The organism is Glycomyces tritici (assembly GCF_030403505.1).
This window is the reverse complement of record NZ_JAUEMJ010000003.1, coordinates 341,277-455,399: the sequence shown is the minus strand read 5'-3', so window position 1 is coordinate 455,399 and position 114,123 is coordinate 341,277. Positions and strand designations below refer to the sequence as shown.

The 114,123-nt window shown below is 70.1% G+C and carries 101 protein-coding genes and 1 tRNA gene (2 of these 102 running past the window's edge); 46 read left to right on the top strand and 56 right to left on the bottom strand.

The window, feature by feature from the left end:
* Positions 1 to 581, top strand: the 3' portion of a protein-coding gene (locus QWI33_RS12520; protein ID WP_289957477.1) for a hypothetical protein. 85 nt of this gene lie to the left of the window's left edge; 581 of the gene's 666 nt are visible here — the last part of the coding sequence; its start codon lies beyond the left edge, outside the window; it ends in the stop codon at positions 579 to 581.
* 130 nt (positions 582 to 711) lie between these two features.
* On the opposite strand, the gene folE is transcribed toward QWI33_RS12520, so the two are convergent.
* Positions 712 to 1,350, bottom strand: a complete 639-nt coding sequence (gene folE / locus QWI33_RS12515) for a GTP cyclohydrolase I FolE (RefSeq protein ID WP_289957476.1) — start codon at positions 1,348 to 1,350, stop codon at positions 712 to 714.
* Between the two features lie 123 nt (positions 1,351 to 1,473).
* Positions 1,474 to 3,453, bottom strand: a complete 1,980-nt coding sequence (gene ftsH, locus QWI33_RS12510; RefSeq protein WP_289957475.1) for an ATP-dependent zinc metalloprotease FtsH — start codon at positions 3,451 to 3,453, stop codon at positions 1,474 to 1,476.
* A gap of 336 nt (positions 3,454 to 3,789) precedes the next feature.
* Between ftsH and hpt the strand changes: the two genes are divergently transcribed.
* Complete coding sequence (gene hpt, locus QWI33_RS12505; RefSeq protein ID WP_353895452.1) at positions 3,790 to 4,368, top strand: hypoxanthine phosphoribosyltransferase; 579 nt, start codon at positions 3,790 to 3,792, stop codon at positions 4,366 to 4,368.
* An 827-nt stretch (positions 4,369 to 5,195) separates the two neighbouring features.
* Here the strand turns inward: hpt and tilS are convergent.
* The gene (gene tilS, locus QWI33_RS12500) at positions 5,196 to 6,395 is read right to left on the bottom strand and encodes a tRNA lysidine(34) synthetase TilS (protein ID WP_289957474.1); all 1,200 of its coding nucleotides are present in this window, start codon (positions 6,393 to 6,395) and stop codon (positions 5,196 to 5,198) included.
* Positions 6,396 to 6,400: 5 nt separating this feature from the next.
* Positions 6,401 to 7,519 (bottom strand): zinc-dependent metalloprotease, encoded by a 1,119-nt coding sequence (locus QWI33_RS12495; protein ID WP_289957473.1) that lies wholly within the window; start codon positions 7,517 to 7,519, stop codon positions 6,401 to 6,403.
* A 304-nt stretch (positions 7,520 to 7,823) separates the two neighbouring features.
* On the opposite strand from QWI33_RS12495, the gene QWI33_RS12490 reads away from it, so the two are divergent.
* The gene (locus tag QWI33_RS12490) at positions 7,824 to 9,608 is read left to right on the top strand and encodes a carbohydrate-binding module family 20 domain-containing protein (RefSeq protein WP_289957472.1); all 1,785 of its coding nucleotides are present in this window, start codon (positions 7,824 to 7,826) and stop codon (positions 9,606 to 9,608) included.
* 289 nt (positions 9,609 to 9,897) lie between these two features.
* Here QWI33_RS12490 and dacB read toward each other — a convergent pair whose 3' ends face one another.
* Positions 9,898 to 11,331: a D-alanyl-D-alanine carboxypeptidase/D-alanyl-D-alanine endopeptidase gene (dacB, locus tag QWI33_RS12485; RefSeq protein ID WP_289957471.1), complete on the bottom strand. Its 1,434-nt coding sequence runs from the start codon at positions 11,329 to 11,331 to the stop codon at positions 9,898 to 9,900.
* Positions 11,332 to 11,386: 55 nt separating this feature from the next.
* Between dacB and QWI33_RS12480 the strand changes: the two genes are divergently transcribed.
* Positions 11,387 to 11,884, top strand: coding sequence for an inorganic diphosphatase (locus tag QWI33_RS12480; RefSeq protein WP_270117749.1), 498 nt, complete (start codon positions 11,387 to 11,389; stop codon positions 11,882 to 11,884).
* Between the two features lie 265 nt (positions 11,885 to 12,149).
* On the opposite strand, the gene QWI33_RS12475 is transcribed toward QWI33_RS12480, so the two are convergent.
* The gene (locus QWI33_RS12475; RefSeq protein ID WP_289957470.1) at positions 12,150 to 12,893 is read right to left on the bottom strand and encodes a YaaA family protein; all 744 of its coding nucleotides are present in this window, start codon (positions 12,891 to 12,893) and stop codon (positions 12,150 to 12,152) included.
* Between the two features lie 478 nt (positions 12,894 to 13,371).
* Here QWI33_RS12475 and QWI33_RS12470 point away from each other — a divergent pair.
* A tRNA-Lys gene (locus QWI33_RS12470) sits at positions 13,372 to 13,447 on the top strand.
* 78 nt (positions 13,448 to 13,525) lie between these two features.
* On the opposite strand, the gene QWI33_RS12465 is transcribed toward QWI33_RS12470, so the two are convergent.
* The 12 genes from QWI33_RS12465 to QWI33_RS12410 all read right to left on the bottom strand — a co-directional run bounded on the left by QWI33_RS12465 (position 13,526) and on the right by QWI33_RS12410 (position 21,123).
* Positions 13,526 to 14,749, bottom strand: coding sequence for a tyrosine-type recombinase/integrase (locus tag QWI33_RS12465; RefSeq protein WP_289957469.1), 1,224 nt, complete (start codon positions 14,747 to 14,749; stop codon positions 13,526 to 13,528).
* Positions 14,746 to 14,970, bottom strand: coding sequence for a helix-turn-helix domain-containing protein (locus QWI33_RS12460; protein ID WP_289957468.1), 225 nt, complete (start codon positions 14,968 to 14,970; stop codon positions 14,746 to 14,748). Before QWI33_RS12460 ends, QWI33_RS12465 begins: the two co-directional genes overlap by 4 nt.
* The gene (locus tag QWI33_RS12455) at positions 14,967 to 16,391 is read right to left on the bottom strand and encodes a replication initiator (RefSeq protein WP_289957467.1); all 1,425 of its coding nucleotides are present in this window, start codon (positions 16,389 to 16,391) and stop codon (positions 14,967 to 14,969) included. Before QWI33_RS12455 ends, QWI33_RS12460 begins: the two co-directional genes overlap by 4 nt.
* 91 nt (positions 16,392 to 16,482) lie before the next feature.
* Entirely contained in the window at positions 16,483 to 16,755 is a 273-nt protein-coding gene (locus tag QWI33_RS12450; RefSeq protein WP_289957466.1) for an ECF-type sigma factor, read from the bottom strand.
* Positions 16,756 to 16,760: 5 nt separating this feature from the next.
* On the bottom strand, positions 16,761 to 17,306 hold the full coding sequence (locus tag QWI33_RS12445; RefSeq protein WP_289957465.1) for a DUF2637 domain-containing protein: 546 nt from the start codon (positions 17,304 to 17,306) through the stop codon (positions 16,761 to 16,763).
* Positions 17,303 to 17,611: a hypothetical protein gene (locus QWI33_RS12440; RefSeq protein ID WP_289957464.1), complete on the bottom strand. Its 309-nt coding sequence runs from the start codon at positions 17,609 to 17,611 to the stop codon at positions 17,303 to 17,305. The genes QWI33_RS12445 and QWI33_RS12440 overlap by 4 nt, the downstream gene beginning before the upstream one ends.
* A gap of 2 nt (positions 17,612 to 17,613) precedes the next feature.
* Entirely contained in the window at positions 17,614 to 17,973 is a 360-nt protein-coding gene (locus QWI33_RS12435; RefSeq protein ID WP_289957463.1) for an RRQRL motif-containing zinc-binding protein, read from the bottom strand.
* 106 nt (positions 17,974 to 18,079) lie between these two features.
* Positions 18,080 to 18,295 (bottom strand): hypothetical protein, encoded by a 216-nt coding sequence (locus tag QWI33_RS12430; RefSeq protein WP_289957462.1) that lies wholly within the window; start codon positions 18,293 to 18,295, stop codon positions 18,080 to 18,082.
* 173 nt (positions 18,296 to 18,468) lie between these two features.
* Complete coding sequence (locus QWI33_RS12425; protein WP_289957461.1) at positions 18,469 to 19,239, bottom strand: FtsK/SpoIIIE domain-containing protein; 771 nt, start codon at positions 19,237 to 19,239, stop codon at positions 18,469 to 18,471.
* A 132-nt stretch (positions 19,240 to 19,371) separates the two neighbouring features.
* Positions 19,372 to 20,355 (bottom strand): hypothetical protein, encoded by a 984-nt coding sequence (locus tag QWI33_RS12420; protein ID WP_289957460.1) that lies wholly within the window; start codon positions 20,353 to 20,355, stop codon positions 19,372 to 19,374.
* A gap of 101 nt (positions 20,356 to 20,456) precedes the next feature.
* On the bottom strand, positions 20,457 to 20,756 hold the full coding sequence (locus tag QWI33_RS12415) for a hypothetical protein (RefSeq protein ID WP_289957459.1): 300 nt from the start codon (positions 20,754 to 20,756) through the stop codon (positions 20,457 to 20,459).
* Between the two features lie 52 nt (positions 20,757 to 20,808).
* A complete protein-coding gene (locus tag QWI33_RS12410; RefSeq protein WP_289957458.1) occupies positions 20,809 to 21,123 on the bottom strand; it encodes a hypothetical protein in 315 nt (104 codons plus the stop codon).
* Between the two features lie 190 nt (positions 21,124 to 21,313).
* Here QWI33_RS12410 and QWI33_RS12405 point away from each other — a divergent pair, with 190 nt between their 5' ends.
* Positions 21,314 to 21,919, top strand: a complete 606-nt coding sequence (locus tag QWI33_RS12405) for a helix-turn-helix transcriptional regulator (protein WP_289957763.1) — start codon at positions 21,314 to 21,316, stop codon at positions 21,917 to 21,919.
* A complete protein-coding gene (gene cutA / locus QWI33_RS12400; protein WP_289957457.1) occupies positions 21,912 to 22,235 on the top strand; it encodes a divalent-cation tolerance protein CutA in 324 nt (107 codons plus the stop codon). The genes QWI33_RS12405 and cutA overlap by 8 nt, the downstream gene beginning before the upstream one ends.
* A 281-nt stretch (positions 22,236 to 22,516) precedes the next feature.
* Here the strand turns inward: cutA and QWI33_RS12395 are convergent, their stop codons facing one another.
* Positions 22,517 to 23,050 carry a hypothetical protein gene (locus tag QWI33_RS12395; protein ID WP_289957456.1) on the bottom strand — a complete coding sequence of 178 codons (534 nt, stop codon included), beginning with the start codon at positions 23,048 to 23,050 and terminating at the stop codon, positions 22,517 to 22,519.
* A 481-nt stretch (positions 23,051 to 23,531) separates the two neighbouring features.
* Complete coding sequence (locus tag QWI33_RS12390; protein WP_289957455.1) at positions 23,532 to 23,897, bottom strand: nuclear transport factor 2 family protein; 366 nt, start codon at positions 23,895 to 23,897, stop codon at positions 23,532 to 23,534.
* 319 nt (positions 23,898 to 24,216) lie between these two features.
* Between QWI33_RS12390 and QWI33_RS12385 the strand changes: the two genes are divergently transcribed.
* Positions 24,217 to 24,744: a sigma factor gene (locus QWI33_RS12385; protein ID WP_289957454.1), complete on the top strand. Its 528-nt coding sequence runs from the start codon at positions 24,217 to 24,219 to the stop codon at positions 24,742 to 24,744.
* A gap of 83 nt (positions 24,745 to 24,827) precedes the next feature.
* Here QWI33_RS12385 and QWI33_RS12380 read toward each other — a convergent pair whose 3' ends face one another.
* A complete protein-coding gene (locus tag QWI33_RS12380; RefSeq protein WP_289957453.1) occupies positions 24,828 to 25,478 on the bottom strand; it encodes a YflT domain-containing protein in 651 nt (216 codons plus the stop codon).
* Positions 25,479 to 25,989: 511 nt separating this feature from the next.
* Here QWI33_RS12380 and QWI33_RS12375 point away from each other — a divergent pair.
* The 4 genes from QWI33_RS12375 to QWI33_RS12360 all read left to right on the top strand — a co-directional run bounded on the left by QWI33_RS12375 (position 25,990) and on the right by QWI33_RS12360 (position 30,426).
* Positions 25,990 to 27,204 (top strand): glutamate-cysteine ligase family protein, encoded by a 1,215-nt coding sequence (locus QWI33_RS12375; protein ID WP_289957452.1) that lies wholly within the window; start codon positions 25,990 to 25,992, stop codon positions 27,202 to 27,204.
* Between the two features lie 174 nt (positions 27,205 to 27,378).
* The gene (locus tag QWI33_RS12370; RefSeq protein WP_289957451.1) at positions 27,379 to 28,365 is read left to right on the top strand and encodes an ABC transporter substrate-binding protein; all 987 of its coding nucleotides are present in this window, start codon (positions 27,379 to 27,381) and stop codon (positions 28,363 to 28,365) included.
* A 29-nt stretch (positions 28,366 to 28,394) separates the two neighbouring features.
* A complete protein-coding gene (locus QWI33_RS12365) occupies positions 28,395 to 29,396 on the top strand; it encodes a FecCD family ABC transporter permease (protein ID WP_289957450.1) in 1,002 nt (333 codons plus the stop codon).
* A 1-nt stretch (position 29,397) separates the two neighbouring features.
* Positions 29,398 to 30,426, top strand: coding sequence for a FecCD family ABC transporter permease (locus QWI33_RS12360; protein WP_289957449.1), 1,029 nt, complete (start codon positions 29,398 to 29,400; stop codon positions 30,424 to 30,426).
* A gap of 152 nt (positions 30,427 to 30,578) precedes the next feature.
* On the opposite strand, the gene QWI33_RS12355 is transcribed toward QWI33_RS12360, so the two are convergent.
* Complete coding sequence (locus tag QWI33_RS12355; RefSeq protein WP_289957448.1) at positions 30,579 to 30,845, bottom strand: GlsB/YeaQ/YmgE family stress response membrane protein; 267 nt, start codon at positions 30,843 to 30,845, stop codon at positions 30,579 to 30,581.
* Positions 30,846 to 31,354: 509 nt separating this feature from the next.
* On the bottom strand, positions 31,355 to 31,585 hold the full coding sequence (locus QWI33_RS12350) for a hypothetical protein (RefSeq protein ID WP_289957447.1): 231 nt from the start codon (positions 31,583 to 31,585) through the stop codon (positions 31,355 to 31,357).
* A gap of 412 nt (positions 31,586 to 31,997) precedes the next feature.
* Between QWI33_RS12350 and QWI33_RS12345 the strand changes: the two genes are divergently transcribed.
* Positions 31,998 to 32,213 carry a hypothetical protein gene (locus QWI33_RS12345; RefSeq protein ID WP_289957446.1) on the top strand — a complete coding sequence of 72 codons (216 nt, stop codon included), beginning with the start codon at positions 31,998 to 32,000 and terminating at the stop codon, positions 32,211 to 32,213.
* Between the two features lie 377 nt (positions 32,214 to 32,590).
* On the opposite strand, the gene QWI33_RS12340 is transcribed toward QWI33_RS12345, so the two are convergent.
* From QWI33_RS12340 to acs, 3 genes are all read right to left on the bottom strand, one after another.
* Positions 32,591 to 33,730, bottom strand: a complete 1,140-nt coding sequence (locus QWI33_RS12340; protein WP_289957445.1) for an amidohydrolase — start codon at positions 33,728 to 33,730, stop codon at positions 32,591 to 32,593.
* Between the two features lie 547 nt (positions 33,731 to 34,277).
* Positions 34,278 to 35,198 carry an alpha/beta fold hydrolase gene (locus QWI33_RS12335; protein ID WP_289957444.1) on the bottom strand — a complete coding sequence of 307 codons (921 nt, stop codon included), beginning with the start codon at positions 35,196 to 35,198 and terminating at the stop codon, positions 34,278 to 34,280.
* Between the two features lie 453 nt (positions 35,199 to 35,651).
* Positions 35,652 to 37,610: an acetate--CoA ligase gene (acs, locus tag QWI33_RS12330; protein WP_289957443.1), complete on the bottom strand. Its 1,959-nt coding sequence runs from the start codon at positions 37,608 to 37,610 to the stop codon at positions 35,652 to 35,654.
* Between the two features lie 339 nt (positions 37,611 to 37,949).
* Here acs and QWI33_RS12325 point away from each other — a divergent pair, with 339 nt between their 5' ends.
* A complete protein-coding gene (locus tag QWI33_RS12325; RefSeq protein ID WP_289957442.1) occupies positions 37,950 to 38,705 on the top strand; it encodes an oxidoreductase in 756 nt (251 codons plus the stop codon).
* 52 nt (positions 38,706 to 38,757) lie between these two features.
* On the opposite strand, the gene QWI33_RS12320 is transcribed toward QWI33_RS12325, so the two are convergent.
* Genes QWI33_RS12320 through mqnE form a run of 3 tightly spaced genes read right to left on the bottom strand, consistent with a single transcriptional unit; the run spans position 38,758 to position 40,591 of the window.
* Complete coding sequence (locus QWI33_RS12320; protein ID WP_289957441.1) at positions 38,758 to 39,003, bottom strand: hypothetical protein; 246 nt, start codon at positions 39,001 to 39,003, stop codon at positions 38,758 to 38,760.
* A complete protein-coding gene (locus QWI33_RS12315; RefSeq protein WP_289957440.1) occupies positions 39,000 to 39,416 on the bottom strand; it encodes a hypothetical protein in 417 nt (138 codons plus the stop codon). The genes QWI33_RS12320 and QWI33_RS12315 overlap by 4 nt, the downstream gene beginning before the upstream one ends.
* Entirely contained in the window at positions 39,416 to 40,591 is a 1,176-nt protein-coding gene (gene mqnE / locus QWI33_RS12310) for an aminofutalosine synthase MqnE (RefSeq protein WP_289957439.1), read from the bottom strand. Before mqnE ends, QWI33_RS12315 begins: the two co-directional genes overlap by 1 nt.
* Positions 40,592 to 40,825: 234 nt before the next feature.
* Here mqnE and QWI33_RS12305 point away from each other — a divergent pair, with 234 nt between their 5' ends.
* The 6 genes from QWI33_RS12305 to mqnC all read left to right on the top strand — a co-directional run bounded on the left by QWI33_RS12305 (position 40,826) and on the right by mqnC (position 48,890).
* Positions 40,826 to 42,190: a C40 family peptidase gene (locus tag QWI33_RS12305; RefSeq protein WP_289957438.1), complete on the top strand. Its 1,365-nt coding sequence runs from the start codon at positions 40,826 to 40,828 to the stop codon at positions 42,188 to 42,190.
* A 102-nt stretch (positions 42,191 to 42,292) separates the two neighbouring features.
* The gene (locus tag QWI33_RS12300; RefSeq protein ID WP_289957437.1) at positions 42,293 to 45,169 is read left to right on the top strand and encodes a hypothetical protein; all 2,877 of its coding nucleotides are present in this window, start codon (positions 42,293 to 42,295) and stop codon (positions 45,167 to 45,169) included.
* Positions 45,170 to 45,515: 346 nt separating this feature from the next.
* Complete coding sequence (locus QWI33_RS12295; protein ID WP_289957436.1) at positions 45,516 to 45,806, top strand: HPr family phosphocarrier protein; 291 nt, start codon at positions 45,516 to 45,518, stop codon at positions 45,804 to 45,806.
* A 121-nt stretch (positions 45,807 to 45,927) separates the two neighbouring features.
* On the top strand, positions 45,928 to 46,827 hold the full coding sequence (locus QWI33_RS12290; RefSeq protein WP_289957435.1) for a menaquinone biosynthetic enzyme MqnA/MqnD family protein: 900 nt from the start codon (positions 45,928 to 45,930) through the stop codon (positions 46,825 to 46,827).
* Between the two features lie 62 nt (positions 46,828 to 46,889).
* Positions 46,890 to 47,663 (top strand): FAD-binding oxidoreductase, encoded by a 774-nt coding sequence (locus QWI33_RS12285; protein WP_289957434.1) that lies wholly within the window; start codon positions 46,890 to 46,892, stop codon positions 47,661 to 47,663.
* Positions 47,664 to 47,732: 69 nt separating this feature from the next.
* The gene (gene mqnC / locus QWI33_RS12280; RefSeq protein ID WP_289957433.1) at positions 47,733 to 48,890 is read left to right on the top strand and encodes a cyclic dehypoxanthinyl futalosine synthase; all 1,158 of its coding nucleotides are present in this window, start codon (positions 47,733 to 47,735) and stop codon (positions 48,888 to 48,890) included.
* A 129-nt stretch (positions 48,891 to 49,019) separates the two neighbouring features.
* On the opposite strand, the gene QWI33_RS12275 is transcribed toward mqnC, so the two are convergent.
* The 4 genes from QWI33_RS12275 to QWI33_RS12260 form a co-directional block, all read right to left on the bottom strand.
* Complete coding sequence (locus tag QWI33_RS12275) at positions 49,020 to 50,267, bottom strand: trypsin-like serine peptidase (protein ID WP_289957432.1); 1,248 nt, start codon at positions 50,265 to 50,267, stop codon at positions 49,020 to 49,022.
* A gap of 229 nt (positions 50,268 to 50,496) precedes the next feature.
* On the bottom strand, positions 50,497 to 52,266 hold the full coding sequence (locus tag QWI33_RS12270; protein WP_289957431.1) for a potassium channel family protein: 1,770 nt from the start codon (positions 52,264 to 52,266) through the stop codon (positions 50,497 to 50,499).
* Positions 52,267 to 52,323: 57 nt separating this feature from the next.
* Entirely contained in the window at positions 52,324 to 53,358 is a 1,035-nt protein-coding gene (locus QWI33_RS12265) for a GNAT family N-acetyltransferase (protein WP_289957430.1), read from the bottom strand.
* A 71-nt stretch (positions 53,359 to 53,429) separates the two neighbouring features.
* Positions 53,430 to 54,440: a lytic transglycosylase domain-containing protein gene (locus QWI33_RS12260; protein WP_289957429.1), complete on the bottom strand. Its 1,011-nt coding sequence runs from the start codon at positions 54,438 to 54,440 to the stop codon at positions 53,430 to 53,432.
* A 678-nt stretch (positions 54,441 to 55,118) separates the two neighbouring features.
* Between QWI33_RS12260 and QWI33_RS12255 the strand changes: the two genes are divergently transcribed.
* The 9 genes from QWI33_RS12255 to QWI33_RS12215 all read left to right on the top strand — a co-directional run bounded on the left by QWI33_RS12255 (position 55,119) and on the right by QWI33_RS12215 (position 63,678).
* The gene (locus tag QWI33_RS12255) at positions 55,119 to 56,741 is read left to right on the top strand and encodes an adenylate/guanylate cyclase domain-containing protein (RefSeq protein WP_289957428.1); all 1,623 of its coding nucleotides are present in this window, start codon (positions 55,119 to 55,121) and stop codon (positions 56,739 to 56,741) included.
* Positions 56,742 to 56,864: 123 nt separating this feature from the next.
* On the top strand, positions 56,865 to 58,172 hold the full coding sequence (hemL, locus tag QWI33_RS12250) for a glutamate-1-semialdehyde 2,1-aminomutase (protein ID WP_289957427.1): 1,308 nt from the start codon (positions 56,865 to 56,867) through the stop codon (positions 58,170 to 58,172).
* On the top strand, positions 58,169 to 58,822 hold the full coding sequence (locus QWI33_RS12245; protein ID WP_289957426.1) for a histidine phosphatase family protein: 654 nt from the start codon (positions 58,169 to 58,171) through the stop codon (positions 58,820 to 58,822). Before hemL ends, QWI33_RS12245 begins: the two co-directional genes overlap by 4 nt.
* Before the next feature lie 2 nt (positions 58,823 to 58,824).
* The gene (locus tag QWI33_RS12240) at positions 58,825 to 59,421 is read left to right on the top strand and encodes a TlpA family protein disulfide reductase (RefSeq protein WP_289957425.1); all 597 of its coding nucleotides are present in this window, start codon (positions 58,825 to 58,827) and stop codon (positions 59,419 to 59,421) included.
* Entirely contained in the window at positions 59,418 to 59,597 is a 180-nt protein-coding gene (locus tag QWI33_RS12235; protein ID WP_289957424.1) for a hypothetical protein, read from the top strand. The genes QWI33_RS12240 and QWI33_RS12235 overlap by 4 nt, the downstream gene beginning before the upstream one ends.
* Before the next feature lie 25 nt (positions 59,598 to 59,622).
* The gene (locus QWI33_RS12230) at positions 59,623 to 60,363 is read left to right on the top strand and encodes a cytochrome c biogenesis CcdA family protein (protein WP_289957423.1); all 741 of its coding nucleotides are present in this window, start codon (positions 59,623 to 59,625) and stop codon (positions 60,361 to 60,363) included.
* Positions 60,360 to 61,955: a cytochrome c biogenesis protein ResB gene (gene resB, locus QWI33_RS12225; RefSeq protein WP_289957422.1), complete on the top strand. Its 1,596-nt coding sequence runs from the start codon at positions 60,360 to 60,362 to the stop codon at positions 61,953 to 61,955. Before QWI33_RS12230 ends, resB begins: the two co-directional genes overlap by 4 nt.
* Positions 61,952 to 62,920 carry a c-type cytochrome biogenesis protein CcsB gene (ccsB, locus tag QWI33_RS12220; RefSeq protein ID WP_289957421.1) on the top strand — a complete coding sequence of 323 codons (969 nt, stop codon included), beginning with the start codon at positions 61,952 to 61,954 and terminating at the stop codon, positions 62,918 to 62,920. The genes resB and ccsB overlap by 4 nt, the downstream gene beginning before the upstream one ends.
* 224 nt (positions 62,921 to 63,144) lie before the next feature.
* Entirely contained in the window at positions 63,145 to 63,678 is a 534-nt protein-coding gene (locus QWI33_RS12215) for a hypothetical protein (protein ID WP_289957420.1), read from the top strand.
* Positions 63,679 to 64,097: 419 nt separating this feature from the next.
* Here the strand turns inward: QWI33_RS12215 and QWI33_RS12210 are convergent, their stop codons facing one another.
* Entirely contained in the window at positions 64,098 to 65,066 is a 969-nt protein-coding gene (locus tag QWI33_RS12210; protein ID WP_353895459.1) for a TIGR03885 family FMN-dependent LLM class oxidoreductase, read from the bottom strand.
* A gap of 23 nt (positions 65,067 to 65,089) precedes the next feature.
* Positions 65,090 to 66,721, bottom strand: coding sequence for an alpha-amylase family protein (locus QWI33_RS12205; protein ID WP_289957418.1), 1,632 nt, complete (start codon positions 66,719 to 66,721; stop codon positions 65,090 to 65,092).
* Positions 66,722 to 66,946: 225 nt separating this feature from the next.
* On the opposite strand from QWI33_RS12205, the gene QWI33_RS12200 reads away from it, so the two are divergent.
* Complete coding sequence (locus tag QWI33_RS12200; RefSeq protein WP_289957417.1) at positions 66,947 to 67,204, top strand: hypothetical protein; 258 nt, start codon at positions 66,947 to 66,949, stop codon at positions 67,202 to 67,204.
* Between the two features lie 152 nt (positions 67,205 to 67,356).
* On the opposite strand, the gene QWI33_RS12195 is transcribed toward QWI33_RS12200, so the two are convergent.
* Complete coding sequence (locus tag QWI33_RS12195) at positions 67,357 to 68,442, bottom strand: MHYT domain-containing protein (RefSeq protein ID WP_289957416.1); 1,086 nt, start codon at positions 68,440 to 68,442, stop codon at positions 67,357 to 67,359.
* 78 nt (positions 68,443 to 68,520) lie between these two features.
* The gene (locus tag QWI33_RS12190) at positions 68,521 to 69,357 is read right to left on the bottom strand and encodes an MHYT domain-containing protein (protein WP_289957415.1); all 837 of its coding nucleotides are present in this window, start codon (positions 69,355 to 69,357) and stop codon (positions 68,521 to 68,523) included.
* Positions 69,358 to 70,032: 675 nt separating this feature from the next.
* Here QWI33_RS12190 and QWI33_RS12185 point away from each other — a divergent pair.
* The 6 genes from QWI33_RS12185 (at position 70,033) to QWI33_RS12160 (ending at position 76,266) form a co-directional block, all read left to right on the top strand.
* Positions 70,033 to 73,194 (top strand): sensor histidine kinase, encoded by a 3,162-nt coding sequence (locus tag QWI33_RS12185; protein ID WP_289957414.1) that lies wholly within the window; start codon positions 70,033 to 70,035, stop codon positions 73,192 to 73,194.
* A gap of 45 nt (positions 73,195 to 73,239) precedes the next feature.
* Positions 73,240 to 73,638, top strand: a complete 399-nt coding sequence (locus tag QWI33_RS12180; protein WP_030161947.1) for a roadblock/LC7 domain-containing protein — start codon at positions 73,240 to 73,242, stop codon at positions 73,636 to 73,638.
* A gap of 253 nt (positions 73,639 to 73,891) precedes the next feature.
* Complete coding sequence (locus QWI33_RS12175) at positions 73,892 to 74,269, top strand: DUF742 domain-containing protein (RefSeq protein WP_091048505.1); 378 nt, start codon at positions 73,892 to 73,894, stop codon at positions 74,267 to 74,269.
* A gap of 6 nt (positions 74,270 to 74,275) precedes the next feature.
* A complete protein-coding gene (locus QWI33_RS12170) occupies positions 74,276 to 74,863 on the top strand; it encodes a GTP-binding protein (protein WP_270115379.1) in 588 nt (195 codons plus the stop codon).
* Between the two features lie 364 nt (positions 74,864 to 75,227).
* Positions 75,228 to 76,031, top strand: a complete 804-nt coding sequence (locus tag QWI33_RS12165) for a Scr1 family TA system antitoxin-like transcriptional regulator (RefSeq protein ID WP_289957413.1) — start codon at positions 75,228 to 75,230, stop codon at positions 76,029 to 76,031.
* Positions 76,015 to 76,266, top strand: coding sequence for a DUF397 domain-containing protein (locus tag QWI33_RS12160; protein WP_289957412.1), 252 nt, complete (start codon positions 76,015 to 76,017; stop codon positions 76,264 to 76,266). Before QWI33_RS12165 ends, QWI33_RS12160 begins: the two co-directional genes overlap by 17 nt.
* Positions 76,267 to 76,814: 548 nt before the next feature.
* On the opposite strand, the gene QWI33_RS12155 is transcribed toward QWI33_RS12160, so the two are convergent.
* From QWI33_RS12155 to deoC, 7 genes are all read right to left on the bottom strand, one after another.
* Positions 76,815 to 78,542, bottom strand: a complete 1,728-nt coding sequence (locus QWI33_RS12155; protein WP_289957411.1) for an HNH endonuclease signature motif containing protein — start codon at positions 78,540 to 78,542, stop codon at positions 76,815 to 76,817.
* A gap of 578 nt (positions 78,543 to 79,120) precedes the next feature.
* Positions 79,121 to 79,546, bottom strand: coding sequence for a roadblock/LC7 domain-containing protein (locus QWI33_RS12150; protein ID WP_228091671.1), 426 nt, complete (start codon positions 79,544 to 79,546; stop codon positions 79,121 to 79,123).
* Positions 79,543 to 81,132 (bottom strand): hypothetical protein, encoded by a 1,590-nt coding sequence (locus tag QWI33_RS12145; protein WP_289957410.1) that lies wholly within the window; start codon positions 81,130 to 81,132, stop codon positions 79,543 to 79,545. The genes QWI33_RS12150 and QWI33_RS12145 overlap by 4 nt, the downstream gene beginning before the upstream one ends.
* A gap of 323 nt (positions 81,133 to 81,455) precedes the next feature.
* Complete coding sequence (locus QWI33_RS12140) at positions 81,456 to 82,283, bottom strand: SatS C-terminal domain-containing protein (RefSeq protein ID WP_289957409.1); 828 nt, start codon at positions 82,281 to 82,283, stop codon at positions 81,456 to 81,458.
* A gap of 141 nt (positions 82,284 to 82,424) precedes the next feature.
* Positions 82,425 to 83,300 (bottom strand): aldehyde dehydrogenase family protein, encoded by an 876-nt coding sequence (locus tag QWI33_RS12135; RefSeq protein ID WP_289957408.1) that lies wholly within the window; start codon positions 83,298 to 83,300, stop codon positions 82,425 to 82,427.
* Positions 83,293 to 84,717, bottom strand: coding sequence for an aldehyde dehydrogenase family protein (locus QWI33_RS12130; protein WP_289957407.1), 1,425 nt, complete (start codon positions 84,715 to 84,717; stop codon positions 83,293 to 83,295). Before QWI33_RS12130 ends, QWI33_RS12135 begins: the two co-directional genes overlap by 8 nt.
* A gap of 3 nt (positions 84,718 to 84,720) precedes the next feature.
* Positions 84,721 to 85,635: a deoxyribose-phosphate aldolase gene (gene deoC, locus QWI33_RS12125; RefSeq protein ID WP_289957406.1), complete on the bottom strand. Its 915-nt coding sequence runs from the start codon at positions 85,633 to 85,635 to the stop codon at positions 84,721 to 84,723.
* Between the two features lie 94 nt (positions 85,636 to 85,729).
* Between deoC and upp the strand changes: the two genes are divergently transcribed.
* Complete coding sequence (gene upp, locus QWI33_RS12120; RefSeq protein WP_270115372.1) at positions 85,730 to 86,362, top strand: uracil phosphoribosyltransferase; 633 nt, start codon at positions 85,730 to 85,732, stop codon at positions 86,360 to 86,362.
* Positions 86,363 to 86,557: 195 nt separating this feature from the next.
* Here the strand turns inward: upp and QWI33_RS12115 are convergent, their stop codons facing one another.
* Together QWI33_RS12115 and QWI33_RS12110 are read right to left on the bottom strand one after the other, a co-directional pair.
* Positions 86,558 to 88,219 (bottom strand): phospho-sugar mutase, encoded by a 1,662-nt coding sequence (locus QWI33_RS12115; protein ID WP_289957405.1) that lies wholly within the window; start codon positions 88,217 to 88,219, stop codon positions 86,558 to 86,560.
* Between the two features lie 56 nt (positions 88,220 to 88,275).
* Positions 88,276 to 90,309 (bottom strand): serine/threonine-protein kinase, encoded by a 2,034-nt coding sequence (locus tag QWI33_RS12110; protein WP_289957404.1) that lies wholly within the window; start codon positions 90,307 to 90,309, stop codon positions 88,276 to 88,278.
* 249 nt (positions 90,310 to 90,558) lie between these two features.
* Here QWI33_RS12110 and QWI33_RS12105 point away from each other — a divergent pair, with 249 nt between their 5' ends.
* The gene (locus tag QWI33_RS12105; protein ID WP_289957403.1) at positions 90,559 to 92,145 is read left to right on the top strand and encodes an acyl-CoA mutase large subunit family protein; all 1,587 of its coding nucleotides are present in this window, start codon (positions 90,559 to 90,561) and stop codon (positions 92,143 to 92,145) included.
* Positions 92,146 to 92,536: 391 nt separating this feature from the next.
* Positions 92,537 to 93,850, top strand: coding sequence for an amidohydrolase (locus QWI33_RS12100; RefSeq protein WP_289957402.1), 1,314 nt, complete (start codon positions 92,537 to 92,539; stop codon positions 93,848 to 93,850).
* A gap of 326 nt (positions 93,851 to 94,176) precedes the next feature.
* On the opposite strand, the gene QWI33_RS12095 is transcribed toward QWI33_RS12100, so the two are convergent.
* The gene (locus QWI33_RS12095) at positions 94,177 to 94,620 is read right to left on the bottom strand and encodes a gamma-glutamylcyclotransferase family protein (RefSeq protein ID WP_289957401.1); all 444 of its coding nucleotides are present in this window, start codon (positions 94,618 to 94,620) and stop codon (positions 94,177 to 94,179) included.
* A gap of 61 nt (positions 94,621 to 94,681) precedes the next feature.
* On the opposite strand from QWI33_RS12095, the gene QWI33_RS12090 reads away from it, so the two are divergent.
* Complete coding sequence (locus QWI33_RS12090) at positions 94,682 to 96,067, top strand: NAD(P)H-quinone dehydrogenase (protein ID WP_289957400.1); 1,386 nt, start codon at positions 94,682 to 94,684, stop codon at positions 96,065 to 96,067.
* A gap of 65 nt (positions 96,068 to 96,132) precedes the next feature.
* On the opposite strand, the gene QWI33_RS12085 is transcribed toward QWI33_RS12090, so the two are convergent.
* The 3 genes from QWI33_RS12085 to QWI33_RS12075 all read right to left on the bottom strand — a co-directional run bounded on the left by QWI33_RS12085 (position 96,133) and on the right by QWI33_RS12075 (position 98,891).
* Complete coding sequence (locus tag QWI33_RS12085; protein WP_289957399.1) at positions 96,133 to 97,143, bottom strand: L-type lectin family protein; 1,011 nt, start codon at positions 97,141 to 97,143, stop codon at positions 96,133 to 96,135.
* Between the two features lie 237 nt (positions 97,144 to 97,380).
* On the bottom strand, positions 97,381 to 98,136 hold the full coding sequence (locus QWI33_RS12080; RefSeq protein WP_289957398.1) for a hypothetical protein: 756 nt from the start codon (positions 98,134 to 98,136) through the stop codon (positions 97,381 to 97,383).
* A complete protein-coding gene (locus tag QWI33_RS12075; RefSeq protein WP_289957397.1) occupies positions 98,133 to 98,891 on the bottom strand; it encodes an ABC transporter ATP-binding protein in 759 nt (252 codons plus the stop codon). Before QWI33_RS12075 ends, QWI33_RS12080 begins: the two co-directional genes overlap by 4 nt.
* 108 nt (positions 98,892 to 98,999) lie before the next feature.
* Between QWI33_RS12075 and QWI33_RS12070 the strand changes: the two genes are divergently transcribed.
* A complete protein-coding gene (locus QWI33_RS12070) occupies positions 99,000 to 99,869 on the top strand; it encodes a sensor histidine kinase (protein WP_289957396.1) in 870 nt (289 codons plus the stop codon).
* Positions 99,866 to 100,507 carry a response regulator gene (locus QWI33_RS12065; RefSeq protein ID WP_289957395.1) on the top strand — a complete coding sequence of 214 codons (642 nt, stop codon included), beginning with the start codon at positions 99,866 to 99,868 and terminating at the stop codon, positions 100,505 to 100,507. Before QWI33_RS12070 ends, QWI33_RS12065 begins: the two co-directional genes overlap by 4 nt.
* Before the next feature lie 485 nt (positions 100,508 to 100,992).
* Here QWI33_RS12065 and QWI33_RS12060 read toward each other — a convergent pair whose 3' ends face one another.
* From QWI33_RS12060 to QWI33_RS12050, 3 genes are all read right to left on the bottom strand, one after another.
* A complete protein-coding gene (locus QWI33_RS12060) occupies positions 100,993 to 102,429 on the bottom strand; it encodes a GuaB1 family IMP dehydrogenase-related protein (RefSeq protein ID WP_289957394.1) in 1,437 nt (478 codons plus the stop codon).
* A gap of 176 nt (positions 102,430 to 102,605) precedes the next feature.
* The gene (locus QWI33_RS12055) at positions 102,606 to 104,348 is read right to left on the bottom strand and encodes an acetyl/propionyl/methylcrotonyl-CoA carboxylase subunit alpha (RefSeq protein ID WP_289957393.1); all 1,743 of its coding nucleotides are present in this window, start codon (positions 104,346 to 104,348) and stop codon (positions 102,606 to 102,608) included.
* Positions 104,333 to 105,199 (bottom strand): PadR family transcriptional regulator, encoded by an 867-nt coding sequence (locus QWI33_RS12050; RefSeq protein WP_289957392.1) that lies wholly within the window; start codon positions 105,197 to 105,199, stop codon positions 104,333 to 104,335. Before QWI33_RS12050 ends, QWI33_RS12055 begins: the two co-directional genes overlap by 16 nt.
* A gap of 131 nt (positions 105,200 to 105,330) precedes the next feature.
* On the opposite strand from QWI33_RS12050, the gene QWI33_RS12045 reads away from it, so the two are divergent.
* Complete coding sequence (locus QWI33_RS12045) at positions 105,331 to 106,299, top strand: ATP-binding cassette domain-containing protein (RefSeq protein WP_289957391.1); 969 nt, start codon at positions 105,331 to 105,333, stop codon at positions 106,297 to 106,299.
* Between the two features lies 1 nt (position 106,300).
* The gene (locus QWI33_RS12040) at positions 106,301 to 107,062 is read left to right on the top strand and encodes an ABC transporter permease (protein WP_289957390.1); all 762 of its coding nucleotides are present in this window, start codon (positions 106,301 to 106,303) and stop codon (positions 107,060 to 107,062) included.
* A 181-nt stretch (positions 107,063 to 107,243) separates the two neighbouring features.
* Here the strand turns inward: QWI33_RS12040 and QWI33_RS12035 are convergent, their stop codons facing one another.
* A complete protein-coding gene (locus tag QWI33_RS12035; protein WP_289957389.1) occupies positions 107,244 to 108,518 on the bottom strand; it encodes a nucleotide sugar dehydrogenase in 1,275 nt (424 codons plus the stop codon).
* Between the two features lie 337 nt (positions 108,519 to 108,855).
* Here QWI33_RS12035 and QWI33_RS12030 point away from each other — a divergent pair, with 337 nt between their 5' ends.
* A complete protein-coding gene (locus QWI33_RS12030; protein WP_289957388.1) occupies positions 108,856 to 110,034 on the top strand; it encodes a glycosyltransferase family 2 protein in 1,179 nt (392 codons plus the stop codon).
* Here QWI33_RS12030 and QWI33_RS12025 read toward each other — a convergent pair.
* Positions 109,951 to 111,387, bottom strand: coding sequence for a glycosyltransferase family 2 protein (locus QWI33_RS12025; RefSeq protein WP_289957387.1), 1,437 nt, complete (start codon positions 111,385 to 111,387; stop codon positions 109,951 to 109,953). The genes QWI33_RS12030 and QWI33_RS12025 overlap by 84 nt on opposite strands.
* Before the next feature lie 5 nt (positions 111,388 to 111,392).
* Positions 111,393 to 112,892: a glycosyltransferase family 2 protein gene (locus tag QWI33_RS12020; RefSeq protein WP_289957386.1), complete on the bottom strand. Its 1,500-nt coding sequence runs from the start codon at positions 112,890 to 112,892 to the stop codon at positions 111,393 to 111,395.
* Positions 112,893 to 113,055: 163 nt separating this feature from the next.
* Between QWI33_RS12020 and QWI33_RS12015 the strand changes: the two genes are divergently transcribed.
* On the top strand, positions 113,056 to 114,123 hold the 5' portion of the coding sequence (locus QWI33_RS12015; RefSeq protein WP_289957385.1) for a glycosyltransferase. The gene runs 1,602 nt beyond the window's last position; 1,068 of the gene's 2,670 nt are visible here — the first part of the coding sequence; the start codon lies at positions 113,056 to 113,058; its stop codon lies off the right edge, out of view.

The following is a 114,123-nucleotide window of genomic DNA, read 5'->3' as shown; positions in this document are numbered from 1 at the left end:
CCACCACCGACTACACCGCCGAGGAAGACCTCTACGCCGAGGACGACACCTCCGTCTCCACGGTCACCGAGACCTTCGACGTCGACGGCGACGGCTACCAGGACGAGACCATCTCCAGCGATGGCGTGACCCTGATCGACTCCGACGGTGACGGCGACGCCGAGGCCATGGCCGTGGACTACGACGGCGACGGCATCTCCGACGAGCTGTCGGTGGACGCCGACGGCGACGGCATCATCGAGTCCTTCGCTTCGGACACCAACGACGACGGCATGCTCGACACCTACGAGTCGGACACCGACGGCGACGGCGTCACCGACCAGGTCTCGGTCGACTCCAACTCGGACGGCTACATCGACTCGGTCGCGACCGACTCGAACAACGACGGCTACGCCGACGTCGTGGCCACCGACTACAACGCCGACGGCCTCGTGGACGAGATCTCGGTCGACTCGGACGCGGACGGCATCGCCGACACCGTGCTCAGCGACACCAACGAGGACGGCTTCCTCGACACCACCTACACCGAGGCCGTGCCGGAGGGCGACTCCTTCCAGTCGCAGACCGGTCAGGTCATCTAACAACCGAGCGTTCCGATGCCTGGACACCCCTAGGCTCGCTCGCCCTCATAGCGAAGGCCGGATGCAGCGCATCCGGCCTCTTCGCATTTCCGGGTCCGGGCGCCCGCGCACGCAGGGGCGGCGCCTTCGGTCAGTGGGTGCCGCGCAGGAGCGACATCGCCTCGGCGCGGGTGCGCGCGTCGGACTGCATGAGGCCGCGCACCGCGGACGTGATGGTCGTGGAGCCCTGCTTCCTGATGCCGCGCATGGACATGCAGGTGTGCTCGCATTCGACGACGATGATGACGCCGCTCGCTTCGAGCGAGGAGTAGAGCTGGTCGGCGATCTGGCTGGTGAACCGCTCCTGCACCTGCGGGCGGCGGGCGTACACCTCGACGAGGCGGGCGAGCTTGGAGAGGCCGACGATCTTCCCGGCCGGGCCGGGGATGTAGCCGACGTGGGCGACGCCGGTGAACGGCAGCAGGTGGTGCTCGCAGAAGGACTGGACGTCGATGTCGCGCACGAGCACCAGTTCGTTGTGGTTCTCGTCGAAGGAGGTCTTGAGGACCTCGGCGGGGTCGACGCGCAGCCCGGCGAAGAGTTCGGCGTACGCGCGGGCGACGCGTCGGGGGGTCTCCTGGAGGCCGGGGCGGTCGGGGTCCTCGCCGATGGCCGTCAGGATCTCCCTGACGGCGGCTTCGATCCGGCCCAGGTCCACCGCGTCTTCGACGGGGCTGCCGTTGATGCGGCCGTCGATGAGTCGGGCGGCCAGGTTGTCGAGTTCAGCCATCGCACAAGCTTACGGGTTCCCCCCGACACGCCCAGTGTGCTTCACCACCAGGTGACCCCTTCCTCAGACGCGGAACGGGCCTTCCTACCAGGTAGGAAGGCCCGTGAAATGGTTCACTCCGCTTTACGGCTGCGGGGACTGCCCCTCGGTGGCGGGGCCGACCTCGATGCCCTCTTCGGGTCCCTCGGCGGGCTTGGAGCCGTTCGGGGTCGAGACGGGCGGTTCGCCGAGCTGGCGGGAGGCGGTGCCGTTGAACGGGGCCATCGGCGGGCGCTTGACCACGCGGGTCGCGATCCGGGCGAGGTCCTCCTGGTTCAGGGTCTCCTTCTCCAGCAGCTCGGTGACCATCTGGTCGAGCACGTCGCGGTACTCGGTGACGATCGCGTACGCCTCGTCGTGGGCGATCTCGATGAGCGCCCGGATCTCGGCGTCGACCAGCGCGGCGACCTCGTCGGAGTAGTCCTTCTGGTGGCCGTACTCGCGGCCGAGGAACGGCTCGGAGCCGCCGGAGCCGTACTTGATGGCGCCGAGCTTGGCGGACATGCCGTACTCGGTGACCATCGCGCGGGCGACCTTGGTGGCCTTCTCGATGTCGTTCGAGGCGCCGGTGGTCGGGTCGTGGTAGACCAGCTCCTCGGCGGCGCGGCCGCCGAGCGCGTACGCGAGCGTGTCGATCATCTCCGAGCGCGTCTGCGTGTACTTGTCCTCGGTGGGCAGCACGAGCGTGTGGCCGAGCGAGCGGCCGCGCGGGAGGATCGTGAGCTTGTGGACGGGCGCGGCGTGCGGCAGCGCGTGGGCGACGAGCGCGTGGCCGGCCTCGTGGTAGGCGGTCATCTTCTTCTCGGCGTCGCCCATGACGCGGCCCTTGCGCTCGGGTCCGGCGATGACGCGGTCGATGGCCTCTTCGAGGGCGTCGGCCGAGATCGCCTTCTCGTTGTGGCGGGCGGTCAGGAGCGCGGCCTCGTTGATGACGTTCTCGAGGTCGGCGCCGGAGAAGCCCGGGGTGCGGCGCGCGATGGTCTCGAACTCGACGTTCGGGACGAACGGCTTGCCCTTCGCGTGGACCGAGAGGATCGCCTGGCGCCCTTCCTTGTCGGGGGCGTCGACGGGGATCTGGCGGTCGAAGCGGCCGGGCCGCAGCAGGGCCGGGTCGAGGATGTCGGGGCGGTTCGTCGCGGCGATGAGGATGACGCCGCCGCGGGTGTCGAAGCCGTCCATCTCGACGAGCAGCTGGTTGAGGGTCTGCTCGCGCTCGTCGTGGCCGCCGCCCATGCCGGCGCCGCGGTGGCGGCCGACGGCGTCGATCTCGTCGACGAACACGATGGCGGGGGCGTTCTCCTTGGCCTGGGTGAACAGGTCGCGGACGCGGCTGGCGCCGACGCCGACGAACATCTCCACGAAGTCCGAGCCGGAGATCGAGTAGAACGGGACCCCGGCCTCGCCGGCGACGGCGCGCGCGAGGAGGGTCTTGCCGGTGCCGGGGGGGCCGAACAGGAGGACGCCCTTGGGGATCTTCGCGCCCAGCTCCTGGTACTTCTTCGGGTCCTCGAGGAAGTCCTTGATCTCGCGGAGCTCCTCGACGGCCTCGTCCGCGCCGGCCACGTCGTCGAACGTGGTCTTCGGGGTGTCCTTGGACACCATCTTGGCCTTGGACTTGCCGAAGTTGAGGACGCGCGAGCCGCCGCCCTGCATCTGCGACATGAAGAACAGCAGCAGGAGGACGATGAGCACGATCGGGAGCAGGCTCAGCAGGAACGAGACGAACACGGAGGTCTCGTTGACCTCGGTGTCGAACTCGACGCCGGCGGTCTCGAGCTCGGTCGCGAGCGGCTCCATCATCCCGGTCGGGACGTAGGCCTGGACCTGCTCGCCGCCCTTCTTGGTGATCTGGACCTGCTGCTCCTTGTCGAGCAGGATCGCCGATTCGACGTTGCCGTCGTTGATGTCCTTGAGGACTTCGGAGGTCTTCGCGTCCTCGTAGTCGGAGCCGCCGGACCAGAAGCTGCCGATCAGGACCGCAATGAGGGCGATGAGCACGATCCAGACGAGCGGCCTGCGGAAGAACCGCTTCCGCTCAGGTGTGGGTCTCCCGGCGTCGACCACTCGTTTCCTCCTGCGTAATTCGCGTTTCGAGAGCGATGCTGTCCTTGTCGCGGCGGTGTATCCACCGCGGCCCCACAGGGTTTCCTTGGCTGCAGGGCGAAGACAACTCGAACGTACACGGTGCGGAGGTTCGACGATCCGCAGCGTCAGCACCCCTGGCCCTACGCGACGGATACCGCCCTTACCCCGCCCGCTGATAGACCGTAATTAGTACCACGGGCGGGTTGAGTTCGCCCACCCAAGCCAGCGCCGCGGGCGATCGGGTGGCACCCTTGTTACATGACGTCGGAGCTAGCCAGCCCACCTTCCGTCCCGTCCGCTGCAGCGCGGGACGCGGTGTTCGATCCTGATTCGTGGTACGCCGAGGAGATCGAGCGCACCATCATCACCGAAGACGAGATCCGAGCGAAGGTCGCCGAGCTCGGCGCGCGCGTCTCGGCCGACTACGCCGACGGTGTGCTCGAGAACGGCGACGAGCTGCTGCTCGTGGGCGTGTTCAAGGGGGCGGTCATGTTCATGGCCGACTTCGCGAGGGCGCTGAGCGTGCCGGTGAAGATGGAGTTCATGGCGCTGTCCTCGTACGGGAGCTCCACGACCTCCTCGGGGACCGTGCGCATCCTCAAGGACATCGACTCCGATGTCGCCGGGAAGCACATCCTGGTGGTGGAGGACATCATCGACTCCGGTCTCACCCTGGACTGGCTGCTGAAGTACCTGGAGGGCCTCCACCCGGCCTCGGTCGCGGTGGTCTCGATGCTCCGCAAGCCGGGCGTGCAGCGGGTGGACATCCCCGTGAACTACCTGGGCTTCGACATCCCGAACGAGTTCGTGGTCGGCTACGGCCTCGACTATGCCGAGCGCTACCGGGAGCTGCCGTTCATCGGCGTGCTCAACCCGGCCGTCTACCAGAAGTAACGTCAGGGGCACCCTCGCCCCGACCCTCCGTCCCCGACGGCCCGCGCGATCGCGCGGGCCGTCCTTGCTTGTCCGACCCGCCTTGTTCCGGGCCGCTCCGGCGGGGCGCACCAGTTGCAGCGCACCAGCCGCGGCGCACCCTGCCCGGGCCCCGTTTCCCGGCAAGGTGCGCCTAGTCGCAGGCCAAGTTTTCCGACGCAACGCACCTCGTCCAAGCCCGTTTCCCGTGCACGAGGCGCCTGGCCGAAGGCCGTGTTCTGCGACGCAGCGCTCCTGGCTCAAGCCTCGCTCCTCGGCACAGTGCGCCTAGTCGCAGGCCGTGTTTTCCGGCGCAAACCTCCTGTCTCAAGCTCAGTTTCCGCTGCACGAGGCGCCTAGTTGCAGGCCGAGTTTCCGACGCAACGCAACTCTCGTCCGGGCCGCGTTTTCAAGCGCGGTCCGCCTGCCCCGGCCCGGGTTTCCGGCACGATGCGCGCCGCTCCACTCCGCGATTGGTGCGCATCGCACCTTATTTATTTCGCTACAAGCGGAACGAGTTCGCCTGAGGCCCTGGATTGTCGGACCCATCGGTCAGGGTTTGACCCGGGGGCGCCGAGAACGCGGGCGCCTGAAGCTCAGTGATGCCCGCGATCCGTTTCGCCGGTTCCGAATCGCTCCGCAGCCCGCACCGAAGCACCGATGCAATGAGCGGCCCGCACGCCCGCGCCGCCGACCGCGGCAGACGGACGGGCGCGACGATCACTCTGCCGGACCCGTTCCGCAATGAGATCTGCCCGGCCGGGCGGTCGTTCGACGCTGCTTCGATCGCCGGGGAGTCGCTCGGACCGTCAGGCCTGCGGCGCTCGCGCCCCGCCGGACCCGGCCGAGCCGTCACCGGGCTGTGCCGTGAGGCGCCCGCCGCTCCGCCGCACTTCGATCCCGCCGGGCAGGAATGTCGGCCCTTGGCCGTGCCAGTGGGCGACGAGCGCGTCCACGGCGTCGAGGTGCCGGTGGTTCAGCTCCGCGCCTTCGACCCCGGCCTCGAGCACCCACGCGCGCAGCACCCGCTGCCGCACCGGCCCGGCCAGCGCCGCCACCCGCTTCGCGTCCAGTGCACCGGCGCTGAGCGCCTTGCCGCCGTCCGCGGTCGCTCGGCCTTCCGTGACCGCGGCGTCAACCATCGTTCTGATGCCGGCTGCGCCGCCGCTCAGGGCATCAGCCGGGCTGCCGCGGCGCTCACGGCCGCCCGCGTCGTCGACTTCGCCGTCGACCTTGCTGTCGACCGCGGCATCGGCCGCCGCGCCCTCCTCGGCCCGGCACGCCTCCAGCGCCCCGCCCGCGACATCGTCCAGGTAATCCGTGTCGGCCCCGACGAGTGCCGCCGTCTGCGCGAGGTTCGCCACCACGTCCTCGCCGAGGGTCGCGACCAGCACGTCCATTGCCGGGCGCAGTGCCGAGCGCAGGAACCGGGGGTCCGAGTTGTGCGGGTCGGTCCAGGGCTTGAGCCCGCGCTCGTCGCAGGCCGCATGCGTGTCGGCCCGGGCGATGCCGAGCAGCGGGCGCCGGTAGACCCCGCGCGTGGCCCGCATTCCGGCGACGCCGCGCGGCCCGCCGCCGCGCGCGAGTGCGAGCAGGACCGTCTCGGCCTGGTCGTCCCTGGTGTGCCCCAACAGGATCGCGCTGGCACCGTGGTGCTGCGCGGCCTCGTCGAGGGCCGCGTACCGGGCCGTCCGGGCCGCCGCTTCGGGGCCGCCGGCCGCGCCGACCTCGACCGCGATCGACAGCGCGGGTTCGAGTCCTGCGCTCCTCGCCCATGCCACGACCTCGGCCGCGCGTTCGTGCGAGCCGTCCTGCAGCCCGTGATCGACCGTGACGAGCCCGCCGCGCAGGCCCATGCGCGGGGCGCAGAACGCGAGCGTGTCGGCCAGTGCGAGCGAGTCGGGCCCGCCGGAGCAGGCGGCGAGGGCGAGCGAGCCGGCGGGGAGGTCGGCGAGGGCGTCGCGGACAGCGATGCGCAGGCGCGCCACCGACGGCGGCAGCTTCGCCATGTCGGTCAGCCGCGTCCGGCGCCGAGCCGCTGCGGCGCGAGGCCCTGGCCTCGCAGCACGCGGGCGATCCACTGCTCCGGGTAGTCGATCTCGGCTTCGGTGGGAAGGTGCTCGGGGCGTTCCCAGACGCGGTTGAAGCCGGTGACGCCGTGCTCGGCGACGACCTGGTCGACGAAGCGGCGGCCGGCGGCGTACTGGCGCATCTTCGCGTCGAGGCCGAGGAGCTGGCGCAGGAACCGCTGCAGTGTGGTCGGGTTGGCGCGGCGGCGGTCGAAGCGGCGGCGCAGGAGCGCGACGTGGTTGATGGCGGTGCGGCCGACGCCGTCCATGACGGATTCGGCGTGGCCTTCCAGGAGGGTCATGAGCGCTTGGATCTGCGAGATTGCTTCGCGCTGTTCGGGACTGGTGACCGCGGTCATGACGTCGGTGCCGGGGATCTCCTCGCCGGGGCCGCCGTTCTGCTCTTCTTCGCGGGCGGTGGCGAGGGCGCGGCGCACGGCGCGGGCGAGGCCGGACGCGGAGGACCGGTCGGGTTCGGCGGCGTCGAAGAACGCGTGGATGAGGTGGTGGAAGTGCTCGCGCATCCAGGGGACGGCGGTGAACTGGGTGAGGTGGGCGGCTTCGTGGACGGCGATCCAGAGCCGGAACTCGCGCGAGGGCAGGCGCAGGCGGCGTTCGACTTCGACGATGTTGGGGGCGACGAAGAGGAGGCGGCCGGTGTCGGTGGAGAAGGTCTCGAACTGGCCGAGGACGCGGGAGGAGAGGAACGCGAGGACCGCGCCGGTCTGGACGCCGGTGAGTTTGGCGGTGGCGGAGACGGGGGCGGTCGGTGCCGGGTCTTCGGCGCCGAGCTCGATGAGGAGGCGGCGGAAGCCGGCGATGTTGATGCGGCTCCAGCGGATGCGGTCGACCACGTCGACGGAGACGGCCGTGGCGGGCACGAGTCCGGTGTAGTCGGTGACCAGGTCGATCGCGGTGCGGGCGTGGCGGTGGAGGTCGGCGACGACGTCGAGGGCGCCTTCGGGGCTCATGCGGGGGCCGCCGCGGCTGAATGCCCGGGAGCAGGAGGCGGCGGTCTGCCAGTCGACTGACGGCAGCATCGGGTTTCCTGCGGGCGGCGCCATCGGCCAAGCCTATCCATAGCGCAACGACGGCGCCACTGTCCCGCGCAAGTGGGCGCGAACCGCCGCGTACCGGACCTGGGGTTTTCGCGGGGCGCCTCCGTTTGCCGCGTTGCCGGGCGCTGCGCGGGCGTTGATGTTCACCGGATCGGTTTGCGATGGTTCGCCCGCAATGCAGTGCACGCTGCGTGACCGTATGAATTCAAATATCGAACATCTTGAAATTATCGGACCGCCGATGCTACGTTCTTCTCGAGTCCGCAACATCTTGCAGCATTTGCGGGCAGAAATTGCAAAGGGAGCAACGATGCCTCACCACCTCCGCCGCCGCGCACTGCCCGCCATCGGCGCCACCGCCCTCGCGGCCCTCATCGCAGCCGCCGCCGTCCCCACCGCCCAAGCCGACGACCAGCCCGCACCCCTCGACGCCGCACCCGCCGCCGCCCTCACCGGCGGCGACTCCATCCTCAACATGTTCGAATGGAACTGGAACTCCATCGCCGCCGAATGCGAAGGCCCCCTCGCCGACTCCGGCTACACCTACGTCCAGACCTCCCCGCCCAACGAGCACATCCGCGGCGACGACGCCACCCCCGGCGAAGAGAACGCCTGGTACATCCACTACCAGCCCGTCAGCTACAAGATCGAGTCCCGCCTCGGCACCCGCGCCGAATACCAGAACATGGTCGCCACCTGCCAGGCCAACGGCATCGGCGTCATCGCCGACGTCGTCATCAACCACATGGCCGCCGGCTCCCCCACCGAAGAACGCACCGGCTGGGCCGGCAGCAAATACCGCCAGTTCCACTACCCCGACGCCGGATTCGACGCCTCCGACTTCCACAACACCGGCAGCGCCTACTGCGAGATCGACAACTACCAGGACCGGGCCGAAGTCCAGAACTGCCACCTCGTCGGCCTCAACGACCTCGACACCTCCCAGACCGACGTCCGCGAGACCATCGCCGCCTACCTCGACGACCTCCAGAGCCTCGGCGTCGCCGGCTTCCGCGTCGACGCCGCCAAGCACATCGCCGCCGCCGACCTCGCCGCCATCATGAACCTCGTCGACGGCGACCCCTACATCGTCCAAGAAGTCATCGGCGCCCCCGGCGAACCCATCACCGAAGCCGAATACACCGGCATCGGCGACGTCCAGGAATTCAGCTACGCCTACGACCTCAAGAACCACATCAACGGCGGCTCCGAAGCCCGCCACCTCACCGCCATCGGCACCGGCTGGGGCTACACCGCACCCGCAGGCGTCTTCGTCGCCAACCACGACACCGAACGCGGCTCCCAGACCATGAACTACCAGTACGGCCAGGACTACCTCCTCGCCGAAGCGTTCATGCTCGCCCACCCCTTCGGCACCCCCGCCTCCTACACCGGCTACGAGTTCACCACCAACCACGCCGCCCCGCCCCTCAACGCCGACGGCTCCGTCGCCGACGCCGTCTGCGGCTCCGGCGCCTTCACCTGCCTCCACCGCTCCCCGTACATGAGCGGCATGGCCGGCTTCCGCGCCGCCACCGCCGGCGAAGCCGTCGGCAACACCTGGGGCTCGGGCGACGCCCTCGCCTTCGGCCGCGGCGACACCGGCCACGCCGTCATCAACGCCGGCACCACCGCCATCACCCGCACCTTCACCACCGCACTGCCGAACGGCTCCTACACGGACGTCATCTCCGGTGGCACCGTCACCGTCTCCGGCGGCGCCTTCACCGCGACCGTGCCCGCGAAGACCGCGCTGGCGATCTACGTCGGCAACGGCTCGGGCGGCGGCGAGACGAAGGACTGCGTCACCGTGAACGCCGCGGTGAGCGGCACGAACGTGGGCGACGAGGTGTACGTCGTCGGCTCGATCCCGCAGCTGGGCAACTGGACCGCGATCAGCTCGGCGCACCTGTCGGGCGCGTCCTACCCGGTGTGGAAGGGCACGATCAGCGTCCCGGCGGGCACGACCTTCCAGTACAAGTACGTGATCGTGCGGTCCTCCGGCGCCTACACGTGGGAGACGATCGGGAACCGGACGGCCACGGTGCCCGCCACCGGCTGCCTGAACCTCAACCAGACCTGGAACACCGCCTGATCCCAAGCGGCGCAAGGGCCCCGGGCATTCGCCCGGGGCCCGTTGCGTTCCCAGCGGAGTTTCCTGAAGCCGCCTTCAGCCGTCTTCAGCGTGGCTTCAGGTTCGCTCCGCCATCATTGCCACCAGCGCGAATCCCCACGAGGACCGAGCGGAACCGAGCAGAGAGGAGCCGACCAGGACACGACCCCGAACAGGCCGAAGCCCGGCCGACCAGCGACCGAATCCGGCACGTCAGCCACCGCGGTGCAACCGATCAGGGTGGGCGGGGGGAGGGGAGGGGGAGGGGCCCCTAGCAGCCGCACATGGCGACGGCCGTCGCGATCTCGTCCATCGCCGATTCCACCGCGGTCCCACCCGTGGTGTCGCCGTTGGAGATCAGCGAGAACACCACCTGGCGCCCGTCGATCGTGGTCAGCGTCCCGGTGAGCGAGGAGACCCCGCTCAGCGTCCCGGTCTTGGCCCGCACCACGCCTTTGCCGTCCGGCGCGGTCCCGAACCGGTCGTCGAGCGTCCCCGAGTACCCGGCGACCGGCAGCGACTCGAAGACCGTCGCCGACCCCGAGGACGCGGCGCCCAGCAGCAGCTGCGTGAACGCGGTCGCGGTCATGCGGTTCGACGGCGAGAGACCCGCTCCGTCATAGAACACCAGGCCAGTCGTGTCGGCGCCGAGGTTCTCCAGGGTTGCCAGGTGGACCGTCGACACCGCCGCCCACGTCATCGCGTTCTCGACCGCGCTCGCGGTCTGGAGCGCGATCGCGTCGGCCAGCAGGTTGTCCGAGGTCAGGATGAACGAGTCGACCAGGGCCGCCATCGGCGCGGAGTAGACGACGCCGAGTTCGGCCGCGTCAGCCTCGGCGGTACCCGCGGTGACGCCGCCGGTGGCGCCGAGGAGGTCGGCGAACGTCTTGGCCGCCTCCAACGCCGGGTCGGTGTAGTGCTCTGCGTACTTGCTCGTGTTGTCCTTGCGGCCGCCGTCGACCATGATCGGCGCCATAGGCGCGGTCATGTAGACCAGGTCCTCGGCCGGGACCCCCTCGGCCTTCGGGTTGTCGGTGAACACGCTCGTGTCGAGGTAGACGGTGGTCGGGACGGTGCCGCCGCGCGCCTCCAGGACGAGTTCGGCGAGCTCGGTGAGGCTCGCGCCCGCGGCGTACTCGGTGTAGTAGCCCTCGCCGTCGACGGTGAGCGTCACATCGCCGCCGGCCACGAGGACCACGCTGTCCTCGGTCGGGCCCTCGACCACGGTGGTCGGGATGCGGTACTCGGCGCCCAGGTGCTCCAGCGCTGCCACGGCAGTGACCACTTTCATGGACGAGGCCGGTGTGAGCGGGGCGGTGGACTCCTGCTCGAAGAGGATCTCCCCGGTCAGGGCGTCGGCGAAGGACGCCGAGAGGCTCCCGTTGAGCCGCGAGTCGGTGAGCGCGCCCGGCAGGACCGAGGCGAGGTCGGGGAGGGGCGCGCTGGCGTCGGACCCGGCCAGCACGGGCGCGGGCTCGGCCGGGGGGTAGGCCTCGGGGGCGGTGATCGTCCCGGTCCGAGGGCTGGTGACGGCCATGATCTGCCACACCAGGCCGCCCGCTGCGGCTACGGTGACCACGATGGCGAGGGTTGCGATGACCCATGTGAGCGCCCGGCGACGGCGCACGCGGGCCTGCTGGGGGGCGGGTGCGGCATGTGGCGTACTACTCGCGACCTTGGGGTCGGCGTTGTCGCTGAGGGACATGCACAGAGACTAAGCCATTAAGAGCACTGCATTTGAGCCTGGAGGAGGTCGGCCGATGGAGTTCGACGTGACCGTGGAGATCCCGAAAGGGAGCGCCAACAAGTACGAGATCGACCACGAGACCGGACGTATCCGTCTGGACCGGACGCTGTTCACCGCTACGGTGTACCCGGCCGACTATGGCTTCATCGACGACACGCTCGGCCAGGACGGCGACCCGCTGGACGCTCTGGTCCTGGTGGAGCCGACGTTCCCCGGTTGCGTGATCCGTGCGCGTGCCATCGGCATGTTCCGGATGCGCGATGAGAAGGGTGTGGACGACAAGGTGCTGTGCGTCCCGGCCGAGGACCCCCGCAAGGACCGGTTCAAGGACATCGGCGACGTGCCCGAGTTCGACCGCCTGGAGATTCAGCACTTCTTCACGGTCTACAAGGACCTGGAGCCCGGCAAGAGCGTCGAAGGCGCGACTTGGACCGGACGGGCGGAAGCCGAGGAAGAGGTGCGCCGCTCGTTCGAGCGCGCCAAGGCCAACGGCTACCACTCGAACCACTAGCGATACGAAGGAAGGGCCCGGACGCGAAGCGTCCGGGCCCTTCCTGTTGCTTTGCCGCCAGCCGCCAGCCGCCAGCCGCCAGCCGCCAGCCGCCAGCCGCCAGCCGCTTCAGGTTGCCTTCAGGTTCGGCGGGGCAGGGTTGTTGTCAGGGGCGCTCGGAACGAAACGCGCGGGTAGCTTCCAAACGCCTTCAGCTCCCCTTCAGGTGTCACCGGGCAGGGTTGTTGCCGGGGGCGTTCGCTACTACACGCGAGGGTAACTCCGCTCAGGTGCTCACGATGTCGAGCTGCCACGGCTTCGACCGGGTGGCCGGCTCGCTGAGCTCGACCTTCCAGCCCTGGCCGGCGAGGAAGTCGGCCAGGTCGGCCGCGGACTCGGGCCGGGCGCCGCCGGCGAGGAGCGCGCGGGCGACCTCGCCCCGGGTCGCCTTGGCCATGTGGGTGATGACGGTGCGCCCGCCGTCGGCGTCCTCTTTGAACACGCGCACGGTGACGCCGCGGTCCTTCGGCCCCCACACCTGGGCGTACGTGCCCGAGCGCAGGTCAACGATGAGTTCGTCGCGGGCGCCGAGCACCTCGGTGACGGCCGGGCGCCACAGCTTCGCCAGCGTGTCGAGGCCGGGGAAGCGGGTGCTCATCGGCATCCGGTACGGCGGCACGCGATCCGAGGGCCGCAGGAGTCCCCACAGCGGCGACGCGATGAAGACCTGCTCGCCGTCGGGGAGGTCCCCGAGCCCGAGCCGGTCGTAGAGGACGCCGTTGTACAGCTCCCAGGCCGCGAGGGTCGGGGCGGTGCGGAGCGCGCGGCCGGCCTGGACGTAATGGCGTGCGCTCGCGGGGAGCTTCAGTGCCTTCACGGCGGCTTCCTCATCGGCGCACAGCTCGACCAGGCGGTCGACGAGTAGCTCGCGGACGGGGTTCAGCGCGGGAGAGGAGAGTCGGCCGAGGTCCAAGGGAGGACCGTCACCTTGACCGGCCTTTCCTTCTGACGGCGGCAGCAGTATGAGCACAGCAGGCGAGTCTACCTGCCCGTCCGCCTGGTGCCGCCGGGGCCGTGCCGGGCGGCGAGCGCGTTCCTCAGATCCGTTGGGAATTCACCCGACCGGGGGTGTGCGGGCTCGACGCGATGGTTTATAGTACATATGTTCGATCAAGCGGGAGCGGGTCCGACCCCACCGAGGACTGCGTGTGACGCGGATCGAATAGGCGCGGCGGCGGTGCTCCGCGACTGCCGCCGCGCCGTCCACCCGCGGCGGTGCGAACCCACACCGCCCGCCGCAGGCTCCACCGCCACCGGCCCGGCGGTGGAGTCCGGCCTGAAACAGCCTTCGCACCAGCGCCGCATCGTCCTTGCCCGCCGTCCACAGGCTGTGGATGAGCGCGCCTCCCATTGACTATCGCACCCGCCACCGACAATCCGAGTGCCGCAGGCCATCCGGGCCCCGCCACCCGCACCCGTCGCCGCTCCGATGCGGTAATCTCCCCGTTGGGTCTATAGCTCAATTGGCAGAGCTGCGGACTTTTAATCCGTAGGTTGTGGGTTCGAGTCCCACTGGACCCACCACAAGCCCCAGCTCAGAGGGCAAAGGAGAACCGGGCAAGTCCCAAGGGACCCACCCGGTACAGCAGCAAAGTACAGCAGCTAGCCCAACTCCTCCCCGAGCCGCCGCAGCGCCTCACGCGTTGCTTCATCGGAGACCTTTGTATAGACCTCCATGGTGATGTCGAACTTCGAGTGCCGCAGGATGCGCATGGCGACCCGAGGGTGCACGTCGAGGTCGGCGAGCAGCGAGCTACAGGTGCGGCGGGCATCGCGCCGCGTAATACGAGGCACGCCCGCAAGGTCGCACCGTCGATCCCACATCCGGGCGAACGAGCGCGGTTCCAAGGGCGTACCGATTCGAGTCGTCAGCAGCAAGTGCGAACCCTGCCACGCCTCACCTGCTGCAACGCGATCTCGTTCCTTCTGCCGGAGTCGTAGGCGAGCAGCCGCCACATAGATGTTCGGCAGCGGCAAGTAGTCCTCAGCTTCATCGGTCTTCAACTCATTCAGCGCCAGCTCTTTGCCAAGGCGTTGGAGCTGCCAGGCCAAGTTGAGCTGCGCCGCGTCGAGATCCAATTCGTCCTCACCAACACCCAGGGCTTCGCCGGCGCGGAGCCCAAGCACGAGCACGCCGACGTAGGCGACGTAAGCGGGATCGTCATCCTCACGAGCCGACTCAAGGAACCGCCGAGCCTCCTCGGAACTCCAACGCCGACGCTGCGTCTTGTGCTTGCGTACCGGCTTGACCTTGACCGGAGCAGCGACGTTTCTGTCAATCTCCTCCTCGGCGACGGCGCAGCCGAGCATGGCCCGCAACGTGCGGCGGAGGCCCCGAAGCGACTCCTTGGAGTACAAGTTGTTGCAGCACTTGCCGATCGCACAGCATCGCTGCTTGTCGACTCGCCGATTCGCGTCTTTGCCCTGGTAGCAGCATTGGCAGGTTGCGGCCACCTTGTTCAGCCAGATCTGCACGTCGCGAACCCGCAACGTCGTGTACTTCTTGTTGCCCAAGCCTGGCTCGATCTGCGTCCGGAACCAGCCGCTGTAGTTGATGTAGGTCCCGAGCGAGAGGTTCGGTTTGACGATCTCCTCAAGCCAGTACTTGCCGTAGTCCGAAATCGTGCCCGTGCTAGTAGAGATGACCTTCGTCAGCGCTGTGGCCTGCAATTTGATCCACTTGTCGTGGCAGTCGCCGCGATCCTTGGCGGTAACGTACTTCCGCTTTAGGGCGCCCGAAGGCGTCGTCACCCAGACGTAGGCAGCCCAGCCACCCTTGTACGGGTAGATCGAGCCTTCCCGATTGCCGCGCTTCCTGCCGCTCATGCCACCAGCTCCAAGTTCTCGGACTCAGCGGCCTTGCGCTCGACGTACTCATCCACCCAGATAGGGAGGATGCGACGGCTGCCACCATCCTTGAGCGAACGAAGCTCGCCGGAGTAGACCAACGTCTTGACCTTCGCCACGCTGTATCCCAGCAGCTCAGCGACCTGCGCCATCGTGTACCAACGCGGCGTCAGAATAACCTTTCCATTCATCGCAATCATCCCAATCGATCCATAGTGTTCATTTCATCCAAAGCTTCACGGGCGAGCTGCCGCTGCTCCCGGGCGCGAGCGGCAGCGGAGGACGCCATCAGGGCGTCAGCCTCGGTGTGCCAGCCGGTGCCGTCGTAGCGGAGGTAGTTGACGAGCACGATGGATTCAGCAGGTTCGGTGTCAATCTCGTGTTGACAGCGAATCCATTGCGCGCGTGCGTCTCTGAGGGCACCGAAGGTGGTCGACCAGGCGCGCGCCTTGGTCATGTAGTGGCCGCCGAAGCCGAGCATGTGCGCCCACTTGCGCAGCCTGATCCATTCCCCGCCTTCCGATCCGAGATCCCAGCAAGCTGCGATGAGCCTGGCGATGTGATCGCCTTCAGGGTCGGCGTAGACGGCGACGGTGGCCTCGGTGAGGCGGCCGGACAGGTGGCCGGTGTCCTCGGTGGCTTTGGTGGCGTACTTGGCGAGATACCCGGCCGCGTGATTCTCGGTCATCTCGCCGTCGCCGAGTTCGACCTGGCGGACATCGACTTGCGCACCCCAGCGGATGAGCCAGCCTTCGGGGCGCTCATCGTGCTCTTCGGTGCGGAAGCTGGTCGAGGCGGCGGCATCGGCAACGAGTGCAGCAATGGCCTCGGCGTCGAGGGCGGCAGGCGGCGGCAGGATCGCGTCAGTACCGGGCATGCGGCCGTCGAGGCGGATGAGCGCGTGGAAGTGGACAGCGCCGCGCCGCTGGAACTCCGCGACCTTGACGTAGCGCAGGCGCACCGAAGCCGGGTCGATGCCGTGGGCCTTGGCAAGGCGCGACAATCCGCGGTCGATGTTGATTTTGGTGCGCCGCCACAGTTCGCCGGAGGCGACGTTCCAGACGACTTGGGCGTCATGGTCGTAGCAGTCCAGGCACAGCGGCTGGCCGATCTGGCCGGCGCTTTCGTCGTGGCGGGTGTGGCAGGCCAGGCGGACGCCATGGGGGCAGGTTTCGGCGTCGCGGCGAGCACGGCAGGGCCGGACCTTGCCCGAAGCGGTGAGCGTTCGGGTGTGGACGGGACCGAAGGCGGGGGCGGTGAGGGTGACGAACAAGGCCGGGTGAGCGGTGACAGAGGTGGGGACTCCCTTGCCGCCGGTCATGCCGGAGCGCACGAGGTGGAACGCGTCGTGTTGGTAGGTCTTGGCGCAGGTGGGGCAGAGGGAGGCGCGGCGAGTGCCGCAGGCCTTGTAGATGATGCCGTCGGGCATGGAGGCGGTGGACCTGGCGGAGAGGACTTGCCCGGTGGTCTCATTAACGGCGTTAATTTCACCGCGAAGGCGCACCGGGTTGGAGCATCCGGCGGCACCGGCGACGTGCGAGAGCCACGGTTCCCAACCGGTCGACTCGGATCGGGCGATGATGTCGGCGGCGAAGCCGGGCGTGATCGTGTTGCGTTCCATGCGGTTGCCTCCCTTCAGATGCGCGTGGGGTCATGGCCCCGCCGGGCTGCTCGACATTGGTTTCGTGGTCGAGGTCCGGGCGGGGCCGGTGCTAGGTGTTGGTTTCGGTGTCCCGTTGCTGCGGGATGGCCTTGCCCCAGCGCTGCTGGGCGGCCTGCCTGGACATGCCGATACGTTCGGCGATCTCGGCCCAGGAGTAGCCAAAGGCACGGAGGCCCTTGACGGCGTTGGTGATGGCCTCATCGAGTGAGGCGGAGAGCTCAAGGAGCTCGGGGAGTGCGTCCACGTCACCCTCAGCGACCCGGCGCCCATAGGCGCGGATGATCCGCTTGGCGAAGGCGTTGAACTCGCGGTTCTCGACCATCGCGGTTACCTGCCTTCACCAAAGGAGGCGAGCGCCGCGAAGGCGTCATCCACCGAAGCGGGTTCGGCAGCGACAGCGTGCGGTTCGACCACGGTCGAGGCCACATCGATCGGTGCCGACTCAGGCTGAGAAGCCGGTGCAGATCGAATAGGTTCGTCCTGCACAGGTCCGCCGGCGCTTTTGGCTTCAGCGGGTCGCGAGAGCACGACCTTGACCAAGGTCAGGAACCCCAGTGCCGATGCCGAAGCGCCGAGCCAACCGACGATGGTCGGTTCAGCGTCGAGGACTTGAGCGCCCATGGACAGGAAGATGAAGAACATCATCATGGCCATGACCGACTTGACCTTGTGACCGCCGGAGCGGCGGCGGCGTCGCACCTCGAGACCGAGGGCGATCACCATCAGTTCGATGGTCACCGCGTTGACCCAGCCAACCCAGGAGGGCTGGCCCGCCAACACGGTGGCGTCGTGGACGTGGGTGAACGAGACCGCGCCAGCGGCCACACCCATGAACAACATGATGACCGTCTGAATACGGTCTTCCCATTTCATCCTTTGACCTCCATAGGTTTCCACCACTGCAAGCCGTTGCAGTAGTCGCATTTGTTGGCGTGTTCGACCGTTGGCACGGTCACCTCGTCGCAGACGACGCACGGCACCCAGTCCCAGCCGGGAGTCGGCGCGAACACGAGGACGTGCAATTCGTCGTCAGCGAGTTCGGTTCCGGTGAAGTGCTTGCGGCACATGCGGCATAGGAACCGCATCCGGGAAAGATCGGTCTGCCACGGAGGACAGGCGTCGATCTGGGCCACTTTGTGCAGCGGCGGAGCCGCAGCGGCTTGGAACGCTTCGAACACGGTTACGCCCCTGCCTGCTCGAAGCAGTCGAGGCATTCGCCGTAGCGCTTGGGGATGTAGTAGCCGTATTCCGTCTTGCAGGACGGGCAGGTCGACAGGGCGACCCACGCTTTTGTCAGGGCCCGCAGTTGGGCGTCGGTGGCCGGGCGCTTCGGTACGGCCAGGTCGCGGCGGTACAGATAGGCGAATCGCTTGCCGCGTCGCCACTTGATCTGTGCCGCTATCGGCTGCCGCCCAGGGGTAAGCCCTTCAGCGGCGAGTTGTCGGCGGGTGCACAAGCCGTCCGGCGCAAAGCGGTAATTGAAGGTCAGCAGACCGCCATGGCGGACGCCTTCCGGGTCATCAAATTCGGTACGGAACATTGCACACTCCTCCTCTCTGTGTCATTCGTGGTTGCTATTACCGCGTGAGCGTCGGGGCCTCGAACCCCGAAGATTGCCGATCGCTCTACCAGTAAGCCGCTATGGCTTACCTGTTCTTGATCTCGATTTCCACAATCCGGCACACCCGGATGATCGTGATCGAGTCCTTGACTGTTTCGTTGCCTCGGAAGGCGTGGTTCTCGATGACGATCATGTCGCCTTCCTTGAAATCCGCCATAACGACAGCGGCGTTTTCGTCCGTGGTGACATAGTGATTGACGATCGTGTCCTCACCATCGAGCGTCACTTTGAGGTGCTTCATTTCTTGCCCTCTTTCCTTTGTTCTCTCAATGCCTCATCAGCAGGACGCAGTACTAGCCCGTGTGCGATTAGTGCTGGGATTCCTTGCGTCGTGGACGCCGGGGAATCGAACCCCGGGTGAACCGTTCGCCCGGAGTGCCGCCGACCTGTCAAGGACGGGTTGACGGCACTCGGTCAGACAGCCGTCTTGCGGCCTCGGAGCTGAGCGGCGAAAGCCGCGACCTGAGCGACCTCCGCATCAGACATCCACGCCACGCGCATCCGGCGCGGCACGCCACCCTCGGCGAGCAAAAACGAGTCACCGGGCTTGGCCGGGTCAAGGTTCATGGCGTTGTAGCCCTGATCGACCCAACCGGCACCGAGCGCGACATCCGACGATCCCGGCGTGGAGCAGCGACCCACCCACCGGTACGCGAACAGGTCGCGCAGTGCGGTCGGGACGATGTCCCACGAAGCCCGCTGCGTCATGGCGAGGACGATGATTCCGGCGGCACGGCCACGGGCCACGATGTCGCGCAGCAGCGCCGAGAACAGTTCCTGTTCCACCTTGTTGCCCGCCACCGAAGTGAAATAGGCCAGCTCATCAACCGAGATCACCCAGAACGGGTCAGCCGCAGTCGCCACGTGCTTCCGCAGCTTGAGCGCCGACATTTTGGCGTAGCGCGCATCCATGAGCCGCTGCACCCACAGCAGCGTGGCAAGGGCCTTGCGCATGTCCGGGCCTACGAACACGTCGAAGACGTCGGCCCACTGCATGAGTTCGACCAGCTTGCCGTCGAAGCCGATCAGCTTCGTGTCGACGCACAGCGCCGCCTGCGCCAGGATGGTTTGCTCCAGACCGGACTTGCCCGAACCAGGCTCCCCACCGGCCAGCAGGTTCTTGTAGGCGAAGCACAGCCTCACGGCCTCACCGGTGGCGTACTTGCCAAGATAGAAGTCGTCCATGATGGACATGTTTGGACCGACAGCAGTGTTCATTACGGTTACCTCCCAAAGGAATCAAGGTGATTGGTGGAGGGACGGAACGGTTGTCCGTCCCTCCATTTCGAGCAGCCCAGCAGGGCTAGCAACACGGGCCTAGATGAACGCGGGGATGAAACCCTCGTCCTCGTCCGGACCCTCTTGCCGCACGACGGCGGCATCCTCGGCCTTGTCGGCCTTTGCCTGGCGCGGCTTGCGCTCACGCCTGGACTTGCCAGTCAGCTCATCAAGCTGCGCCTGGATCACCGGATCGTCCGTGACGTCCACGCCTTCGTCGTCTTCATCGACATCGGCCATGTCCCGGTACGAGTCCGGGTCGATCCCATCGAGCATCGACTCGACGGGCACCGCAACGCCCTCAGCGAGGACATCGCGACGATGGATGTCCACCACCGCATAAGCGGCCTTCTGACCTGCCGGGCGCGCATCGGCCGAATTGGCCCAACACACGCTCGCCAGGGCGTCAAGCCGCTCCTGGACCTGGTCGAGGGTGAGATCCCCCCGCATCCAGAGCCACACCCGCTCACCCGACTGCGTCGGACGAGCAAGGAGGATCAGCGGCATGACACTTGAGCGGACGCCCTTGCCTTCAATGAAGGAGTCACAGGCGACGCGGACGCGGTGACGGGTGACCATGCACCAGCCCCAGTGGTTCAGCCACCGGTTGGCCGGCGGGATGAACCACGGCACGCCAACGAGCAGCGCAACCAGGGCGAGCGCCCCATAGGGACCGACCCATGCCGCGAGAACGGCATACAAGGTGATGAGGACGCCCAGAAGGACGAGCTCACCAGCCCAATGCCACGCGACGCGCAGCACCGGCCACACCACGGTGAGAACCGCAGCGACCACGCCAGCAGCGGCGCCGATAGCGACCGCGATGAACAGGGCCGTGGCCCACTCCGTGACGAGCACGGCGATGGGGAAGGCGACCAGAGCGACCGCGAAAGCGGCCAGGCCACCAGTGATCTTGGCGCGGCGCTTGGCCGAACCGACCTCGAACTGATCGATGAGTGTCTGCGCCGCGCGAGCCCCTGAGCTCACCTTGCGACCACCAGACCGGCTACCATTTGAAGGCATGGCAGACCATCCTTTCCGCCCCGAAGGGCAAAGGGTTTTGGTTCATGCGAGGCGGGGAACCGGCCAGCTTTGGACGGTCGACCGGTTCCCCATTTGCCGCTTTAGGCGGCTGTCTTCATCTCTTCCTTCGTCGCCGGTTCGGTGACGAACTTGGTCCGACGACGCGGAGCGTTGTCAAGCGCCCGTTGACGCTTGGCCCCCCGTTCAACGTCATCAGCCAGACGGAGCAGAGCTTCGGCAACCTGCCGGAACTCAACGGCTGAGCCGTGCAGGACCAAGCCCGCACCGCCGATACCGCGTTCAGTGCGCAGCGCACCTCGCTGGTTCTCGTAGACGTACGACGCGAACGTCATGCCGTCCTTGAGAAACATCGAGAAGTCTCCAGACATCCCGTCTTGCATGGCAGAGATCCTTTCGAGAGGTCAGGCCCGGTAACGGAACCCGAACGTTCGGCTACTTCGCAGGCTTGGGCTTGATGGCGGCCGCGCGATAGGCAACACCGCTCTTGCTGTTCTGGCTCCAGGGGATGGCTTCCAGGTCGACCGGGATGACGGGCTGGAGCTGGGCCAGCTTCGGCATCTCTCCAGCGGTCACCACCCGGATGATCTCGCCCTGACCGTTCTCACCCTGTTCCAGCGCCAGGAGCTGGGTGACCCACTTGAGCGCGCCCGTGTCCTTGTCCGTCTGCTGCTTGCCGTCGTACTCCTTGGCTTCCGGAGCACCGGTGACCATGAACGCCACGTTCGTGACATCGATCTTCAGCTTCATCAGCTTTGCCTCTCATCCTTGTGATGCCTACCCCGAAGGGCTTCAACGTCCCCTTGTGGGACGTTCTTGTCCTATACTAGGGGGCATGAATGACCTTGTCAAGGACAAAAATGTCCTCTCAGAAAAAGGCTGTAAACTCCCTGCTTGGGGACTGATTCGTCCCCAGGATTGGAGGAGGCGCGACGTGGAGATGCAGGACATCATCAAGCAGCGCCGGGCCGATTTGGGCCTTTCGCAAGCCGAGCTGGCTCGCATGTCCGGGGTCGATACCCGGCAGATCCGTCGGTATGAAGCCGGGGAGACGCACCCGAACCTCCCCGTGGCGGTCAAGATTGCCAAGGCGTTGGGCATCACTATCGATGAACTCGCGGGAGAAGACACCTACCGCATCAACGTCACGGGGGACTGGTGGGCGTCCTGGCAGACGTCCAAGGATTCCCAGGAGGTCGTTACGGCACAAGAGGTCCGGATGGAGCAGCGGGGCGATCTCGTCAAGGTTTCGAGCACCACGCGGGGCATCGAGGTCGAAGACGGCGGCTACATGTGGAACGGCGAACTCCGCTTGTGGGACAACGAAATCCTCATGGGGTGGTACGCCGCGGACGAGGGTGCCGTGCGTTCGAAGGGCACCATGTACATGGTGGTGCACCCCCACGGCGTCAACATGAAAGGCCGGTGGGTGGGCCTGAGCTATGACGGCAAGATCGTCACGGGCTGGGGAGCCATGGGTAAGAGCGAGGAGGAGGCTCGCGGGCTCATCGAGGAGCTGAAAGCCGAAGAGGCACGGCATGGATGAAATCTGCGAAGTCGTAGTCACCGGACCGAGCGCCGACGAACTTGCAACATTGACGCGACGGCTAGTCGATGATCGCCTGTGCGCCTGCGGGCACCAGGTTGCTGAGATCCGTTCCATCTACCGATGGAAGGGTGAGGTGCATACTGAGCCTGAATCTCGCGCCATGTTGCACACCCGGCGCAGCCTGGTTCCCGCCATCATCGAGGCAGTGAAAGCTTCACATCCTTACGAAGTTCCCTGCGTGATTGCCTTGCCGGTGGCCGAGGCAAACCCCGATTACCATCGCTGGGTCATCGCCGAGACACGCGCCCCGTAAGGGCTCTGTGAGAACTTTCTATACATCTTCAAGGCGGCCTTGCGGCCGCGCCATCGTGGCAGGCCTGCGGTCCGGTCCTCGCTTCGCTGCGGGCGGTCCTCGGCCGGCCATGGGCCAAGCAGAGGACGCCTTGAGGATGGAATGAAAGGTTCCGGCCGGAACCCTTGGCCGGGGACCCCTGCGGGCGCGCGCCCAGGCCGGATTGCGGGCGATCCCTGCGGGCCCGCCCTGTCGCTTGGGCGAGCGTATCGCGCGCCCGCCCCCGGCCAATGAACCCGGCCTCAATACATAAAATCAGGTTCCGGTGTATCGGGAGATCCTGAGTTGGCCCAAATTGTTTTGGTGTCGATAAGCGAACTTTCACATCGAACCTTTGCGGGTCCGCTAACTAGGGCACTGAACGACCATTGTGCACCTCTGCTGAGAAGTCCCGGGAAAATCTGTACGTAACCCCCACCTTGAGATTCTTCGGCACTCGAGGAAGCGAACTCTGTACTTCCTGCAGTGCTGGTGAGGCCATAAAATGGCTGATCGAACCAAAAGAATAGGGATTTGTCGGCGTCGAACATCGCCGAACTGACATCCCTTGGACCTTTATTGTCAATAATCACGGTGATTAGATATGGATTTTCCACCAAATGGTCTTCATAAGTCACTTTCAAGGGTACAGAATCAATTTCAATAGGAATGATAGAAGTCGCATCGAGGGTGATCTGGACTTTTGCCCGTCGAGTTCCCCAAGTCCTAGTAGCTAGGATCGTGATTGGAATTCCGGTGATTGTGACAACAACCGCGATAAATGAAAGCCAGTCCATTTAGAAATCCGCCCGATCGGAGGCTGCACTCCGCGCTTGGGCAGGCCCAGGAGGCAGGAGGGGGGTGTTCATCGGATCATTCTAGGCTCAGCGCAGCTCCTGCGCTTTCAGGTGATCCGCAGGTACAGCATGAAAGTACAGCAACCACAGCGGCCAGCAGGCACCCGAATGAACCTCGCTTGGCGATCTACCAGCGGGTTTAGCCGTCAATAGCCGGTTGACAGGAAATCCGTAGGTTGTGGGTTCGAGTCCCACTGGACCCACCACAAGCCCCAGTTCAGGGGCGACGGCGCATCGGGCGAGTCCCGAAGCGGCCATCGGCGCTACGTCGGCCTCTCTCTTCTCAATGCGCTCGGCGCCTTCGGTGTGTTGCTGCACTCGCGGCATATGCGCGGGCCTCCCTCGTGATCGCGAACTGCGAGTGCCGCATTGGTGCGCGGACTGGCGCAGTGCATTCCACGCGTACGGCGGGGCGGTGCAGTCAGGCCGGGGTCTTCTGGCTGAAGGCGCATCTCCAGGTGTCGCCGTTGCGGACCCAGAGGTCGGTGATCCACTCGTCGGCCGCGTACGGTTCGCCCTCCCAGGTGCCGGTGCTGGTGCGCCGACAGGTCACCAGGAGTGCGTCTCGGGTGGCGACGGTGCGCTCGGGCCCGGCCGCGTCCATCGTGAGGTGCGCGAGGCGGCCGGAGGCGATCCACTCGATCAGATCGGCCTTGGCGACCATGCCGTCCGGGCCGACGTACACCCATGCGTCGGTGAGATGGTCGGCGATCCGGGGTGCGTCATTGGCGAGCAGCGCGAGGCTGAAGGCCTCCGCGACCGCTTGGACCTCGGTTTCGATGGACATGCCGCCTCCAGCGGGTCGGGGGACCACCCGAGTCTGGCATCCCCGTGCGGCACTCGCGCCGCGGTGAGGGGCCGTGCTTCGTTGGCGGATCCGTCTTCTCGCAGGTACCGTGGCCGCGACAAAGCAACTGCAGCAGATGAAAGCGCGTCAGAGGAAAACCAGGCGCAAGGGAGCCGGCTCGTTCGATCCGGTTCACCGTCACGGCTTCTCCAACTCGCTTCGCCCTCGCTACCGACCTGTCGCCGCACTCGCGGCGCCGGCCGAGAGCACCGGCGGAGCAGGGGAGAACACCGCTGGCGGTGCGGATGAGGATCCCAGCATGGCTGAGCCCGACGGTCGAGACCGCGATCGTGCCCTTGACGAGTTCGAGCGGCTGCTCCCGCTCTTCGGCGAACTCGCCCGACTCGACGAGCACGATGCCGAGCGGCACCGCTGCCGTGAGCGCCTGATCATCGGCCACCTGCCGATCGTCGAGGATGTTGTGCAGCGGTACGCCGACAGGGGCGTGTCCCGCAGCGAGTTGATGGGGGTCGGGGTCGCCGCCCTCGTCCACGCGATCGATCGTTTCGACCCTGACTCCGGCGATGACTTCCCGGGCTTCGCCGTGCCCGCCGTCATGGGTGAGGTCAGCCGCTTCTTCCGCGATTGCTTGTGGCCCAAGCGCACTTCCCCCAGCTTCCGGGAGCGGCTTGCAGCCGAGACCGGGGTCGGCGATGCGGCGGCCCGTCCACCGATCGCGGCCGATGTCGCCTCGCGCCTGGGGGTCAGTGGGACCTACGTTGCCGAACTGCTCGCGACCTGGGAGCCGGTCGGCTCCCTTGAACCGGAGCCCGACCCGAACGGGTAAAAGGCGTGCGGCGGCCGACAGGGCCGCCGCACCGTTTCTCAACGGGTGCGACGGCCCTGCCGATCGCTGGAAGCTCCGCGGGGCTATGCCCGGCGGCGCTCGTCGCCCGCGTGCTCGGTTTCGGCGCGTTCGTACTCCGGGCGGTCGTCGTTCAGGAGTTCCCTTTCGGCGCCTACCGTGTTCCGGTCGGTGTCGCGGACGGGCGTCTCACTGCGGCGAGGAGTCGCAGGACCGCCGCGGCCGGGGGCGCCGTCCGCGTCCAGGAGCCGTCCGGCGTCGGTGGCGGTGGCGGCGTCGACAAGGAGGTCGTAGCTGTCGGCGCGGAGTTCGCCCACGGACGAGAAGTCCCTGCGGCCGCCGGTCAGCGCATGGGCGACCAGGCCCACGATCGCACCCGCGACCGCGCCGAACAGCGCGCCGTAGAAGGCGAGCAGCAGCCCGGCGATGAGCGGGGCGATCCAGTTGAACAGGCCGAAGAACCACCCGAGCAGCGCGCCCAGGATGGCGCCGGAAAGCGCGACCTGGCCGGCGGCCCTCCACATCGTCATCCGGCCGGTGACCCGTTCGACGGTCGAGAGCCCGCGGCCCACGATCGCCGTGCGCTCCACCGGGAACCCGGCGTCGGAGAGGTGATCGACCGCGCGCTCGGCCGCGGCGTAATCGGTGTAGGAGCCCACCAGCACCTGACCGGCGCCTGTGAACCCTTCGGCGTTGGCATCGTTGGATCGACTCATTGCGCACCATCCTTCGTCGCTTGTGGTCGCTGTTCCCTTGGGCTTCCCCGCCACCGCAACGGGAAACCCCCTGCCGCGACAACACGCGAGCGCCCGGAGCGCACCGGGAACGTCGGCCGCGCGGCGCCCGACCCCGGTAAGCGGATCTCCAAGCGGCCGCGGCGATCTCGCAGCGGAGCGATCAGGCCACGCGGTCAGGCGACGTCGAGGGCCGTTTTCAGCCGGCCGTCCTCGCGATGGTCGAACGTCTCGTACGCCTCGATGGCGTCGACGGGCGGCTCGCCGGGTGATGAACTCGGTGGGATTGACCGTGTCCTCGTCGACCCGGCCACCGGGGCCGAAACCGTGCACGGCGGCCTGGTCTCCTCGAGCACCCGGCGTGCCGCGGGCCGACACGTCGCGCCGCAGCACACCGGCCCGGTCCGCTTAAGGCGCGCCGTTCTGGGCATCCTTCCGCCGCCAGGCGAGCCCGTGCGGGGCGTCCCGCCTGGGAACGGGAAGGAGAGGTGACATGGACACGCTGCTGACCGCGAACGAGGCGGCTGCATTCATCGGCCGGTGGGGTTTCACCACGGGCCCCTCCCGGCGCGTGGGCGTCGAGCTCGAATGGCTCGTCGACCCCCGCGGCGACCTGGAGACCGGCTGGGACTTGCCCAACGGCGGCACTGTCAGCCGCGAGGCCGGCGGGCAGGTGGAGATGAGCTCCGCCCCGGCCGACGACCTCGCCGCGTGCATCGCCTCCGCGGAGACCGACCAGGCCGCGCTCGAGGCGGCGCTCGCCACCCGCGGGCAGACCGTCCGCGGCGGCGGTTTCGACGGCGTCCGCGACCCCGTCCGCCACCTCGACGACGCGCGGTACCGGGCCATGGAGGCCTACTACGACCGCTCGGGGCCCTGGGGCCGCATGGTCATGTGCGGCACCGCATCCGTGCAGGTCAACCTTGACGCGGGCGACGACGACGCCGACCTGCGCCGCCGCTGGGACCTCGCGCACCGGCTCGGGCCGGTCCTGATCGCCGCGTTCGCGAACTCGCCTGAACTCGACGGGCACCCCAGCGGCTGGAAGTCCACCCGCCAGGCGCTCTGGCACAAACTGCCCGGATGGGGCCGCCCGGTCTCCGAAGAGGGCGACCTGCGGCGCGACTTCGCGCAGTGGGTGCTCGACGCCGAGGTGGTGTGCCACCGCTGCGACCCGCCCGGCGAATGGGACGTGCCGCCGGGCATGACCCTGCGCGACTGGATCCAGAGCGGCCACGACGGCCGGCAGCCCACGCGCGATGACATCGAGTACCACATGGGCACGCTCTTCCCGCCCGTGCGACCGCGCGGCTGGCTCGAGCTGCGCATGATCGACCAGCAGAACGGCGACGGCTGGATCGTTCCCGCGATCGTCGCCGCCACCCTCATCGACGACCCGAAGGCCACGTACGCCGCGTACGAGGCGACCGAGGCGCTGTGCGCCGGCCGGCCGCAGCCGCCCGCATCGGTGTGGGAGCACGCCGCGCGCATCGGCCTGGACGACCGGCGGCTCCACGAGGCGGCGCTCGCGTGCTTCGCGGCCTCGGCGGAGGCGCTGGCGCGCATGGGCGCCCCGCAGCGGCTGCGCTCGCGCCTCGCCCAGTTCCGGAGCCGCTACACCGACCTGGGCCGGTGCCCGGCCGACGACCGCATCGACGCCCATCTCGCGAGCGCGCCCGAGCCTCAGGTGGCGGCGCCGACGCTGTAGCGGGGCAACCATCGACTGAGCGGAGGGTCCGGGCGGAACGCTTGGGGCCCTCCGCTTCGGCGTCGGCGCATCAGCACGCGGCGAAGTCCCGTGCCCGTCCGCGCACGGCGATGATCACGAGAATTTCCTTCATATAAGGTATGCCTAAGCTAACTTGGCCGGAAGGAAATCCCCATGCGTCGCCCCCTGTTCGCCGCGACAGCCGCAGCGGCACTGCTGCTCTCCGGCTGCTCAGCCTCCGACTCCGGAGCCGACGGCGACGCAGTCGCCTGGTCCTACACCTCCGGCGACGGCGAGACCTACACCGCCTCCGAGGTCCCCACCCGCATCATCGCCGAAGCCTCCTCCGCGAAAGCCCTCATGGAGTTCGGGATCAAGCCCGTGGGCATCTGGGCCAGCAACCCGGTCGACGAGGACGTCGCCCTCCGCGGCGTCGACTTCTCGGGCATCGAGATCCTCGGCGAGGAATGGGGCAAGATCGACGTCGCCGCCGCGGCCGAACTGCAGCCCGACCTCATCGTCGGCGACTGGTGGCCCGTCGAAGGCGCCTACAGCGGCCTCGAAGACGGGGTCGAAGAGGAGAGCAAGAAGCTCGCCGAACTCGCCCCCGTCGTCGGCCCCGCCCAGAGCGACTCCGTCGTGGACCTGATCGAGGGGTACGCCGAACTCGCCGAGACCCTCGGCGCCGACCCCGGCCAGATCGCCGAATCCCGCACCGCATTCGAAGCCGCCCTGGCCGACTTCCAGGCCGCCACCGCCGAGAAGCCCGGCCTCACCGCGCTGGCCGTCAGCCCCTACGACACCAGCTACGCGATCGCCGTGCCCGAGCACGCCCCCGAACTGCTCGACTTCCAGCAGTGGGGCCTCAACGTCATCAACCCCGACACCCCCGACCCCGACTTCCCGTACTGGGAGACCCTCAGCATGGAGAACGCCGACAAGTACCAGCCCGACCTGCTCCTGTTCGACGACCGCTGGCACCCCGGCAACGAGGAGACCCTCGCCGCCGCGCCCATCTCGTCCAGCATCACCGCCTACGCCGCCGGCCAGACCACGACATGGCCCGGGTACTGGCTCCACACCTACAGCGACTACGCCGCCGAGCTCACCCGCCTCGCCGAGGTGATCCGCAGCGCCGACGAGAACCTCGTCCAAGAGTGACCGCGGCAGCGACGGCCCCGCCCGCATCGATGGCGCGCTCATCGGTGCGGGCGGTCGTCCTGCTCGCCGCGACCGGCGGGCTCGTCCTCCTCGCCCTCCTGAGCCTCACCCTCGGCTCGCGCGACATCGCGCCGTTCGAAGTCCTGCAGGTCATCACCGATCCGACCCCGAGCGCCGACGCCACGGTCATCCGCGAGATGCGCCTGCCCCGGACCCTCATCGCGATCGGGGTCGGCGCGGCCCTCGCGGTCAGCGGCGCGATCCTCCAGAGCCTGGCCCGCAACCCGCTCGCCGACGCCGGCGTCCTCGGCATCAACGCCGGCGCGGCCGTCGCCGTCGTGACCTCCGCGTTCGTCTTCGGCTCCATGCCGGTGAGCGGCTCGGTCTGGTTCGCGTTCCTCGGCGCGGGCGCCACCACCGTCGCCGTGTACGCGATCGCCGCGGTCGGCCGAGAAGGCGCGACACCGGTCAAGCTCGCGCTGGCCGGCGTCTGCATCACCGCGCTGTGCGGCTCGGTCACCTCAGCGCTCGTCCTCGCCGATCCGGACGCGCTCGAAGAGCTGCGGATGTGGCAGGTCGGCGCGCTCGGCGGCCGGTACTTCCCGGTGCTGGAGCAGGTCGCGCCGTTCCTCGTCGTCGGCCTCATCGTCGCCCTGTGCACCGGGCGGGTCCTGAACCTGCTCTCCCTGGGCGAGGACCTCGCCCGCGGGCTCGGCCTGCGCACCGGAGCGGCCCGGGCCGGCCTGTTCGCCGTGGTCGCGGTCCTGTGCGGCGCGGCGACCGCCGCCTGCGGGCCGATCGTGTTCGTGGGACTGATGGTCCCGCACGCGGCGCGGCTGATCACCGGACCGGACTACCGGTGGATCCTCGCGTACTCGGCGGTGCTCGGTCCGGCGCTCCTCCTGGGCGCCGACATCGTCGGCCGCCTCATGCTCCCCGGCGGCGAGATCCCGGTCGGCGTCGTCATCGGCGTGCTCGGCGCCCCCGCCTTCGTCCTGCTCGTCCGCTACCGCAACCTGGTGGAACTCTGAGATGGCCGCCGTCCTCACCGTGAGCGGGCAGCGCGTGTCCGCCCGCCGCCGCATCCGGCTGGTCGTGGCGGGACTCGCCCTCGCCGCCATCGGCCTGTTCTGGCTCGCCATCGCGATCGGCGCCGACCTGCTCCCGCCCGGGGAGGTCCTCATGGGACTCGCCGGCACCGGGGAGCCGTCGACGGTGTTCATCGTCCGCGAACTGCGCCTGCCGCGGGCCGGTGCGGCACTCCTCATCGGACTCGCACTGGGCGGGGCGGGCACGCTCTTCCAACGCGTACTGGGCAATCCGCTCGCATCGCCGGACTTCCTAGGCGTCGCCGCGGGCGCGGGCACGGCCACCGTGGCCGCCATCGTCTTCGGCGCCTCGAGCGCCCTGCTGCTGCCGACCGCCGCCCTCGCCGGCGGCGCGCTGACCGCCGCGCTCATCTATCTGTTCGCTTGGCGCAGAGGCGTGTCCGCCTACCGGTTCATCCTCGTCGGCGTCGGCGTGGCCACCTTCGCGCAGTCGATCACGTCCTACCTGGTCGCCCGGGCCGAGATGCGCGACGCGCGCGAGGCGCTCACGTGGCTCATCGGTTCGGTCGGCATGGCGTCGCCGGCGGCGCTCATCCTGCTCGCGGTCACCATGGCGCTGTTCGTTCCCGCGGGCGTCTACGCCTCCCGGGTGCTGCGGGCGCTGGAACTGGGCGACGCGACGGCGCGGGTGCTCGGCTCCCGCACGCAACGCGACCGCGTCGCGGTGCTGGGCATCGGCGTGGTCCTCGTGGCCGTCGCCACCGCGGCGGCGGGCCCGATCGCCTTCATCGCCATGCTCGCGGGCCCCTTGGCCCGCCTCCTCCTGCGCCGGGCCGGGCAGAGCATCGCGGCATCCGCGCTCATGGGCGCGGTGCTCCTGCAGACCGCCGACCTGCTCGCCCAGCACGCCCTCCCCTGGCCGGTCTCCACCGGTGTGGTCACCGGCGTCTTCGGCGCCCCCTACATCGCCTGGGTGCTCATCTCGGCCGCACGGCGTTCAGACCTGCGCTGACCTTCGATCCGCGCGGACCGGCGCTCTCTGGGCGTCGGACTCCGGGCAGACGAGAACCGGGCGGGTCCCGAAGGACCCGCCCGGTGCGACGGCGGCGTACTGCAGCCGCCTATGCGTCCTGATCCCCGCAGCGCTCGGGCCGCGGTCCGGCGCTAGTGCGCGGGGTGGTGGCGGCGGTTCTGGGCGATGCCCTCGGCGATGCCGATGAGCAGGATCGAGGCGATCACGGCCATCACGAAGCCGAGGACGTTCAGCTCCCAGATGTCTCCGGTGCCGAGCAGGTTCGCGATGGTGCCGCCGATGACCGAGCCGACCAGGCCCAGGATGAGCGTTGCGAGCAGGCCGAGTCGCTGCTTGCCCGGCTTGATGAGGCGGGCGAGCGCGCCGATGATGAGCCCTGCGACGATGAATCCGATCATGAGGTCCTCCTGTGTCGTTCGAATCCGGCCGGGGGGATGTCCCGGCCGATGGAGCTCTGGTGCTACTGCGGGTCCTAGTGCGCCGTAGCGGAACGCGAGCGGCCGCTGCGACGGCGCATGACCTCTCGTACCGCGTATTGCAGCACCGCCATGGTCGCTGCCAGGGCCACGTTTCTTACGAGCCAGCGCATACCGGTCTCCTTTCCGGTGGACGGTCCGACGTTGCCTCGGGCTTCGCCGGCGGCGCCTCCTGTCTGGACTACGGGTACCCATATCGGCGCCAATTGATGTATGTCCTGACGATCACTTATGGGCTTCGCTGTTCGTCGAGGTCCGCGAGGGACCCGGCTCGGCCGCGAAGGGAGGCTCCTGCTCGCCGTGCCGCCGTGCCGCCGTGCCGCCGTGCCGCCGTGCCGCCGTGCCGCCGTGCCGCCGGACCCCGCGGCCGGCGGCTGTGAACAGAGCGATCCCGCAGTCCGAATCCTCGGAGCTGCGGACGCTGCCCGCGGTCAGCCGTTGAGCCGCTGCTCCAGCAGGGCCTTGCCTTCCTCGGCACCCTTGCGGCTCGCGCCTTGCGCGCGCTTGAAGAACTCCGCCAGCTCGGTGTCGTTGGCGCGTTCGGCGTCGGCGATGTAGGTCTCCAGCCGCAGTGCGTCGCTCAGGCACGCCTCGACGAACCAGATGATGTTGTAGTCCTTGTCGGGCGTGCCGGTCACGTGACCGGTCTCTTCGGTGGCCATGCGCGTGCTCCCTTCGATCGCCGTGCGTTGCTCGTTCGGCGGTTACCCGGCATCGCGGCGCTGACACGTCGGCGCCGTCCTGCCGGGGGCGCCGATCACCACGTCGGGGGCGTTGGAGTCCTCCACGAGAGCGGCGGTCGGCGATCGCGCTGAAGTGGACGACGTGGCCGCCGCTGGCGTGCAACGGGTGTGACCTGAGGCATGATCGGCACCCTGCTGTTCACCGGACTTGTCCGAGGGTTTCCTGAGGCGTAATGAGCCGGTGACAAGGGCCGGTCAGAGTAGTGGCCGAGGCCCCGGAACCGCCCGCGGCGCCGGGAATCCACCCCGGTCGCACCCATACGCGGGGCGGGCCTCACCGCCGCACCGGCGCGGCACGCTTCTCGCATCACCGCCCGGAAGGAACACCCAAATGGACGCTTACGCAATCCTCGCAATTCAGCTGGTCGGCTCCGAGGCTCGCTCGGCACTGCCCGACGCGCCCGTCGTCCCCGACGACCGCCCCACGCTGTTCAGTCGGATCACCGGCGGCTTCACCGCTGCACGGCGCGGCCTCATCGCCCGCGACCTGCGGGCGGCCTCCGAGCCGGCGCTCCCGACCCGGGCCGAGGTCCGGCGGGCAGCCTGATCGACGCACGGCACAGGGCCGGGAGGCGAGCCGCGAAGCGCGCCTCCCGGCCCTGAGTCGCGTCCGAGTCGTCCGGCCCTGAGTCGCGTCCGAGTCGTCCGGCCCTGAGTCGCGTCCGAGTCGTCCGGCCCTGAGTCGCGTCCGAGTCGTCCGGCCCTGAGTCGCGTCCGAGTCGTCCGGCCCTGAGTCGCGTCCGAGTCGTCCGGGGCGTCCGGGGCGGCGGACCAGCCTCCGCAGCGCCGCCGCTCCGGACCTCCACAGCACCGCTGCCTCGGGCCCGAGTCTCGATCGGCTCGTGGTGTCGTACTCCTATGTCACCCTTGATGTCGGGGGCCTATCGGTGCCCGTTTTGAAGGCTGGCGCCCGGAATGCGAGTGCTACGCGACCTGCTCGCCGTCGATGTAGGCCCGCTCCACCTTCGAGTAGATGTCGAGCGGGTCGCCCGACCAGATGCAGAAGTCGGCGTCCTTGCCCGCCTCAAGGGAGCCCAGGCGGTCGTCGACGCCCATGATCTTCGCCGGGTTGATCGTCACCGACCGCAGCGCCGTATCGCGGTCGAGTCCGGCCTTGACCGCCAGCATCACCTGAATGACCAAGTGCTCGATCGGGACCACCGGATGGTCGGTGGTGATCGCGAGCTCGACGCCCGCCGCCGCGAGCTTCGCGGCGTTCTCGGGCCACCGGTTCACCGTCTCCACCTTCGAGCGCGAGCACAGCAGCGGCCCGAAGATCACCGGAATCCCCCGCTCCGCGATCACGTCCGCGAGCAGATGCGCTTCGGTCCCGTGGTCAAGCACCAGGTCGTACCCGAACTCCTCGGCCACCCGCAGCGCGGTGGCGATGTCGTCGGCGCGATGGCAGTGCTGGCGCCACGGGATCTCGCGTTCGAGGACTTTCACGAGCACCTCGAGCGTGAGGTCGCGGGCGGGGTCGTCCGCGGCGCGGTAGTTCTCGGCCTCCACGAACGCCTTCCGCAGCACGCCGGCCGTGCCGAGCCGCGTCGACGGCGTCTTCTTCTGCTCACCGTAAACCCGCTTCGGGTTCTCGCCGAGCGCCGACTTCACGCCCGAGGGCGACCGCAGCACCATCTCGTCCACAAAGCGGCCCACGGTCTTGATCGCGACGGTCTCGCCGCCGATCACGTTGCCCGAACCCGGGTTCACGTTCACCGCCAGCACGCCGCCCTGCAACGCCTCGGCGAAACCCGGCTCGGTGGGGTTGATGCCGTCCAACGCCCGCACGTACGCGGTGTTCGGATCGGTCATCTCGTTGGTGTCGTTCCCCGCCCAGCCTTCGGCGACTTCGTGGACGCCCAGGTGCGTGTGCGCGTCGATCAGGCCTGGCACGATCCACTTGCCCGTCGCGTCCTCGACGGGGACGCCTTCGGGCACAGGGAGGTCCGCGCCGCCGACGGCGCTGATGCGGCCGTTCTCGATGAGGATGACGCCGTGCTCGATGTGCGCTGCGGTGATGGGGACGATCGTCGCGCCTCGCAGCGCGAATGTGGCCTCGGACATTGACCCGCCTTCCAGGTGGCTCGTCGGTTGGTCGATGGGGCGACGGCCCCGCCCCATCCTGCCCGATGCGCTAGCCGCGCGGCTAGCGTGTTGGCGGTTTCGTGGAGGGCTCCTCGGTGAGCACCCGGTCGTCGAGCTCGGAGTAGGGCCCATGATGAGCGAGATCTGCGGGACGATTGCCGTACCGCGTACATAATGCGCTGTACGTTGTACGCCGCACTTTGTATGCCGCATGTTGTACGGCGTACGGAGGTTCATTGCCGCGCAATGGTGAACGGCGCTCGCTGCACTTCGTACGTCGCCGGGCAATGACGTACGGCGTACGGCGTACTGCGTACGAAGCCGCCTCGGCGCCACTACTGGCGTGCGGCGTACGACGTACTAGGTACGGAATACGGTGTACGGTGTACGGCGCACGTTGCACTTCGTACGTTGCGGCGCAACGATGTACGAGGTACGACGTACTGCGTACGAAGCCGCCTCGTTGTCAGTGCCGGCGTGCGGCGTACGACGTACTAAGTACGGAATACGGTGTATGGCGACGGGGTCAGCTCGCCCAGCGGATGATCTCTTTCGTGATCGTCTCCGGGGCCTCTTGCTGCGGGAAGTGGCCGATGCCGTCGAGGAGCTTCCACTCGTAGCGTCCGTGCACGTACCGGCCCGAACCCTGAGCTGTGCGCGGCAGGACGCAGGAGTCGAGCGCGCCGTGCAGTTGGAGCGTGGGAACTGGCGTCGGACGCTGGAGGAGCTTCACGAACCGCCGCCCGGCCAGGCCGATCGCGGTGCGGAACGGCCACCGGAAGGCCTCCAGCGCACAGAACGCCGCCTGCGGGATCTGGATGACGTCGCGGCAGGCCCGCACGTACTCCTGGAAATCGCGGCTGCCGCGCCAGCCCGGACCGGACCACGCGTACATGAGGTCGGCGACCTTCCTTGCGTCCCAATCGGTCAGCTTGTGCTCGTAGCGGGGCATCTGGAAGGCGAACAGGTGCCGGGAGGCCGCCATCTGCCCCTTCGGGTCGACCGCCAGCGCGGCGCGCTGGCGCAGGGGGTGGGCTGCGCCGATGACGACCAGGGACTTGAACTGGCGGGGGTGGAACGCGGCGGCGGCGAAGCCGAGGATGCCGCCGAGGTCGTGGCCGACGACGGTGGCCTCGCGTTCGCCGAGGGCGCGCACGAGCCCTACGACGTCGGCGGCCATCGTGTAGGCGTCGTAGCCGCGCGGGGGCTTGTCCGAGGCGCCGTAGCCGCGCAGGTCGATGGCCACGACGCGGAAGCCGGCGTCGGCGAGGGCGGGGATCTGGTGGCGCCAGGCCCACCAGAACTCGGGGAAGCCGTGGAGCAGCAGGATGAGCGGGCCCTCGCCGGCTTCAACGACGTGGAAGCGCGAGCCGTTGGCGTCGATGTGCCGGTGGGTCCAGGGGCCTTGCTTGATGGCGGCGCTGTCGGCGAAGGTCTTGCGGGTCACGCGCTCAGCGTACGAGGTCATCGCCCGCCGGGCGAGCCCCGGAGGCGGTGAGGAGGCGCGCGGTCACGTGAGGTGGGCGGTCACGTGAGGTGGGCGGTCACGTGAGGTGGGGGAGTGCGGCACGCGGGACGGCGGCATCATCCGGCGGGTTGCGAAGCGGTTCCGGGGGAGGCGGGGTGCGAAGCGGCCCGAAGTGAGCGGGCACGGCGGGCTGTGATCGTTGCGATGCGGGATCTGACTCGCGGAATGTGAAGTGCCGAGGGCAGAGCGGGCGCGGCGGGCTGTGTACGGCGGGCTGTGGTCGCGCTGATGCGGGATCTGATTCGGGGAACGCGAAGTGCCGAGGGCAGAGCGGCCACGGCGGGCTGTGGTCGCGGCGATGCGGGACCTGACTCTAGAAACGCGAATTGCCGAGGCGGTCGACCGCCTCGGCAATTCGCTTCGCTCGTCGTTCTAGTCTTCCTTGCCGCTCTGCAGGCCGACCTTGATGCGGCTCATCACCGCGCTGTCGGCGAGCGTGGTCACGTCGCCGATCTCGCGGTCCTCGGCGATGTCGCGCAGCAGCCGCCGCATGATCTTGCCCGAGCGCGTCTTCGGCAGCTCGGCGACCACGATCACCTGCCGCGGCTTGGCGATCGGCCCCAGCGTGTTCGCGACGTGCTTACGCAGCTCCGCGAGGTGCTCAGGGCTCGAGTCCTGCCCGCCGCGCAGGATCACGAACGCGACGATGCCCTGGCCCGTCACCGGGTCCGAAGCCCCGACGACCGCGGCCTCGGCCACGGTCTCGTGGCTCACCAGCGCGCTCTCGACCTCCGTCGTGGAGATGTTGTGCCCGCTCACGAGCATGATGTCGTCCACGCGGCCGAGCAGCCACAGGTCGCCGTCGTCGTCCTTCTTCGCGCCGTCGCCGGCGAAGTACAGCCCGCCCAGGCGCGACCAGTACGTGTCGATGAACCGCTGGTCGTCGCCCCAGATCGTGCGCAGCATCGACGGCCACGGCTCGCGGATCGCGAGGTAGCCGCCCCCGCCGTTCGGCACCGACTCGGCCTGCTCGTCCACGACGTCCACGTTGATCCCCGGCAGCGACCGCTGGGCCGAGCCGGGCTTGGTCGAGGTGACGCCCGGCAGCGGCGAGACCATGATCGCGCCGGTCTCGGTCTGCCACCACGTGTCCACGACCGGGCACGTGCCGCCGCCGATGTGCTCGCGGTACCACATCCACGCCTCGGGGTTGATCGGCTCGCCGACCGACCCGAGCAGCTTGAGGCTCGACAGGTCGTACTTGGCCGGTACGTCGTCGCCCCACTTCATGAACGTGCGGATCGCGGTCGGCGCCGTGTAGAGGGTCGTGACCTTGTACTTCTCCACGATCTCCCAGAGCCGCCCGGTGTGCGGCGTGTCCGGGGTGCCCTCGTACATGACCTGCGTGGCGCCGTTCGACATGGGCCCGTAGACGATGTACGAGTGCCCGGTGACCCAGCCGATGTCGGCGGTGCACCAGTACACGTCGGTCTCCGGCTTGAGGTCGAACACCGCGTGGTGCGTGTACGACGCCTGCGTCAGGTACCCGCCCGAGGTGTGCAGGATGCCCTTCGGCTTGCCCGTGGTCCCTGACGTGTAGAGGATGAACAGCGGGTGCTCGGCGTCGAACGCCTGCGCCTCGTGCTCGTTGGAGGCCGTCCCGACGGTCTCCTCCCAGCGGACGTCCTTGTCGGTCCACTCGACGTCCTGGCCGGTGCGGGTGACCACCAGGACCTTCTCCACCGACGGGCACCGCTCCAGGGAAGCGTCCACGGTCGGCTTGAGCGCCAGCGGCTTGCCCTTGCGGAAGCCGCCGTCGGCGCAGATCACGAGCTTCGCGCCCGCGTCGTCGATGCGGCTGGACAGCGCGTCGACGCTGAAGCCGCCGAACACGACCGAGTGCGGGGCGCCGATGCGCGCGCACGCCAGCATCGCCACGGCGGCCTCGGGGATCATCGGCATGTAGATGACGACCCGGTCGCCCGGGCCCACACCGAGGCCGGTGAGGGTGTTCGCGGCGCGTTTGACCTCGTCGAGCAGCTCCGCGTACGTGACGGCGCGGCTGTCGCCGGGCTCGCCCTCGAAGTGGATCGCGACCCGGTCGCCGAGCCCGGCGTCCACGTGCCGGTCGAGGCAGTTCGCCGCGACGTTCAGCTCGCCCCCGGTGAACCACTTCGCGAACGGGGGGGTGTCCCAGTCCAGGACCCGGTCCCAGTCCTTCGACCAGTCGAGCCGGCGCGCCTGCTGCTCCCAGAACGCCAGGCGGTCGGCCGCGGCCTCTTCGTAAGCGGCCGCGGTGACGTTCGCCTGTGCGGCGAACTCGGGGGACGGCGGGAACGTCCGGTCCTCCGAGAGCAGATTGGCAAGCGTCTCTTGCGGGGTTGATGCCACGGGTATTTCGCTCCTTACAGACATACGCGCCACTGCGCGACTGTGAGGCGGGTCTATGTCCGGCAACACTAGCGCGACGAACCCGACACGAATACGGGCGGCCGCTGCGGCACCGGCATCTGGGACCACCCCTCGCCGAACGGCCCGCGGGCGGTCGGCGGGCGGTCCGCGAAGGGTCCCAGGGCCCTCCACCCGCTCCCATCGGGGGCCTTGCGGCGCCGATTCGGGAGGTATCGTCGGACCGGTGCACGATCCTGGACGCGACACCGTCCTGTGACTGCCCTCTAGCCCGCCCAGTGCGCCGTTTGCGCGCTCCGCCCAAAAGGTAAGGTTCCGCCCGTGGATCCTCTCGCGCCTCTCCTCGAACTCTCCGAGGTCGCCGACGCCCTTGAGAACGCCAGAGCCAACGTGGACCGGATGCTGTGGCACGAGGCCCTCCGCGGCGGCGACGAGCTCGTAGCGGCGGAAGTGGCCCTGCATTCCGCGTCCGCGACGCTGGCCCTCGACGGGTACGACTGCGACGTGGAGCGCCTGCGCGACCGGGACTTCGACGACCCCGCCGTCAGCGGCGTCCTGCGCGTCGTGGAGGCCCTGCCCGGCCTCGCCCCGATGTGGCCGGTCTCGCCCCGCTACGTGCTCGCGAAGCTGCACACCCTCGCGACCAAGGAGTTCCCCGACGCCGGCGTCGACTTCGAGCCCGGCCGCATCGAGGTGGACGACTCGGGGATGAACCGCATCAACGCCTTGTGCGCGCTGATCACCAACCCCACCAAGGAGATCCCGGCCGCGATGGCCGCCGCCGTCGTGCACGGCGAGCTGCTCGCGGTGCGCCCCTTCCCGGTGGCCAACAACGTGGTCGCCCGCGCCGCCGCGCGGCTCGCGCTGGCCAGCAAGGGGCTCGACCCGAACCTGCTCATCACGGTGGACGCCGGGCACCTGGAGCGCGCGCCCGAGTACGTGGGCGCGCAGCGCGCCTGGTCCACGGGCACGCCGGACGGCGTCCGGTCATGGCTGAAGCACTACGGCAAGGCCCTCACCGCGGGCGCGGGGGAGACCCTGCAGATCTGCACGGAGCTGATGAAGGACGCCGGCTAGGGCCTTGCGGGCTGACGGGCCGGTCGACGACCGGCCCGATCACCGGCAGGTGTTACGCGTCGTCGCCTGCGAGTTCGGCGCGCAGGCGCTGCTTCTCCTCCTGGCGGCGCTTCGCGCCCGCGTCGATGTGGTCGATCATGGCCAGCTGCTGGCGCCGCAGCAGCGTGAACCCGACGGCCATCGACACGAGCAGGCCGATCGCGAGCGCGTTCAGCACGTTGAGGAAGAACATCAGCGGGACGGCGACGGCCGCGAGGATGGCCGCGCGGCTCAGGAAGTACTTGGCGATCGGGTTCATGCGACCCGCTCCTCTCCGAACGTCTTGATGCCCGCGAACCACAGCGGGCCGTACACGAGTGCGGCGGCGAGGCCGCCCAGGCCGCCGGTGAGCATCGGCGGCCATGCGACCGGCGCGATGATCGCGACCGCGAACCCGGCGGCGAGGCCCAGCAGGACGCCGACGAGCATGAGGCCCCAGCGGGCCGCGCCCGCGTAGCGCCGGAACTGCTCGGTGTACACCCACACCGTGGGCAGGGCCGCGATCCAGCCGGAGGTCTGGCCGAAGCCGCGCCCGGTCGGCAGGACGAACACCAGGTCGATGACGACCAGGACGACCGCGCCCATCACGAAGTACGCCAGGGCCGTGCCCAGGAGCTGCCCGAGGGTCTCCACCTTCGGGCGCTCCCGCTCCGGCTGCTTGCCTTGCGCCACTAGAACTTCACCGACTGCGGCTCGGCCCGCCGCTCGCCGATCGTCTGCGGCCCTTCGTACTCGCGCACGACCTCGTAGCGGGTGTTGCGCTCGACGGGCTGGAACCCGGCGTCGCGGATGAGCTCGAGGAGGTCCTCGCGGCCCATCTTGTCGGGCGTGCCGTACTCGTCGGCGTCGTGCGTGATCTTGTACTCCACGACCGAGCCGTCGAGGTCGTCGGCGCCGAAGGACAGCGAGAGCTGCGCGACGTCGAGGCCGTGCATGACCCAGAAGCACTTCACGTGGTCGAAGTTGTCGAGCAGCAGCCGCGAGACCGCGAAGACCTTCAGCGACTCGGCGGGGCTCGCCATCGTGGTGCGCGCCTGCAGCTTGTTGCGGATCTTCCCGTCCTTGGAGTCGTGGAAGTCGTGCTGGTAGCGCAGCGGGATGAACACGGCGAAGCCGCCGGTCTCGTCCTGCAGCTCGCGCAGGCGCAGCACGTGGTCGACGCGGTGGCGGGGCTCCTCGATGTGGCCGTACAGCATCGTGGCCGGGGTGCGCAGGCCCTTCTGGTGGGCGAGGCGGTGGATGCGCGACCAGTCCTCCCAGTGGCAGGCGTGGTCGACGATGTGCTGGCGGATCTCCCAGTCGAAGATCTCCGCGCCGCCGCCGGTGAGCGACTCCAGGCCCGCTTCGATGAGCTCGTCGAGGATCTCGCTCGCGCCCAGGCCCGAGATCTTCTCGAACCACTGCACCTCGGTCGCGGTGAACGCCTTCAGGTTCACCTCCGGCAGGGTCTCCTTGAGCGCCTTGAGGACCCGCGGGTAGTACCGCCACGGGAGCGTCGGGTGGAGGCCGTTGACGATGTGCAGCTCGGTGGGCGCGTCGCCCTTCATCTGCTCGGCGAGGGCCACGGCCTGCTCGACGCGCATCGTGTACGCGTCGGTCTCGCCGGGCTTGCGCTGGAACGAGCAGTACGCGCAGGACGCGGAGCACACGTTGGTGAGGTTGAGGTGCCGGTTGACGTTGAACATGGTCCGGTCGCCGTTCTTGGCGGTGCGGACCCCGTGCGCGAGCCGCCCGAGCCAGGCGAGGTCGTCGGTCTCGTAGAGGCCCACGCCGTCCTCGAAGGTCAGCCGCTCGCCGGCCGCGAGCTTCTCCTCGATGCCGGCCTTGAACTCGGCGTTGTCGTCCATGGCGCTCCCAACGTTGTGGCGTTTCCGCCAGGGTATCCCCGCCGGGACGCGCTGCAGGGAGCGCACGTTGCGGGATGTGAGGCCGTGAACGCGCCCGCGGCGAGGCCCGGAGGACGCGCCGCCCGGCGCGATGTGTTCACCGACACGACACCCGTGTGGCGGGCAACCGTAGATGCGAGGCTTGCGTGTCTTCGGTACAGTATTCGTGGCCTCCCCCACAGAAGGACACCTCACATGCGCGTTACACGGTTCGGTGCCCGAGTGATCGCCGCCGCCGGTGCGGCCGCCGTCGTCCTCGGCGGAGCCCTGCCCGGATTCGCCGAGCCCGGCGTCACCGTCCCCGACGACGGCAACCGGCCCGCCGGCAGCGCGACGGACGACGCCCCGGTCACCAACCCCGCCAACGCGAACGGCCCCCTCGCCACCCAGATCGCCACCGCCCAAGCCGATGTCGCGCACCTGGCCGAGGAGACCACCGCGGCCCAGGAGGAATGGCTCGAACGCGAGACCCGCCTGGCCGACGCGCAGGCCGACTGGGCCTCCACCATCGCCGAACTCGAGACCGCCCAGGCCGCTCTGGACTACGCCGCCGGCGAGGCCTACGCCGACACCGCCGGCCGGCCCGACACCGAGCTCCCCGACCTCACCGGCCTCACCCCCCTCGGCGGCGAATGGGACCTCCCCAGCCTCAACGCCGACTTCGAGGACGCCGCCACCGCCGAGTCCGTCGCCCGCGCGTCTCTGGACGCCGCGACCCTCTCCGCCGACCGCTCCGAGGACCGCTACATCGTCCTCGACGCCGAGTTCGACCGCGCCCAGGCCGCCCTCGACGACCTCATCGCCGACAACCGCGAGGAACTCGAAGAGATCGAGGACGCCCGCGACGCCGCCGCCGCCCAGCACTCCCACGACTTCTCGTCCGAAGTCGACGGCTGGGACGCCGCCCCCGCGGCGAAGAAGGCCGTCGAGTACGCGCTGGCCCAGCTCGGCGACCCGTACGTGTGGGGCGCCGAGGGCCCGGACTCGTTCGACTGCTCCGGCCTCGTCCAGTCCGCGTACGCCTACGCCGGCGTCTCGCTGCCGCGCGTGGCCGCCGACCAGTACAACGCGACCCGCGACAAGCCCGTCGACACCGAGAAGCTCCTCCCCGGCGACCTCCTCTACTGGTGGGACGACCCGGGCAACTGGCGGTCGGTCTACCACACCGGCATGTACCTGGGCGACGGCAAGATGGTCGTCGCCCCCCGCACGGGCGACGTCGTCAAGATCAGCTCCATCTGGTTCGAGAACTTCGCGGGCGCGCACCGCGTGGTCGACGCCGTCCAGACCGACCCGGACGCCGAGAACCCCACGCAGAAGCCGACCGACAAGCCGTCGTCGCCGAGCCCGCGTCCGCCGACGACCTCCCCTGACGACGAGACCGAGTCGCCGAGCGAGGACCCGAGCGAGAGCGAGTCGCCTTCGGAGTCGCCCTCCCCGAGCGAGTCGCCGAGCGAGTCCCCCAGCGAGGAGACGCCCTCCGGCGACGGCCAGGAGACCCCCGATCCGGCCGGGTCCGGGTCCGACTCCGCCGTCATGACGCGCGATCCCGACGCGTAGGGGCATTGCACGGTAGTGGGAAGGCGCGCACGGGACGCCACCGGTTGATGGCACGATGGTTGTTGAGTTGCCCGAACGACGCTCCAGCCCCGAGGAGGCTCCGTGGACGGAAACAGCTGTAGCTCCTGCGGCCAGCGCTTGACGTCCGGGCAGCGCCGCTGCCCGCAATGCGGGGCGCCGCTGCCGCCGCCGCTCGGCGGCTTCCCGGCCGAATCCGGACCCTACGGCGCTTCCGGCTCCTACGGTGCCGCTCCCGCCTACGGCGCGGCGGCAGTGCCGCAGTACCCGCCGCCGGCCGAACCGACCTATGCGCCCCCGGGCGCACCGCAGGGCTATGCGCCGCCGTCCAACCAGGCCTACGGCTCCGCGGCCGTCCCCGAACCGCAGTACGCGCCGCCCGGCGCCTACCAGCCCACCGCGGACCCCTACGCGAACCAGGGCTACGCGGCCCCGCAGTACGGCCAGCCGGGCGCGAACCCGCCGCCCGCCCAGAACTACGGCGCCCCCGGCGGCTGGGCCCCGCAGGCCGCGCCCCCCGGGATGCCGCCGCAGCACGCCGCGCCGGCGCACGGCTCGGCCGCCGTGCCGCAGTACGGCGCGCCCGCGCCCGGCTACCAGACGCCGCATTCGGGCTCGGCCCAGGTGCCCGCCTACCCGCCGCCCGGCCCGGCCTCCGGTTCGGCCGCAGTGCCGCCGTACCCGCAGCAGCAGTACCCGGCGCACCCGTCCGCCCCGCAGCCGTACCAGCCGGGCCCGTCCGCGCCGCCGTTCCAGTCGGCGCAGTCGCTGCCGCCGGTAGCGGCCGTCCCGCCGACCTCGGCGCCGTTCTCGCCGCCGGTTCCGGAGGCCTACGCGGCCCCGCCGGTTCCCGAACCGCAGTTCACGGCCCCGCCCGAACCGGCCGCCTCGTTCGCCGAGCCGCCCGCGTCCTCGCCTGTCACCGGAGCGCCGTTCGCGGTCCCGACCGCGAACAGCGCGTTCAGCCTGCCGTCGGCCGAGTCCGGCGCGTTCGGCGCCTCCGGCAGCGACCAGCCCGGCCTGCCCGAGCCCATGCCCGACGGCACGCAGATCCTGCGCATCAGGCCCAACGCGGCGGCCCCGGCCCCGTTCGCGGATCCGGAACCGCCCGCGCCGCTCGCCGCCCCGCCGGAAGCGGACCCGCCCGCGGTGGCCGCCGGCTTCAGCGTCCCTTCCGCCGAGAATGTGCCCGGCGCGGCCTACTCGGCACCGGTCCCCGCCCCTGCGGCGGCGATCCCGAGCCCGGCGGCGCCCGCCGAGGCGCTCTTCGACGAGGACCAGCCGCTCGAGGAGGCGCGCGCCGACGAGGCGCCTGCGGCTCCGGCCATGTCCTTCAGCGTCTCCGAGCCCGAAGCGCCCGCCGCTCCGGCCGGGGGACCGACGGTGGTCGAGGCCGTCGAAGAGGACGAGGACGGCGCCTGGGAGGACCTGCCCGACCCCGATGACGACGACGAGGACGTCGAGCTCTCCGACGAGGCGGAAGCCTCGCTGGCGGGCCTGGGCGACGAGGTGCCCGGCGAATCGCTGCCGCCCGCGCCGGCCGACGCCCCCGGTCTCGGGTCCGATGAGGACGATGCGCCGATCGCGCCCGCGCTCGACGCGGTGCTCGCGGAGGCGGCGGCCGTCGAGGCGCCGAGTCCCGGCGCGGATCTGGCCGAGGCGCCTGAGAGCGCCCCCGATGCGGCCCGAGCGGTCGGCATCGAGGTGCCCGAACCCGAAGCGGTCACGCCCGAGCCTGAGTCTGCAGTGGTCACGTTCGAGCCCGGGGTGGTCAAGCCCGAGCCGCAACCCGAAGCGGTCACGTTCGAGCCTGAATCGCCCGAGCCGGTCGCCGAGACGATCACGCCTCCGTCCCCGCCGGTTGCGGCACCCGACGCGTTCGCCGCGCCGGCCGGGCCCACGGTGGTCGAGGCCATCGACGAAGACGATGACGGCGCGCTGGACGACCTGCCCGACCCCGAACCGGGGGACGAGGACGTCGAGCTCTCCGCCGCGGAAGAGGCTTCGCTGGCGGGCCTGGGCGACGAGGTCCCCGGCGAGTCCCTGCCGCCCGCACCGGCCGACGCCCCCGGTCTCGGGTCCGATGAGGATGATGCGCCGATCGCGCCCGCGCTCGACGCCGTGCTCGCCGAGGCGGCGGTCATCGAGGCGCCGAGTCCCGGCGCGGACCTGGCCGAGGCGCCCGAGAGCGCCCCCGATGCGGCCCGAGCGGTCGGCATCGACGTGGAGTCGGGGGCGACAGTGCACGAAGCGTCCTCCTTCGAGGCCGCCGAGCCGCCGATCCTGACCGATTCGCAGCCGACGCCGCCCGGACCGCTGCCGGACCCGCTGCCAGGTCCGGCCCCGACGCCGCCCCAGCCGGAGCCCCCGCGCCCCGAGCCGGTGCCGCATCCCGAGCCCACACCGCCTGCGCCGCAGCCGGAACCGGTGCCGAGCCCGGAGCCGACGCCGCCGCGTCCCGAGCCGACCCCGCCGCAGCCTGAACCGCTGCCGCCCAACCCGGAGCCCGGCCCGCCGATGCCGCGTCCCGGTCCTTCGCCGCTGCCGACGCCCGAGCCGCTGCCGCCGAACCCGGAACCGGGCCCGCCGATGCCGCCGGTTCCGCCGATTCCCCGCGTCAACGACAGCCCGTTCTCGGACGCGGCGCCGATCGACTACGAGCCGGAGCCGGTCGCGCCCGAGCCCGAACCTGAGCCCGAGCCCGAGGAGGGCCCGAAGGCGGAGGTCGAGGCCGCGCGCAAGAAGATCGTGAACGCGCCGGACATCAGCCTGTTCGAGGAGCCTTCGACGAAGACCGGGGCGCACCAGCTGCCCACGGCGAAGCCCGTCGTGGAGGCGGACGGGTTCCGGCCGGGCCGCGCCCGGGTCGCGAACCTGCTCGACCGCTCCGAGCTGCCCGACCACATCCCGCTCCCGCGTCCCACGGTCTACGGCGCCAAGCCTGAGGAGCACGAGGACTAGCGGGGGCTCAGGTCTGCGGGGCACGCCGGCAACCGTCCCGCCCCGCCGTGGGGCGGGCTGTCACCGTCCCGCGTTGACTCGTTCGGGTGACGAGCGGGCCGCGGGGGCCGGTTCTTGTCGGACCCGGCCGGGACGATGGGCGCTACTCTCTTCCCCTCTTGTGGCGGGTGGGGGTTGGTGGACGGGGAACACCGAGTGCCCCGCTTCCCGCGGCATTCGCCGAAAACGCGTCCGCCGTCCCCGGCCGCAGTTCATCCTGGTGCTGACGGGCCGCTCGACGCGGCCCTCAGACTTCGCGGGCAGGGCCGTCGCCGGCCCGCCCGCGTCATCGGGGAGGGTGAGCAACATGGCGGAACGCCGTGTCAAAGTGACCACGGAGGTCGGCATCCAAGCGCGGCCCGCGACGGTCTTCGTCGGGACCGCCGCCGAGTCCCGCGCCGACGTCGCGATCGCGAAGCCGGGCGGGGAGCCCCACGACGCCAAGTCGATCCTGCAAGTGCTGACGCTGGACGTGCGGTCCGGGGACGAGATCGTCATCTCCGGTGAGGAGGAGCAGGTCCTCGACCGGCTCGTCGCCCTCGTCAGCGGGGCCGCTGACACGGGTGCCGCGGACATCGGCGACATCGACGAGAACTGAGCACCGAGCGGCCGGACCGGGCGGTCCCGCCATCCGGTCCGGTCCGCCGCTCTCGGTGATGTCGGCGACGCCGCCACCGCTCACGTACCTCCTAGCCGCGCGACCGGCTACGGTCGAAGCTGTGAACATCGCACGGCGCCCCCGGGTCGGCCATATCGCGTTCCTCAACTGCCTCCCCATCTACTGGGGACTGGCGCGGACGGGCGCGCTCCTCGACGTCGAGCTCCACCGCGCCGCACCGGACGAGCTCAGCCGCCGCCTCGTCGCCGGCGACCTCGACATCGGCCCGATCACCCTGGTCGAATACCTGCGCCACGCCGACGACCTCCTGCTGATCCCCGACCCGGCCGTGGCCGCGGACGGCCCGGTCCTGAGCGTCAACCTCGTGACCCGCACCCCCCTCGCCGACCTCCCGGCCGCGCCGCGCGTCTCGCTCGCCTCCACCTCCCGCACCGGCGTCCTCCTCGGACGGATGCTCCTGGAGGACCGGTACGGCCGCGCACCCGAGTACACCGTGACCGCGCCCGACATCGGGTCCGCCCTCAACGGCGCGGACGCCGCCGTCCTCATCGGGGACGAGGCCCTCCGCGTCCACCACGACCCGGACGGGCTGCACGTGCTCGACCTGGCCGCCGAGTGGAAGGACTGGACGGGCCTGCCGATGGTCTTCGCCGTCTGGGCCGTGCGCCGCGAGTACGCCGAGGCCCACCCGGGCCTCGTCAAGGACGTCCACCTGGCCTTCCGCGACTCCGTGCAGCGCAGCCGCGAGGAGATCGACGAGGTCGTGGCCTCCGCCGCCCGCTGGGAGCCGTTCCCGCCCGCCGCGCTCGCGGAGTACTTCGAGCGCCTCCAGTTCGGCCTCGGTGAGCGCCACCTCGCCGGGTTGCGGGAATTCGCGTCCCGCGCGTCCCGTTATGCCGATATGGCCCCCTCGGCGGCGCAGCTCACCGGCCGCGAACTCGCACTGCGCGCTGACGGACCCGAGTTCTTCGTGCCGCTCGGCGAAGCCCGCGAACCGTAGACCCGCCGAGCACCGGCGAACCGGTGCCGATTGCACGAGACGGACGACGAAGGGACCCTGCTGTGGCCGTCGAGCTGAAGAAGCCCCGCAAGAACCGCCCCGCCTGGCACAAGCTCACGGTGAGCCGCGTGCGGCCGCTCACCGAGGACGCCGTCGAGGTCACCCTCACCGTGCCCGAGGGGCTCCGCGCGGCCTTCGACTTCAAGCCCGGCCAGCACCTCACCTTCCAGCGCGTCGAGGCCGACGGCGCCGAGGTGCGCCGCTCCTACTCGCTCGCCTCCACCCCGCGCGAGCTCGCCGAGCACGGCACCCTGCGCCTGGGCATCCGCTCGATCCCCAAAGGCAACTTCTCCGGGTACGCGAACCGGCAGCTCCTGCCCGGCGACGTCCTCGAAGTCCTCCCGCCGCTCGGCCACTTCTGGACCGAGATCCGCCCCGACCGCCACTACGGCTCGGTCGTCGCGGGCTCGGGGATCACGCCGATCCTCAGTATCGCGACCGCCGCGCTGGACGCCGGCGCCACCGTGACCCTCCTGTACTCCAACCGCACCGAGGAGTCCACGATGTTCGCCGCCGAGCTGCGCGAGCTCCAGCGCGAGCACGGCCCGCGGCTTCGCCTCCACCTCGTGCGCACCCGCGCCGAGGGCGCCACCCCGCTGCTCACCGGGCGGCTCACGCCCGAGCGGCTCGGCGAGGTCATCGACACCGGGCTGGTGGACCCGCACGAGGTCGACGAGTGGTTCCTCTGCGGGCCCTACGAGATGGTGCTGGGCGTCAAGGACGTCCTCGAAGAGGCCGGGGCGCAGCGGATCCACACCGAGCTGTACACGGTCTGAGGCGAGACGCACGAGTCACTGCGCGCGGGCGCACTGTCCCGGGCGCCGCCGCGGCGATACGCTTCGTGCATGGCCGAGATTGACGATGTCCTCGCCCGCGCCGCCGACGGCGGCGCCATCAGCGCCGAGGAAGCCCTGCTGCTCTACACCGAAGCGCCCTTCCACTCCCTCGCCGAGGCCGCGGACGCGGCCCGCCGGCGCGTCATCGGCGACAACATCGTCACCTATCTCATCGACCGCAACATCAACTACACGAACGTGTGCGTCACCGCGTGCAAGTTCTGCGCCTTCTACCGCGCCCCCAAGCACGACGAGGGCTGGGCGCACCCGATGGAGGAGGTCCTGCGCCGCTGCGGCGAGGCCGTGGGCCTGGGCGCGACGCAGGTGATGCTGCAGGGCGGGCACCACCCCGACTTCGGGGTCGAGTACTACGAGGAGCTGTTCTCCTCGGTCAAGCGCGATTACCCCGAGCTGGTGATCCATTCGATCGGGCCGTCGGAGATCGCGCACATGTCGAAGGTCTCCGGTGTGGCGATCGACGAGGCGATCCGCCGCATCAAGGCCGCCGGGCTCGACTCGATCGCGGGGGCCGGGGCCGAGATGCTGCCCGCGCGCCCGCGCACGGCGCTCGCGCCGCTGAAGGAGTCGGGGGAGCGGTGGCTGGAGATCATGGAGGCCGCGCACCGGCAGGGCCTGGAGTCGACGGCGACCATGATGATGGGCACCGGTGAGACCGCGGCCGAGCGGATCGAGCACCTGCGGATGATCCGCGACGTGCAGGACCGCACGGGCGGCTTCCGCTCGTTCATCCCGTGGACGTACCAGCCGGAGAACAACCACCTGAAGGGCCGGACGCAGGCGACGACCCTCGAGTACCTGCGGCTCCTGGCGACCGCGCGGCTGTTCTTCCACAATGTCAAGCACCTCCAGTCGTCGTGGCTGACGACGGGCAAGGCCTCGGGGCAGCTGAGCATGCACCTCGGTGTGGACGACCTCGGCTCGATCATGCTGGAGGAGAACGTGATCTCCTCGGCCGGTGCGCGGCACCGGTCGCGGCTCTCGGAGCTCATCGGGCTGATTCGCACGGCGGACCGCATTCCGGCGCAGCGCAACACGCTCTATGAGCGCATGTCGATCCACTGGACCCCTGAGGACGACCCCCACGACGACCGCATCCGGTCGCACTTCTCCACGATCGTGACCGAGCTGCAGATCCAGGCCAAGTAAAGGTGAACGGAGGGTCTGGGCAAATCGGACACTCTGGGACCCCCCAATTCCAATCTACCTGCAGCCTGTGACATGGCGATGGGGGCGAAGCGCCGAACGGCGCTTCGCCCCCATTCACGTTCTCGGCCGCTAGATCAGGTGCCCGATCTCTTCATTGATGAGTCGGGCGTTCACGCCGGAGTTGGGGCAGCCGCCGAAGTGGTGGAGGGCGATGACCTCGTGCGTGTCGCGGGAGAGGACCGGGGATCCGGAGGAGCCGAACTCGGTGTCGCAGTAGTAGGAGATGTCGCTGTCGGCGACGTAGCCGTCGTAGACCTCGTGCTTGACCACGCAATTGCCGCCGTCCACTGAGGACTCGATGGCGATCTCGGTGGGCCGTCCGGCCGGGTGCTGGGGGATGTAGATCGCCTCGCCGCTGCGCGCCGGGCGGTCAGAGAGCTCCAGGAAGCCGAAGTGCTCGATCCGCTCGAAGTCCTCCACGGTGAACAGCGTGTAGTCCAAGGCCTTCGAGGTCGCCAGCACCTCCGCGCCGCGCACCTTCACGGGCGCGTTCGTGATGTCGGTGCCGCACGCGACGCAGTCGTACCCGAACCACACCTCGGTGTTCTGGGCCTCCTGCGTCTCGGTGAAGCAGTGGTGGTTGGTCAGCAGCCGGTTCTCCTCGCCCACCCGGAACGCCGTGCACAGCACGGTCCCGTCGATGAGCAGGCGCGCCACCGGTTCCGCATGGTCCACGATGGTCGGATACGAGGTGCGGTAGCAGACCGAGGAGCGCTTCTCGTCGCCCTCGCAGATGCTCTCTTCGGGCCGGGCCTCGTCGGCGCGGTCCTCGGCGATGGCGTCCACCTCGTCCGCGGTGAACCCGTACGCGGCCTTGTCGATCAGCACGCCGAGCGCCGAGGAGCCGCCGCCGGACTCGCGGTGCAGTTCGACCACCGCGGTGTCGCCGGTGATCGAGGTCGCCCATTGGTCGACCAGCGACTCCTCGTACCGGTACGACTCGGCGCCGTCAGGGCTGGAGACGGTCACGAAGTCGCCGGTGTTCAGCAACAGCCGTTCAAAGTGGACCTTGACGTAGCCGGCGTCGGGGCCCGAGACCCGCAGCACGTCCGCGTCGTCCGCATAGGTCAGCGACTCGGCCAGCTCGGTGACCTCGCCGACGTCGACCAGGCCGAGCAGTTCGTCGTCCACCGGCAGTATCTCGGTGGTGCCGTCCAGGAGCGAGGCCGCCGGGTCGTCCTCGGCGAACGCGCTCGGCACCACGACCGCGGCCCCGCCCAGCGCGATCGTTCCGGCCGTCGCCGCCAGGACGAGCTTGCGGCGCTTGCGTTCGGCCCCGCTGTGCCCGGTTCGTGGATTCCGCTCGCTTGCCGCCACGGTCGGCCCCTTTCGTGAGAGATGTGTCGACCGTTCAACGAGCGAAGCGGGTGGAAGTTGCGCCACCGGAGGGTGGGAAGGCGTGGGTCACAGGCGATCGCGACGCCCGACGCCGCACCGGACGCCGCTGTCCCGATCGGACACGGGGGACGGCGGTGCCCCACCGGCCCCGCAGCCGACCGTTCGCCGCCCCAGCCGCCCCGCAGCGCCCCCGGGACCGCCCCGGGGTCTACCAGTCCGCCCCTCCCGGGCGGCAGCGCTCCAGGATGTCGTTGAGGCCCTTGCGCGTCGCCACCACCAGAAGCGTGTCGCCGCTGCCCACCCGGAACGCCGCGTCCGGGTTCCAGCTGATCGTCCCGCCCGCGCGCTTGACCGCGAGCAGCCGGTGCGAGCCCACCTTCGTGGCCAGTCGCGCCGCCGCGTCGTCCATCGCCGAGCCCTCGCCGACCTCGAACGCCTCGATGTACGCGATGTGCCCGCGCACCGGGATCGTGACGAGGACCTTGTCGTCGGTCAGCGCCTGCGCGAAACTCGCCGACGCCACCTCCGGCGCACTGTAGGACGCGTGCGGCGGCGCCTCCCGCATCGGCGTCGCCCGGTTCAGGTTCTGCCGGATCAGCGCCGCGAACTCCGGGTTGTAGATCCGCATCACCGTGCGCAGCTCCGGGTTGCACTCCAGGCCCGACAGCGCCGCCTCCAGGTTCGACTCGTCCTGCTTGGCCATCGCCACCAGCGACCGGCAGTGCCGGACGTTCGCCTCCTCCAGGATCTCCTGGCTCGAGCCGTCGCCGAGCAGCACCTGCGCGCCCTTGGCCCGCGCGGCCCGCACCCCCATCGCGTCGCGGCGCTTCTCGATCGCGATCACCGGGATCTTGCTCTCGCGCAGCCGCTCCACCACGCGGGTGCCCATGTTGCCCAGGCCGACCACGATCACGTGCTCGCGCACCTGCCGGGTCCGGCGGCCCTCCGAGAGCGCGTACCGCCGGTCGACCACGGCCTGCACGATCGCACCGGTCGCGAACGGGATCAGGAGCGAACCGGTCAGCACGACCACGGCCTGCGTCACCTTGAGCAGGCGCGACGCGCCCATGTCCGGGTCGATGCCGCCGCCGGCCATCAGCGCGAGCAGGTAGAACACCTCCCCGGTGCCGTCGGCCGCGTTCGCGCCGCTGGGCCGGAATTGCAGCACCAGGAACCCGAACGTGAAGACCGCGAACAGCACCAGCGCGAGCACCACGAGGCTCTTGGTGAGCATGCCCCGCACCGCGCTCAGCGCCTCCTTGACCGCGAGCGTCGCGTTGTTCAGCTTCGGGCGGATCTGCCCGGGCCTCCTGTCGGGCGAGAGCCACAGGTACCGCAGCGCCTCGTTCTCGTCCTCGGGGATGAGCTCGATCCCGGCCTGGTTGCCACCCGCGACCACCCACTGCGCCTCGGCGCGCTCCTCGCGCCGCCGCGACAGGTACAGCCGGCGCCCCCACACCTTGATCTCGCCCGGCGGCAGCTGCTGGAGCGCCGCGAGCGCGTACGTGTCCGCGACCATGTCGGCGTCCGACTTGACGTAGACGCCGTCCTCGTTGTCGCCCAGGAGCTTCTGGATGTTCGCCCGCAGCCCGCTGTTGTACATGCGGATGACCAGCCGCGGGAGCGTCTCGTCGCCCAGGTAGTTCGACATCTCGCGGATCTTCAGCGCCAGGTGCAGGTTGCCCACGTCGTTCTGGTCCATGAGCGCCACCGCGTACGCCTCGGTGAGCCCCGCCTCGCGCACGGTCTCGGCCGTGACCTGCGGTTTGGTGAAGACGACGAGGTTGCGGTTGGTCTCGGCCTCGCGGCGGATCTCGTCGCGCTGGCCGCCGGGGCCGTCGGGGAAGACGGCGATGACGCGGAACGAGTAGCGCTCGATGAGGTGCTTGATGAAGCGGAGGGTCAGGCCGTTGTCGCCCACCACGATGACGCGGCGGTCGGTGGGGCCGTCGTCGTACCGCGCATGCCGGGGGTGCATGGGTGAATTCTACGGACTGTTCGCAAACGATTGCGGCCCAAGAATTCTGGGAAGGGCTCAGGCCTTGCGGGAGAGGCGGGCGAGGAGTTTGTCCACGTCGGCCACGTAGTCGTACCAGTCGACGTCGTGCACGAAGCCGAGTTCGGCGTTGATCCAGCGCACGTCGTCGGCGGTCTCGAGGGTCCAGGTCTGGACGTCGACGAGCTGCGGTTCGGCGCGGCGCAGCTCGGTGAGGAGCCGGGCCTTCATGGTCATCGCGAGCCCGTAGGAGCGGTGCTGGGGGGCGACGACGGTGTCGTACTGGTCGGCGCGGGTGGGGCGCTGCGCGGAGACGACGAGCTCGGTGAGGCCCACGACGTGCCCGAACGGCTCGGCGAGGGCGACGGCGATGTGCGAGCGCATCCCGCGCCGGGCGAGGGTCTGGAAGGAGTCGCGCAGGGCCGGCGCGTAGGCCGAGCCGCGCCACTCGGGCACGAACGCGACGTTCCCGGGGCTGGACCGCAGGTTCGCCTTGACGTCCGCGTAGGAGTCCATGAGGCGGTCGGGGACGCCCCCGGCGTGGTACTCGAGGCGGTACCCGGCGGCGAGGCGCCCGGCGGCGTGCTCGATCTTCTCCCAGTCGATGTCGGCCCAGCGCAGCAGGTGGCGCTGCTCGACGACGTTCCGGGAGAAGCCGTGCCGGTCGTAGAAGCCGACCGCGGGCGTGGTCGCGATGACCTCGACGGCGAGGGTCCGGCAGCCGTTCGCCTTCGCGCACTCGGCGACGGCCCGCAGCAGGCGCGAGCCGACCCCTTTGCCGCGCGCGGACGGCCGGGTGGACATCTCCACGACCCCGGTCCCGCCCTGCTCGCCCCCGCCGCTGCCGAACAGGATGAGGCTCGCGTGGCCCACGAGGTCGCCGTCCGCGTCCCGGTCCATGAACAGGAACCGCCGGTCGTCCGGGAGCGAGCCGGTGAGGTAGTCGCTGAGGCGGTCGGTGCGCCAGCGCGGCTCGCCCGGCATGTCGGCGGCGGTCATGTCGTTGAGCACCGAGCACCAGTCGCGGAGGTCGTCGGCGGTCATCTCGCCGGGAGCGAGCTGCTTCAGGGGCATCTCTTATCCTTACCCGAAATAGTCACCGAACGGAACCCCCTCCTCACAGCATGCAGCGAAAAGGGGTCCTGTCAGGCGGTGCTCTTCCTGCCGTACTCGTCGGCGCGGTCGAAGACCTTCTGCACGTAGTCGTCGCGCGGGTTGTAGCTGTAGAGGGCGTCGTACCAGCCTTGAGGCCGGCTCATGTCGCGGCCGCCGTGGCAGAGGTAGTTGGCGGCGGCGGTGACGGCGTCGTCGATGTCGTGCGCGTTGAACTGGCCGTCGCCGTCCCCGTCGGCCTTCCAGTGCTCCCATGTGCTGGGGAGGAACTGCATGGGCCCCCACTCGCCGTGGATGGGGCCGATGATCTGGGTGAGGGTGGTGCCGTCGGCCTGGATCTGGTTGCCGTCCATGGTGCCGTGGACGGTCTCGGTGGCGCCGATGCCCGCGAGGGTGGTCCAGGAGAGGTTGCAGCCGGGGTTCTGGGCGGCCGAGACGAGCTCGCCGCGGCCGTACGCGACGAGGGCCCGCTGGGGGATGCCGAGCGAGCTGAGGTTCGACGCCCACGTGTCGAGGCCGGCGGGACCGGCCGGGGTGGTGGCCGAGCTGGTCGGGGCCGCGGTGGTGGCGTTCTCGGTGGGGGCCAGGATGTCGCCGACGGGCGTGGACTCGGCGGGGAGCCCCGCCGCGGGGGCCTCGTCGATGGCGCCTTCGGGGGAGAGCGCGAGCGGCGTCTCCTCCGCTTCGGGGGTGGGCTCGCTGCCGAAGGACCAGGCGGGGCCGGCCCCGGGGACGACGAACCAGCCGGCGGCGAGCGCGCCCGCCAGTGCGAGCGCGGTGACGACGACCTGGATGCTGAGTCGCCCGGCCGGGGCGCGCAGCCCCCGGTAGGCGGCGCGCAGGCCCCTGCCGGCGGCCTTGATCCCGCGCCAGACGCCCACGACGGCGAGCCACAGCGCCCGCGGGGTGGCCTTGACGGCGCGCCACAGCAGTCGCGGGGTGGCCTTGACGCCGCGCCACAGCAGCCGCGGGCTCCGGCGCAGTGCGCGGAGGGCGAGCCGGGGGAGGGCGGCGATGCGGCGGAGGAGGGTCGCGAACCACACGGGAGGGGGTCGTCCTTTCAGTTCGTCGAGGCGTTGCTGCGGGGCGTTGCCCGGGTGTTCGTGGTCGGGCGCTGCCGGTCGGGGCGTCTGCCGGGACGCCGCCGCGGGGCGGGTCGCCCGGCGGCGCCGACGAGGCGGCCCGGCGCCGGTGCCGCGGTGCCGTAAGGGCGCCCGGACCCCGGCGGGCCGCCGCGGGGCGGCGCTGCGGGGCGCGTTCGCGAGGGACCGGACTGAAAGCGAGTATTCCCTAGTTTCGTCCCCGCGGGCAACGCCTGAGCGTCAATAATTCCGAAATCGGCCGCGACCGAGTGGCGCTCGACTCGTTCTCCAAACGGACACGGCGGTTGCCACGAGCAAACCTGCGGCGAGAGCGTCTCATGTTCGCGTCTGCGCTGGAAGCGGCGTTCAGACCGAGTGCCAGTTCCCATCACGGCAGGTAACCGACTGAGATGGGGGTGACACTGTGAGGCCGCTGGGCATTGTGCCCGCGCACCAGCGCGCCACAGCCCGGCATACGGGGGCTGAACGAAAGTTGATCGACACGTGGATACGACAACGGCATCGCACACCGCACTGACAGCCATTGCCCCTCCCCTCGGGGACAACCGATCGGAGTATCGGAACGCGTCCAATGCAAATGGCCGCTGCAATGGCGCGCCCAATGCCGAAAGCGACACTGTGGACCGCGGCAGCGCCGCCCGGCCCGCCCCGCTGCCCTCCGGCGACGTCACGTTCATGTTCACCGACATCGAAGGCTCGACCCGCCTCGCCTCCGGCCTCGGCGCCGAGCGCTACCGGGTCGTCCTCCACCGCCACCGCGCGCTCGTCAGAGAAGTCCTGCGCGCCACCGGCGGCACCGAGATCGACACCGAAGGCGACTCGTTCTTCGTCGCCTTCCACAGTGCCGCCGACGCCTGCGCCGCCGCCATCGGCGTACAGCGCGCACTGCGCGGCGCCGACTGGCCCGAACACGACGGCCACCGCCTCCGCCCCAAAGTCCGCATAGGACTCCACACCGGCGAGGCCTGGCCCTCCGCGGGCGGCTACGCCACACCCGAAGTCCACCGCACCGCCCGCATCTGCTCCGCCGCACACGGCGACCAGATCCTCGCCTCCGCCGACTGCGCCGCCGCCGCCGGACTCCCGCCCGCCGCAGTCCACCGCCTCGGCGACTTCGAACTGCGCGGCCTGCCCGGCGCCACCGAACTCGTCCAACTCGCCGCACCCGGACTCCCCACCGCCTTCCCGCCGCCGCCCGTGCGGCCCCTCACCCACCACCTGCCCGCCGACCTCAAGGCACCCGTCCCGAGACCGAGCGAGTACCGCGCCCTCGACCGCGCCTTCACCACCCACCGCCTCGTCAGCCTCACCGGCCTCGGCGGCTGCGGCAAGACCACCGTCGCCAAGGCCTGGGCCCGGCGCCGCCTCGCCTTCCACGAGCACGGCGTCTGGTACTGCCGCGCCGGCGACGACCTCGGCACCGCCCTCCTGCACACCCTCGGCCGCCGGCCCGAACTCTTCCGACCCGCCCTCGACACCGCCGCCGACCGCCTCCGGGAGGCCGACGCGCTCCTCGTCCTCGACGACGTCGACCGCACCCACGCCGCCGACATCGAACGCCTGCTCCACGACTGCCCCCGCGTCAACGTCCTCGCCGTCGGCGCCCGCCCCCTCGAACTCCCCGGCGAAGCCAAACGCGCCCTCGGGCTCGCACCCGACGACGTGAGCGCCGCGATCCTCGCCGGCTACTGCGAAGAACGCGGCGCCCCCTGGACCGCCGCCGACTGCCGACCCCTCGCCGCCGCCGTCGAGGGCTTCCTCCCCGCACTCACCGCACTCGCCGAAGTGACCGCCCTCGGCTCACCCGGCGTCGCCCTCCGCTACCTCAGCGACGACCCCGCCGCCGCACTCGACGGCGGCGGCAGGTTCCGGGCCGCCGTCGACGAAGCGGTCGCGGCCATCTCCGGCCCGGCCCGCGCCGTCCTGCTCGAACTCGCCGCGCGGTCCGGCGGCGCCACCGTCGACGCCGTCCTCGACCTGTGCCGCCAGCGCGACGGCAGCCTCGAAGCGCTCGTCGAACTCGTGGACGTCGCCCTCGTCGTCATCGAACGGCCCGCCATGGACCAGGCCGTCTACCGCGTCCCCGCACCCCTGCGCTGGCTCCTCGCCGGCACGGCCCCGGCGCTGGCCGACCCGCCCGCGCTCACCGAGCGGGCGCGGCCGGCGCTGGCGACGAGCCTCGCGGACCGGCTCGTGCACCCGGTGAACCTCGAGGGCGCGCGCGTGCGGGCGGTCGCCTAGCGCGCACCAGGGCCGGCGGGCGATGCGCCCGCCGGCCGGGTTCCCCGGGCGCGCACATGGTCCGCGCGATAGCAGTACGGGCCGATTCCGGCCCGCCCGCGCGCCGTGTGCGATGCTGAGCCGGTGACTGACAGGCAACCGCAGGCCGCTCGAACCCGTACCGCCTCCGCCGCCGCCATCGCGCGCGCCGCCCAGGTCATCCCAGGCGGCGTCAACTCGCCCGTCCGCGCCTTCCGGGGCGTCGGCGGTGACCCCGTCTTCATCCGCGAGGCCGCCGGCGCCCGCATGACGGACGTCGACGGCAACGTCTACATCGACCTCGTCGGCTCCTGGGGCCCGCTCATCCTCGGCCACGCCCACCCCGACGTCGTCGCGGCGCTCACCGAGGCCGCGGCCCGCGGCACCTCCTACGGCGCGCCGACCGTGGGCGAGATCGAGCTCGCCGAGCTCATCGTCGCGCGCACCCCCTGCGAGATGGTCCGCCTGGTCTCCTCCGGCACCGAGGCCACCATGAGCGCCGTGCGCCTGGCCCGCGCCGCCACCGGCCGCGACAAGATCATCAAGTTCGCCGGCTGCTACCACGGCCACGCCGACTACTTCCTGGCCGAAGCGGGCTCGGGCGTCGCCACCCTCGGCCACCCCGACTCGCCGGGCGTCCCGGCCTCCGCGGCCGCCGACACGATCGTCGTCCCCTACAACGACATCAACGCCGTCGAAGCGGCCTTCGCCAAGCACCCGGGCCAGATCGCCGCGGTCATCACCGAGGCCGTCCCCGGCAACATGGGCGCGATCGAGCCGCTCGACGGCTTCAACGAGAAGCTGTACGCCGCCGCCCACGCGCGCGGCGCGCTCCTCATCTCGGACGAGGTCATGACCGGTTTCCGCGTCGCCCCCGGCGGCCTCGCGGCCCCCGCGGACCTCTACACGTACGGCAAGGTCATGGGCGGGGGCCTGCCCGCCGCCGCGTTCGGCGGCCGCGCCGACCTCATGTCGCGGATCAGCCCCTCCGGGCCGGTCTACCAGGCCGGGACCCTCTCGGGGAACCCGCTCGCCGTCGCCGCCGGCCTCGCGACGCTGCGCGCCTGCGACGACGCCGTGTACCGCACGCTCGACGCCACCGCCGCCGAACTGCAGCGGATGGCGACCGAAGCGCTCACCAAAGCCGGCGTCCCGCACTACGTCTCGGCCCCTTCGAACCTGTTCAGCGTCTTCTTCGCAGAGGGCCCGGTGCGGCACTTCGACGAGGCCAAGGCCCAGGACACCGAGGCGTACGGCGCGTTCTTCCACGCGATGCTCGAGAACGGCGTCTACCTGCCGCCGAGCGCCTTCGAATGCTGGTTCACCTCGGCCGCCGTGGACGAGGAAGCCCTGTCACACATCGAACAGGCCATGCACGCAGCGGCCGAAGCCGCGGCTAAGGTGCGCTCATGAGCGGCTCCACTACCATCGTCCACCTGCTGCGCCACGGCGAGGTCCACAATCCGGACGGCATCCTCTACGGGCGCATCCCCGGTTTCGGCCTGTCCGAGCTGGGGCGCGAGATGGCCGTGGCCGCCGCCGAGCGCCTTGCCGGACGCGACGTCGTCCACGTCGGCGCCTCGCCGCTCCAGCGCGCGCAGGAGACCGCCGAGCCGGTGGCCGCCTCGTACCGCATGGACATCACCACCTACGACGGCCTCATCGAGGCCGGGAACTCCTTCGAGGGCCTGCGGGTCGGCGTCGGCGACGGCGCCCTGCGCCAGCCGCGCTACTGGTGGCGCCTGCGCGACCCCTTCCGCCCCTCCTGGGGGGAGGCCTACCTCGACATCGCGCGCCGCATGATGGACGCCGTCGAGCAGGCCCGCGTCGCCGCCGAAGGGTCCGAGGCCGTCCTCGTCAGCCACCAGCTGCCGATCTGGACCGCCCGCCGCTTCGCCGAGCGCAAGCACCTGTGGCACGACCCCCGCAAGCGCGAATGCGCCCTCGCCTCGATCACGAGCTTCGTCTACGAAGGCGCCTCGCTCGCTCGCATCGAGTACTCCGAGCCCGCCGGCCACCTGGTCCTCAAGTCCGAGTCCGCTCGGAAGGCCAAGGGCGCCTAGCGATGGGCGTGCGGCGGAGGACGATGCTGGCGGCCGTGCCGCTGCTGGCCCTCGCCGCCTGCGCTGAGACGGGCGGCGAGAACGCGGACCGCGTCAACGAGATCAACCGCGACCGGTTCGTCTCGGGCGACGGCCGGAACTACCGCTGGGAGGACGCCGACGAGCGCTTCGCCGCGCCGCGCCTCACCGGTGACGACCTCGACGGGAACCCGATCGACACCGACGAGTGGGCCGGATCGGTCCTCGTCGTCAACTTCTGGGGCTCCTGGTGCGCGCCCTGCGTCGCCGAGGCCCCCTACCTGGTGGAGGCCGCGGCGGAGCTCGAAGGCCAAGGCGTGCAGTTCCTCGGCGTGAACATCCGCGACACCGAGGACGCCGCGAAGGCCTTCGAACGCCGCTGGGCCGTCGCCTACCCCTCGCTCAGCGACGAGGCCGGCCGCGTCGCCGACCAGTTCGTCGAGTACGGGCTCTCCCCGAACGACATCCCCGCCACCATCGTGATCGACGCCGAGCACCGGGTCTTCTCCATCTGGCGCGGCGAGATCGACGATGCCGAGACCTTGATCGCCGACGTCCGCAAAGCCCTGGAGCCGTCATGAGCACGCCGCCAGCCCCGAAATCCGCTTTCCGCAAGGCCGCCAAGGGCGCCGTGATGGCCGGGACGGCCGCACTCGCCGCCGTCGCGGTCGGCACTCTCGTCAAGCGCCGCCTCGACGGCACCGAGCCGCCCGGCCGCGCCGTCCCCGAGCCTTTGCCGCGCAAGGAGTCCGAGTGACCCCCGCGGCGGGGACGGAGGCCGCGTGAACCCCGCCGAGACCGCCGCCTCCGGGCCGCTGCTGCTCGCCTTCGGCGTCGCCGCGCTCGCCGGGCTCGTCTCCTTCGCCTCCCCGTGCACCCTCCCCCTCATGCCCGGTTACGTGTCCTATGTGACCGGTATGAGCGGCCAGGAGCTCGCCAAGGACCGCCGCAACGGGCGCGTCCTCATCGGCGCGCTCCTCTTCGTCGCCGGGTTCACCGCCGTCTACACCACCGTCGTCTTCGCCCTCCAGAGCGCCGGACGCGCCCTCCTCACCAACTCCTCCACATTGGAGACCGTGGCCGGGGTCGTCATGATCGCCATGGGGCTCATGTTCATCGGCCTCATCCCCACCCGCGGCGGCTTCGCCCCCAAGTGGCGCCCCGCCGTCGGCCTCGCCGGCGCCCCGCTCTTCGGCGCGGTCTTCGCGCTCTCCTGGATCCCCTGCACCTCACCGGTGCTCGCCGCCATCACCAGCCTCGCGGTGATCCAGGACGGCACCGCCCGCGGCATCGGCCTCATGATCGCCTACTGCGCCGGACTCGGCCTGCCCTTCGTGCTCTTCGCCGTCGGCATGCACCGCCTCGCCGGCGCCCTCGACTTCCTCAAACGCCACGGCCGCGCGATCTCCGTCGCCGGCGGCGTCATGCTCTGCCTCGTCGGCATCGCCCTCGTCACCGGCGCCTGGACCGAGTTCACCAACTGGCTGCGCGCCACCGTGGGAGCCGGGGTGAGCCTGCTGTGACCGCGACCCTCACACCCCCGCCCCGCTCCAAACCCAAGGCCGCCAAACGCTTCCGCGCCTTCGCACGCCGCTGGTGGCACCAGCTCACCGCCATGCGCACCGCGCTCCTGCTCCTCCTCGCGCTCGCCCTCGCCGCGATCCCCGGCTCGACGTTCCCCCAGCGCTCCATCAGCGCCGTCGACGTCTCCGCCTACTACGACCAGCACCCCGACCTCGCGCCCTGGCTCGACCGGGTGTGGGCCTTCGACGTGTACACCTCGCCGTGGTTCTCCGCGATCTACCTGCTGCTCATGGTCAGCCTCGTCGGCTGCATCCTGCCGCGCCTCGGCGTCCACTGGAAGGCCCTGCGCGCCAAGGTCCCCGACGCGCCGCGGCGCATGTCGATCCTCCCGTACCACCGCACGCTCGACGTCGAGGCCAACCAGTCGCTCGCCCGCGCCGTCCTCAAGCAGCGCCGCTGGCGCACCACCGTGCGCGAGGCCGAGGACGGCACCGTCACGATCAGCGCCGAGAAGGGCCAGCTGCGCGAGACCGGGAACCTCCTGTTCCACAGCAGCGTCATCTTCATGCTCGTCGGCGTCGCCCTCGGCAGCCTCATGAGCTGGTACGGCAACCGCATCCTCTCCGAGGACAAGTCCTACTGCAACAACCTGCAGCAGTACGACGAGTACGGCCTCGGCGCGTGGGTCGACGAGACGGCCCTCCCGCAGTTCTGCCTGACCCTCGACGACTTCGACGCCCAGTTCCACAACGGCGGCCCCACCGCCTACGACGCCGCCGTCTCCTACGAGGCGGCGGGGGAGGAGGGCGACTACGCCCTCGAGGTCAACCACCCCTTGAACATCGACGGCACCAACGTCTTCCTCATCGGCCACGGCTACACGCCCGTCGTCACCTACACCGACCGCTACGGCCAGACCCAGACCCTCCACCAGGAGTTCCTGGCGATGGACGCCGCGATGAACTCCGAGGGCGCGTTCAAGTTCCCCGACGCCAACGTCGACCCCGAGACGGGCGTCGTGGACGAGGACGCCGAAGTCGGCTTCGACGCGATCTTCGTGCCCACCTTCGACGACTCGACCGCGATGCTCCTGGGCACGAACCCCGAGCTCGACAACCCGGTCCTCGCCCTCACCGCCTACACCGGCGACCTCGGCCTCGCCGACGGCCAGCCCGAATCGGTGTACGCCGTCAACGAGGCCCAGATCGCCTCCGGGAACCTCGAGCAGGTCAACGACGAGGTCGAGGTCATCGGCGTCGGCGACTCCATGACGCTGCCGGACGGCTCCAGCCTCGCCTTCGACGGCGTCGAGCAGTACGCGGTCCTGCAGGTGCGCCACGACCCGGGCGGCCCCGTCGTCCTCGCCGGCGCGATCCTGCTCCTCGGCGGCCTGCTGCCCGCGCTCGCGGTGCGCCGCAGGCGCTTCTGGATCCGGTGGAACCCCGACGGCACCGTCGAGACCGCCGGACTCAACCGCAACGACTACGACGGCCTCGAAGAGGAGTGCGACGAGCTCACCGCTCTGATCGCGCCCGGCCACGAGCCGTCGCAAGCATCCTCATCAGACGAATCGATAGGGGGCCGGCAATGACCGGGGCCGAAGTCGCGAACGCACTGTTCGTCGCCACCATCCTCATCTACGCGGGGGCCATGTTCGCCTACGCCGTGGAGTACGCCTTCGACAAGCGCGCCCCCAAGCGCGCCAAGCGGCTCGCGGCCGTCGGCGCCGAGAGCGCCGACGCAACGGACGACCCGGTCGCCGCGAACGAGGCCCCGATCAGCCCCGCCGCCGCGCGCGGCGCGGGCCGCCTCGGCCTCATCCTCACGTTCCTCGGCACCGCCGCACTCGCGGCGAGCATCGTCACCCGTGTCGTCCACACTGGACGGTGGCCGTGGGGCAACATGTTCGAGTACACGGTCGGCGTCGCCCTCGCGGGCATGGTGACCTGGCTGGTCCTGGTCTCCCGCGGCAGCGTGCCGCGCCGCCTGGGCCTCTTCGCGACCTTCGCGGTGACGATGGTGCTCGGCACCTCCGTGCGCGTCTACACCGAGGCGGGGCCGCTGGTCCCGGCCCTGGACTCCTACTGGATCGTCATCCACGTGACGGCCGCGATCACCGCCTCGGGCATCCTGCTCATCGGCTGCGTCTTCGCGATCCTGCACCTGCTCAAGCGCCGCTACGACCGCCAGGTCTCCGACGGCAAGCCGGTCCGGTTCCCGCTCAACGTCGCCGAGCGCCTGCCGGACGCGACCGCGCTGGAGCGCATGACGTTCAAGATCCACGTCTTCGCGTTCCCGCTGCTCACCTTCGGCATCATCGCCGGTTCGGTGTGGGCGCACCTCGCGTGGGGCCGCTACTGGGCCTGGGACCCGAAGGAAGTGTGGGCGTTCATCGCCTGGGTCGTGTACGCCGCCTACCTGCACGCGCGCGTGTCGGGCAGGAGCGCGAAGGCGAACGCGCCGTGGATCGCGATCCTCGGCTACGCCGTGATGCTCTTCAACCTCACCGCCGTGAACCTGGTCTTCGACGGACTCCACTCCTACGCGGGAGTCTGAGGCGGCGGACCGCGGCCGGAAGCGGCCCTGGCCGCATCTGCGGCGCATGCTCGCGACCCGGGTTCCGGCCCGGATCGCGTCTGCGGCGGCCGCTCGCGATCGGGTTACGGCCCGAACGTGAACGGAGCGCCCGGGGCAAATCGGACTTTGATGGGCCCCCGGTATCTACCCTGACCTACTGGTGCGACACCCCGAGTCGACCTACCTCTCGAACGGACCCCTGCATGACCCCTGAACACGTCCGTGACGCCGCCGGTCTGGCGGCCGTCTTCGGGTTCTTCGCGATGGCCTGGTTCGGCTGGGCCCAGGAGGGCCCGCCGCGACCGTGGGTCAAGTTCCTTGCGGCGGGCTCGATCCTGAGCATCCTGGTCGCCGCCGCCGGCGGGTTCCTGCTGTGGCGGCACTGGTCCGACGGCACCGTCTTCGGCGACGCCACCGGCCGGAGCTTCGGGATCATCGTCGGCATCGAATTCGCCGCCGCCGGGCTCGGGGCGGCGCTCCTCGCATGGCGCGGGCGCGCCGATGCGATCTCGGCGTGGATCGCGTTCGTCGTAGGCGTGCACCTCTTCCCGGTCGCGGTGGTCCTGGAGATCCCCGCCGTGCACATCCCGGCGGCGCTCATCACCGTGGCCGCGATCGGCGCGGTCCCACTGGCGAACGCCAAGGGGCTCAAGACCAGTGCGGTCATCGGCCCGCTGGCGGGCACGGTCCTCCTCGCCACCGCCGCAATGTCTCTTGTGGATGCACTGACGCGCTGAGGCACTGACGTGCGGGGCCACTTACCTGCTGCGGCACTGACAGGCTGGGGCATCGAGGTGCTGTCGCGCTGTGAAGCACCCTCGCGCTGCGACGGCGCTCAGCGGCACTGCCGCACTGTGAAGCACTCCCGCGCTGCGACGGCGCTCAGCGGCACTGCCGCGCCGAGAAGCACCCTCGGGCTGCGACGGCGCTCAGGGTCACTGCCACGCTGAGAAGGGCTCCCACGCTGCGATGGCGCTCAGCGGCACTGCCGCACTGTGAAGTACTCCCGCGCTGCGACGGCGCTCAGCGGCACTCCCGCGCTGCGGCGGCACGCAGCGGGCCGCCGCGCGGCGCGGCACCGCCCCACCCCGCCCCGCCCCGCCCCGCCCCGCCCCGCTGCGATGCACCCGTGCATCCCCAGATGCCTTGCCGCGGTTCAGACGCCCGCGCGGAGCTGGGGGAGAACCTTCTCCCCGATGGCGTCGATGAACCGCTCCTGGTCGGGCCCCACCTGGTGAAGATAGAGCCGGGAGAAGCCGAGCTCGGCGTACGAGGCCAGGACGGCGGCGTGCCGGTCGAGGTCGGCGCCGATGTGGACGCCGGGTTCGAGGGCGTCGGCCGGGACGTGGGCGCACGCGGCGTCGAACTGCTCGGGCAGCTCCAGCTCCTGGTTGAGCTCCGCCGGCAGGGCCACGAACCGCCACTGCCGCAGCGCCTGCTCGCGGGCGGTGTCCTCGTCCGTGTCCCAGGACAAGTGGACCTGGAGGTGGAGCGGCTTGCCTTCGCCGCCGCCCTCCCGGAACGCGTCGATGATCGCGCGCAGCCGGTCCGCGGGGGCGTTCACCGTGATGAGCCCGTCGGCCCAGGCCGCGACCTCGCGCGCGGTCGCGGGCGAAAGCGCGGCGGCGAACAGCGGCGGCGGGTTCTTCGGCCGCGTGTAGAGCCGGGCGGCGCGGACCGTGACCGGGTCGTCGCGGTCGACCGTCTCGCCGTCGAGGAGCCGCCGGACGACGTCGGCGCAGGCGTGCAAGCGGGCGTTGCGCTCGGGCTTGCGCGGCCACACGGTGCCCGTGACGTGCTCGTTGAGGGCCTGCCCACTGCCCAGCGCGGGCGTGAACCGTCCGGGGAACAGCTCTTCCACCGTCGCGATGGCCTGCGCGGTGATCGCGGGGTGGTAGCGGTCGCCGGGTGCGGTGACGACTCCGAACGGCAGCCGCGTCCGCGCCATCGCGGCGCCGAGCCACGTCCAGGCGTAACCGGACTCGTCCTGATCAGTGCTCCAGGGCGCGAAGTGGTCTGAGGAGAGCACCGCGTCGAACCCGGCCGCTTCGGCGGCGACGGCGGCGGCGGCGAGACGCGAGGGCGGGAACTGCTCGTGCGAGGCGTGGTATCCGATTTCCACTATGGTCTCCGGTTCGATTGAACGGTTCACTTGAAGACGTGCCGGCGCGGGCGCAGCCAGCGGTAGCCGTGCCCGGCGAGCCGCAGCACCGCCGGGTCGTCCTGCTCGGTCGGGTACTCGCGGTCGGTGAGGACGTCGACCAGGTCGTCCCTGTCCTCTTCGGGCAGGCGCACCTCGACCTCGTCGGCGGCGAGGTTCACGAGGGTGACGACCCTGCCGTCGCGCTCGTCCTCGTGGAGCAGGGCCACCACGGACGGGCACCCGGTGTCGAGGACCCGGTGCGAGCCGAAGCCGATCTCGGTGAGGCCGAGTCGGGTTCTGACCATGTCGCCGACCTTCGCGAGCAGGCTCTCGGGGCGGCGCTGCTGGTCGTACACGTTGACCTTCGGGTATCCGAACGGCCCTTCCCCGACCGGCTTCGCGACGAGGTCCTCGGCGTCGGCCGAGGAGAACCCGCCGTGCTCGTCGGCCGTCCACTGCATGGGGATGCGGACGCTGAGGCGCTCGCGCCGCGACAGGTCGTCGCCCATGCCGATCTCATCGCCATACTGCAGCACCGGCGTGCCCGGCAGCGAGAGCAGGAGGGCGTGGGCCGCCGCGATGCGGCGGTGGTCGCCGCCGAGCATGGGGGCGATGCGGCGGCGGATGCCGCGGCCGTACGCCCGCATGTCCTCGTCCGGCGCGAACAGGGCCATGACCTCGTCGCGTTCGGCCTCGGTGAGCCGCTCCAGGTCGAGTTCGTCGTGGTTGCGCAGCCAGTTCGCGAACTGGCTCCGGCGCGGCGGGATCGGCTGCTTGCCCAGGGCCTCGTGCACGGGCGCGGCCTCGCCGCGCGCCAAGGCGAGGAACATGTGGTTGTTGAGCCAGAAGTTCAGGAGCATCGTGAGGCCGTCGCCGTCGAGGAAGTACTCGTCGTACTCCTCAGGGCCGACGTCGACCTCGCCGATGAGCACGGCCTCGGGGTGGCGCAGGGCCACGAACTCGCGCATTTCGCGCAGGAAGTCGGCGCCGCTCTTGTACTCCTCGACCTCCTCGGCGAGCTGCACCATGTACGGCACGGCGTCGATGCGGAACCCGGAGACGCCCAGGCGGAGCCAGAACGCCATGATGCGGCGGATCTCGGCGCGCACCTCGGGGTTCGCGAGGTTGAGGTCGGGCTGGTGGGAGTAGAACATGTGCCGGTAGTACTGCCCGGCCTCCTCGTCCCAGGTCCAGACGCCGTCCTCGACGGTGGGGAAAACCGGTTCGAGCCCGTCGTCGACCGGCTCGTCGGACCACAGGAAGTAGTCGCGGTAAGGGGAGTCGGGGTCGCTGCGGGCCGCCTGGAACCACGGGTGCTGGTCGGAGGTGTGCTGGACGACGAGGTCGAAGATGACGCGGATGCCCGCCTCCTCGGCCTCCTCGAGGAACTCCACGACATCGGGGATCGTCCCCAGCCGAGGGTCGACGGACAGGTGGTCGGTGATGTCGTAGCCGCCGTCCTTGAACGGCGAAGGGTAGAACGGCAGCAGCCAGACGCAGGTCGCGCCGAGGCCGCGCAGGTGCTCGAGCCGGTTCGTCAGGCCGCGCAGGTCGCCCCACCCGTCGCCGTCGGAGTCGCGGAACATCGCAGGGTCCACCGCGTAGATCACGGCGTTCCGGTACCACAATGGCAGCATCGCGTCCCTTTCCACTTTGTCTTCCAGGGCACGACGAATGCCCGCGCCGGGCCCCGGCGAAACCCTGGGCCCCCGCCGCGCCGCCGCGGAGGGGTGCGGGGCGCGGGGGATTTGGATAGGCTTGGAGTCCACCGGGGACCGCCCGGCCGGGACCGCGCCCGCGCGGCCGAACCGCTTGCGGCGCTTGATGGAACCCCGATTCCTGGACAGGAAGGCTGTGCCCCCATGGCGAGCATCGACGAGGCGCTCAACCTGATCAACGCGAACATCGAGGCGGTGAACGAGCTCCAGGGGCAGGTCGAGGCCACCAAGGCCCAGACCGAGGAGCTGCTGGGCCAGGTGCAGGCCCTCGGCATCGAGGCCGCCTCCAACGCGCTGAACGTCGGCAAGGAGCAGCTCGAGGAGGGCAGCGCGATGGCCGCCGCGCTCCGCAGCAAGCTCGAAGAGGCCCGCAGCTCCGTCGAGGTCGCCAAGCACTCCTAACCGTGCGCGGCTTCGCCAAGCGCGCCTAGGGGACTCGCCGGACCGCGCCGGGACTGCGGTGCGTGACGGGCCCTATATATAAGGCATAGAACGGGAACGGGCGACCTCCGATCGGAGGTCGCCCGTTCCCGCTGCTTGCGGGTGCGAGGGTCTCAGCGCCGCGGCGTCTGCCGCGGCTGAATGTCGAAGTGCTCGGCCGTCCGCTCCAGATCCGCCTGCTGGAACGAGCGCTGCCCGCGGGAGATGGGCCGGTCGGGGACGATGAGCGGGCCGTCGTGGCTGCCCACGGGCGCCTGGATCGGCGCCGTCCGCTGGTCGGGGACCGGGTGGCCCTGGCGCTGGCTCTTGTTGCGCACCCGCCCGGTCCGGGCCGGGCCCTGCCGGTTCGCACCCGGCTGCGGGCCGCGGAGCTTGTCGACCGGGATCGCGCCGGTGGACACGGGGGGCGCCTCCTCGTCGGCGACCTCGATGCCGAGCTGGTCGCGCTTGGTGACCATCTTCGGCTGGGTCCCCATGAGCGCGAACAGGAGCACGATGATGCCGATGGTCGCGACGCCGAGGATCGGCAGGATGAGCATGATCGGGTCGATGCCCGCGACCGAGTCGCGCCCGCCGTCAGTCAGGCGTACCCGCACGCCGGCCATGCCGGTGAAGTGCATCGAGCAGATCGCGATGGCCATGATGACCGCCGCGCCGGACTGCCAGCGCCAGCCGTCGAGGTACATGCCGCAGAACAGGGCCGCGGTGGCGGCCACGACCGCGATCGCCACGGAGGCGATGAAGTAGCTGCGTTCGTGGGTGATGTGGCCCGAGACGTTGATGGCCGCCATGCCCGAGTAGTGCATGATGACGACGCCGATGCCGGTGATCGGCCCGGCCATGAGGATCTTCGCGACCGTGTTGCGCCGGCCCGTGCCGGCCACCAGCAGGCCGAAGAAGACGGCGCCGATGGAGGCGACGAGGCTGAGGAAGGTCTTCAGCGGGTCGTAGCCGATGTCGGAGTCGATGACCTTGAAACCGATCATGGCGGTGAAGTGCATCATCCAGATCGCGGTGCCGCCCAAGGCGAACGCGGCCAATGCGATCCACCGGATCCGCTTGCGGGCGGCCTTCACCGTGCCGTCCTGGCGGCGGGCCTGCGTCATGCACATGAGCGCCAGGATCGAACCCGCGAACGCGAATCCGAAGGCCATGATGGGGTTGATCCAGCCGTAAGTGAAGTGACTGACGTGTTCCATCCGTGGTCTTCCTCCCCGGGCTCGGCCCGTATCCGGAATGTCGCGCTTAAGGTGCGGCGCGATGTGAAACTTATACGACTACTGTCCGGCGGCGTCCGCAAGACGGACAGTTGCACTAGGACGGTCATTTCGGTCGCGAGTGGCGTCTGGTGCGATCGCATCGAGCGCGGGCGAGGCCAGCACCCCGAACACCATGCCGACGATCGCGATCATCGCGAGGATGAGGATCGGCAGGAGCAGGACGAGCGGGCTGATGCCCGAGACGTCCGCGCGCGGCGGCCCCTGGACCTCGACCGCGGCCATCCCGGTGTAGTGCATGCCGACCACCGCGACGCTCATGACCGCTGAGGCCAGGGCCATGGTGCCGCGCCGCGAGACGACGGCGGTGAAGCGCAGGGCCACCGTCGAGGCGACCACGGCGACCGCGACCGAGGCCGCGACCAGGAGCGGGTCGTAGGCGACCCGCCCGCCGGTCGCGACCGCGGCCATGCCCGTGTAGTGCATCCCGACCACGCCCGCGCCGCACACCAGACCGCCGAGGATCAAGCGCGGCCAGCCAGCGCGCTTGCCGCCGGACACGAACAGCCCGATGCCGACCGCTGCGACCGCGAGTGCGAACGAGGCGGCGGTGAGCCGGGGGTCGTAGGCGATGTCGGCGCCGGTGACGGTGAAGCCGACCATCGCGATGAAGTGCATCATCCAGATGCCGACCCCGCCGATGGCCAAGGCGGCCAGCAGGGTCCAGCGGAGGCGTCCACCGGGGGAGGTGGCGGCGCGGGCGTAGCGGGAGGCGGAGAGGCCGAGGAAGGATCCGGCCGCGGCGAAGGCGAGGCCCATCACGGGGTTGAGCCAGCCGTAAGTGAAGTGGTGGTGCTCGAGCGTCGATGCGAGCACGTCGTTCAAGGGCACTGCCATGGGGTTGCCTCCTGGAAGGTCGTGGGTCAACCGTGCCTAATGGAGGGCGAAGTGTGTCGCACAGCGTGTGCGAGTCGTACGCGGACCTGCGGGCGCTATGTCAGATCTGTCCCCCGTTCGTGTCCGGGGGACCGCGCTCAGTGAATGGACTAAGGTGGCGAAACGGTCATCACGAACCGTGCTCGCTCGGATGCGATCCGTATCCGACCCGCCGGTAAGGTCCATTGGACGGGACTCGTTCGACCGGGGCCCGGGTTGTCGTCCGAACAGGCGATCTTCTCGGCCGAATGACCGAATACCGCATAGGCATGTGTCCAAAAGATCAGTGTATCTTGGGATTCGCCCCGCAACACGCTGCGATACGAAGGGCTCTTCAGTACTCCAGTACGCCCCTGGATTTCGCCGCCCTCATTCGTCATGATGGAATCTGCTGGGCTTCACATGCCGCCCCCGCCTCCCCGGCGGGCCGGCGGCAGCCGACTCGACATGTCGGCCCGAGACCGATCCCGCCCGGCCCGGGCCCTTCGGTCTGACACAGAGGACCACCCCAGGAGGCTAGACAAGGTGAGCAAGCGCAGCTCGAACCGTGCGGGTTCAGCGGCTCGACGAGGACCGCTCGGCCTGCCCCGCATCGCCGACATGCGAATCCGGTCCAAGCTGGGAATGATCCTCCTGGTGCCGCTCGTAGTCCTGGTCGCCGTCGCCGGCCTCCGCCTCTACGACCTCTCCGACCGGGTGTTCGAGTCGAACGACATGGTGGACCTCGTCGAGTTCAACACCTACGTCGCCGACCTCCGGTACCAGCTCCAGAAGGAGCGGTCCCTCCTCGTCACCCACCTCCGCCTCGACGGCGAGCACGTCGCCGACATCGACAAGTCGCTCTACGACGAGTCGAACGTCGCCGCCCAGCAGGGCGAGACCGACAGCGCGTACGACCAGTTCAACGAGAAGGCCGGCGAACTCCCCGACCTCTCCCAGGACATCACCAACCGCATCAACGCGGTCCAGACGCAGTACGAGAGCCTCCTGCAGATCCGCGAGCAGGCCGTCAACGACGCCCAGCAGGCCTCGATCGACGCCACCTCCCGCGTCTACCAGCGCCTCGTCGCCGAACTGGTGACCATCACCGACATCTCCTCGCGCATCGTCAACGACCCCGACATCGCCCGGAACCTCCAGGCCATCGCCGCCGCCACCACCATCCTCGAGACCCTCGAGGAGGAGCGCGCGATCGCCATCAACGTCGGCAACGGCCGCAAGTTCATCAACGCCACCCGCTGGCAGAACTTCATCTCCTACGCCTCGCTGCGCGAGACCGCCGAGGCCGAGTTCAAGACCGTCGCCAACCGCGAGGAGCAGCTGGCGTTCTTCTTCAGCACGGGCGGTTTGAACACCAAGGAGGCCCAGGCGGCCCTGGAGTTCGAGAACGACGCGGTCACCGCGAGCACCGACCGGAACCTGGAAGTAAACGCCGAGGTCATCGCCTCCTACGACGCGATCCTCGACAACGGCCTGGCGTACATCAACAACGAGTCGGACGAGGTCCTCGAGGACGCCAGCTCCGACCGCGACGCCCAGATCTTCCAGCTGCTGCTCGAAGCCGTGCTCATCCTCGCGGCCTTCGTCGTCGCGACCGTGATCGCCCTGCTCATCGCCCGCAACATGGCGACCGGCCTGCGCCGGCTCCGCGAGGGCGCGCTCGACGTCGCCCACGTCAGCCTCCCGCAGGCGGTGGCGCAGATGCGCGACGCCGAGACCATCGGCAACCGGACCCCGGACGAAGTGGCCGCCGAGACCGGCGCGGTGATCGACATCGACCAGCGCGACGAGATCGGCAACGTGGCGCACTCGTTCAACATCGTCCACACCGAGGCGATCCGCATCGCGGCCGAGCAGGCCGCCCTGCGCGCCAACGTCTCCCAGATGTTCATCAACCTCGCCCGCCGCTCCCAGAACCTCGTCGACCGGCTCATCGGCCACCTCGACCACCTGGAGCGCGGCGAGGAGAACCCGGACCGCCTGGCCGAGCTGTTCCAGCTCGACCACCTCGCGACCCGCATGCGCCGCAACGACGAGAACCTCCTGGTGCTCGCCGGTGCGGACTCCACCCGCCAGGAGCGCTACCCCGCGCCGGTCGGCGACATCCTGCAGGCCGCGCAGTCCGAGGTCGAGCAGTACACCCGCATCGAGTTCGGGAACCTCGAGGCCGAGCGGGAGATCCGCCCGGCCGCGGTCAACGACCTCGTGCACCTCATCGCCGAGCTCATGGACAACGCGACCGCGTTCTCCCCGCCGGAGTCCCCGGTGCTCGTCGAGGCCGAGCAGATGCGCACCGCCGAGAGCCCGCAGGGCGCGATCCGCGTGCGCATCAACGACATCGGCATTGGCATGCCGCCCGGCCAGATCGAGGACATCAACCGCCAGCTCTCCGAGTCGGGCGAAGCGATCGACCTCGCGTCCTCGCGCATGATGGGCCTGGTCGTGGTCGCCCGCCTCGCCAAGCGGCACGACGTCCGCGTCGAGCTGCGCCCCGGCGAGCAGCGCGGCACCGTCGCCGAGGTCATCCTGGGCGAAGCGGTCCTCACCGACCCGAAGCTGCCCGAGCGCGGCCTGCGCAGCGGCGTCCCGCTCGAGGGCACCGGGTTCGACGGCGCCGGCTTCGACAGCGGCGACAACACGTTCGGCCTGCAGGGCCGCGACGACGGCCCGCGCGGTGCGCTCGGCATGAACTCCGGCGCGCTCCCGCAGGTCCCCGAGAGCCCCGCGGGCCTGTTCGACACCGTCGCCCAGCCCAGCCCGCAGTCGGCGCCCCCGCCGCAGCCGCCCCAGCCGATGTGGCAGCCCAGCGCGCCGCAGCAGCCGTCGCGCCCGCCGGTCCCGCCGCAGCCCGCCGAGCCGCTCACCGGCGAGCACTCGCTGCACCGGGGCCAGGGCCGACCGAATCAGCCGTTCCCGCCCGCGGCCGAGGAGGAGCCGGGCTTCATGTTCCGGCCGGGCGGCCTCGCCGAGGACCGCCGCCCCGGCGGCAAGGTCATGGAAGTGACCGGCGAGATCGTCTCCTCCGAGCACGTGGCGCTGCCGAAGATCCAGCTCGAGGCGTTCACGCCCGAGCCGGAGCCGGTCCCGCCGTCGTGGCCCGACGCCGCCGCCGCGCCCTCGGGCACGGAGGCCCCGCGCGCGGCCAAGAAGGACCGCGTGTCCGCTCTGGACGCCACGACCGAGCTCCCGATCTTCCGCGAGGTCGAGTCCGCCTGGTTCAAGGCCGTCACGCCCGCTCCGAAGAAGGTCGAGGACGACGCGCCGGCGCTCGGCTCCCCCGCCGAGGCCCCCGTCCCGGAGGGTGACGAGTCGTCCTTCCGTACGACGGAGGCGCCGCGCGCGGATGTGGCGCAGGCTTCCCCGCCGCGCTACGCTGACCAGTCAGAAGCGGCCGAGTCCCCTGCCCCGGCTTGGGAGGCGGCACCGCCCGCCCCTCCGCAGCCCACGGAAGGCTCGACGCCCATGCAGAGCAAGCCCGCCGACGAGCACTCGTCCGCCCCGGGCCTGGAACGACGCCGCCTCACCTCCCCCGAAGCCGAGTCGGGCTCCTACGCCTGGCGCACGGCCGCCGACGACGGCTGGTCGCGGGTGGACAACGCCTTCGCCGAGACCGTCTCCGCCGAGACGACCTCGGTGGGACTTCCCAAGCGACGCCCCATGGAACGCCTGGTTCCCGGGGCCGTGGAGGAATCACAGGAGACCGTCAGCGCGCAGAAGCGCAACCCGGAGGGCATTCGGGGCCTGCTGTCGGCCTATCACCGTGGGGTGCAGCGAGGACGTGGCAATGACGGTAACTGAGTCGCTGAACCGCAACACGGAAGACGCTACTAAGGAGCGCAAACGATGAGCACTGGTGGAACCTCGGTCCAGGACCTGGGCTGGCTGCTGGCCGGCTTCGCCGAACGCGTGCCGGGCGTGGCCCACGCCGTCGCGGTCAGCGCCGACGGTCTGCTGCTGGCCTCCTCGCGGGACCTACCGCGCGACCGCGCCGACCAGCTGTCGGCCGTGACCTCGGGTCTGGTGAGCCTCACCCAGGGCGCCTCCCGCTGCTTCGAAGGCGGCGCCGTCCTCCAGACGGTGGTCGAGATGGACCGCGGCTTCCTGTTCCTCATGTCCATCAGCGACGGCTCCTCGTTCGCGGTCCTGGCCTCGAAGAACTGTGACGTCGGCCAGGTCGGCTACGAGATGGCCCTGCTGGTCGACCGGGTCGGCCAGGCCCTGACGCCGTCGGCCCGCAGCTGACCGGCATGCCCGTTCAGGCGCGATTGGCGGATGCACGTGCGGCACGGTAGGCTCCTCTCGAGCGGAAGCCGCGCTGATCGCTTGCGGAGCCGTACATGTGCGCCAGCACGAGTGGGACGAACTGAACAATCGAACCCCTCCGTCGCATCCCCAGGCGACGGGCCGGTGCCTCCCCTGGCACGCGGTACACGGATAACTGACATGACTGCGGTACAAGGATTGTGGGATCCGCGCGCTGCGGTTGGAGGTAGTAATGGTCCTCGGTGGTGATGAGCCGACCGGCTCACTCGTCAGACCGTACGCGGTCACTCGTGGCCGCACGCGGCCCCAATTGGAGATCGCCCTGGAAGCGCTGGTGGAGACCACCGCGCGCGGCCGGTCCGGGCAGTTCCTCGGCGGCCGGGAGCAGAAGGTGATCGTCGACCTGTGCGGCGGGCGCCTCCAGTCCCTCGCCGAAATCGCCGCGCGCATGGAGGTGCCCCTGGGCGTCGCCCGCGTGCTGGTCGCCGACATGGCGGCCGATGGATTGCTGGCAGTGCACGAACCCACCGGATTCGACGCGGACGGCGGCGACGGATCGGTTGGAACCGAGCTCCTTGAGCGTGTCCTCAGTGGACTCAGGAGGCTATAGACCCACATGAACTCATCCGCAGACACCTCTCGTGTGACCTCTGCCAAGATCGTCATCGCCGGCGGCTTCGGCGTCGGCAAGACGACCTTGGTCGGATCGGTCTCCGAGATCACTCCGTTGACGACCGAGGCGATCATGACCTCCGCCTCGGAGGGCGTCGACGACAACAACCTGGTGCCCGACAAGCAGACCACCACGGTGGCGATGGACTTCGGCCGTATCACCATCGACCAGGACCTCATCCTGTACCTGTTCGGCACGCCGGGCCAGACCCGATTCTGGTTCATGTGGGACGAACTCGTGCGCGGCGCCATCGGCGCCATCGTGCTGGTCGACACCCGCCGCCTGGCCGACTGCTTCTCGGTGATCGACTTCTTCGAGCACCGCAAGCTGCCCTACCTGGTCGCGGTGAACTGCTTCGACGGGAAGCAGCTCCACGACCTCAACGACATCCGCGACGCCCTGCAGATCTCGCACGACGTCCCCGTGATGTACACGGACGCCCGCAACCGGGAGTCCACCAAGCAGGTGCTCATCAAGCTCGTTGAATACGTGCTCTCGATGCGCCGCACCCGCACCGTCGGCGTCCACTAGCCGCCCACAGGCGGACGCGCGACGACCACAGCGAAGCTTGCTAGCCGTGCGTGAACACAGCGGCGAAGCTTGCGAGCCGTGCATGAACACAGCGGCGAAGCTTGCGAGCCGTGATTGAGAACTGTCGTCTAGGCTGACCCATCTCCCTGGACCATGCTTCGAAGGGGCCCAAGGCTTAACCGCCTTGGGCCCCTTCGTTTTGCCTTGAGTAAAGGGTTGGTCGGCTGAAAATGGAGCACGGCAAGACCGATCGGAAAGTATTGCGCCCCAAACTTTCCACCCTTTACCCACTTCCCAAGGCTAGTGCGATCAGGGGTACCGTTTCGTTACCGAGAGTGCCCACCACCAGCTCCTGGAGGCATTGATGCCGATCGCGCGTATCGCAGAATGGTTTGTCCCAGTCGAACTCAATGCTCTCAAGCGAGAGTCGAAGCTGACGTGCCAGCAGATCGGCGCGAAGCTCGGCGTGAGCGTGCGGACGGTGACCAACTATCTCAGCGGCGAGACGCGGCCGAAGGCAGGCATGGCAGCCCAGTACGCGCGGATCTGCGGGGCGAGTGAGAAGCGGATCGACTTCCTGTCGCATGTGATCACCCAGTTGGACAACGGCGTGATCGTCTCGGAGCTCAGCGACCGCAACATCTTCATCGTCGAACTGGCCGAGGCCACCTCGGGAGAGATCTGGAAGTGGGAGCCGCTGTACATCCCGGGGCCGCTCCAGATCGAGCAGTATCACTCGGGAATCCTCCCTGAACGGGAGCCCGACGTACATGTGCACTTCCAACGCAAGCTGCGGCGCTACCTGACCCTCATCGGGCGAAGGCCAGCACCGAAGATGCATTTCCTGCTCAGCGGCAACGCCCTCCGTTACCTCGACGGCTGGGAGTGGGCCGACAAGCAACTCGCGAAGTTGATCGAAGCGGATGATCACCCCGATTGCGAAGTGCGTGTGCTCGAAGGCTTGCATCGGGGCATGGATCACTCGTATGAGATCTACCTGCCGGATGGGCGGCCGGGCGCGGCCCCACCGTTCGTATTCGTTGAGGCGCTAGACCAGAGCCGACACGTCGAGGAAGCTTTCAAGGTGGAGTTGTACCATGACCGCATCAAGCACATGTGGTCTTCGGGGACTCGTATCGGAAGGTGGCTCGATGACAGAAGTCAGTAGCTGGCGCAAGAGCACCCGCAGCAACGGCGGCGCCGACAGCAGTTGTGTCGAATGCCGAGTGACTTGGAGAAAAAGCACCCGCAGCAACGGCGGCGCCGACAGCAACTGCGTCGAGGCCCGCCAGCGCGCCGAGGGCTTCCAGGTCCGCGACTCCAAGCTCGGTCACGACTCGCCGGTCTTCGCGCTGCAGTCGGCCGATTTCGTCGGTCTGCTCGAAGCGGCGGCCCGCGCCTAACGCACACCCACACGCAAACTTCCGAGGTCGGGCGCGCATCTGCGCACCCGGCCTTTTCCCGTGTCTCTCAATGGCTCGGGTGTTCTGACGCGCTCGCCTCAAAGCAATCGGCGACAACGAGGCAGGGGGGAGGGCGGGTCGTGATTGCGGCACTCGGGCCCGGATCGGCCCAGGTCAAGGCGGGCGGCGACAACGAGGTAGGAAGGGCCGGGGCTGGGCGCTTCGGCCTCCCGGTTGCGATGGCCTGCGGTTCGATCGGGCAGCGACAAGAAGGTGGGGGAGGGATTCGGGTCTCTCTCCGGCACTCGGTCCGGTCGAATCCCGGTTCGATCGGGCGGCGACAAGAGGTGGGAGAGGGGGCCGGGGTCCCTCTCCGGCCTTCGGTCCGCCCGGATCCCGGTTCAACCGGGCAGCGACAAGGGTGGGGGAGGGGTTCGAGTCTCTCTCCGGCCTTCGGTCCGCCCGGATCCCGGTTCAACCGGGCAGCGACAGGGGTGGGGAAGGGGCTCGGGTCCGTCTCCGGATTCCCGGCCGGATCGGGTTCAGGCTCAGGCGGGCAGCGACAACAAGGTTTGGGCGGAGCTTCGGTCCGTCGCCGACCTTCCGGAGGCTTTGGTGTGCGGGGCATGGGCTTTCCAGGTGGATTGCCGGCCCCGGGCATGCCGAGGGGCCCGATCCCTCTCGGGATCAGGCTGCGCTGCTTGGTGTTGCGGCGCTTCCCCCAGCAGTCGCTCGCTGGGGCAGCTTAAGACCGGCACTGGTGTCGGTGCCTTGAACTTCTCTCGGCATTTGGCCTTGGATGCCTTGATCGCTTCCAGGCATCGGTCTCTTTCGATGGTTTCCGCGAGGGCATCGAGGTCGGGCTTCATCGCCTCGGACCATTCGGAGCGGTAGAGCCCGGTCGGGAACACGTCCCAGTCCGAGCCTTCGTTCTCGGCGTCCATGTCCTGGTCGGTGCGCCAGTCCGAGCACCCGCACCCGTCACCCTCGCTGCCGCCCCGGCCTGTACCGGCCTGGGCCTCGTGGCCCTCGTGGTGGGTGATGACCGCCTGACCCGGACCGGTCTTCTCCACTGACCAGCCAGCGGTATGTATGCGCCCGTGATGAAAGCGGCAAAGGAGGATGAGGTTCTCAGCGGCCGTTGCGCCACCATCTGCCCAATGCTGGATGTGGTGCGCTTCGGTCCAAGCGACCGGCCGGTCACAGCCCTGCCAGGCGCAGCCTTCCGGTTGCTCGAGCTCGAGTTTGCGACGGAGTGCGGTGTTGGGGAGCCGGAGGGCTCGACCCAGTTCGACCGCTTCGCCTGTGGCGTAGTCGAAGACTGAAGGGATGACACCCGCTTCGCAGGCGAGGAGCCGGGCGCGGGCGACGCTGATCGGCTGGCCTTCCAGGAGTGGCAGGCGGCCCGTGTCCTTGCCTTGCAGGGTCTCGATGTCCACGGTCAGGTCCAGGGTGGCGGTGTGGCCGTGGCGGGTGGCGGCTTGGGGGGAGGAGCCGTAGCCCGCGAGGAGCTGGTGCAGGGCCTCGGCGTGGCGGTTGGCCTGCGGGGGCAGGAGGCCGCCCTCATCCTCGGTGCCCTGGTCTTCTTGGCGAGGGGGCGGGCAGGCGGTCTTCAGGTACTTGTCGAGAAGGCGGCCAGTGGCCTCGGAGAGCTGGCCCTCCAAGGACCACATGCCGTTGCCCTGCGGGATCAGTTCCAGGCGCTGCATCGACTGCTCGCCCAGTTCATCGAAGAGTTCAGACTCTTCGGCGATCGAGGCCCAGAGCTCGTCGAGGTGACGACGGAGGTCTTTGAAGGAGGCGTGTGCGCAGTACTCGGACACCATGGCTTCGGGAGTGGCGCACTGGACCGAAGGATCGAAGGGGGAGGCCACCGGGGTCCTGAAGGGGGTGCGGGCGAACAGGCGCATTGCGGTGGTCTGGTCGAGCTGGCGGACGGCGTAGGCGACCTGGTCGATCCTTGCTCGCCCTGTCGTTGCCGCCTGTGCCAGGAGACGGAACTTCCCTGAGAGCCTGGCGATGGCCGCGATGGAGCCTGCCGTATTGAAGGTGAAGTCGAACTGGGAGACCAGGAGATCCCGCAAGGCGGAGAACCCGAACTCGGAGCGGTGGAGGTTCTGCTCCTTCATCTCGATCACTGAGGAGAGGACCGCCGCGTGCTGGGTGTTGATGAGGGAGGCGGCTGCATCGAGGGTGGAGCGGATGGCCGCAGCCTGGGCGGGGCGGTCGGAGACCAAGGGAGGGAAGGAGTTCGGGGTGGTGGTGCAGTGGCTCATGGGTCCTTCGCCTCCCTTCCTTGTTCTCGAATGATCTGGCTGTTTTCGCTAACTTGTTCGTAGTTCAATTGTGACAGGTGGGGGGAGGGGTGTCATCACTCAAAGGGGTGAATGATCCATGAGGGACATTCATGGAGTTGTCGGACCGCCTGGGGCGCAGGGCGAACCGTGCAATCCATCAGCCCGCCGCAGGCCGCGCGCTGCCCGCCGGCCGCACGGCACACCGCAAAGGAATACGAACCCTTTGTCGCTGCCGGCTTTGACCCGCGCCCACTCCGCGCGAAGGCCGAACGGGGACCCTTCGTTAGCAGGCCCCCCTTTGTCGCTGCCCGCTTTAGCCCGCGCCCACTCCGGTCCGAAAGCCGAGCACCGACCCCCAATGAGCAGGACCCCGTCGTCGCTGCCCGCTCTAACCTCAACCCCGTGCGGCAGCAAGGGTCCAGACGATCACCCCCGGCCCCGCGCGCGAATCGGCGCAAGCCGCTGACCGGTATGCGAAAAACGGGCCCCGCGCGATCAGCCGACCTACTGACGAAAACGGGCCCTGAGGCATCGCCTCGGGGCCCGTTCCGCTTGCCTTACACGACTTTCGGGATGGAGCCCGTGTTCGTCAGGGCCTCGTTCAGCAGGGGCCCGACCTGCATCGTGAACTGCCCGAGCTCGTAACCGAGCTGCTCGCGGTCGCACTGCGAGACCGCCAGCAGGGTCAGGCAGATCTGCGGGCCGACCGGGGCGGCGAGGAGCACGCCCTCGGCCATCTCGACGATGACCTGCTGAGTCGGGCCGTGGTCCATCGACCGGCCGGCGCCCTCGCCCATGGAGAGCAGGCCCGATCCGATGCCCGCCAGCTGGTCGGCGCGCTCCTTGGGGAGCCCGGCCGAGACCGCGAGCGGCAGGCCGTCGACGCTCACCAGGACGGCGTGCGAGAGCCCGGGGGTGCGGGCCACGAGCGAACCGAGCAGCATGCTCAGGGAGCGCTCGTAGACGCCGAGATTGGCGCTCATCGGGTCGCCATCCTCTCCGTCCTGGCGCCTGCGCCGGGGCGGCCGCCCCGGGCCCGGCCCCAGCCTTTGAAGTAGCCGGCGGTGTTCTGCGCCAGCAGTTCGGGGTCGCGGTCGATCGGCTCGTCGAAGCGCGGGTTCTCGTCGGCGACGACCGCGCCGGGGACCAGGTTCGCCTGCGGCTTGCGTCGCGGCAGCCCGGCGGGCGTGGTCGGCTCCTCGGTCTCGGGGGCCTCGGTGACGTGGCGGGCGGTGCGCCAGCCGTCGTCGCCGGGGAGGTTCCACGACTCCGGTTCGGGCTCTTCGCTTTCGGGCCGCTTGAACCAGGCGCTGCGGGCCTGGCCGAGGATCATGAGGCCGTCGTCGTCGGCCATGAGGCTGGCGACGTCGACGATGTGGACGTCGTCCTTGGGCTGCCACGGGTGGCGGCGCGGCTCAGGGTCGGGCTGGCGCATGCTCTCGGACTGGAACGCGTCCGACAGCGCGGGGCGGGGGACCGTCCGCTCGGTCGGCGCGGGCAGGTCCGACTGCGGCAGCTCGGCGGGCTGGGCCCGGCGGCGCCTGCGGATCGAGCGGGTGTGGCTCTCGCCGTCCACGGGCATCTGCGACTCGGGGATCACCTGCGTCGCTTCGAGGTCGACGAGCGAGTGCAGCTGCGAGGCCGGGTCGAGCGCGCGGAGGCTCTGGCGGTCGGGCAGGTCCCCGGGGAGGCGGACGGTGGTGTGCGTGTCGTGGCCGTGGCGGCGCGAGGGCCGGTCCTCGTCGTCGTAGGCGTGGACCGGAACCGGGGCGGCCGGCGGCGCGGCGTCGAGGCGCGGGCGCTTGGCCTGGAGGAGCCCGATGAGGCCCTCGAGCGAGCGGTCCCAGGCGGAGACCGCGTCGGCGGTCGCGGAGACGCTGGGCGCGACGGACGGGTCGTCCCCGCCGCCGATCTCGCGGATGGCCTCGGTCAGGGCGCCGGCCATCGCCGCGACCTGGCCGGGGTCGGCCACGGTGGCGAGGTCCGCGGCGAGCTCTTCGGTCGAGATCGACTGGAGCGCACCGGGCTGGGGGAGCCGGGTGAGGATGGCGACGGCGTTGGCCTCGCTCGGGTCGTCCCAGGCGGCGAGCGCCGCCGGGAAGACCGCGCGCAGCAGGCACGTGAGCGCCTCTGCCGCGTCGTGGCGGGCCCTGGCGGCCGAGGCCACGGTGTCCAGGATCGGGCGCAGAGCGTTGATCTCAGGGCGCGCCGCGAAGGGCTGGCCGCCCACTTCGCCGGTGGCCAGGCCGCGGGCCATGGCGATGGCGTCGTCGAGGGCGTCCTTGGAGCGCGAGGCCGGGCTGTTGGCGCGGATGACGAGCTGCCCGGCGGCTGCGGCGAACTCGGCCAGCTGGACCACCTCGCCGTCGACGGCCACCGAGACTGACTGCCCGGGCGCCGAACGCGCGAGGAGGCTGTTGAGGCGGACCCACCCGCGGGGGTCGTCGCCGAAGGTGTCGGTGGCGATGAGGCTGCCGCCGGCCGCGACGAGCGCGACGGCGCAGGCGGTGTCGCCTTGTCCGGCTCCTGCTACCTGCTGGTCGATGGTGATGCCGCAGAACACTTGCACCCGCGGGGCTCCTCTCGTAGGGCGCACCCGGACGGGCGCCGGCCCCTGTCGGCGGGCCAAAGCCCTGCCTGTATTTACCAGTCCGTTATCAGTTTTCCGCAGAATACTCGGTTCTGCAAGCGGACGGACAGTGCGGGTTCATGAAGGGATGGAAGGTCATAGCACACATTTCCGTCAATTTCCTGACGCTGCCCACCAGGGGTTTCCCTTATGGAATAACGATGTGCGACACGGCGGCGCCGCCGCGTGTGCTCGCGGCGGCGCCGGGATTCGGACTCCGAGTATGAGTCCGCATGGGCTGTTCGGCCGATGCCGGAACGCCGCTAGCCGCGCCATTCCACGTGGTCGTTGATCTTGGCGATGACGCCGCGCCAGGCGATGGCCGCCTGCTGCGAGTCGTTCTTCTTCAAGCGGCGCTTGGCGAGTTTGCCGCGCAGGCCGCCGTCGACGACGATCCGGAAGGTCTCGTCGAGGTCGTCCAGCGGCGAGCCGGGGGCGAGCGAGTTGACGATGGAGTCGTTCTTCAGCGCGTACCCGAGGTCGCGCCCGACCTCGGCCGCCTTGATGAGCAGCTCGGGCTCCCAGGACTCCTGGCCGCCGCGGAGGTTGGCGACCACCAGGTCCAGCTCGTAGGTGTCGTCTTCGTCACACACGATGTCGTCGGTGCTGAGGCGCTGCTGCAGCTCGGCGTACTCCTCGATCACGGCGAGGTCGTGGTCGTCGTTGGCCTTGACGTACGCGACGAGCGCGTCGGCCTCGCGGAAGACCAGCAGCTTCCCCTTGCGGGTCAAGAAGACCGGGACTTCTTCGGGGGTGGCGTCGAGGGCGTCCTCGTCCTCTTCGGCGGTGTCGTCCTCGTCGTCGGCGAAGTCGGCGGCGTCGGGCTCGGGGGCGTCCTCGTCTTCAGGGGCCGCATCGGCGTCGGCGGCGTGCTTGCCGCGGGGCTGCTCGTCGTCGTCGGCGTCGTCGTCCTCGGCGGGCTCAGGCGCCGCCGCGGCCTTCCCGCCGGGGAGGGTGTCCGACATCCGGTACGCGCGCAGGGTGAAACCGGAGTCCTTGCCCAGGTGGAGCTCCACCGGGTCGACGCTCATCTCGTTCCAGAGCTTGTCCGTCTCGGCGCTGCGCACCGGCTCGTCCGAATCGGCCGCCATGTCGCGTCCCTCCCGTAGTGATCTAGCTGGGGAACAGCGTACGACGACGCGACACTCCCGGTCGTACCCGGTAGGTCCGTTCGGAGGGGAATGGGCGAATGGGGCCCTGAGCAACGAATCTCAAGGCCCCATCGGGTGTCGCTAGTAGCCGCCTCCGGCGGTCGCGGCCATCCCGGCCGGGTGCCACACGGTCTTGTACTCGGTCCACTGCCGCAGCAGGTCGAGGGAGGTGCCCGGGCGCCCGGGGCGGCGGACCACCTTCAGGGTCTCGGCGGCGGCGGCCTCCAGGCTCGCGGCGAGTTCGGCGTCGGCGACACCGCCCAGGTCGAGCCCGTTGACGTCGGCGTGCGCGGCGAGGTGCGGCGCGACCTCGGCGGCCTTGCCGCTGAGGACGTTCACGACCCCGCCGGGCAGGTCGGAGGTGGCGAGCACTTCACCGAAGCTCAACGCGGGCAGCGGCTTCGACTCGCTCGCGAGCACGACCACGGTGTTCCCGGTGGCGATCGCCGGGGCGACGGCCTCGACGAACCCGAGGAGCGGGTCGTCCTGCGGGGCCACCACCGCGATGACGCCGAGCGGTTCAGGGGTCGTGTGGTTGAAGTAGGGGCCCGCGACGGGGTTGGCCCCGCCGAGCACGGACGTGTACTTGTCCGTCCAGCCCGCGTAGTGCACGAGCCGGTCGATCGCGGCCTCCACGGTCCCCAGGGCCGCTTGGGCCTCGGCGCCCGTGGCGTCGGAGAGTTCTTCGGCGAACTGGCCGGCGCGCCCTTCGAGCATCTCGGCGGCGCGGTAGAGGATCTGCCCGCGCAGGTACGCGGTCTGGCCCGCCCAGGGCCGCTGGGCCTTGCGGGCGGCGGCCACGGCGTCGCGGCCGTCCTTGCGGCTGGCGAGCGCGGCGTTGGCCAGCTCGGTCCCGTCCGGGCTGCTCACGGGGTAGCTCCTTCCGGACTCCGAGCGGGGGAACTTCCCGCCCACGTACAGCTTGTAGGTCTTCTTGACCCGCAGGCGATCAGACATCGAGGTAGGCCTCCAGCCCCTGGCGGCCGCCTTCGCGGCCGTAACCGGACTCCTTCAGGCCGCCGAACGGGCTGGCGGCGTCGAACTGGTTGAACGTGTTGGCCCACACCACGCCCGCGCGCAGCCGCTCGGCCGCCCACAGGATCTTGGAGCCCTTCTCGGTCCACACCCCGGCCGAGAGGCCGTAGGGGGTGTTGTTGGCCTTGGCGATCGCCTCGTCCGGGGTGCGGAACGTGAGGACGCTGAGCACCGGGCCGAAGATCTCCTCCTTGGCGATCCGCATGGACTGCTGGACGCCGGTGAACACGGTGGGGCGGAACCAGAACCCGCGCTCGGGCAGGTCGCAGGCGGGCTGCCAGACCTCGGCGCCCTCGTCGCCGCCGGTGGCGGCGAGCGCCTGGATGCGGGAGAGCTGCTCGGCGGAGTTGATGGCGCCGATGTCGGTGTTCTTGTCGAGCGGGTCGCCCACGCGCAGCGTCTCGACGCGGGCCTTGAGCCGCTCGAGCACGTCGTCGGCCACCGACTCCTGCACGAGGAGGCGCGAGCCGGCGCAGCAGACGTGCCCCTGGTTGAAGAAGATGCCGTTGACGATGCCTTCGACGGCCTGGTCGACGGGGGCGTCGTCGAACACGATGTTGGCGGCCTTGCCGCCGAGTTCGAGGGTGAGCTTCTTCTTGGAGCCGGCGATGGATTTCGCGATGGCCCGGCCGACCGCGGTCGAGCCGGTGAACGCGACCTTGTCCACCGCACTGTCCACAAGGGCTGATCCGGTGGCGCCGGCGCCGGGGAGGATGTTGACGACGCCGGGCGGCAGGTCGGCCTCCTGGCACAGCTCGGCGAACATGAGCGCGGTCAGCGGCGTGGTCTCGGCGGGCTTGAGCACCACCGTGTTCCCGCACGCGAGCGCCGGGGCGATCTTCCACGAGAGCATGAGCAGCGGGAAGTTCCAGGGGATGACCTGGCCGATGACGCCGAGCGGCTTCGGGTCGGCTCCGAGGCCCGCGTAGGCGAGCTTGTCGGCCCATCCGGCGTGGTAGAAGAAGTGCTGGGCCGCGGTCGGCACGTCGAAGTCGCGGGTCTCCTTGATGGGCTTGCCGTTGTCCATCGATTCGGCGACGGCGAACTCGCGGGCCCGCTCCTGCAGGAGCCGGGCGATGCGGAACAGGTACTTGCCGCGCTCGGTGCCGCTCATGGGGCCCCACACGGTCTCCTGGGCGCGGCGGGCGGCGGCGACGGCGCGCTGGACGTCGGCCTCGCCGGCCTCGGCCACGGTGAACAGGGCCTCCTCGGTGGAGGGGTTCAGGGATTTGAAGACGGCGCCGTCGGCGGCGTCGGCGAACTCCCCGTCGATGAACAGCCCGTAGTGCTCTTTGATCTGGGGCCGCACCGATTCGGGTGCGGGCGCGTACTCGAACATCGCTTAGTCCACCGTCACGTAGTCGGGGCCGGAGTAGTGGCCGGTCTTGAGCTTCTGGCGCTGCATGAGCAGGTCGTTGAGGAGGCTGGAGGCGCCGAAGCGGAACCACTCGTTGGAGAGCCATGGGTCGCCGAGGACCTCGTTGACGCACACCAGGTACTTGATGGCGTCCTTGGTGTTGCGGATGCCGCCGGCGGGTTTGACGCCGACCTGGACGCCCGTGGCGGCGCGGTAGTCGCGCACGGCCTGCATCATCAGGAGGGTCACCGGGAGGGTGGCGTTGACGCCCACTTTGCCGGTGGAGGTCTTGATGAAGTCGGCCCCGGCGTACATGGCGAGCCAGGAGGCGCGGCGCACGTCGTCGTAGGTGACGAGTTCGCCGGTCTCGAGGATGACCTTGAGGCGGGCTTCGCCGCTGGCGGCCTTGACGGCCTTGATCTCGTGGAAGACCCGTTCCAAATCGCCCGCGAGGAACGCGCCGCGGCTGATGACCATGTCGATCTCGTCGGCTCCGGCGCGCACGGCGGCCTCGGTGTCGGCCAGGCGCACGTCGAGCGGCACCTGTCCGGCGGGGAAGCCGGTGGCGACGGAGGCGACCTTCACCGAGGAGCCTTTGACGGCTTCGGCGGCGACGGCGACCATGGACGGGTAGACGCAGACCGCGGCGGTGGCGGGGGCGTCGCCGTCGGGGCGCACGGCCTTGGAGGCGAGCGACCGGACCTTGCCGGGCGTGTCGGCGCCTTCGAGGGTGGTGAGGTCGATCATGCTGATGGCGAGGTCGATGGCCTTGGCCTTCGCGTCCGCTTTGACGGAGCGGGTGGCGAGCCCCGCCGCGCGCGCTTCGAGGCCTACCGCGTCGACGCCGGGGAGGGCGCGGACGAGGGCGGCGGCCTCAGCGCCGCTCAAAATTGATCCCATGACTGGATGATATCCGTATCCCGGAGACGTTGGACTCAGACTGTGGTGACCAGCTCACATTAGCGCGGCGAGCTGGGCGTTAAGGTTGGGAACCGTGGATGTCAAGATCGTCGAACACCCGCTCGCCGCAGAACGGCTTACCGCCATGCGGGACGAGCGCTCGGACTCGCCAAGGTTCCGGGCTGCCCTGCACGAGCTCACAACAATGCTCGTCTACGAGGCCACGCGCGACGTGGCCGTGACCGAATACGAGATCAGGACGCCCGTGGCCCCGGCCAAGGGCTACCGGCTCGGGAACCCGCCGCTGCTCGTCCCGGTGCTGCGCGCCGGGCTGGGCATGGCGGACGCCGCCCAGGCGATGATCCCGGACGCCTCGATGGGGTTCGTGGGCCTGGCCCGCGACGAGGAGACCCATGAGCCGTACGCGTACATGGAGTCCCTGCCCGACGACCTGGCCGGACGCCATGTCATCGTGCTGGACCCGATGGTCGCCACCGGCGGCTCGCTGCTGCGCTGCTGCGAGATGATCGCCGCGCGCGGCTGCACCGACATCGACCTGATCTCGGTCCTGTGCGCGCCCGACGGGATCGCGAAGCTCGACGCCTCCGGGCTCAGCCTCCGCATGACCACCGCCGCGGTCGACCCGGAGCTCAACGACGCCGCGTACATCATTCCCGGCCTCGGCGACGCCGGCGACCGCCAATTCGGCGCCTACCGCCGCTTCTAGCAGGAACGACATGAGGGGCCGGGCGCGCCGCGCCCCGCCCCCCGTAGTGCTCGGTATAGCTAGTGCGGCACGCCCCCGCCCGCGGCGATCACCGGCCGCGGCCCCCCCCAAGGGCGCCGCCCCCCGCGGATGGTGGCCGCGGCGGGGGGGGGGGGGGGGCGCCCCCCCCCCGGCCCCTCTTCGTGCTCGTTATCGCTAGTGCGGCACGCCCAGGACCGCGGCGATCTCGGCCTTCAGGGCCTCGACGCTCGCGCGGGCCCGTTCGCGGGCGCCCGCGAGGTCGCCGCCGACGTCCTCGCGGACCTCGAGGTACGCCTTGAGCTTCGGCTCGGTGCCGCTGGGGCGGCACACGACCCGGGCGTTCGCCGTCGTGACGGTGACGACGTCGGCGTCGGGCAGCCGGTCGAGGTAGTCGGTGACCGGCTCGTCCAGGAGCGAGGTGGGCGGGTGGGCGCGCAGGCGCTTCATGCACGCGCCGATCTCGCTGAGGTCCTCGACGCGGACGGAGAGCTGCCCGGTCTCGTACACGCCGAACTCCTCGGCGAGCTCGTCGAGGCGGTCCTGCAGGGTCGCCATGCGGGCGGCCTGGCCGGCCGCGATCTCGCTGACGATCAGGGACGCGGAGATGCCGTCCTTGTCGCGCAGGAACTCCGGTGCGACGCAGTAGCCGAGGGCCTCCTCGAACGCGAACGCCAGGTCGGCGCTGGTGCGGGCCAGCCACTTGAAACCGGTGAGGGTCTCCATGTAGCCGAAGCCGCGCTTCTCGCACATCGCCTTCAGCTGCGTGGTGGACACGATCGTGGTCGCGTAGGTGCCCTTGCGACCCTTGCGCATCCAGTGGTCGGCCAGGAGCACGCCCACCTCGTTGCCGCTGAGCTGGCGCCAGGTGCCGTCCCCGACCGGGACGGCGACCGAGCAGCGGTCGGCGTCCGGGTCGAGGGCGAGCGCCACGTCGGCGCCCTCTTCGATCGCGAGGGCCTTGAGCAGGTCGATCGCGCCGGGCTCCTCGGGGTTGGGGAAGGCCACGGTGGGGAAGTCGGCGTCGGGGTCGGCCTGGCGGGCCACCAAGGTGGGGGCCGGGAATCCGGCGCGCTCCATGGCGCGGACCAGGGTCGCGCCGCCGACGCCGTGCATCGGGGTGGCGACGGACGCGAGGCGCTTGGGGTCGTCGGGGTCGACGACGGAGGCGACGGCGTTCAGGTAGTCGTCGACGACCTTGTCGTCGAGGATCTCGCCCTCGTCGCCCAGGGGGATCTCCGAGAGCGGGCCGAGCGCTTCGATCGCGGCCTCGATCTCGGTGTCGGCGGGCGGGACGATCTGGGCGCCCGCGCCGAGGTCGCCGCCGAGCTCGCGGCCCAGGTACACCTTGTAGCCGTTGTCCTGCGGCGGGTTGTGGCTGGCGGTGACCTGCACGGCCGCGGCCGCACCGAGTTTCGTGACGGCGTAGGCGGTCACGGGCGTGGGGAGCGGCCCGGGCATGACGAGGGCGCGGCGGCCCGAACCGGTGACGACGCGCGCGGTCTCGGCGGCGAACGCGCGGCTGCCGTGGCGGGCGTCGTAGCCGATGACGACGGGCCCTTCGGCGCCTTTCGCGTCGAGCCAGTTCGCGAGGCCGGCGGCGGCGGCGCGCACGACGGCGAGGTTCATGCCGTTCGGTCCGGCGCGCAGCGGGCCGCGCAGGCCCGCAGTGCCGAACTTGAGCCGCCCGGCGAAGCGGTCGGTGAGGTCGGGGCCCGCCGCGGGGAGGCCGTCGAGCAGCCGGTACAGCTCGTCCCGGGAGGTCTTGTCAGGGTCGTCGGTGATCCACTGCAGCACGTCGGCGCGCAGCGCATCCAGGTTGGTCGTCTCCTCCGTCATGCAGAAATCGTCGCATATCCGCAAGACGGGAGGCCGCTGTTGTGGACCGTGTGGCCTCAGCCGGTCTTGAACGACGCCACAGCCTCGTCGTACACCTGCTGTGATAGGTCCCATGCCCCGGCGTCGCCGGAGATGAACACGCCGTAGGCGGTGCCGTCGCCGTCGTCGGCGAGCGCCCAGATCGAGTGCCGCTCGGCGCCGTCGTCGAGGTTCGTGCCGGTGTACTCCAGGACCGTGCCGTCCATGCCGCCGAACGAGGTCGCGGCGAGCTGCGCCTGGTCGAGGTCCTCCATGCTCTCGGGCAGCCCGTCCCAGTAGTCGGTGAGGTACGCCTCGGCGCTGTCGGCCTCGTGGTCGAAACCGGAGTAGAACCGCACCCACTGGGTCTCGTCGTCGGGGTTGTAGTACACCGCGTAGTGCTCGCCCCCTTCGCCTTCGACCCAGGTCGCCGGGTAGTTCGCGGTGAACCCGTCGCCCTCGTGCGTCTTGGTCTCGAACGCCGGGCCCTCGCCGCCCTCGGATTCTCCGCCCTCACCGGTAGGGTCCTCCCCGGCGCTGTCGGACGCGCCCGGGTCCCCGCCGCCGTCGGTGTCGCCGAGGAGCACCTTGTAGGCGCCCCAGACGAGGACGAGCGCCAGGAGCACGCACACGACGATGACCGACGTGGACTTCCACACGTTCCCGCCCGGCTCCGGCTCAGGGTCACGGTCGCGAATACTCGGGCGCGCGCCCGTGCGCGGCGGCGAGACGTCCTGGTAGGCGCCCTGCTGCTGGAGCGGCGGCGACTGCTGCGGGATCCCGCCGGTGCCCAGCGGCCCGGCGAGCAGCGCCTGGAGCTCCTGGCGGACCTGCGGCAGGGGCGCGCGCTGCTGCGGGTCCTTCGCGAGCATCCCGCCGATGAGCGGCGTGAGCGGCCCGGCGTGCCGCGGGCTCTCCGGCGGCTCCTGGACGACCGCGCGCATGGTCGAGACGGCGTCCCCGCGGTCGAACGGCGGCCGCCCCTCGACGGCCGCGTACAAGGTCACGCCGAGACTGAACACGTCGCTCGCCGGCTCGGCCGGGTGGCCGACGGCCCGCTCGGGCGCGATGTAATGCGCCGACCCCAGCACCTTCCCCGGCGTCGTACCCCCGGAGACCTGATGCTGCTGCGCCGCACCGAAATCCGAGAGCACGCACCGGCCATCGGTGGAGATGAGGACGTTCCCGGGCTTGATGTCCCGGTGGATGATCCCCGCGTCGTGCGCCGCCTGGAGCGCGCCGACGAGCGCGAGCCCGATCTTCGCGGCGACGCGCGGCGCGAGCGGCCCGTCCTGCGTCAGGATCTCCGCGAGGCTCCGGGCCTGCAGGAGCTCCATGACGATCCAAGGCAGCCCGGCGTGCTCGACCACGTCGAAGATCCGGATGATCGACGGGTGCGACAGCGCCGCGGCGATCTGCGCCTCGCGGCGCGACCGGTCGATGAGCTGGACGCGCTCGGGCGCGGGCAGGTCCGGCGGCAGGAACACCTCTTTCAAGGCCACCTCGCGGCGCAGCACCATGTCCTGGGCGCGCCACACGGACCCGTTGCCGCCCTTGCCGACCAGGTCGACGAGCTGGTAACGGTCGGCCACGAGGTCCCCGGGCCCGGCCCGGTTGCCGGTGCCGGTGGGGGCGACGCGCGGGCGCTGGCCCTGGCCGCCGACGGCGAAGCTCTGGCCGAGGTTCCCGTAGTTGCCGTAGGAGGAGCTGTTCCGGGAGGAGGAGTCGCCGTACGAGTCGCCGCCGTACGCGTCCCGGTTGAACCCGGGGTTCGACTGGCCGTAGCCCGGCTCGGACTGCCCGAAGGACGGGTTCGACTGCCCGTACGCGGGGGCGTACGGGTCGGGCCGGGAGCCCTGGGAGGGGCGGTACGGGTCGGCTCCGCCGCGCGGTCCGGCCGCGCCGAAGGAGGGATGCGGATCACCCCCGCCGCGCCCGGATCCGTAGGATGCACCGGAGAACCCGGGCGGCTCTTGGGGTTCGGGGGAGTACCGAGGGGACGGTACCGCGCCGGGGCGGGGGTCCTCATATGCGCCGGGACCACCGCGACCGTAGTCAGATGAGTACGTCATTCGGCTACTCCTCGCGAGGGATCCACACTAGTTTGCCGTGTCGGGGCCGACTGGTCGGTACCGGGCCCATTTACGACTCGCAAGCGTCACCGCGGCTGCTTCCGTAACCGGTCGTGCGCGTGCCGTAAAAGGCGGGTGGCCTCGGGCGCGGCGCCGCGAATCTACGGCTCGCAAACCTCGCCGAGGCCGTGCCCCCGGGACCGGGGCGGAGCTTCCCGGAGACGCAGTTCAACCCCTAGGATGGCAGCCATGCAGTCGTCACCGCAAGGCCGCGACGGGATCGAGATCCGACCCGTCTACGGACCCGACGACGCCGCGAAGGACCTCCCGGAGCGACTCGGCGAACCCGGGTCCTTCCCCTACACGCGCGGCGTCCACCCGTCCATGTACACCTCCAAGCCCTGGACCATGCGCCAGTACGCGGGGTTCGCCACCGCCGCGGAGTCCAACCGCCGCTACCGCGACCTCCTCGAAGCCGGCACCACCGGCCTCTCCGTCGCCTTCGACCTGCCCACCCAGATGGGCTACGACTCCGACGCGCCCGAAGCCGCAGGCGAGGTCGGCAAGGTCGGCGTCGCCGTGGACTCCCTCGCCGACATGCGCGTCCTCTTCGGCGGCATCCCCCTCGACGAGGTCTCCACCTCGATGACCATCAACGCCCCCGCCGCGGTCCTCCTCCTGCTCTACCAGCTCGTCGCCGAAGAGCAGGGCGCCGACCCCGCGAAACTGCGCGGCACCATCCAGAACGACATCCTCAAGGAGTACATCGCGCGCGGCACCTACATCTTCCCGCCCGCGCCCTCGCTCCGACTCGTCGCCGACACCTTCGCGTACTGCGCCGCCGAACTCCCGGCCTGGAACACCATCTCCATCTCCGGCTACCACATGGCCGAAGCCGGGGCGACCCCCGCGCAGGAACTCGCGTTCACCCTCGCCGACGGCATCGAGTACGTCAACTGCGCCATCGCCGCCGGCCTCGACGTCGACGCCGTCGCCCCCCGCCTCTCCTTCTTCTTCGTCGCCCGCTCCACCCTCCTCACCGAGGTCGCCAAGTTCCGCGCCGCCCGCCGCATGTGGGCCCACATCATGCGCGACCGCTTCGGCGCCAAAGACCCCCGCTCCATGAAGCTCCGCTTCCACACCCAGACCGCCGGCGTCGAACTCACCGCCCAGCAGCCCGAGGTGAACCTCGCCCGCGTCACCGTGCAGGCCCTCGCCGCCGTCCTCGGCGGCACCCAGTCCCTCCACACCAACGCCTACGACGAGGCCATCGCCCTCCCCACCGACGCCTCCGCCCGCCTGGCCCTGCGCACCCAGCAGGTCATCGCCGGTGAGACCGACCTCACCGCCACCGTCGACCCCTTCGCCGGCTCCTACGCCGTCGAAGCCCTCACCGACGCGGTCGAAGCCGAGGCCCTGCGCCTCATTGACGCCGTCTTCGCCCACGGCTCCGCCGTCGAGGCCATCGAAGCGGGCTTCCAGAAGAGCGAGATCGAACGCAGCGCCTACGAGACCGCCAAGCGCATCGACTCCGGCGAGCAGACCGTCGTCGGCGTCAACGCCTACACCCTCACCGGCGCCGAAGCCCCCTACCAGCCGCTCAAAGTGGACCCCGCGATCGAGGCCGCGCAGGTCGCCCGCCTCGCCGCCCACCGCGACTCCCGCGACGCCGCCGCACTGCGCACCGCACTCGCCGCCGTCACCGACGCCGCCGCCGGCACCGCCAACGTCCTCTACCCCCTCAAGACCGCACTCGCCGCCGGCGCCACCGTCGGCGAGGTCTGCACCGCCCTCGCCGCCGAATGGGGACGGTACGTACCGACCGACAATTGGTGAGCGCATCATCACTGAGAGGCGAAGCGCACAATGCGTCTGTCGCCGAAAACGCGACAACGGGAAACACTGGCCCGCGGACGCGACATACCGGCCTTGCGCGTCCCTGTTCCGAATGAAAACCGGATCCCGGCCGTAACTTATCGGCCCGGCAAGCGTTATGCCTCATGACAGCGGGTACAGCTCTGGGGCCGTGACCGTTCGTCGCGCGACCGTCACCACTGGCGCGGGGACCAGCAGGACGGGCAGCCGGACGTCGCAAATCACGGCGCTGGCCGCAACGGAGCGCGATCGGATTAAGCTTGCCGGATCGCACCTCCATTGGCTTGATCCTCGAACGCGAATTGCGAGGCGCGAAGGAATGTTTACGCTCACTGCGGAGAAAGTCGTCGAGATGGGTATCGCCACAAAGTCCAATGAGCCGCTGCCGGGTGCCATCGCACCCGAATCGTGTCTCGTGGTGCCCGGCGCCCTCCCCCCGTTCGACAATTCCGGCAACGCCGCTGAGGAGCAGGCCATGTCCATGTCGCTGCCCGAGTTCCTGGACGGCTGGCTGGCCGCCCACGCGGGCGAGGTCATCGCGGCCCGCCGCCACATCCACGCGAATCCGCGCCTCTCCCGCCAGGAGCACGACACCGCGAACTACGTGGCCGCCGCCCTCGCCGACGCCGGCCTCGACCCGCAGATCATCCCCGACGGCACCGGCCTCACCTGCGACATCGGCACCGGCGACCGCGTGATCGCCATCCGCGCCGACATGGACGCCCTGCCGATCCACGACCCCAAGCAGGTCCCGTACCGCTCCACCGTCCCCGGCGTCTGCCACGCGTGCGGCCACGACGCCCACACCGCGATGCTCATGGGCCTCGGCCGCGTCCTCGCCGAGATCGATCGCCTCGAAGGCCTCCCCGGCCGGTTCCGGCTCGTGTTCCAGCCGTCCGAGGAGCAGTTCCCGTCCGGCGCGCCCACCATGATCAAGTACGGGGCGCTGCAGGACGTCGCCGCGATCTTCGCGTTCCACTGCGACCCGCAGTTCCAGTCCGGGAAGATCGCCGTCCGCAACGGCCCCCTGACCGCCGCGTGCGACGTCATGGAGGTCCGCATGTCCGGCCGCGGCGGCCACACCTCCCGCCCGCACCTCACCTCCGACCTCGTCAACGCCATCGGGCGTGTCGTCGTCGACGTGCCCGCGCTCGTGAACCGCCGCCTCGACCCGCGCCAGTCCGTCGCGATCGTCTTCGGCGCGGTCCAGGCCGGCGAGGCCGCGAACGCGATCCCGCAGGAGGCCCTGGCGCGCGCCACCGTCCGCGTGCACGGCCGCGAGACCTGGGACATGATCCCCGACCTCGTGCAGGAGGTGACCCGCTCGGTCGCCCGCGCCTCCGGCGTCGAATGCGAGATCGACTACCGCCGCGGCGTCCCGCCGGTCGTCAACGACCGCATCGCCTCCGCGATGTTCGCCGGCGCCACCGCCGCCGCGCTCGGCGACGACGCCGTCGCCGAAGCCCCCATGTCCATGGGCGGCGAGGACTTCGCGTACTACCTCGAGCAGGTGCCCGGCGCGATGGCCCGCCTCGGCGTCGGCCGCCCCGGCGAGCGCCTCGACATCCACCAGGGCAACTTCGACATCGACGAGACCGCGCTCGCCCACGGCGTGCGCGTCATGACCCACACGGTCCTCGCCGCCGCCGCGAGCCCGGCTTTCTGAAGAGGCACGAGCTAAAGCAGCGCACGACGATCGGGGAGTCGCTTCGCGACTCCCCGATCGTCGTCTAAGAACATGAACGGAGCGTCCAGGCAAATCGGACACTCCTGGGAACCCCCGAGATCAACGCTACGCGCGAGGTCCGACAAGCAACCCGGCCCGCGAAACATGAACGGAGCGTCCCGGCAAAACGGACATCCGCAGCGCCCCCGAAACCCGAGCGTACGCACCGGGTCCGACACACCCGCCGACCAGCGGCGCTGTATCCGAACCGAACAGCGAGCCGAACCGGCCCAACCTGCCCCGGTCAGCTATCGGCGGAAGACCGCCTACTCGGCCGTCGGCCGCTTCCGCAGCGTCTCGACGTAGTCCTGCGGCGCACCCGCGGCCTCCGCCGCCTGCATGATCTCGTCGAGGTACCACTGGCTCGGCAGCCCGCCCTCGAACCCCTCGAACACGTACAGCCACACGGGCCGGTTCGCCTCCAGCGTCGCCGCCTGGGTGTGCATCTTCCGATACAACCCCGAGTTCAGCCCCTCGAGCTCGTCGAGGACCTGCCGGTCGGCCGGGTCGAGGTCGTAGAGCGCCACGAACACCCGCTCACCCGGGGACTCCACCACCGTCGCCACGGCGGTCTCCGAGCCCAGATCGGCGTTGCCGAACGTCAGGCGCCAGCCTTCCAGCCAGCCGGTACCCACCAGCGGCGACCGCGGGCACGTGGCGCGCATTCGGGCAGGGTCGAGATTCGAGCCATACGCGGCATAGAGATGCACGACTCGAAGATACCCTTAAACCAGCCCGCACTGAAGCATCCCGAACACCGAAAGGCGCACCGTGGCACGAGTAGCGATCATCGGAGGAGGCCCCGCCGGGTATGAAGCGGCCCTCGTGGCGGCCCAACTCGGCGCCGACGTCACCCTCATCGAGGCCACCGGACCGGGCGGCGCGTGCGTCCTCTCCGACTGCGTCCCCTCCAAGACCTTCATCGCCGCCTCCTCCGTCCTCACCGAGATCCACGAATCCAGCGAACTCGGCGTCGCCACCCTCGAAGCCACCGCCGACCCCGCCGCCGTCAACGGCCGCGTCCGCCGCCTCGCCGCCCAGCAGTCCGCCGACATCGCCCAGAAACTCCTCAACGCCGGCGTCGACATCGTCCAGGGGCGCGGCGCCCTCCGCGTCGACAAGGGCTACAACTACCTCCACGAACTCCACATCGTCCCCCTCGAAGGCGAACCGTACGACGCCGACGCCGACGTCGTCCTCATCGCCACCGGCGCCACCCCCCGCACCCTCACCTCCGCCCCCGTCGACGGCGAACGCATCCTCACCTGGCGCCAGCTCTACGACCTCAAAGAACTCCCCGAGCACCTCATCGTCGTCGGCTCCGGCGTCACCGGCGCCGAATTCGCCTCCGCGTACCTCGCCATGGGCTCCCACGTCACCCTCATCTCCTCCCGCGACCGCGTCATGCCCCACGAAGACGCCGAAGCCGCCGAAACCGTCGGGCGCGTCTTCGTCCGCCGCGGCATGGACGTGCGCAACCACTCCCGCGCCGCCGCCGCCCGCCGCACCGACGACGGCGTCGAAGTCGAACTCGACGACGGCACCGTCATCCAAGGCACCCACGCCCTCATCTGCGTCGGCTCCATCCCCAACTCCGACAACCTCGGCCTCCACGCCTACGGCATCACCGTCGACGAGCGCGGATTCATCCCCGTCGACAAGGTCTCCCGCACCAACGTCCCCGGCGTCTACGCCGCCGGCGACGTCACCGGCGTCCACGCCCTCGCCTCCGTCGCCGCCATGCAGGGCCGCATCGCCATCTGGCACGCCCTCGGCGAAGCCGTGCGCCCCATCAAACTCGCCCACGTCGCCGCCAACGTCTTCACCGACCCCGAACTCGCCTCCGTCGGCGTCACCCAAGCCGACGTCGACTCCGGCAAAGTGGACTGCCGCGGCGTCCTCCTCCCCTTCGCCTCCAACCCCCGCGCCAAGATGGTCGACCGCACCGAAGGCTTCGTGAAGCTCTTCGCCTGGAACTCCTCCGGGATCGTCGCCGGCGGCGTCGTCGTCGGCTCCCGCGCCTCCGAACTCATCACCCCGATCGCACTGGCCGTGGAGCAGCGGCTCACGGTCGAGCAGGTTGCGCGGACGTTCACGATCTACCCGTCGCTGTCCGGCTCGGTCGCCGAGGCCGCCCGCCAGCTCATGGAGTTCTAGACGCACGCGAAGAGGGCCCGCGGCGCGATGCCGCGGGCCCTCTCCGTATCTCGTCGTACCGTGTGCTACTTGAACGCCTCGACCCGCAGGTGGCGGATCAGGTGCACGTCGGTCGAGCCGCCTGTGGAGGAGGAGAGCCCGAACTTGAACGTCTCCGGCAGGGCGTCGGGGACCTCGGCCTCCAGGACGCGGGTCCAGCCGTCGCCGTTCTGGAAGTCGATGTCGACGGTGATCGCCGCCTGGTCGCCGTCGGGCACGACCTTGAGCTTCACCGTGCGCTTGGCGTCGGCGAGCGTCTCGGCGCGCAGGCTCGCGGGGAAGTCGGTGCCGTAGATGTCCCCGTTCGGGTAGGTGCCGATCTTCTCGTCAGTGGCCGTCGTGGCGAGCAGGCAGTAGCCCTCATGGCCCTGGCCCGGCCCGCGGAGCGCGACGTTGTCAGGGGCCCGGTTGGTCTCGATCCGCAGATGCGCGGGCGCCTGCTCGTCCTGCCCGCAGCCGTCGCCGCGGCCCTCGGTGTCGCCCGAGAAGTTGCCCCAGGCGTCCAGGCCCAGACCCAGGTAGCCGCCGTCGACACCGTCGTTGACATGCCCGTTCGCCTCGAACTGGGCGTACCCGAGACTGCCGCCGAACGCACCCGTCTCGGTCAGGTCAGTGTCGCCGTCGACGAGGAAGAACGCGATGCCGTCCGCGGCCGAGCCGCCGTACTGGTACTGCGAGAACGTCACCTCGATGCCGTGCTTGGACGGCAGCGCCTTGTTGTAGACGACGCCGCCGGTGTCGTACCTGGCGGCATCGGTCAGCTGCAGGTACCCGGGCTGCTTCCCCGAAGCCGGGACCGGCCCGGTGGCCTGGTCGGAGCAGGAGTCGAACGCGTCCGCCCCGACGAGCTCGGTCGCCGCCGTCAAGCAGGCGTTGAGCGAGGCGAAGTTGTCGTCCCCCACCTCAGTGCCGGTGAACTCCTCGCTCACCAGCAGGACCTTCGCCTCCGGGTCCTGGGAGTGCGCGACGCCGGGGACCGCGGCGAGCGTCGCGGCGATCATCATCGAACCCGCCCCGAACATGGCAGTACGTTTCACAGGTGCTCCTTCGATCCTGATGCGAAGCGCCGACCCGCTGGCCGCGCCCACGCGGTCCGCGGCCTGAAGAACCGCGACCGGCTACAGAGCGAAGCTATATGAGAACCATCACCATCGAGGCCGGTTCCCATAACTGTGGACGGTCTACAAGGGCCGAAAACAGGGAGGGCGGCCGGTACCCCGGCCGCCCCCTGCCCTCCCCTCGTTCCCTTCCCGGCTCCCTCGTTCGGCTCCCGCTCAGGCGTCCCTGCGGCGCATCACCAGCCACCCCCCGACCAGCGCCGCCACCGTCCACAGCACCAGCAGCAGGATCCCCTCCCAAGGCCCGTAGTCCCGCCCGAACTGCGGATCACCCGGCCGCGTCAAATGCATGATCACCAGACCCACCTGATCGGGAAGGTACTGCGCCACCGGCTTGATCGCCTCGATGTTCCCCAGCCCCTGACCCGACAGGAACAGCACCGGCAGCAGCACCGACAACGTGACCACCGTGCTGCGCAGCATCACCGCGATCGCCGCCGTGAACACACTCAGCAGCGTCAGATGAATCCACCCGCCCAGCAGCGACTGGACCGTCCACCACGCCGTCAACGGCGCCGCCGCATCGCCGATCACCAACCGCACCAGCCCGAACACCGCCAACTCCACCACCAGCGCCGCAGCCGCCACCGTGAGCCCCACCGACGTCATCTTCGCCGCGAACAGCCTGCCCCGCGACGGCACCGCCGCCAGCGACGCCCGGATCGTCCCCGTCGAGAACTCCGCACCCACCGTCGCCACCGCGAACGTCACCAGCACCAACTGGGCCGTCAGCAACCCGAAGAACACCGGCAGCAGCGCATCGGTCTTCGGACCGCCCGCCGAGAACCCGTTCGCGACCACCCAGCCCAACCCGAGCGCGACGAACGCGAACAGGCTCAACGCCACCACCGTCGACCGCACCGACCGGATCTTCACCCACTCGGCCGACGCCGCCCGCACGAACCCGCTCACAGCGCACCCCCGGGCATGCCCGAACCGCTCCGAAAATCGACCGACGCACCCGTCAACCGCATGAACGCCTCCTCCAGGCTCGACCCGCCGCCGTCCGCCGCATGCGCGGCGATGAAATCCTCCGTGGACGTGTCCGCCAGCAGCCGGCCCCGCCCGATCACCACCAGATGCTCCGCCGTCAACGCCATCTCCGACATGAGATGACTCGACACCAGCACCGTCCGGCCCTCAGCCGCCAGACCCTTCATCAGATGCCGGATCCACACCACCCCCTCCGGGTCGAGACCGTTCACCGGCTCGTCGAGAATGAGCACCCCCGGGTCGCCCAGCAGCGCCGCCGCCACACCGAGCCGCTGCTTCATCCCCAGCGACAACGCCTTCGCGCGCTTCCGCGCCACCCCCGCCATCCCGGTGGCCTCCAAGACCTCCCCGATCCGCCGCTCCCCGATCCCGTTCGTGCGCGCCAGCCACCGCAGATGCTCACGCACACTCCGCGTCGGATGCAGATCCCCGGCCTCCATCAACGCCCCGACCTCAGTCAACGGCCGGTCAAGGGACGCATACGGCCGCCCGTTCACCATCGCCCGCCCACTCGTGGGCCGGTCCAGGCCGAGGATCAGCCGGATCGTCGTGGACTTCCCCGCGCCGTTCGGCCCCAGGAAACCGGTGACACGCCCCGGCTCCACCGTGAACGACAGGTCGTCGACGGCCGTGCCGCCCCTATACCGCTTCGTCAGATTTCGTACTTCGATCACACAGCCACCGTAGAAAACCAAGCACCGCAACGACAGTCCCCGAAGGTCGCTCCCGCCCGCGACGAAAGTGAACCGCCACCGCGCCGACCCGATGCGTACCCTGGCCCTATGAAAGGTCTGCTCGCGACCATCGCCATCGTCCTCGCCGAGTTCACCCTGCTCGCCGCCCTGCCCGCCGGACCCATCCCCGCCGGCATCCTCGCCCTCCTCGCCGCCGCCGTCGTCGTCGCCCTCTGGCAGCGCTACCGCCGCTCCATGCGCGAACAGGAAGTCGCCGTCGAACGCGAACGCCTGCGCCTCGCCCGCGACATGCACGACCGCATCGGCCGCCGCCTCGGCCTCGCCGCCGTCCAAGTCGCCGCCCTCGAAGTCCGCGAAACCGACACCGAACGCCGCGCCGAAGCCCGCCAGGTCGGCGACACCGTCCGCGCCGCCGTCGAAGACCTCCACGGCCTCGTGTCACTCCTGCGCACCGGCGCCGAGACCGAGACCCGCTTCGACCCCGCCGAAGCCGCCACCCTCGCCGCCGCCTTCATGGAAGCGGGCGTCCCCGTCGAACTCCGCCACGAAGGCACACCCGGCCCCCTCCCCGCCGTCGCCGCCCGAGCCGCCTACGCCGTCCTCGAAGAAGGCCTCGCGAACGCCGCGAAACACGCCCCCGGCGCACCCGTCCGCGCCACCGTCACCTGGGAGGCCGACGCCCTGCTCATCGCCGTCGAAAACCCGATCCCCGCAACGAAGACCCCCGGCCTGCCCGGCGGACACGGACTCCCCGGCCTCCACGAACGCGTCGCCGCAGCAGGCGGCCTCCTCGACCACCGCACCGACGCCGGCCGCTTCCGACTGAGCGCCATGCTGCCCCTCCCCACCAGCCGCCCGCAACTCCCGCGAACCGCCCGCGCCGCCGCCGTCGCCACCGTCGTCCTCCTCCTCGTCCTCCTCCCGCTGACCTCGATCGCCGGGGTGCAGGGCGGATGACGCGCGTCGTGATCGCCGACGACGAGCCGCTCGTCGTCGAAGGGGTGCGCACGGTCCTGGAAGCAGCGGGCATCGACATCGCCGGCACCGCCCACAACGGACGCGACGCGCTGGCGGCGATCGAACGTTGCCGCCCGGAGGTCGCGCTGGTGGACCTGCACATGCCGGGCCTGGGCGGTCTCGCGGTGGTCGAGCGGCTCGACGCGGTGTCGCCGGGGACGCGGGCGCTGGTGCTGACCTCCTTCGGCGACCAGGAGAACGTGCTGTCGGCAGTGGAGAAGGGGGCCGCGGGGTTCGTTCTGAAGACCTGCGCGCCAGAGGAACTGGTGACGGCGGTCCGCGCGGTCGCGGCGGGGGAGGCGTACCTGTCGCCGGTGGTGACGCGGATGGTGCTGGGCCTGGTGGCCCCGGAGTCGGCGCCCCGGCGGCGCGATGCGGTGGAGCGCGTCGCGCGACTGGCCGCGCGCGAACGCGAGGTCCTGGAGGCGGTGGCCGAAGGCCTCTCGAACGCGGAGATCGCGGGCCGGGTCCACATGAGTGAAGCAAGCGTCAAGACCTATGTGAGCCGAGTGCTCGCCAAGCTCGGCTGCACCAACCGGGTTCAGGCGGCGATGCTGGCGAGGGACGCGAGAACCTGACCCCAGCGCAAGCCCGCATCGACCCGAAGTTATCCACAGCCCGCGAACAGCAGTTTCATTGCGATTACCGCGAGTTATCCACAGGCGGGAAATAGTTCTGGGCAACCCTTGCCCGACATGTGATTGTTGATTGAAAAAACGGCTGCTTCGCCGGTGGAGGCGGAAGTGCGGAGTGGCGGTCCGGTCCTGGCAGGACTGGCGGCGAATGTGGGAACCCCGGGGGGCCGCCCCCGAAGACCGCGCGGGAGTGCACTCCCGCGCGGCTCCTGCCAGGAGACCTCGCGAGGGGTACGAACGCGGGCGCACCGGCAACGACGCCGGTGCGCCCGCACCAGAATTCTCGACACATGCGAACACCCAGGCCCACTCGGCACACGCGCAGCTCGACACAGCACCGAAAACACCGAGGACGCCCGCCTCCCGGCGGACGCCCACGGCCTTGCTTACCGGACTGCCAGCGCGCCTCTAGGCTTCGCTCGCAGTGCTCACCAGCTGCTCGGGACCGGCGCGCCTTCCGTGTAGCCCGCGGCGGACTGCACGCCCACGGCCGCGCGCTCGTGGAACTCGGCCAGGTTGGTCGCGCCGGCGTAGGTCGCGGCGGACCGCACGCCCGCCACGATCGAGTCGAGGAGGTCCTCCACGCCGGGGCGCTTCTGGTCCAGGTACATCCGGCCGGTGGAGATGCCCTCTTCGAACAGGGCCTTGCGCGCCTGGTCGAAGGAGGAGTCGCTGGCGCTGCGGGCCTTGACGGCCCGCGCCGAGGCCATGCCGAAGGACTCCTTGAAGGCCCGGCCGTCGGCGTCGTAGTGCATGTCGCCGGGGGACTCGTGGGTTCCGGCGAACCAGGAGCCGATCATGACGTTCGAGGCGCCTGCGGCGAGTGCGAGGGCGACGTCGCGCGGGTGGCGGACGCCGCCGTCGGCCCACACGTGTTTGCCGTAGCGGTGCGCGGTGGCGGAGCATTCGAGGACCGCGGAGAACTGGGGCCGGCCGACGCCGGTCATCATGCGGGTGGTGCACATCGCGCCGGGGCCGACGCCGACCTTCACGATGTCGGCGCCCGCGTTGATGAGGTCGGTCGCGCCTTCGGCGGTGACGACGTTGCCGGCGGCGATCGGCAGGTGCGGGGCGGCGTCGCGCACGAGTTTGAGCGCGTCGAGCATCTTCTCCTGGTGGCCGTGGGCGGTGTCGACGACGATCACGTCGGCTCCGGCCTCGACGAGCGCGGTGGCCTTGCCGGTGACGTCGCCGTTGATGCCGATGGCGACGGCGACGCGGAGGCTCCCGTTAGCGTCGGTGTTGGGCCGGTAGATGGTGTTGCGCAGGGCGCCGGCGCGGGTGAGGACGCCGTGGAGGCGGCCTTCGCCGTCGAGCACGGGCGCGAGTTTGATGTTGGCGTCTTCGAGGATCTTGAACGCCTCGGCGTCGGAGATGCCCATGGGCAGGGTGACGAGGCGGTCGGAGGCGACCTGCTCGAGCTGCGTGAAGCGGTCGACGCCGCGGCAGTCGGCTTCGGTGACGACGCCGAGCGGGCGGCGCTCGGAGTCGGTGACGATGACCGCGCCGTGCGCGCGCTTGGGGAAGAGGGCGATCGCCTCGGCCACGGTGGCGGTGGGCGGGAGGGTCAGGGCCGCGTCGCAGTCGAGCGGGCGGGACTTGACGCGGGCGATGACGTCGGCGACGACGTCGACGGGGATGTCCTGCGGGATCACCGCGAGGGCGCCGCGGCGGGCGAGGGTCTCGGCCATGCGCCGGCCCGAGACGGCGGTCATGTTGGCCGCGATGATGGGGATGGAGTTCCCGGTGCCGTCGGCGGTCGACAGGTCGACGTCGAGGCGCGAGGCCACGCTCGACCGGTTCGGGACCATGAACACGTCCGCGTAGGTGAGGTCGTGGCCGGGTTGTCCGTCGATGAAGCGCATGGCTGTCCCCCTGTAGGGAGTGGTCGGGTTCCGGGCGGAGGATTTCCGCCGCCGGGAACCGTAACCCGGTTTCGGTCGATGAGTTCAGTGCTTGTGGTGTTACGCACAGCACTGACTATTGTCCCTCCGCGAACGGCCCGTTGTAAGTCTGCGATCTGACAGATCGGTTACGCGGCTCAATCGGAGATCTGGCAGATCGGGGCCCCGGCGGCCACGACGTCGCCGATGCCCACTTCGAGCCCTGAGACGGTGCCGGACTTGTGTGCCTCGATGGGCTGCTCCATCTTCATGGCCTCGAGGACCACGATGGTGTCGCCCTTGACGACGGACTGACCGTCGGTCACGGCGACCTTGACGATGGTGCCCTGCATCGGGGACGGCAGGCCGTCGCCGCCGATGGCGGGGCCGGCGTCGGCCTTCTTCTTGGGGCCGCGCTTCTTCGGCTTGTTGGAGGCGACGGGGTTGAGGAGCCCGGCGGGGATCGACACTTCGAGGCGCTTGCCGCCGACTTCGACGACGAGGCTGGTGCGCTCCTCGCTGTCGCCGCCGCCCGCGGGGGCCGCTGCGTACGGTTCGAGCGTGTTGTCCCACTCGGTCTCGATCCAGCGGGTGTGGACGGTGAAGTCCTCGGCGAACGCCGGATCCTCGATCACGGCCCGGTGGAACGGCAGCACGGTGGCGAGGCCTTCGACCTCCATCTCCGCGAGGGCCCGGCGGGAGCGGCGGAGCGCTTCTTCGCGGGTCGAGGCGGTGACGATGACCTTGGCGAGCAGCGAGTCGAAGTTCCCGTCGATGACGGAGCCCTCTTCGATGCCGGTGTCGACGCGCACGCCCGGCCCGGCGGGGAGCCGGAGCTTGGTGACGGCGCCGGGGGCGGGGAGGAATCCGCGGCCGGGGTCTTCGCCGTTGATGCGGAACTCGATGGAGTGGCCGCGCGGCTCGGGGTCCTCGGTGAGCGGGACGGCTTCGCCGGAGGCGATGCGGAACTGCTCGCGCACGAGGTCGAGGCCGCTGGTCTCTTCGGAGACGGGGTGCTCGACCTGGAGGCGCGTGTTCACTTCGAGGAAGGAGATGGTGCCGTCGACGGCGACGAGGAATTCGACGGTGCCGGCGCCGTGGTAGTCGGCTTCCTTGCAGATGGCCTTGGCGGCGTTGTGGATGGTGGCGCGCTGCTCGTCGGTGAGGAAGGGCGCGGGGGCCTCTTCGACGAGTTTCTGGTGGCGGCGCTGGAGGGAGCAGTCGCGGGTGCCGACGACGATGACGTTGCCGTGGGTGTCGGCGAGGACCTGCGCTTCGACGTGGCGGGGCCGGTCGAGGTAGCGCTCGACGAAGCATTCGCCGCGTCCGAATGCGGCTTCGGCTTCGCGCACGGCGGATTCGAAGAGGTCGGGGATCTCGTCGCGGTCGCGGGCGACTTTGAGGCCGCGCCCGCCGCCGCCGAAGGCGGCTTTGATCGCGACGGGGAGGCCGTGCTCGTCGGCGAACGCGAGGATCTCGCTCGCGTCCTTCACGGGGTCCTTGGTGCCGGGCACCAGCGGCACGTTCGCCTTCATGGCGAGGTGGCGGGCGGTGACCTTGTCGCCGAGGTCGCGAATGGACTGCGGCGTGGGGCCGATCCAGGTGAGTCCGGCGTCGATCACGGCCTGCGCGAACTCGGCGTTCTCGGAGAGGAACCCGTACCCGGGGTGGACGGCGTCCGCTTCGGACCGCTCGGCGATCCGCAGCAGCTTGTCGATCCGCAGGTAGGTGTCGGCGGCCGTGAGGCCGTCGAGGGCGAAGGCCTCGTCGGCCAGGAGTGTGTGGGGTGCATCGCGATCGCCGTCTGCGTAGACGGCGACGGATTCGTACCCGGCGTCCCGGCAGGCCCGGATGACTCTCACTGCGATCTCGCCGCGGTTGGCGATCAAAACCTTGCGCACGTTCCGCAGTGTAATGGCCGCATATCGGAGACCGAGGCGACGCCGTCGCCAGGATGGCGGACGAAACGATATAAAGCGCTCAAAGTTTGGAGGGTCTCCATAAGGAGGGTTGTCGATTTTTTCGCATGATCTCCTAAACGGCCGTTCAGGTCGTCGTCGGCGAGGTCTTCCGCGGCGGGTTCGCCGATGAGGGCTTGGCGGTCCCTGGCGTTGTCGAGGAACCGGTCGCCCTTGATCGCCTCGCGCCAGTAGGCGGCGTGCTCGGGGTCGAGGTCCGGTCCGAGCGCGATGTCACCGGACTCGATGCGGTTCGCCGTGTCCTCGCACCATTCGGCGTCGGTGATCCACAGGTCGATCTGGCGCTTCATCATGGCGCGGGCGTGGGCCGGGACGAACGCCCCTTCGTCGCCGGGGGTGAACTCCGGGGTGGTCGCCGCCAGCAGTGCCGTCACCTGCTCGATGCGGGCGAACAGGACTTCGGCCCGCTGGTGCAGCAGTGCGATGTTCTCGGCCGGGGTGAGCACCAGCGCGAAGGACCAGGCGGTGCTGAACGGGTCCTCGGCGTCCTGGACGTCCCACAGCTTCTCCCGCAGGGTCCGCTGGAACTCGGCCTCGCCCCTGGCGGTGATCCGGTAGGTGGTGCGCGCCGGGCGCGCGTCCACCGATTCGGTCGCGACGACCTCGAGCTGGCCGTCGGCCGTGAGCTTCTTGAGCGCGTGGTAGATCGAGCCGGCGCCGATCTCGGCCTTGCCGGGCATCCGCCACGTGTCCAGCTCCCTGCGCACCAGGTAGCCGTGGACGGGACCGAGCCATCGGACGAGGCCGAGGACGAGAAGACGCGTACTCCACATGCCTGAATATTATACCTTTGACTAATCTCACGATTTCCCTTATACCTGGTTGTGCCCTTCGCAACGTCATGGTTATAGTCAAGTTTGAACAAGGAAATAGGAACATCGTTCAACCCACCCGTGAGGTACCCATGCTCATCGAGACCAAGGGGCTGAAGAAGACCTTCAAGTCCCGCGGCAAGGAGGTCGAGGCCGTCCGCGGCGTCGACCTCGCCGTCAAGGAGGGCGAGGTCTTCGGACTCCTCGGCCCCAACGGCGCCGGCAAGACCACCACGATGCGGATGCTCAGCACCCTCATCGAGCCCACCGAGGGCCACGCCGTGGTCTGCGGCCACGACCTCGCCAAGCAGTCAGCGGCAGTGCGCCGCGACATCGGCTACGTCGGCCAGGAGGGCGGCACCTGGGGCGAGGTCACCGCCCGCGAGGAGCTGGTCATGCAGGGCCGCCTCTACGGCATGTCGAAGAAGACCGCGCAGGCCCGCGCCGTCGAGGTCCTGGAGGCGTTCCAGCTCGGCGAGTACGCCGACCGCAACGTCAAGACCTACTCCGGCGGCCAGAAGCGCCGCCTCGACATCGCGCTGGGCATCATGCACCAGCCGAAGCTGCTCTTCCTCGACGAGCCCACCACCGGCCTCGACCCCCAGTCGCGCGCCCACATGTGGGACGAGGTGCGGGGCCTGCGCGAGCGCGGCACCGCGATCTTCCTGACCACGCACTACCTCGACGAGGCCGACGCCCTCTGCGACCGGCTCGCGATCATCGACCACGGCGAGATCGTCGCCGAGGGCACGCCACTGGAGCTGAAGAAGGAGGTCGCCGGCGACGTCGTCCTCATCGGCGTGGCCGACCAGGCCGCCGAGGCCCGGACCCTCCTGGGCGACAAGCCTTTCGTCCGCGAAGCCGAGGCGGGCGAGCCCGACCCGGCCACGGGCGTCGCGCTCCTGCGCCTCTACGTGGACGACGGCGCCGCGGCGCTCCCCGAGCTCCTGCGCGCCCTCGACACCGCGTCGATCGCCCCCGCGTCGATCGAGCTGCACCGGCCCAGCCTCGACGACGTGTTCCTGAAGCAGACCGGCCGCTCGCTGCGGGAGGAGAACTGACATGAAGACACTGCTCGACACCTGGCTCGTCTACTCGCGGGCCATGAAGCTCAACCTGAAGCAGCCGGTGTGGCTGGTGGTCATGCTGATCCAGCCGCTGTACTTCCTGATCTTCTTCGCGCCGCTGCTCAACGGCCTCGACGGCGCCCCGGGCTTCGAGGCCGGCGCCATGGAGACCTTCGTGCCCGGCCTGATCATCATGATGGCCCTGTTCGGCTCCACGTTCGTCGGCTTCAGCCTCATCGCGGAGCTGCGCGCGGGCGTCATCGAGCGCATGCGGGTGACCCCGGTCAGCCGCGCGGCGCTCCTCATCGGGCGGACCTTGGCCACCGTGACGACCACGCTCTTCCAGGCGCTGCTCCTGGTGGTGCTGGCAGCGCCGATCGGCGGCCTGACCATCTACTGGCCGGGCGTCTTCCTCATGCTGGGGATCATCGTCCTGACCTCGTTCATGCTCGGCGCGCTCTCGTACGGGGTGGCGATCGTCCTGAAGAGCGAGGACACGCTCGCGCCGGTGCTCAACACGTTCGTGCAGCCGATCATGCTGCTCTCGGGCATCATGCTGCCGATGGCGCTGGCTCCGGCCTGGCTCCAGAACGTGGCCGACTTCAACCCGTTCTACTACGCGGTCGAGGCCTCCCGCTCGCTCTTCGAGGGCGACCTGGGCGCGAACGCGATCTGGCAGGCCGCCGCTTACATCGGCGCGCTCGCGATCGTGCTGGTGTGGTGGGCGACGCGGAAGTTCGCCCGCGCGGTCGCCTAGGCCCTGAAGGAAACCAGGGAAACCGGAACCGCCGCGGACCGTGAGGCCCGCGGCGGTTCTCGCACTCTTTCGAGTGACAATTTTCCTTACGACGGTAAGACGGGGCGGTTCTTGTCGGACCCGCGCGAGAAGATTGAGCCGGGGTCGCCCCCCTGGGAGGGCGGGGGACTGCCCAGGGGCCTCAGAGGGTCTCGACGCCCTCGACACCCCGCAGCGCGCCCCGCGTGTCCAGCACCGGCACCCCGGCCGGCAGCGCGCCGGCCTTGTACTCGGCGTGGTTGGTGAGCAGCACGATCAGGTCGGCCTTGGCCGTCTCCAGCTCGGTCACCCGCTCGATCTGCTCGGCGCCCACGCTCCACACCGGCACGTGCGGGTCGTGGTAGGCCAGCTCCGCGCCCGCCGCGAGGAGCTTGCGCGCCACCGGCGTCGACGGCGATTCGCGCTGGTCGGCGATGTCCGGCTTGTACGTCACCCCGAGCAGCAGCACCCGGGCGCGCGAGAGCGCGAGCCCGTCGGCGTTCAGCTTCGCCATGGCCCGCGTGACCACGTACTCGGGCATGCGGTTGTTGATCTCCTGCGCCAGCTCCACGAACCGGAACGGGTATCCGAGGGTGCGCACCTTGTACGACAGGTAGTTCGGGTCGATCGGGATGCAGTGCCCGCCGACGCCCGGCCCCGGGTAGAACGCCTGGTACCCGAACGGCTTGGTCTTGGCGAGGTTGATCGCGTCCCACAGGTCCACGCCCAGCTCCTGGCAGAACACCGCCATCTCGTTGACGAGCGCGATGTTCACGTGCCGGTACGTGTTCTCCAGCAGTTTCGCCATCTCCGCCTCGCGCGGCCCCTTGGCCTCCACGATCTGGTCGATGAACTGCGAGTACAGCCCGGTAGCGGCGGCGGTGCACGCGGGCGTGAGGCCGCCGACGACCTTGGGGGTGTTGACGATCCCGTACACCGGGTTGCCCGGGTCGACCCGCTCGGGCGAGAACGCCAGGTGGAAGTCGACGCCCGGCTCGAGGCCGGACTCCTCGCGCAGGATCGGCGCGACGACCTCCTCGGTGGTGCCCGGGTAGGTCGTGGACTCCAGGACGACGAGCGCGCCGCGCTGCAGGTGCCGGCCGGCCGCGTGCGAGGCGCCGATGACGGCGGCGAGGTCGGGCCCGCCCGCTTCGCCGAGCGGGGTCGGCACGCAGATGACGATCGCCTTGGCCCGCGCCTGCACCGAGGGGTCGGTGGAGGCGGTGTAGCCGCCGCGGAGCATCAGGCCGAGCTCGGCGTCGGAGACGTCGTCGATGTGGCTGGAGCCGGCGTTGAGCGCGTCGACCACCGGCTGGGAGCGGTCGAGGCCGACCACGCTGAGGCCCTTGGCGATCGCAGCCTGGGCGAGCGGCAGTCCCACATACCCTTGGCCGACGACGACCAGGTCGATCGGGCGCGCAGCGTCAACAGTTGCCACAGTGGAGTCCTTTGCGATTCAGAGGCGTCTCGGGGGTGCTGCGATCAACATTAGCAATGGCGAACACCACTCCCCTGACCAGGGGAGACGCAGGTCCTTGTAGGTCACTCGTTCATTTCGGCGACACCTGTGGTCAAGTCTTTCGTCGCATTGCCGGGTTGTTCACCTCGTGCTCGGAAAGAGTTCACCATTCTTTGTGCGGCGGCGCGGAGTGCGGAATGGTTTCGCAATGGCAGCAGAAATCCGCCGTTTACATGCGCTGACGTCCTTTCTGCGGCGTGATCGGGGTCCTATTCGCCGCCCAATCCGTGTGTGCCGCTGGGGCTACTATCGATCCATGCCCGCTCTGAGCATTGTCATCCCCGTATTCGAGGCCGAGGAGTACCTCCCCGGGTGCCTCGACACCGTCGTCGACGGCGGCGGGGACGAGCTCGAGGTCGTCGTCGTCGACGACTGCTCGCCCGACGGGTCCCGCGCCGTCGCCGAGCGCTACGCCGCCCGCGACGGGCGCATCACGGTCGTCACCACCCCCGTGAACGCCGGCTCGGGCCCGGCCCGCAACTTCGGTCTGGCCCAGGCGAAGGGCGACTACGTGTGGTTCGTCGACGCCGACGACGAGCTCAAGCCCGGCGCGGTCGAGCGCGTCCTGGCCGCGGTGAGGGGCCCGCGCCCGCCGGACGTCGTGCTCGTCCAGCACGAGAAGCGCCGCGACACCGGGGTCATCGAGACCGGCGAGCTCCCCGAGCTGGCCGCGCACTGCCCCGCGGACCCGAGCGGCTTCACGCTCGCCGAATGGCCGCGCATCGTCGACTACACGCACACCCCGTGGACGAAGGTCTCGCGCCGCGAGTTCCTCACCGGCATCGACCTCGGCTTCCCCACCGGCTGGTACACCGACATCCCCTGGACCTACGCGCTGCTGCGCCGCGCCGAGCGCATCGCGGTCGTCGTGGAATGCTGCTACCAGTGGCGCCAGCGCGCCGGGTCCTCGATCACGCGCACCCGCGACGACCGCCATTTCGACGTGTTCACCCAGTGGCAGCGCACCTGGGACGATTTCGAGGGCGTGGACGACGCCGGGGTCCGTGTGGCCCTGTTCAACCACATGGTGTGGCATCTGCTGCTGGTCATCGGCAATACGGAGCGGGTGGAGCCGAAGAAGCGCCGCGAGTTCTTCCGCCGCACGTCGGAGCTGTACCGCCGCTATCACCCCGGTCCGGACGCGTGGCAGCCCGCCGCGGGTGTCACGGGTCTGAAGCAGCGGCTGCTGGCGGCCCGCGCGTACGTGGGGTATGAGGCGTTCCGGCAGGTGTACCGGCTTGCGAAGCGGGTCAATCGGAACGGTCCGCAGCGGGGTCCGGGGCCGGTGCCGGTGCCGGAGGCGACGGCTTCGGAGGTCGAGGCGTCGTCGGCGAACAGTTCGGTGGGCGCTTCAGCGGTCCAGCATGCGGCGGACGAGGTTTCGGGTCTTCCCGCGCAGCCCACGCTGCCCGCTCCGCGCGTCTCCGGTTCCTGACGGGGCGAGGACGTCGCTGAGCGGTCCGGCGAGTCGGGCGCTGCCCCATACGGCGTCGATGTCCACGCCGAGGTGTGCGGCTCGTGCGGCGGCGGCGGTGCGTTCCAGGCGGACGGCGCCTTCGGGGGCGGCGACTTCGACGAGGCCGAGGCGGTGGCGGTTCGCGTAGGCGACGAGTGCGGCGACGGTGTCGGGTCCTGGCCGCACGGTCGGGGGCATGTGGATCACGTACGGCACGTTGGGGTCGGGTGTGTGGGCGGGGGCGAAGTGCACGCGGTGTTCGCCGCGGAACGATTCGAGGAGGAGTCGTGCGTCGAGGTCGGGGTCGTCGAGCATGGGGTGGCGGCCGGTGTGGGGTTCGGGCCAGTCGCCGGTGAGGGTGATGCGGATGTCGGGGGCGGTGCCGCACAGGAGGGTGTCCACTGTCGACTCAAGGTCGGCGGGGGCGTCGGCGGTGTCGACGACCACGTCGGCCAGGGGCGTCTGCCAGCCGCGGGCGGCCCTGGGGCGCTTCAGGTCCAGTTCCGGCACGCGGTTGGCGATGCGGGGCCGCCGGTAGGCCTTGGCGAGTGCGCCGCGGGCGGCGATCTGCCGCGGGCCGAGGTGCCATGCGGAGGACCGGTCGTCGGGTACGAACACGGCCCCGGCCTGGTGCAGGCGGTAGCCGAAGATCGTGTCGGAGCCGAGCAGGACGTCGGCGTCCATGCCGCCGGCGGCGGTGAAGAGGTTGCGGTGCACTGAGAACGATGCGCCGACGAGGATGCGGAACGCCCGGTGGTCGGCTTGGCGCAGGCCGGCCGTCGCGTCGATGATCTGCTCGATCCATTGCGGCTGGGAGCGCTCGAAGTCGAACAGCTCTCCGGCCTTGCCGTCCCGGACCGCGTCGAACACGGCCGCGGGGTCGAGGTCGCCCGCCTGGTAGTCGACGAATCGCTTGTGGCCCAGGACCGCGAGGTAGTCGGCGGTGTGGTGCCAGCGCAGTTGCGACTCGACGTGGTCGGGGTAGGCGAGCATGTCCGCGTCCAGGCGCAGGATGACGTCGCCGTCGCTTTGGGCGGCACCGGAGTTCGTGGCGTGCGCGGAGGCCCATCCGCCGGGCAGGGGTGCGACGATCCGCGTGGATTCGGGTCGCAGTTGCGGGAGCCGCAGTGGCGGGTCGGAGCCGTCGTCGACGACGACGACCTCGAGCAGCCGGGCCGGGTAGGTCTGGGCGGCGAGGGAGGCGAGGGTGACGTCGAGCTTGTCCTGCTGGCCGTGGGCGGGGATGACGATGCTGACGCTGAGTGCGGGCTCCCATGCGTCGGCGGGGCGGGCCAGCGGCCCGTAGTCGTTGCCGCGCAGCACGGGTGGCATGGCGGTCACCGTCGCAGGAGTGCGCGCAGGCGCGCGCGCTGGCGGGCGTCGAAGAGGCGGCGGGCGAGGCGGCGGGCGGCGTCGGGCGGGCCGGGTTCGTAGACCGTGGGCTCGGCTTCGCGGGCGGCGAGGCCGTCGTATCGGGCGGCGCCCCAGATGCCGGCGACGACCTGGTCGAGTCCGCTGTCGCCGGTGATGTGGCGGGCGCGGGCGAAGGCCGCGGTGCGTTCGAGTCGTGCGGGGGGCGCGTCGGGGAGTGCGGCGAGGACGAGGCCGGCGTCGGCGCGTTCCATGGCGGCCAGGAGCTTGCCGATGCTGTTGGCGCGCAGTGGGACCGGCCGGGGGAGGAGGAGCCGGTAGGGGACGGCCGGGTCGGGGGCGGGTGCTTCGGCGGCGACGCGGACGCGCGCTTCGGCGTCGTAGGCCTCTTCGATGAGGCGCTGCTGGGCGCCTTCGCCGGCGAGGATGGACGCGCGGTCCTGCGGGGCCGGGCCCTGGCCGGTGACGAGGGTGATCCGCACGTCGCCGTCCGGTCCGGCGAGGACCGGTGCGACGCAGGCGTCGACGTCGGCGGCGGCGGCGTCGCCGACCTCGACGACCATGTCCAGGAGGGGGACCCGCCAGGCGCGTGCGGGGGCGGTGCGGCGCATCCCGTGCAGCGGTACGCGCTGGGCGATGTAGGGCACGCGCTGGTGGCGGCCCTCGTCCCATTTCTGGACCATCTGCGGCATGCCGAGGTGCCAGGCGGAGGAGGTGGTCTCGGGGACGAACACGGCTCCGGCCTGCGCGAGGCGGTACGCGAACTCGGTGTCGGAGCCGAGCCGCAGGTCGGTGTCGAGTCCGCCGACGGTCTTGAAGAAGTCGCGGTGCACGGAGTTGGTGGCGCCCACGAACACCCGGAAGATCCCGGGGTGGTGCTGGACGAGTCCGGCGGTGTCGGCGATGACGTTCTCGACCCAGTGCGGTTTCGCGTCCTCGACCGCGAACAGTGCGGCGGCTTCGCCGGCGAGCACCTTCTCGTGCACCTGCTCGGGGGTGAACCGTCCCGGTTCCCATTCGACGAACCGCTTGTGGCCCAGGACCGCCAGGTAGTCGGCGGCGTGGTGCCAGCGCATCTGGGCTTCGACGTGGTCGCGGTAGGCCACCATGTCCGCGTCGAGGCGGAGGACGACCTGTCCGTCGGCGTGGTTGACGCCGGTGTTCACCGCGTGCGCGGAGCCCCAGGACTCGCCGGTGGTGACGACCAGTCGCGTGTGCTCGGGGCGAAGCTCCGGCAGGCGCAGCGGGGGCGTGGAATTGTCGTCGACGACGACCACTTCCATGAGTTCGGACGGATAGGACTGGGCCGCGAGGGCCGCCAATACGAGGTCCAGTTCGCCTTGGCCGCCATAGGCCGGGACGACGACGCTCACCGCGAGACTCGGGCTCCAATCACCCGAGGTGGGCGGGTGCAGAGCCCTATAGTCGTTGCGGACGATGCGCGGGCGTTTCGGTGAGTCGCTCATTTCGCGCCCACGATATCCCGGACGCATTCATGAGGATTGACCGGCTTCCCAGTTCAGCATCTGTTTACGCGACTGAGGACAATTGTTCGCGCTCAATTCAGCATTATTGCCATTGGACACGCGAAGATCTGGGCGGAATGCAACCTGGAGATGAACGGACGAGATGCACAGAGCTGACGAGAGCGCGCGCTATCCGGGCCGACTCACCGACGACCTCCTGGTCCGGGCGGGGGAGCGGGCGCCCGGGACGCTGAGTGCGACCGCGCTGCGGACCCGTTCGCCCGGGGCCCGCCACCTGCTCGCCCGTGCCGCGACCCGCCGCCTCGACCTTCCGGGGCTCCTCGGTGTCGCCCGCCGTCGCGACGCGGCGGCCGCGAGGGAGTTCGCGGTGGACGCGGCGGCGCTGGCGTCGCTCGCGCGGGTCGTGGGCCTCCAGACGGGGACGGCCGAGGACCGGCGGGATGCGTTGGCGCTGTTCGATCTCGCGCTCGACATCGGCGGGGTGCGGCGGGTGAGCCCCCGTGAGGCCGCCGTCCACACGCAGCTCGCGTACGTCCTGGGCGACTTGGCGAAGACCCGGAGTCTGCTGCGCCGCTACGGCCGGCACCTGCCGGCGCTGGAGCGGGGCGCGCTGGTCGCGGATCTCGCGCATCCGGACGCGGGCGGGGACGAGCCGGCGTGGGTCAAGCGGCTCGGTGCGCTGACCGGCCGCCGCGAGCTGCGGCTGGGCCCGCCTTCGGTGGACGGGGAGGTGCTGGCGTGGTTCGACCGGTTGCGCGCCGCGCCGACGGCGAAGGTCGCGTCCGGTCCGCGGATCTCGGTGGTGATGACGGCGTACCGACCCGGCCGGGCCCTGCTCACCGCGGTCCGCTCACTGCTCGAGGGCGCGTGGACGAACCTGGAGGTGCTGGTCGTCGACGACGCCTCGGGCCCGGAGTTCGACGCGGTCCTGGACGCGGTCGCGGCCCTGGACGAGCGGGTGCGGGTGATCCGCCGGGAAACGAACGGCGGCACGTTCGCGGCGCGCAACACCGCGTTCGACGCCCTCACCGGCGATTACGTGACCGGATTGGACTCGGACGACTGGGCCGCGCCCGGGCGGCTCGCGCGGTCGGTGGCGCCGCTGCTGGCCGACCCGGCGCTGCAGTTGACGTACGGGGAGGCGTTCCTGTGCAACGAGGACCTCACCGTGACCCGCCCCGGGCGGGTCCTCACGACGGTCTCGACCGCG

Excerpts from the sequence above, each read along its gene's own strand:
- mqnE (WP_289957439.1), bottom strand. The coding sequence starts at position 40,591 with ATGGACGACAACGCCGAGTTCAAGGCCGGCATCGAGGAGAAGCTCGCG.
- QWI33_RS12490 (WP_289957472.1), top strand. The coding sequence starts at position 7,824 with ATGCCTCACCACCTCCGCCGCCGCGCACTGCCCGCCATCGGCGCCACC.
- QWI33_RS12430 (WP_289957462.1), bottom strand. The coding sequence starts at position 18,295 with ATGAAGCACCTCAAAGTGACGCTCGATGGTGAGGACACGATCGTCAAT.
- QWI33_RS12340 (WP_289957445.1), bottom strand. The coding sequence starts at position 33,730 with ATGTCCGAGGCCACATTCGCGCTGCGAGGCGCGACGATCGTCCCCATC.
- QWI33_RS12020 (WP_289957386.1), bottom strand. The coding sequence starts at position 112,892 with ATGAGCGACTCACCGAAACGCCCGCGCATCGTCCGCAACGACTATAGG.
- dacB (WP_289957471.1), bottom strand. The coding sequence starts at position 11,331 with ATGTCCCTCAGCGACAACGCCGACCCCAAGGTCGCGAGTAGTACGCCA.
- QWI33_RS12115 (WP_289957405.1), bottom strand. The coding sequence starts at position 88,219 with ATGACGGAGGAGACGACCAACCTGGATGCGCTGCGCGCCGACGTGCTG.
- QWI33_RS12345 (WP_289957446.1), top strand. The coding sequence starts at position 31,998 with ATGGACGCTTACGCAATCCTCGCAATTCAGCTGGTCGGCTCCGAGGCT.
- QWI33_RS12050 (WP_289957392.1), bottom strand. The coding sequence starts at position 105,199 with ATGTGGAGTACGCGTCTTCTCGTCCTCGGCCTCGTCCGATGGCTCGGT.
- QWI33_RS12175 (WP_091048505.1), top strand. The coding sequence starts at position 73,892 with ATGGTCCTCGGTGGTGATGAGCCGACCGGCTCACTCGTCAGACCGTAC.
- QWI33_RS12200 (WP_289957417.1), top strand. The coding sequence starts at position 66,947 with ATGGCGAGCATCGACGAGGCGCTCAACCTGATCAACGCGAACATCGAG.
- QWI33_RS12040 (WP_289957390.1), top strand. The coding sequence starts at position 106,301 with ATGAAGACACTGCTCGACACCTGGCTCGTCTACTCGCGGGCCATGAAG.
- QWI33_RS12305 (WP_289957438.1), top strand. The coding sequence starts at position 40,826 with ATGCGCGTTACACGGTTCGGTGCCCGAGTGATCGCCGCCGCCGGTGCG.
- QWI33_RS12215 (WP_289957420.1), top strand. The coding sequence starts at position 63,145 with ATGACCCCTGAACACGTCCGTGACGCCGCCGGTCTGGCGGCCGTCTTC.
- QWI33_RS12170 (WP_270115379.1), top strand. The coding sequence starts at position 74,276 with ATGAACTCATCCGCAGACACCTCTCGTGTGACCTCTGCCAAGATCGTC.
- QWI33_RS12295 (WP_289957436.1), top strand. The coding sequence starts at position 45,516 with ATGGCGGAACGCCGTGTCAAAGTGACCACGGAGGTCGGCATCCAAGCG.
- QWI33_RS12270 (WP_289957431.1), bottom strand. The coding sequence starts at position 52,266 with ATGCACCCCCGGCATGCGCGGTACGACGACGGCCCCACCGACCGCCGC.
- QWI33_RS12135 (WP_289957408.1), bottom strand. The coding sequence starts at position 83,300 with ATGTCTGATCGCCTGCGGGTCAAGAAGACCTACAAGCTGTACGTGGGC.
- QWI33_RS12365 (WP_289957450.1), top strand. The coding sequence starts at position 28,395 with ATGGCGCGCTCATCGGTGCGGGCGGTCGTCCTGCTCGCCGCGACCGGC.
- QWI33_RS12235 (WP_289957424.1), top strand. The coding sequence starts at position 59,418 with ATGAGCACGCCGCCAGCCCCGAAATCCGCTTTCCGCAAGGCCGCCAAG.
- QWI33_RS12060 (WP_289957394.1), bottom strand. The coding sequence starts at position 102,429 with ATGCGCTTCATCGACGGACAACCCGGCCACGACCTCACCTACGCGGAC.
- QWI33_RS12180 (WP_030161947.1), top strand. The coding sequence starts at position 73,240 with ATGAGCACTGGTGGAACCTCGGTCCAGGACCTGGGCTGGCTGCTGGCC.
- QWI33_RS12415 (WP_289957459.1), bottom strand. The coding sequence starts at position 20,756 with ATGCAAGACGGGATGTCTGGAGACTTCTCGATGTTTCTCAAGGACGGC.
- QWI33_RS12450 (WP_289957466.1), bottom strand. The coding sequence starts at position 16,755 with ATGGTCGAGAACCGCGAGTTCAACGCCTTCGCCAAGCGGATCATCCGC.
- deoC (WP_289957406.1), bottom strand. The coding sequence starts at position 85,635 with ATGGGATCAATTTTGAGCGGCGCTGAGGCCGCCGCCCTCGTCCGCGCC.
- QWI33_RS12410 (WP_289957458.1), bottom strand. The coding sequence starts at position 21,123 with ATGAAGCTGAAGATCGATGTCACGAACGTGGCGTTCATGGTCACCGGT.
- ccsB (WP_289957421.1), top strand. The coding sequence starts at position 61,952 with ATGACCGGGGCCGAAGTCGCGAACGCACTGTTCGTCGCCACCATCCTC.
- cutA (WP_289957457.1), top strand. The coding sequence starts at position 21,912 with ATGGATGAAATCTGCGAAGTCGTAGTCACCGGACCGAGCGCCGACGAA.
- mqnC (WP_289957433.1), top strand. The coding sequence starts at position 47,733 with ATGGCCGAGATTGACGATGTCCTCGCCCGCGCCGCCGACGGCGGCGCC.
- QWI33_RS12045 (WP_289957391.1), top strand. The coding sequence starts at position 105,331 with ATGCTCATCGAGACCAAGGGGCTGAAGAAGACCTTCAAGTCCCGCGGC.
- QWI33_RS12395 (WP_289957456.1), bottom strand. The coding sequence starts at position 23,050 with ATGGACTGGCTTTCATTTATCGCGGTTGTTGTCACAATCACCGGAATT.
- tilS (WP_289957474.1), bottom strand. The coding sequence starts at position 6,395 with ATGGCGAAGCTGCCGCCGTCGGTGGCGCGCCTGCGCATCGCTGTCCGC.
- QWI33_RS12465 (WP_289957469.1), bottom strand. The coding sequence starts at position 14,749 with ATGAGCGGCAGGAAGCGCGGCAATCGGGAAGGCTCGATCTACCCGTAC.
- QWI33_RS12265 (WP_289957430.1), bottom strand. The coding sequence starts at position 53,358 with ATGCCCCTGAAGCAGCTCGCTCCCGGCGAGATGACCGCCGACGACCTC.
- QWI33_RS12150 (WP_228091671.1), bottom strand. The coding sequence starts at position 79,546 with ATGAGCGCCAATCTCGGCGTCTACGAGCGCTCCCTGAGCATGCTGCTC.
- QWI33_RS12320 (WP_289957441.1), bottom strand. The coding sequence starts at position 39,003 with ATGAACCCGATCGCCAAGTACTTCCTGAGCCGCGCGGCCATCCTCGCG.
- QWI33_RS12420 (WP_289957460.1), bottom strand. The coding sequence starts at position 20,355 with ATGCCTTCAAATGGTAGCCGGTCTGGTGGTCGCAAGGTGAGCTCAGGG.
- QWI33_RS12370 (WP_289957451.1), top strand. The coding sequence starts at position 27,379 with ATGCGTCGCCCCCTGTTCGCCGCGACAGCCGCAGCGGCACTGCTGCTC.
- QWI33_RS12030 (WP_289957388.1), top strand. The coding sequence starts at position 108,856 with ATGCCCGCTCTGAGCATTGTCATCCCCGTATTCGAGGCCGAGGAGTAC.
- QWI33_RS12385 (WP_289957454.1), top strand. The coding sequence starts at position 24,217 with ATGGCTGAGCCCGACGGTCGAGACCGCGATCGTGCCCTTGACGAGTTC.
- QWI33_RS12195 (WP_289957416.1), bottom strand. The coding sequence starts at position 68,442 with ATGGAACACGTCAGTCACTTCACTTACGGCTGGATCAACCCCATCATG.
- QWI33_RS12160 (WP_289957412.1), top strand. The coding sequence starts at position 76,015 with ATGACAGAAGTCAGTAGCTGGCGCAAGAGCACCCGCAGCAACGGCGGC.
- QWI33_RS12355 (WP_289957448.1), bottom strand. The coding sequence starts at position 30,845 with ATGATCGGATTCATCGTCGCAGGGCTCATCATCGGCGCGCTCGCCCGC.
- QWI33_RS12390 (WP_289957455.1), bottom strand. The coding sequence starts at position 23,897 with ATGTCCATCGAAACCGAGGTCCAAGCGGTCGCGGAGGCCTTCAGCCTC.
- QWI33_RS12240 (WP_289957425.1), top strand. The coding sequence starts at position 58,825 with ATGGGCGTGCGGCGGAGGACGATGCTGGCGGCCGTGCCGCTGCTGGCC.
- QWI33_RS12140 (WP_289957409.1), bottom strand. The coding sequence starts at position 82,283 with ATGGCGGCCGATTCGGACGAGCCGGTGCGCAGCGCCGAGACGGACAAG.
- QWI33_RS12205 (WP_289957418.1), bottom strand. The coding sequence starts at position 66,721 with ATGCTGCCATTGTGGTACCGGAACGCCGTGATCTACGCGGTGGACCCT.
- QWI33_RS12435 (WP_289957463.1), bottom strand. The coding sequence starts at position 17,973 with ATGTTCCGTACCGAATTTGATGACCCGGAAGGCGTCCGCCATGGCGGT.
- QWI33_RS12350 (WP_289957447.1), bottom strand. The coding sequence starts at position 31,585 with ATGGCCACCGAAGAGACCGGTCACGTGACCGGCACGCCCGACAAGGAC.
- QWI33_RS12425 (WP_289957461.1), bottom strand. The coding sequence starts at position 19,239 with ATGGACGACTTCTATCTTGGCAAGTACGCCACCGGTGAGGCCGTGAGG.
- QWI33_RS12155 (WP_289957411.1), bottom strand. The coding sequence starts at position 78,542 with ATGAGCCACTGCACCACCACCCCGAACTCCTTCCCTCCCTTGGTCTCC.
- QWI33_RS12100 (WP_289957402.1), top strand. The coding sequence starts at position 92,537 with ATGGGTATCGCCACAAAGTCCAATGAGCCGCTGCCGGGTGCCATCGCA.
- QWI33_RS12110 (WP_289957404.1), bottom strand. The coding sequence starts at position 90,309 with ATGACGTACTCATCTGACTACGGTCGCGGTGGTCCCGGCGCATATGAG.
- QWI33_RS12130 (WP_289957407.1), bottom strand. The coding sequence starts at position 84,717 with ATGTTCGAGTACGCGCCCGCACCCGAATCGGTGCGGCCCCAGATCAAA.
- QWI33_RS12165 (WP_289957413.1), top strand. The coding sequence starts at position 75,228 with ATGCCGATCGCGCGTATCGCAGAATGGTTTGTCCCAGTCGAACTCAAT.
- QWI33_RS12245 (WP_289957426.1), top strand. The coding sequence starts at position 58,169 with ATGAGCGGCTCCACTACCATCGTCCACCTGCTGCGCCACGGCGAGGTC.
- QWI33_RS12480 (WP_270117749.1), top strand. The coding sequence starts at position 11,387 with ATGGAGTTCGACGTGACCGTGGAGATCCCGAAAGGGAGCGCCAACAAG.
- QWI33_RS12025 (WP_289957387.1), bottom strand. The coding sequence starts at position 111,387 with ATGCCACCCGTGCTGCGCGGCAACGACTACGGGCCGCTGGCCCGCCCC.
- QWI33_RS12495 (WP_289957473.1), bottom strand. The coding sequence starts at position 7,519 with ATGGCGCCGCCCGCAGGAAACCCGATGCTGCCGTCAGTCGACTGGCAG.
- QWI33_RS12405 (WP_289957763.1), top strand. The coding sequence starts at position 21,314 with ATGCAGGACATCATCAAGCAGCGCCGGGCCGATTTGGGCCTTTCGCAA.
- QWI33_RS12105 (WP_289957403.1), top strand. The coding sequence starts at position 90,559 with ATGCAGTCGTCACCGCAAGGCCGCGACGGGATCGAGATCCGACCCGTC.
- QWI33_RS12455 (WP_289957467.1), bottom strand. The coding sequence starts at position 16,391 with ATGGAACGCAACACGATCACGCCCGGCTTCGCCGCCGACATCATCGCC.
- QWI33_RS12460 (WP_289957468.1), bottom strand. The coding sequence starts at position 14,970 with ATGATTGCGATGAATGGAAAGGTTATTCTGACGCCGCGTTGGTACACG.
- QWI33_RS12070 (WP_289957396.1), top strand. The coding sequence starts at position 99,000 with ATGAAAGGTCTGCTCGCGACCATCGCCATCGTCCTCGCCGAGTTCACC.
- QWI33_RS12065 (WP_289957395.1), top strand. The coding sequence starts at position 99,866 with ATGACGCGCGTCGTGATCGCCGACGACGAGCCGCTCGTCGTCGAAGGG.
- folE (WP_289957476.1), bottom strand. The coding sequence starts at position 1,350 with ATGGCTGAACTCGACAACCTGGCCGCCCGACTCATCGACGGCCGCATC.
- QWI33_RS12360 (WP_289957449.1), top strand. The coding sequence starts at position 29,398 with ATGGCCGCCGTCCTCACCGTGAGCGGGCAGCGCGTGTCCGCCCGCCGC.
- QWI33_RS12380 (WP_289957453.1), bottom strand. The coding sequence starts at position 25,478 with ATGAGTCGATCCAACGATGCCAACGCCGAAGGGTTCACAGGCGCCGGT.
- QWI33_RS12445 (WP_289957465.1), bottom strand. The coding sequence starts at position 17,306 with ATGAAATGGGAAGACCGTATTCAGACGGTCATCATGTTGTTCATGGGT.
- QWI33_RS12375 (WP_289957452.1), top strand. The coding sequence starts at position 25,990 with ATGGACACGCTGCTGACCGCGAACGAGGCGGCTGCATTCATCGGCCGG.
- QWI33_RS12190 (WP_289957415.1), bottom strand. The coding sequence starts at position 69,357 with ATGGCAGTGCCCTTGAACGACGTGCTCGCATCGACGCTCGAGCACCAC.